Raw genomic sequence first — 94,875 nt, forward strand, 5'->3', positions numbered from 1 at the left:
CTGCGCGGTCCGGCCGGGGACGGGGACGTGCACATCTGGCCGTGCGGCGAGGAGCGTACGGTCGTGGAGCTGCACTCGCCGTACGGCATGGCCCTGCTCCAGTTCGACACCGCCGCCCTGAACCGCTTCCTGCTGCGCACGTACGCGGTCGTCGCGGCCGGTGAGGAGGACCTCGACGCGGTCGTGGAACGAGGGCTGAGCGCGCTCTTCGGCAGCGTGTGAGGAGGCGACAGGGCCGCCGCTGCGCCTCCTCGTCGCTCCCGTGTCAGTACCGCAGTACTCCCGCGATCCCCTGGGCGTCGTCGAGGGTGCCGTCCGGCACGAAGCGGACCTCGGCGCCGGTCTCCAGGCACTGCTCGACGATCTCGTCCACGATGTCCTCGCGGGCGTCGAGCGCGTCGCTCTCGGCCGGGATCAGATGGTCGCCGTCCTCGCCGCGCACGGTGATGCGGTAGTTCTCCTCGACGGCCAGCAGCCGTACCCGGCCCTCGCGGGCGCTGCGCCAGACCTCGTCGACGCCGGCCGCGAACGCCTTGCGGCCACGTGCGGACTCGAGTTCCCGTGCCACGGCGTCGGTGTTCCTGCGGTCCTCGGCGGTGATCAGCGGCTGGATCGCCTGCCACACCGCCTCGCGCGTGCCGTGCGCGAGCCCGCCGTGCGGGATGTGCACCGCGTCCTTGGTGACGCCGCCGATCTCGTCGAGCAGGGACAGCGCCGCCGGTTCGCCGGTGATGTAGAGCGGCCGCGGGTTGCCCCGGAGGATCGCGCTCATGGCGGAGTCCGCGTCCTTGAGGAAGTGGCGCGTGCCCTCGTCGCGGAACGTGCTCGGCATGTCGCCGATCCGCTCCTGCCGCTCGGCGTCGAAGTTCTCGACGGGCCGCGTCAGCGGGAAGCCGCCGATGCGCGCCGCGGCGACGCGGTCCAGGCTGCCGTTCCACAGGGTGACGCGGTCGGGCGAGACCGAGAGCACCCAGTAGGGCCGCTCGGCGGCCTGCGCGGAGACGAGGTTGCGGGTCAGGAAGGTGTCCGAGAGCACCACGCGCTCGGGCACGGTTCGGGCGAGCGACCACACCTGGTGCTCGCCCGGAGCGGCGAAGATCACCAGGCCGTCCTCGGCATAGGTGAGATCGACCTCGGCGAGGGCCTGGTCGAGTTGCCGCTCGACATCCGCCCGTCGCTCGCGGGTGACCGAGGGATCGGCTTCCAGCTGTTTCTTGGCCTCGGCCACGACATTGCGCAGCCGGACCTGGTCCTGGGCCCGGTAGGGCTCTCGGCGATGTGTGGGCGTCAGCACGGACACGGCCGGATAGGGGCGCGGGCGCCGCAGCTCGGTGAGTGTGGTGGGACTGAGTGCGTGCTCCATAAGAGCACGATAGGACTGATTCACCGATCGGGCATTAGGGGCAATCCAGTCCATGGTCGCGGCCCTAGTCACGGTCGTCCTCGGGCCCGCAGGAACTGCCGTCCGCCGGGAGCGTGCCGTACAGCAGGAAGGTGTCGACCTTGCGGTGCACGCACTTGGAGGAGGCGTACCCGGTGTGACCGCTGCCCTTGTTGTCGAGGACCACGGCCGAGGAGCCGAGGCGCTTCGCCGTCTCCTCGGTCCAGCGGTACGGCGTCGCCGGATCGCCACGCGTGCCCACCAGGAGCATCTTCGGCGTGTCCACGTCCTTCACCTCCTCGCGTATGAAGTCCGTGCCCTTCGGGCGGCCGTAGCACAGCAGCACCCCGGTGAGCCGGTAGGGCCCGAAGACCGGCGATGCCTCCTCGTACTGTGCGCGCAGCCGGTCGAGATCGCCGATGATCTGCTCGCCGGTGGGGCGGTCGGGGTCGTCCGCGCAGTTGATCGCCATCAGTGCCGCGGAGAGGTTGTCGAGCGGGATGTCCTGCTCGTCGACGAGCCCGCCGTCGGGATCCCCGGTCTCCTCGCGGTTCAGGGGCGCGGCACCGCCGGTGGCGAAGGCTTCGATGGCATGCGTGTCGCCCTCTTCGACCAGCGAGGCCAGGGCTCGCTCCAGCAGGGGCCACAAGTCCTCGCTGTAGAGCCCCTGTCCGAGGGCGGCGACCAGGTCCTGCCCGCTGAACGGCTCACCGAAGGCCGACGGCACCGGATCCTGGTCCAGTGAGTCGACAAGCTGTACGACGTGCTTCCGGGCCTCGCGCGCGTCCTGCCCGAACGGACAGGCGATGTCCTTGACACACCAGTTGACGAACTCGTCCAGCGCCTTCTGCTGCCCCCGGGCGCCCACCAGTTCCTGTTTCTTCAGCGGCTCGGTCAGCGTGTCCACGCCGTCGAGCACGAACCGGCCGACCCTGTCGGGGAATTGGGCGGCATACACGGCGCCGAGCCGCGTTCCGTAGGAGAAGCCCAGGTAGTTGAGCTTCTTGTCACCGACCGCCTCGCGCATCACGTCCATGTCACGTGAGGCGTTGACCGTGCCGATGTGGGGGAACACCGGCCCCGAGTTTCGGGCACACGTGTCGGCCGCCTTCTTCAGGTCCCGCAGGACGGACTGGGGATCGCGGCTGATCTCCGCGCTGTCCTGCGGCAGGTCGGCGTCGCCGCAGCTGACCGGTGAGGACCGGCCGACGCCGCGCGGGTCGAAGGTCACGATGTCGTAGCCGTCCGTCAGCTCCATGAAGTCCTTGCCGCCGGCGGCGAATTCGGGGACACCGGCGCCGCCCGGCCCGCCGAAGTTCAGCAGCACCGAGCCCCGCTTCTCGCCCGTGGCCCGGAAGCGGGCGAGCGCCAGGTCGAGCGTCCCCGCCCGGGGGTGGGCGTAGTCGAGGGGGACGGTGACCTTGCCGCACTGAAGATCCTTCGGCAGCCCCTCGCCGGGGCACTTCGCCCAGGTGATCTTCTGCTCGTAGAAGCGGCTGAGGGCGGGATCGGCGCTGTCCTCGGTCGCCGTCAGTCCCGTGCCGAGCAGGGCCAGGCCGGCCGCGCCGATGACCGCGCAGCGCCGCAGCGTGGGCCGCGGTGACAGGTGGGCCAACATCGTTGCCTCCAGGGACGCCCGTCGCGGACCGGGGGCGGCGTCCTCGCCCACGATAGGCGGGCCCCGGAACGCACGCCTCCGGAGATGCGGGACGGTCCGGGCTGCCTTACTCTCCGCCCCTTGCGCGGCCGTCGGAAGTTTTTACCGCTAGTTCGACAACCCTGACGCTCGATGGGGTGAATGGCCGATAAGCCATAACTCGGATGGTTCGCCTGCGTTTTATCCGGTGCGGGTGAGTGCCCGCGACCATGTCTGGAAGGCAGGGAACCTATGAGACGGGTTACCCGATACGGTGTGATCGCCGTCGCCGCCTCGGGCGCGATGGCTGTGACGCTGCCGGCGTACGCCGATTCCGCGGCGGACGGCGCCACGGCCGGCTCGCCGGGGCTGCTGGCCGGTAACACCATTCAGCTCCCCGTGCACGTCCCGGTGAACGTGTGCGGGAACACCGTGAACGTCGTGGGGCTGCTCAACCCGGCCACGGGCAATACGTGCGCCAACAAGGACGGTGGTGGCAAGCCGGGCGCCACGCACCACAGCGGGGCCTCGGCCGAAGGGAGCGGAAAGGATTCACCCGGCCTCGCGTCCGGCAATGTCGTCCAGCTCCCGGTCCACCTCCCCGTGAACGTCAGCGGCAACAGCGTGAACGTGGTCGGTGTCGGCAACCCGGCGAACGGCAACGAGTCGGTGAACGGCCCCGGCGACAGCCCTTCCCGCACCACCAGGCCGACGCCGAAGCCGTCCGCACCGCCCAGGGCACACCAGCCGCGCCCGGCGCCGCCCGCGCTCGTCCCGCAAGGGGGGCCCGAGCGCTCGCTCGCCCACACGGGAGCGGACCAGAGCCTCGCCGCCGCGGTGGGCGGCACGGCGCTCGTGCTGGGCGGGGCCGTCCTGTACCGGCGCTTCCGCCCGACGGCGGTGCGCTGACCCGCGCCTCGCGCGCGGCAGGAAGGCCCCACCGGGCGGTCGGTGGGGCCTTCGTCTTGCGCCCATCCGTCCAGTCGCGCCATCCGTCCGGTCGCGCCCCGGCGTACGCCTCAACGGCTTGATCACGCCGTGACGCCCGCCACGAAGATCCGCGAGGATGCCGTGTGCACGGTCGATCACCTTGCGCACGCGGCCCCCTACGGAATGGAGCGTAGCCATGGCCTCTCCGGCCCCCGAAGACCTCGTCGTCACTCGCGCCGGTCTCGACGACTGGTCGGTCATCAAGGGATGGGCCGCCGACGAGGGCTGGAACCCGGGGCTCGCCGACGCACCGGCGTTCTTCGCGCAGGATCCCGACGGCTTCTTCCTCGGCCGGATCGACGGCGAAGTCGTCTCGGCGATCTCGGTCGTCACCTACGGCACCGACTACGCATTCCTCGGCCACTACCTGGTCCGCCCCGACCTGCGCGGCCACGGCCACGGCCTGACCACCTGGAAGACCGCCCTGGCCCACGCCGGAAACCGCGTCATCGGCCTCGACGGGGTCGTCGCCCAGCAGGACAACTACCGCCGCTCGGGCTTCGAGTCCGCCCACCGGACCGTCCGGTTCACCGGAACCGCGCCCACCGCCCGGGTGCCGGCGGACATCCGGGCCGTACGGCCCGAGGACGTCGAGGACATCACCGCGTACGACGCCACCTGCACGCCCGCCGACCGCCCCCGTTTCCTCGCTCACTGGCTCACCGGCCCCGGACACCACGCCGTGGTCCGCCGCGTGGGCGGCCGTGTCACCGGCTACGGCGTGATCCGCCCCGGCCACGACTGCCCGCGCATCGGCCCGCTCTTCGCCGACACCGCCGAGGACGCCCGGGCCCTGTTCACCGCGCTCACCGCCGAGGCGGCCGGGCGCCCGGTCGCCGTCGACGTGCCCGAGACCAACCCGGCGGGGGTGGCTCTCGCCGAGGAGGCCGGTTTCACGCCCTCCTTCGAAACCGCCCGCATGTATACGGGCCCGGTGCGACCGCACTCCCAGGAGCGTGTCTTCGGGGTCACCACGCTGGAACTCGGTTAGCGTGATCCGCCGGACAGGCCCTGGTGGGGGCCGCGGACGTCCCCTGGATCTCGTGTCGGGCCAGGGGTGTACGGCCGTCGAAACGCCTGCCCGGTCAGTTCCGTCGCCCGTGGAACCGGAAGTGCAGCGCGCGGACGTCGTCCGTCAGCTCGGGTACCGGACCCTCCACGGCCACGTCCGGCGCGACCTCCTGGATCGGCAGCGGTCGAACCGGCGCGGCCGGCGCCCCCAACTCGGCCAGCCACCCGGTCAGTTGCTCCGACGAGGCGACGTACACGATGCGCCCCAGCCCCACCCAGGCGTGCGCGGCCGCGCACATCGGGCAGTGCTCGCCGGAGGTGTACACCGTCGCGGCCGCTCGCTCCTCGGGCGTCAGACGGGCGGCGGACCAGCGGGCCAGCTCGAACTCGGGGTGCCGGGTGCGGTCGCCCGACGCGACCCGGTTGTGGTCCTCGGCGAGAACCTCGCCGTCCGCCCCCACCAGCACCGACCCGAACGGCTCGTCCCCGGCCTCCAGCGCCTCGGTCGCCAGCGCGACGCAGCGGCGCAGATACGGCAGTTCGGTGTCCTTCACGACCATCTCGTACGGCCTCCTCGCGGCGTGATCTTCCCTGCCCACCCTAGGTTCGCCGACGTACGGCCGGAAAGGCGTGCGCGCGGCCGAGGCCCACGGTGACGAACGCGCCCGCGACCAGGGGGAGCGCGGTCCACGGCAGAGCGCCCGCGCCCAGGCGCTCCAGGGCCAGACCACCGGTGAGGGAACCCGCCGCGATCCCCGCGTTGTACACCGTGGCCTGCAAGGAGGTGGCCACATCGGCGTGCGCGGGACCCGAGGCGTCGACCAGGGCGGTCTGGATCAGCGTGGGCGCCCCGCCGAAGGCGACACCCCACAGCGCGACCGACGCGAGGAGCACGGCGGGTGTTCCGGCGCGCAGACCGAGGGCGAGCATGACGGCCGTGCACAGGGCGAGCGCGCCCAGCAGGGTCGCCCGAAGCCGCCGGTCCACCAGGACCCCGGTCACCCAGATCCCGGCGACCGTGGCCGCCCCGAACACCAGCAGGACCAGGCCCGTACGCCCGAACCCGGCATGCGTCGCGAAGGGGGCGACGTACGTGTACATCACCTGGTGGCCCAGCAACAGCAACAGCGTGACGGACAGGACGGCCGGGACGCCCGGCAGCGCGGCCACCCGCTGGGGAGGCAGCCCCGCACCCGGCGGCTCGCCCGGGAACCCCGGCACCCGCCACCACACCCAGCCCACCAGGAACACCGCCAGCCCGGCCAGCGCGCCGAACGCCGTGCGCCAGCCGAGCGCCTCAGCGAGTGCGGTCCCGGCGGGCACGCCCAGTGACAGTGCGAGCGTGATCCCGGCGAGCACGATCGCGATCGCCCGGCCACGCCGCACGGCCGGCACCATCCGGGCCGCGTAGCCGACGAGCATCGCCCACAGTGTGCCGCCCATCAGCCCGGCCACGACCCGTGCGGCGAAGGTCAGGCCGTACGACGACGACAGCGCGACCACCGCGTTGCTGCCCGCGAAGCCCGCCAGCGTGCCGATGAGCACGGGCCGGCGCGGCAGCCCGCGCAGCAGGACCGTGAGCGGGATCGCGCCCGCGAAGGAGGCGACGGCATACGCCGTGACGAGGAAGCCGACCTGCGCCTCGGACACCGCCAGCGCCGGCGCCATGCGCGGCAGCAGGCCCGCCGGAAGCAGCTCGGTCAGGACCGCGGTGAACGCGGCCGTGGACAGGGCGAGCAGCCCGGACCACGGCAGCGAGGTGGGCAGGGCTGTGCCCTTGGCCATGGATGTGGTGGACATGCGACCATGCTCGAACCCTCACATCAGTGTGAAGGCAAGGGCGATCTCCGAGGCACACGTTCCGAGGCGCACATTCCAAGGCGCTCCACGGCGCTCCGAGGCGCATATTTCCGAGGCAGACATGAAGATCGGCGAACTCTCCCGCCGTACCGGCGTCCCCACCCGGCTGCTGCGCTACTACGAGGAACAGCACCTGCTCCACCCGGACCGCACCGACAACGGCTACCGGGACTATCCCGAGTCGGCCGTCCAGGACGTCCAGCAGATCCGGGGACTCCTCGACTCGGGCCTGACCACGCAGATGATCCGCGCGATCCTGCCGTACCTGTCCGGCCCCGACGAGATCCTGCTGCCCGCCGAGCACCTCACCCCGGACACGGCCGCCCTCCTCCAGGGCCACATCGACCGCATCCAGGCCCGCATCGAGTGCCTGGCACGCAACCGCGACCGGCTGCGTGAGTACCTGGCGGCGGTGCGGCCGGAGGGTGAGGAGGGGGCGGTGCGGTCGTAAATGGGTTGTCGTGCTGGTGGGCCGGTGGTGGGGTGTGCCCATGGATCATGTCGCAGTGCTTGCCCTCTTCGACCGGGACATGCGGGAAGGCGCGCGGCCGGACGGCCCCGGCGCCCTGGTGGAGCGGGTGGGCGGCATCGTGCGCCAGGTGTCCCGCGCGCATGGCTGGAACGGCGTCGTGTGGTCCGGCCTGGACGAGGCGGGCGCCGACGAGGCGATCGCCGAACAGATCGCCCACTTCGCCCCGCTGGGATGCGCATTCGAGTGGAAGCTCTACGGCCATGACCTCCCGGTGGATCTCGGCCGGCGGCTCAGGGACGCCGGCTTCACGGCCGGGCCCGAGGAGACGCTGATGGTGGGCGAGATCGCCGACCTGACCCTGGACACCGCGACACCGGACGGCATCCGCATCCTCCCCGTGACCGACCGGGCGGGCGTCGATCTCGTCGCGGAGGTGCACGAGAAGGCCTTCGGCACGGACGGCACCCAGTTGCGGCACCAGCTGCTCGCCCAGCTCACGGCTGCCCCGGACACAGTGGTCGCGGTCGTCGCGCTGGCCGGTGACATCCCGGTGAGCGCCGCCCGGATGGAACTCGTGCCGGGGGCGCGGTTCGCCGGGCTGTGGGGCGGCGGGACCGTCGAGGGCTGGCGGGGCCGCGGCATCTACCGTGCCCTGGTCGCCCACCGCGCCCGTGCCGCCGCGGACCGCGGCTACCCGTACCTCCAGGTCGATGCCATGAGCACGAGCCGTCCCATCCTGGAGCGGCTGGGCTTCGAGCGTCTGACCACGACGACGCCGTACGTGTACACGCCGTAGCGGGCAGAACGCCGCCGGAGGCGTGCCCCGCCGGAATGTCACATCCGTGCCCTCCCGCCTCGTCGCACTGGCATGACGACGAACCAGAGCCAAGAGAGCGGCCACAGCCGGAGCGTCCTCCTCGCGGGCGCCGGCGGGGTCCTCGGCCGGCACATCACCCGCGCCCTGACCGAGGCGGGCCACAAGGTCACCGGCCTCGGTCGCGGCCCGCGCAACGACGTCCAGGCCGACCTGATGAACCGGGACGCCCTGCTGCGCGCCGTCGACGGCCACCACTTCGACACGGTGATCCACGCCGCGACCGCGCTGCGCAAGCCCCCCATGCGCCACTGCGACATGCACGCCACCAACGCGCTGCGCACCGACGGCACCGCCCATCTGATCGAAGCCGCGCAGACCACCGGCGCCCGGCGCTTCGTGGCCGAGTCGATGGTCTTCGGATACGGCTACGGCGACCACGGCGGCCAGGTGATCACCGAAGACGCCCCCTTCGGCCCGCGCGGCCGCACCCCGCAGCTGGAGCGGCACCTCGCGGCGATGCGCGTCAAGGAACAACTCACCTTCGGTACCGCGGGGTTGGAAGGCATCGCCCTGCGCTTCGGCCTGTTCTACGGCCCCGGCGGCACGGACGCACTGCTGCCCATGCTGCGCAAGCGGCGACTGCCCGTCCCCGCCGACCACGGCCGGGTCCTGCCCTGGATCGACCTCACCGACGCGGCCCGCGCGGTCGTCGCCGCCGTCGAACGCGGGCGCCCCGGGCAGGCGTACAACATCGCCGACCGCACCCCGACGGGATTCGGGAGCCATGTCCGGTGCGTGGCCGACGAGTTCGGGCTGCCGAAGCCGATGACCGTACCGCTGTGGCTGATGCGGCCCATGTCGTACGCGCACACCATGATGGCGTCGACGCTGCGGGTCTCCACGGCTAAGGCGGAGCGGGAGCTCGGCTGGACGCCCGCCCACCCGGCGGCCCGCGACGGCCTCGCCGCGATGCGGGCCGCCGCGGGACTCACATGAACGTCGTGCCGTCCTCTCACGTCCTTACTTCGATGCGTCAGCGGCGCGCCTTCGTCCGGTCCAGCGCGGCGACGCCCAGGGCGGCGAGACCGATCTGGATGAGCCACTCGACCCAGTCGACGCCGTCGGTGTCGGCCACGTCCAGCCCGGCGGCGATCGCCGAACCGATGAGCGCGGCCACGATGCCGACGAGGATGGTCCACAGGACCCCGATGCGCTGACGGCCCGGAACCACGAGACGTCCGAGCACACCGATGACGATGCCGATCACAATGGCACTGATGATGCCGGAGATCTCCATTTCGCCCCTCTTCCTCCTGCCCCCGCACAGGTTCGAGTTCCCCCTGGAGGGAGGGACAGTCCGTTCCGCTTCAACCAGTGGTCCCGCGTCGACCAGTGGCACGGCCACGGTGATCGCATGCGGGAAACGTGCCCGGGTGCGGGCATGCTGTGCGAGTGGTTCTGGGCTGGTGCTGAGCGCGGAGGTGCGGATGGCGGAGCGGGTACTCGGCGGCGGAGCCGTGAACAAGGTCGTGCGCGTCGGGACGACCGTACGGCGTACGCCGCACGAACGGTCGGGCTATGTGCGGGAGTTGCTCACGCACTTCGAGCGCCGGGGCTGGGAAGGGGTCCCGCGGTACATCGGGACCGACGAGCGGGGGCGGGAGGTGTTCGGATACCTGGAGGGGCGTACCGCTGTCACTCCCCGGGAGCGGGCCGCGGCGGGGACGGACGCGGGGCTCGTGCGGGTCGCTCAACTCGTCCGCGCTTTCCACGACATGACGCACGGCACGCCGCTGGCCGGCGACCAGGATGTCGTGTGCCACAACGATCTCGCCCCGAAGAACACCGTCTACGCGATGGACGGCACCGACTGGTGGGCGACCGCCCTCATCGACTGGGACATGGCCGCGCCCGGCGAGCGCGTCCATGACCTCGCCCATGTCTGCTGGCAGTACCTCGATCTGGGGCCGGGCGTCACCGATGTGTTCGAGACGGCCCGGCGGATCGCGCTCGTCTGTGACGCCTACGGGCCGGGCGGCGGCGGTGAGGGGCTCGTCGACGTGATCCTCTGGTGGCAGGACCGCTGCTGGCGGGGCATCGAGGCCGGCGCCGTGCGGGGTGAGCCGGCCATGGTGGGGCTGCGTGAACGCGGCGCCGTGGACGAGGTGCGGAACGCCTACGCCTGGGTGGCTGAACACCGGCGCGAGCTGGGTTTCTTCCTGCCCTGAGGTCCCTGAGGCCCCTGACGCGGTGCACGCGCATGCGTCGGCCTGTCAGGCCGACGGGGGCGCGTCGACCCATGAGGTCAACTGGCCGTCCGGCTGGAGGGCGACGTGCAGTCCGTTGTTCTCGCCGTAGGCGGCGCCGTGGCCGTCGGTGACCAGTGTGTCGAGACGTACGCCGTCCGCGAGGATGTCGGCCTCGTGGTGGTCGGCGGTCACGCGGTAGAGCTTCGCCGTCGTCGCGCCGTCCGCCAGCGTCGCCGTGGCGACCAGGACACGCTGGACGACCGGCTTGGGCCGGGGCTTGGCCCGCTCGACCCAGGACGTGACCTTGCCGTCCGGGTGCAGGGTGATGTGCAGCCCGTTGTGCTGGGCGTACGCGGCCCTGCCCTGGGTGTACAGGGCTCCGTACCTCTCCTCCCCGGCCCAGATCTCCGCCTCGTAACGGTCCGTGCCGGCCTTGTAGACCTTCGCCCGGCTGATGTGGTCCGCGAGCTGCACCGTCTGCACGTAGACGCGCTCGGCCCTGGAGGGAGGGGCCGCGGAGGTGCCGGACTTGCCGGCGGGCGCGTCGATAGCGAAGGCGCCGGCGGCCGAGATGCTCAGCGCGGTGGTGACACCGGTGGCGACGAGGGCGGTGCGCAGGGTGCGGGGAGCACGCATCAGTGAGTCGTTCCTTCGATGGGGTTCGTTGCGATGTGTTCGACGCTACGGACCGCCCATCAAGGGTTCCCGTAGGTCATGTAACAGGCGTTCGTCACGTACTTCTCAAAACGGAAAAGCAGCTCCGATTGACATGCAGGCAATTGCCTGCATAACTTTGAGTGTGCGATCAGAGAGTGGCTCCGGGATGGACAGGGTGTTCAAGGCGCTGGCCGACGAGACGCGCAGACGGCTCCTGGACCGGCTGCGCGAGGACAACGGGCAGACGCTGGGGGAGCTGTGCGCCGGTATCGGCATGGCCCGCCAGTCGGTGACCCAGCATCTCGCCGTGCTGGAGGCCGCCAACCTGGTCGGCACGGTGCGGCGAGGGCGGGAGAAGCTGCACTACCTCAATCCGGTCCCGCTCCACGAGATGCAGGAGCGGTGGATCGACAAGTTCGAGAGCCCGCGCCTGCGTGTGCTCGGAGCCGTGAAACGACGAGCTGAGGAAGCCATGACCGACAAGCCCACATTCGTGTACGTCACCTATATCGAGAGCACGCCCGAGAAGGTCTGGGACGCGCTCACCGACGCCGATCTGACGGCCGCCTACTGGGGCCACAGCAACGTCTCGGACTGGCGGGCCGGCTCGCGCTGGGAACACGTCCGCACGGACGGTTCGGGTGTCGCCGACGTGGTCGGCACCGTCGTGGAGAGTGAGCGGCCGAGCCGTCTGGTCACCACCTGGGTGGCGCCGGACGAGGAGGGGCGGCAGGACAAGTACTCCAGGGTCACCTTCGACATCCGGCAGCACGCCGAGATCGTCCGGCTCACGGTCACCCACGAGGACCTGCCGGACGAGAGCGCGCGCGCCGATGTGTCGTCCGGCTGGCCGGCCGTGCTGTCCAACCTCAAGTCGCTGCTGGAGACCGGACATGTCCTGCCGCAGGAGCCGTGGCTGATGCCGGCCCGCTGAACGGGGGCGCCGGAGGGGAGCGGAGGCAGAAGGGGGAGGGCGACAGGAGGAGGCCGGCCCGCGGGTGCGGACCGGCCGACGGGTCTCCTCTCCGATGTGCCGCTACGGCCTCGGCGCGCTCTTCGCCGCCGTGCCGGCGCACAGCAGACCCAGGCACACGGCCAGGGCCCCGATGATGATGTTGTTCACGACGACGCCGGCGTCCGGGCTGTCCCCGACGATCCATGGCGCGATGATCATCCAGACTCCCATCGCGCAGAAGGCCCAGCTCAGGCCGTACATGCGGTCCGGAGCCCGGGTGAATCCGAGGGCCAGCAGACCGATCGCGACACCCATGATGAGGTTGTGCGTCACGAGTGCGGGCTGGCTCGTCGTGTAGTGGAGTATCCAGGGGGATACGGCGCAGTACAGACCGAGCAGGAACACCGGTCCGTCCACGAGCGCCACATCACGACCGCCGAGCATACGGGCGTAGCGATCCCGCATTTCTGGTGCATCGGGATGGCTGGTTATGTCACCTCGGGTGGGCGAGACGTTGGCCATGACGCGTCTCCTTTGACTTGGCCTGACCGCGTCTGGTGCGGTGTGCGGTTAGCGCCGCCTAGGCACATTCTGCGCTTATTTCGTCTTTATGTGTAGAGCTCGTCGGGTTCATGACGATGTAAGTGGGGTGGGCCTTCGGAAGTCGCCGCGGTGGCCCGCGGATCGTCCGTGTCCGACGCCCAGGCGCGGGCTGGTGGCGAAACCTGGCCGGAGTTTCACGAAACAGCAGGTCAGATGCCAGGTAAAGGGGACTCAGGTGGCGCAATGATTCGGTATCACCACGGGGCGGAAACCGTCGGTATGGTCGCCGCAGGCCAGTCGAACGAACCCGCGAGCACACCGCGCCGCTCGCCGCAGCCCGCCGTCGGCGACTGCCTGCCGACCGGGCGCGGCAGCTCGCGGACCTGCTGCGGCACCTCGTCCTGACCGGGGTTTCCCGGGGGCACCCTGCCTCACGAGGACGTCCTCGCGGCCGACTACCAGGTGTCGCGCAGCACCGTCCGGCACGCACTGGACCTGCTGCGTGCCGAGCAGCTCGTCGAGCGGCTGCCTGGCGTCGGGACCGTCGTCGTCGCCGAGAAGTACAGGCAGTACACGACGTATCAGGGTGAGCTGCCCTACGACCAGCTCGCCGAGGCCCACGAGCTGATCCACCGCCCACTGCGCAACCCCGACGGCCCAGGTGCGCAAGAGCCCGACCGGAGCGATGGAGTTCACGGCGCGACCCGTCGCCCCTACCTCGTTCCCGTCACGGAGTTCAGCCCCCTCGGTGGCGACTCGCGCCACCTGGGCGAGGTGCATCCGCTGCCGACGGCCACAGCGGGGCGCCGAGAGGAGCCGCCGGCGGCGGCCGGGGACACCGCGCGTGAGGTGTGGGTCGGTGTGGCGCGCGGTTTCGCCGCCCTGGCTCGGCACATCGACCTGGACCGGGCCGTGGAGGCGGGCGAAGGCGCGTCGGTCGCCCTGAGTCGTCTGATCCACGACCCGGACGTCAGCCCCAGGACTGGTACGAGCCGCGGCCCTGGAGGCCCTGGGTGTCCTCGGCGTCCCCGACGTACTCCTCGCCACCGTCACGGCGGCGCTCACCGACCCGGCCCGGCAGGTCCGTGCGGGCGCCACGACCGCCCTCGGCGGGGCCGCGTCGGACCACGGCGTGCCCTCTCTCGCCGGGTTGCCGGGGGACGCCGACGCCGACGTGCGCAAGGCCGCCGTACTCGGCCTGTTGCGCCATGTGCGTACGACGGCGCCCGTACGGCACTGGCGACGGCGGTCGACGACCCGGACGCCGACGTCCGTGCGGGCGCGGGCGACCACCCCCCGGCCGGAGGGAGGCGGCGCCTGCTCCCTCAACTTCCGCAACCGGCTTTGAGGTTGGTTGGTCTGCACCATTGACTGGTACAGACCAAAGCGGTTGAGTGTGTCTCCACACCCCCCACCACGGCCGCCCCCACGCCGTGGCCGACCCCGTCGGCGCGTGCGCTCAAGGCTCTGCTTCGCCCTGCCCTTGTCCGGGTGCGGCCGTGCTCCGCAAAGGAGTTGATCCTGTGTCGAGGCGCCGCATAGCCGCACTGCTGTCCGCACTCGCCCTGGGCAGCGCCGCGCTCGTGCTCCAGCCGGCCCCGAGCGCGTCCGCCGCCGGCTTCGTCGTCAGCGAGTCGCAGTTCAACCAGATGTTCCCGAACCGGAATCCCTTCTACACGTACAGCGGCCTCACCGCCGCCCTCAGCGCCTACCCCGGCTTCGCCAACACCGGCAGCGACACGGTGAAGAAGCAGGAGGCGGCCGCCTTCCTCGCCAACGTCAACCACGAGACCGGCGGCCTGGTCCACATCGTCGAGCAGAACCAGGCCAACTACCCCCACTACTGCGACCGCAGCCAGCCGTACGGCTGCCCCGCCGGCCAGGCCGCCTACTACGGACGCGGCCCCATCCAGCTCAGCTGGAACTTCAACTACAAGGCGGCGGGCGACGCTCTCGGCATGGATCTGCTGGGCAACCCCTGGCGGGTGCAGAACGAGGCGGCCGTCGCCTGGAAGACCGGCCTGTGGTACTGGAACACCCAGAACGGCCCCGGCACCATGACCCCGCACAACGCCATGGTCAACCAGGCCGGCTTCGGCCAGACCATCCGCAGCATCAACGGCTCCCTGGAGTGCGACGGCAAGAACCCGGCCCAGGTGCAGAGCCGGGTGAACGCCTACCAGCGCTTCACACAGATCCTCGGCGTCTCCCCGGGCGGCAACCTGTACTGCTGAGACCTGCTGCCGCCCGCCGGTGCCCGCAGGCGTGTGCGAGACTCCGCCGATGACCTCCGAAACGATCACCGCGAAGGCCGCGGGCACCTGCGCATTCGGCGATCTGTCCGTGAGCCGCGTCGGCTTCGGCGCGATGCGGCTGACGGGCAGCGCCGCCTTCCACCACGGGACGCCGAGCGACCGGGACCGCTCGATCGCCGTCCTGCGCAAGGCGGTCGAGCTGGGCGTCGACCACATCGACACGGCCGCCTTCTACTTCTCCGCGCTCCGTTCCGCCAACGAACTCATCAACACCGCGCTGGCGCCGTACCCCGACGACCTGGTCATCGCCACCAAGGTCGGCCCCTACCGCGAGTACGACGGCGACTGGGGCACGTCGGCCCGCCCCGACCAACTCCGCGGCCACGTCGAGGAGAACCTGCGCCAGCTCGGCCGCGATCACCTGGACCTCGTGTACCTGCGCCGCATGCGGCAGGACTCCATCGCCGAGCACTTCGGCGCGCTGGCCGAGCTGCGCGAGGCGGGCCTGGTCCGGCACCTCGGCATCTCCGCCGTGGAGCCACGGCATCTCGCCGAGGCGCAGGCCATCGCGCCCGTGGTGAGCGTGCAGAACCGGTACGCGCTCGACCGGCCCGATCCCGAGGCCGACGAACTCCTGCGCCGCTGCGGCGAACAGGGCATCGCCTTCGTGCCGTTCTACGCCGTGGCCGGCGACACGGGGGAGCGGGGCGCGACCACCGCCCACGACGACGAGGTCCTCGCGGTCGCCCGTGCGCACGGCGTCAGCCCCGCCCAGGTGCGCATCGCCTGGACCCTGCACCAGGGCCCGAACGTCGTCGCCATCCCCGGCACCGGCGACCCCGACCACCTGGCCGAGAACGTGGCCGCGGGCGCCCTCCGCCTGACCGGCGACGAGCTGGCCCGGCTCGACTCGGCGCGGCGGCGCACCGGTTGAGCCGAGCCACCCGGTCACTGCTCGCCTGGTCAGCCCGTGGAACCGGTCACCGGATAGTGGTCTGAGAGGTTCGTGTACGTGTAGTCCGTCCCCCAGCTCGACACCGTCCAGGGCGCGCTCCGCTCCTTGACGACCTCGTTCTTCCAGACCATGGGACGCGCGTGACCCGCGCGGTGCAGGACGTAGTCCAGGTCCTCGCGCGGGTCGTCGGGGTAGCGGTCGCGGGCTATGGAGTTGTCCTGCGTGTCGAAGGAGTACGCGTGCCCGGTGCGTGCGTCGGCCCCCACCAGTGCGCCGTCGGCGAGCATCGAGGCGTACTCGGACGTGCGCGAGTCGACGTTCAGGTCACCGGCGACCACGACCTGCTCGCCCGCCGGGATGTTCCTGGCGTCGAGGAACGCGTCGATCGTCCTGAACTGCCGGCTGCGCATCGCTGCGGCCTCACCGGCGGCACAGCCCGGGTCGGTCGACTGGGCGTGCGTGCCGACGACGTGCACCTTGCTGCCGTTCACGTTCAACACCACATACGCGAAGCCCTTGTTGGACCACCAGTCGGCCCCGCACGCGTCCTTGAACACGTACTGCTCCTTGCGCAGCACCGGCCACCTGCTGAGGATCGCGACCCCGCCGTCCTCGGGTGTCGTCGCCGAGTACGCGCCGCCGGTGGCGTCCCAGCCGCTCCTGGTCCGCCCCACCACCGGCGTCTGATGGGGATACTCGCCCGCCACCGCGGCCTTCAGCGCGTCCGACGACGCGTTGTCGAACGCCTCCTGCACCACCACGACATCGTTCCCGCGGAAGAAGGGCGCCTTCGCGATCTCCGCGGCCCGGTGGTCCTGGCCCCAGTTCGGGTACAGGGTCCGGCTGAAGAGGAAGACGTTGTACGACAGCACCCGCAGCGGCGGCGGTGCCTGCTCCGCGGCCGCGGCGGTGGGGGCCGCACCCGCGAGCCCGGTGGTGGCGAGCGCGAGGGCGAGCAGGGCCGCGCCCTGGGTGCGGGGCGGTGGGAAGAGCGTCACTGGGTCTCCCTGAGGGTGAGGGGCTGAGTGGCGCCGCACATCAAACCACCGGCGATTACTCCCAGGTAACTCCCGTGCGTGAAAAGAATGTCGGGCAGCGGTACGCCCGGCTCAGACCACCCACGCCCCGTCCCGCAGGAGATACCGGCCGCGCATCTCGTGCTCGCCGTTCCGCGCCTGCACCACGCGCGGACGCACCCGGAAGTAGACGTAGGGGGCCTTGTCCGCCCGGGGGTCCCAGCCGGTCTTCGCGAGGAACGCCTCGGCCGCGGCGTCGGGCACCTCGTCGGCGTCGTACATCTCCGCGTCGCCGTCGACGAGGACGACGTCCAGGGTGTCCCCGAGTGCCAGCCGGGCCCGCCCGCCGTCGCGCAGGTTCCGACCGGTCGGGGTGGCCGGCCGCGTCGCCAGCCACAGGCACTCGTCGTGCCACACGAACCAGAGCGGAACCAGGCACGGCAGCCCGTCGGTGCCGGCCGTGGCCACCCAGACGTCCATCTCCTTCTCCAGCCGGTCCAGGAGATCGCGCTTGCGCTGCTCGGGGGCACGGGGCGGCTTTGTGATCTTCATGGGCGGGACGGTATCGGGGGAGCGGGCGGTGCGGATCGGGCCAGGGGCCCGCCTCGGCTCGGGCCTGGGGCCTAGGTCCGCGGGCCCGGTTCGGGATCCCTCTCGTGAGCGACTGGCGTCCGTGACGTTTTACGTATAACCTCTCCCGTCAATCGCACCTCTCGGAAGGCCCCGATGCGACACATCGCCCTGGTCACCCTCGTCGTCGACGACCACGACGAGGCGATCCGCTTCTACACCGAAGCCCTCGGCTTCCGGCTCGTCGAGGACACCCCGCGTCCGGACGGATCGCGCTGGGTGGTCGTCGCGGCCGGCGATCAGGGCACCGCACTGCTGCTGGCCCGGGCCAAGGGCGACGAGCAGCGTGCCCGGGTGGGCGACCAGACCGGCGGGCGGGTCGGGTTCTTCCTGCACACCGACGACTTCACCCGTGATCACGCCCGGATGCTCGCCGCGGGCGTGACCTTCCTGGAGGAGCCCCGGCACGAGCCGTACGGCTCGGTCGCCGTCTTCCAGGACCTCTACGGCAACCGCTGGGACCTGCTCCAGCCCGCCGGCTGACCCTCTCTCCCCCTCCGAACCGCCCCGCTCCAGGCTCAAGGAAAGACCTCGCCATGACTGCTACGCGCGTAGACGCCGAAACGATCCGCCGCCTCCCCAAGGCCGTCCTGCACGACCACCTCGACGGCGGCCTGCGCCCCGCCACCGTGGTGGAGCTCGCGGCCGAGGTCGGCCACACCCTGCCCACCACCGACCCGGACGAGCTCGCCGCCTGGTACTTCGAGGCCGCGAACTCCGGCGACCTGGTCCGCTACATAGCCACCTTCGAGCACACCCTCGCCGTGATGCAGTCCCGCGAGGGCCTGCTGCGCACCGCCGAGGAGTACGTCCTCGACCTGGCCGCCGACGGCGTCGTCTACGGCGAGGTGCGCTACGCCCCCGAGCTGAACACCAACGGCGGGCTGACCCTCGCCGAGGTCGTCGAGACCGTCCAGGAGGGGCTCGCCGCCGGTATGGCGAAGGCCGCGGCCGCCGGAACTCCGGTGCGCGTCGGCACGCTGCTGTGCGGGATGCGGATGTTCGACCGGGTGCGCGAGGCCGCCGACCTCGCCGTGGCCTTCCGGGACGCCGGTGTCGTCGGCTTCGACATCGCCGGCGCCGAGGCGGGCTTCCCCGCGGCCGACCACCTGGACGCCTTCGAGCACCTGCGCCGCGAGAGCGTGCCGTTCACCATCCACGCCGGTGAGGCCGACGGCCTGTCCAGCATCCACCAGGCCCTCCAGGTCTGCGGCGCCCAGCGCCTCGGCCACGGTGTGCGGATCACCGACGACATCGTGGACGGCAAGCTCGGCCGCCTCGCCGGCTGGGTGCGCGACCGCCGTGTCGCGCTGGAGATGTGCCCGACGTCCAACCTCCAGACCGGGGCCGCCACCTCCATCGCCGAGCACCCGATCACCGCGCTGAAGGACCTCGGCTTCCGCGTCACCCTCAACACCGACAACCGGCTGGTGTCGGGCACGACGATGACCCGCGAGATGTCGCTGCTGGTCGAGGAGGCCGGCTGGACGGTCGAGGACCTGCGCACCGTCACGGTGAACGCCCTGAAGAGCGCGTTCATCCCGTTCGACGAGCGCAAGGCCCTCATCGAGAACGTCGTCCTCCCGGGCTACGCGCTCTGAAGCAGCCCACGCACATAGGCGGCCTGTCCGACGTGCTGAAGATCGTCGGACAGGACGCTGACCAGCCGTACCCCCAGGGTGACCGGCGGATCCCAGCGCTCGTCCACAACGCGCTCCAGATCCTTGGCGGCCACCTCGCGCAGGGCCCCCAGGGACTGGGCGTGCACGGCGTCGTAGTAGCCGGTCAGCAGGTCGCCCGAGTCGACCCGCACCTTGGCGACCTTCGCGGCGGTATGGCCGTAGCCGGTGTCGTGGCGCGGCAGGTCGAGGCCGAAGGTCTTCTGGAAGTCCTGGGTCAGCCAGACCTGGTCGAGACCGAAGGCGTCGGCGATGTGGTCGTCCTGGACGCGGGTGAGATGCCAGACCAGCCAGGCGATGGAGTTGGCGTCGGGGGAGGGGCGGGCGTGCAGGGCTTCGGGGTCGAGGTCCTGGACGGCGGCGTGGACTTCTTCCTGGATGCGGTTGAATCCGTCGATGAGGATGTCCTTGGCATGCATGGCTCCACCATCGCGCACCCGTCCGTCACGCGCCTTCCGTCTCGAGCAGCGCCATGAGGGCCCGCGCCGCCGGGCTCGTGGCCTGCGGGGGCGGCAGCAGGGCGACCGTCTCGTAGACGGTCTCGCCGGTGCCCTTGACGGGCAATGCGGTCAGTGAGCTTCGCTTGTGCCGGAAATGGCGCGGTACGACGGCCACGCCGAGGTCCTCGTCCACCAGGTCCAGGAGGCTGTGCACGTCGTTGACCTCCAGGGCGACGGTCCGCCGTACGCCCGCCGCCGCGAAGACGGCGTCGGTGGTGCGGCGCGGCCCCCAGTCCGGGTGGAAGTCCACGAAGACCTCGCCGCCCAGCTCCTCCGGAGTGACGGCGGCGCCGGCCGCCGCGAGCCGGTGGCTGGGGTGACACAGGACGGTCATCGGCTCGCCCGTGAGCGGTACGACCCGCAGCTGATCGGTGTCCTCCTGCGCGGCCCGCACGGCGAAGGCCAGATCGAGGCGTCCGGCCGCGACCTCCTCCGCGAGCGCGCCCGAACCCGCCTGGCGAAGGCAGATCTCCACGTCCGGATGCTGCCGCCGGAAGGCCGCGAGCAGCCCCGCCACATGCACCCCCGCGATGCACTGCTCGGACCCCAGCGCCAGTATCCCGCGCAGCACGCCCTGTACGGCGGCCACCGCCTCGTGGGCGGCCCGCACCTGCGCGAGGATCCGTTCCGCCTCGCACAGCAGCGCGCGCCCGGCCGGGGTGAGCGTCACCCGGCGGGTCGTCCGCACGAACAGCGGGGTCTGCAACTCCCGCTCCAGCGCCCGGATCGAGGCCGACAGGCCCGACTGGGACACCATCAGGCGTTCGGCCGCCCTGGTGAAGTGCTGGTCCTCGGCGACCGCCACGAAGTGCTGGAGATGGCGCAGTTCCATGATTGAGCAGCGTAGCCGCTGAATCCCATCTGATTTACCTGTTGGACCACTGCCCGCAGGTCGCGACAGAGTGGAGGGCGACTGAACACCGGTTCCTCGGAGCCGGCCTTCGTGTGCCAACCCCTCTGGAGTCGCGTTGTACACCGCACACACCGACCGCTACGCGGACATGCCCTACCGGCGCACCGGACGCAGCGGCCTCAAGCTCCCGGCGCTGTCCCTCGGCCTGTGGCACAACTTCGGCCCGGCCGACCGCTCGGTCGAGCACCAGCGGGCCATCCTGCGCCGCGCCTTCGACCTCGGCGTCACCCACTTCGACCTGGCCAACAACTACGGCCCGCCGCCCGGGGCCGCCGAGTCGGCGTTCGGCGAGGCGCTGAAGGCGGACTTCGCGCCGTACCGCGACGAGCTGATCATCTCCACCAAGGCCGGCTATCTGATGTGGCCCGGCCCGTACGGCGAGTGGGGCTCGCGCAAGTACCTGCTGTCCTCGCTCGACCAGAGCCTGAAGCGGATGGGCCTGGACTACGTCGACATCTTCTACTCGCACCGACCCGACCCTGACACTCCGCTGGAGGAGACGATGGGCGCCCTGCACTCGGCGGTGCAGCAGGGCAAGGCGCTGTACGTGGGCATCTCCAACTACTCGGCCGAGCAGACCCGGGAGGCCGCCCGCATCCTGGGCGAGCTGGGCACCCCGCTGCTCATCCACCAGCCGGCCTACTCGATGCTGAACCGCCGCCCCGAGGAGGAGGGGCTCCTCGACGCCCTGGACGAGCTGGAGGTCGGCTCGATCGTCTTCTCCCCGCTGGCGCAGGGCCAGCTGACCTCCCGCTACCTCGGCGGCATCCCGCAGGACTCGCGGGCCGCGAGCGGCAGTCCGTTCCTGAACGCCGACGCGATCACCGAGGAACTGCTGGGCAAGCTGCGCGCCCTGAACGAGATCGCCGAGTCCCGTGGCCAGACCCTGGCCCAGCTGGCCCTGGCCTGGGTTCTGCGCGGCGGCCGGGTGACCTCGGCGCTCGTCGGTGCGAGCAGCGCGCAGCAGATCGAGGACAGCGTCGCCGCCACCCGCAACCTGGCCTTCGACGCGGAGGAACTGGACCGGATCGACGCGATCCTCAAGGGCTGAGCCGCTCCGTCAGCCGCACGGTCACCGAGTCGCCCTCCTGCTTCCCGACGGCCTTGCGCACCTCGGCCTTGACGGGAAGCTTGTGGGTGCCGTCTCCGAGGGCCATGAACGAACTCTGGAACGGATGTCCGTCGACGGTCCCCCGGACCTTGACCAGTCCACGGGTACCGAAGAAGTCGACGGACTCCGGCCAGACGACATAGGTCCAGCCGCCCTCACTGGGGCTCTTGAGCAGGACGGCGGTGAATTCCGCGTCCACTTTCCCGCTCGTGGTCATGGTGTTCTCCGTTCGCGGCGGTCTCTTACGGCCTTCACGGGGCAGACCGCCGCGAGGCACCGAACTCATCGCTCACGTCTCGGCGGGCACCCGGTCCAGGAACCCCAGGACGGACATGATCTGTCCCTCGGCGTCCAGTGTGATCACGTCGGACCTTGCGACCGGAGCCGTTCCGTCGGCCTCCCGCACGAGTTCCCAGGCGAAGCGCGCCGTGTCGTGGTGGCCGTCCACGGATCCGGTCCGCCGGAAGCCGAACCCTTGGAACCGCGCCTGCGCCGCCGCGACGACGGCCACGATCCCCTCGTAGCCGCGGACGTCCGCGAGGGGGTCGGTGTAGCCGCCCTGCGGGGCCCACGCGAGGGCGACCGCCCGGGCCAGCGCCTCGGGCTCGCGGGTGTTCCAGGCCTCGAAGTAGCGGGCGACGGCGATGTCGTATCGGTCGGTGGATGCGGGCATGGGGAATCAGCCTCCAACGAGGTCGTCACTGCTGGTCGGAACCGGGATCCGCGCGCGGCGACCCGGTGCCCGCAACGATTCCCGCCCGCCGTGGAAAGCTCGATTACTCCCGGGGTAATGGCCCGGCCGCACCTCGGCTTGACGCCTGCTCGACGTCCCGCTCGACGCACGCTTGGCGTGCACCCGCCGTATTTCGGCCAACACGGGCTGTGAATATGCCAGGAGACTGGCCGGAAAGTCGTGGTGACAGTGTTTCAGTAGTGAACATACTCGACTACGAGGGTGCCTCACATGGGGCGACGGCTCCCTCACGCACCGCTCACGAGCCGCATGGAAAGCGAGGACCGCCGACAGGCGAAAACGGCAACACGGGGGAGGCTACGTGCACGACGAGTTCCTGTGCCATGTCACCGCATACGGCGTCTGCGGCGGCCGGCGCATAGGCGTACCTCTGGGAACCTACCGGGCACCCACCCTGGCCTTGGCGCTGTGGTGGTTACGGGACCGGGCCTCCTGGATCGCCGAGCGATTAGACCCGCGACCGGACGCCGAGCACTTCCCGCCGAGTGCGCTCGTCCCGGTCGCCGACAATGTGCCCGACGTGCCTGCCGTGCTGCGCGCCTGGTGCGGTGACGTGAGCCGACAGGAACTGGTCGCCGACGAGTTGGCGGCGGGGCGGATGGTGCGGATCGCCGTGAGCGACGAGACCACCGAGTACGAACTGCTCGCCGAGTCGGTGGACGCCCTGCGGATGCAGCGGACCCTCCCGATCCTGGTGGTGCCCGTGGCCTGACCCCGGGGCAGGCAGGCATATACAGGGGCAGATCGATAGAATCAGGGCATGGCGGAGCGACCGGCCGCACCGACTGCGCCCGTACTCGTCCTGGAGACCGAGTCGGGATCCACCGTGATGACCCCGGGCCGTGACTACCGCGTCGGACGTGATCCCCTCAGCGACATCGTCATCGACGACGCCCGTGTCTCCTGGCATCACGCGGTGCTGCGCCCCGACGCCGACCACTGGACCCTCGAGGACGAGAACAGCACCAACGGCACCTACACCGACGGCCGACGCATCCACGAGTGGGACGTAGGCCCCGGAACCGTCATCCGCTTCGGCAACCCGTCCGACGGCCCCCGCGTGCTGCTGCTGGACCGCAGCCCCCCGGGCGGAGCGCCGGAACGGCCCTCGGCGGTCTCCATGCCCGGTCTGACGGGCACGTTCCGCCGGCCCACCACCGTCCGGCCGCTGCCCGCCCGCGCCGTCCGCATCGGTCGCGCCGCCGACAACGACCTGGTCGTCGAGGACCTGACCGTCTCCCGCCGCCACGCCGAGCTGCGCGCCCTGCCCGACGGGACCTACGAGATCACCGACCTGGGCAGTCACAACGGGACCTACCTGAACGGCAGTTCCGTCACCAGCGCCCTGGTCGGCCCCGGAGACGTACTCGGCATCGGCCACTCCGCGTTCTGCCTGGTCGGGGACCAGATGCAGGAGTACGTCGACACCGGCGAGATCTCCCTGGAGGTGCAGGACCTCGCGGTCGCCGTCGACCACGGCCGCAGGCTTCTCCTCGACAACGTCTCCTTCCCGGTGGGGGAGAAGTGCCTGCTCGCCGTCGTCGGCCCGAGCGGCGCCGGGAAGTCCACGCTGCTGAACGCCCTCACCGGCCGGCGCCCAGCCGACCACGGCACCGTGCTCTACGACGGCCGCGACCTCTACCGGGACTACGCCGAGCTGCGTCAGCGCATCGGCCTGGTCCCGCGGGACGACATCCTGCACGCCCGGCTCACCGCCCGCCGCGCCCTGTCCTACGCCGCCGAACTGCGCTTTCCCCAGGACACCGCCAAGGCCGAGCGCCTGGCCCGGGTCGACGAGGTCCTCCACGAGCTGGGTCTGGAACAGTGCGCCGACCAGCCCGTGCACAGCCTGTCCGGCGACCGGCGCAAGCGCGCCGGCGTCGCCCTGGAACTGCTGACCAGGCCGTCGCTGCTGTTCCTCGACGAACCGACCTCCGGCCTCGCCCCCGGCATGGACCGCTCGGTGATGCAGATGCTGCGCGGCCTCGCCGACGGCGGCCGCACCGTCATCGTCGTCACCGACAGCCTGCTCAGCCTCGACATCTGCGACCGGCTCCTCGTCCTCGCCCCAGGGGGACGGATCGCCTACTACGGCCCGCCCGGGGAGACCCTGCTCTTCTTCGGCTTCGAGCACTGGCCGCAGGCCCTCGAGGCATTGGAGGGCGACCAGGAGCGGGACTGGGCAGGCGACTACCGCGCCTCCCTCTTCCACCGGCAGTACGTCGCCGACGCCGCCGGGCAGCCCCGGCAGCCCCGCACCGGCCCGGTCCTCATCACCCGGCCGCCCCGGCCGCGCGGCCGTCGCGCCCAGCTCGGCACCCTGATCCGCCGCTGTGCCGCGGTGCTCGGCGCCGACCGCGCCTTCCTCGCCGTCGTGATCGCCCTGCCGCTCGTGACGGGGGTGATGGCCCGCGCCCTGGCGGGCGGCAGGCTCACCCAGGGCAAGGCGACCAGCACGCTGCTGATCCTGTGCGTCGGCGGCGTCCTCGCGGGCGCGGCGAACGCCGTGCGCGAACTCGTCAGGGAGCGCGTCATCTACCGGCGCGAGCGGGCCGTCGGCCTGTCCAGGTCGGCGTACGTGCTGTCCAAGGTGGTGGTCCTGGGGACGATCACCGTGCTCCAGGCGGTCGTCCTGACCCTGGTCGCGCTGCTCGGCGTCGACCTCGACGCCCCCGGCGGCGAAGGCGTGTCGATGCCGCCCCTCGTCGAGATCACCGTCGCCGTCGCGCTGCTGGCCGTCACGGCGATGATGCTCGGCCTGGTCGTCTCCGCGCTGGTGCCCAAGGAGGAGGTGACCATGCCGCTGCTGGTGCTGCTCGCCCTCGTCCAAGTGGTCTTCTGCGGCGCCCTGCTGAAGCTCGACGACGTCCCCGGTCTGGAGCAGCTGTCCTGGCTGGTGCCCTCGCGGTGGGCGTTCGCCGCGATGGCCGGCACCGTCGACCTGGCCCGGATCGCGCCCGGCGACCTGACCGGCGATCCGCTGTTCGAGCACTCGGCGGGCGTGTGGCTGTTCAACGTGGCCATGCTGGTCGTGCTCTCCGTGGTCTTCGGCCACCTCGTCCCCCGGCTGCTGCGCCGGCGCGAAGCCGTCGTGATGCGGAAGTAGGCGCCGACGATGACCTCCCTCGGCTTCCGGCCCACCCACGTCGTCCCCCAGCGCGGCATGCCCGCCTGGGAGGAGCCCGACCCCGCCCGGCCCACCGTGTCCCTCGACGCGTTCCTGCCGGTCCAGCTCGTCGAACGGCGGGGTGACTGGGGGCACGTCCTGTGCGCCAACGGCTGGTCGGCCTGGGTCGACGGCCGCTTCCTGGTCGCCGTACCCCAGGACCCGCCCACCGCCGACGGCGACCCGGTCACCCGCACGGCCGACCCGCGCCCGCTGCTCACCCAGGTCGAACGGGTGCTGGCCGACTACCGGTCCGTGGTGGAGGAGCTGGCGTCCGGCGGCCTGGACGGCGAGTCCTTCCGCACCCGCACCTCGGGGCTGCGGATCGGGGTGGTCGTCGACGGGGAGTCCATGTGGCTGTACGACGCCGAGCACGGGCGGTGGGAGTACGTGGACGGCACGCAACTGAGCACCTACGCCACGGACGACGGCCCCCGCGCCGCCGCGGCCGATCCCGGCCATGCCCCGACCCGGGTCGTGACACCCGATGGTCCGTGACACGAGCCTCTTCTCCGGTCGGCCCTCCGAGCTGATCGGCCGCCAGGTCGCGGGCTACCGCATCGAGCGCGAGATCGGCCGCGGCGGCATGGCCGTGGTCTACCGGGCGAAGGACCTGCACCTGCACCGCACCGTCGCGCTGAAGCTCCTCGCCCCCGAACTCGCCCGCAACGACACCTTCCGCCGCCGCTTCACCCACGAGTCCCGGACGGCCGCCGCGATCGACCATCCGCACATCGTGCCGGTCTTCGAGGCGGGCGAGACGGACGGCGTCCTGTACATCGCGATGCGCTACGTCGCCGGCAGCGATCTGCGCCATCTCCTGGACAGCCAGGGCCCGCTGACACCCGCGACGGCCGTCCGCATCGCCTCACAGGTGGCCTCCGCCCTCGACGCGGCACACGAGCACGGCCTGGTCCACCGGGATGTGAAACCCGGCAACATCCTCGTCGCCCGCGGCACCGACAGCGACCACCCCGAGCACGCCTACCTCACCGACTTCGGCCTGACGAAGAAGTCACTGTCCCTGACCGGCCTCACGACCGTCGGCCAGTTCGTCGGCACGCTCGACTACGTGTCCCCCGAGCAGATCTCGGGAAAGCCGGTCGACGCACGCTGCGACGTCTACGGCTTCGCCTGCGTGATCTACGAATGCCTGACGGGCCACCCGCCGTTCCGCCGCGACGAGGACATGGCCCTGCTGTGGGCCCACCAGTACGACGAGCCGCCGCCCTTGACCGAGGAGCGCCCGGACCTGGCCCCGCCCGTCGACGCCGTGTTCGCCCGCGCGCTGGCCAAGAGCCCGGACGACCGTCAGGACTCCTGTCTCGGTTTCGTCGCCGACCTGCGCGCCGCCATGACCGGTGGTCCGGCGGCCGGCCGCCCGGCGACACAAGTCGACCACGAGGTCGTAGGCCCCCCGCAAGAGCCCGCCAAGGACATACCTAAGCCCCCGCCAGGCTGGGCCCAGCCGGTCTTCCGGCAGTGAACGGCGTCCCGATCGCCCTGTGCCACGGACCTCTGTTCAGCCTCGCGCGCGCACCGCGACCTCGCCCCGGTGCCGCAGCCGCCGCGCCGGCAGGCCGCCGAGGAAGCCGGTGACCAGCCCCCACAGCAGTGCGAAACCGACGGCGCTCCACACCTGCGGCCTCAGGAACAGTTCGCCACCGAGGTCCCCGCCCAGGTCACCGATCCCCAGGACCGACAGGCCGTAGTGGGCGGAGGTCCGGGCGAGGAGGCAGATCATCAGCACCGTGAGGGCGAGCGCGACCGCCATGTGCACGCCGTGCTGCCAGGCGCGCATCCGGGCGGGTGAACGCCTCGCCATCACGAACGCGGCGGCCAGGAGCAGGACCGCGTCGACGGCGACCAGCCACCACACCCGGCCGTCGTGCTCGGCGAGGCTGCCCAGATCCAGCTCGGCGACGTCACGGCCACGCAGCACCTCGTCGAGCAGATGCGGCATGGGCAGCCCGAACGTCCCGTCCACCCGGCCGTCCCAGGTGGCGCCGAGCCCGATCGTGAGGGCGAGCCACACCAGGTTGGGCAGGCCGAGCAGGATGACCGCCAGTGTCTCGGCCGGGTGCTCGCGGGTCGCCGCGACGACCAGACCGATGACCGCACCCAGCACGACACAGGCGAGCAGCAGCGCCACCATGGCGTACGCGGCCGGCCGCACCGACTCCTGGAAGCGCAGCAGCCGGCCCGGCAGCGGAGCCCCGCGCGAGACCAGCAGGGCCAGCACCAGCACGCCCGCCAGCCACAGCAGGCCGAAGAACACGGTCGCCGGGACGTCGGTCGTGAAGCCGACCTCGGGTGAGATGCCGAACAGGTCACCGAGATCGCCGAGCGCGTCCTCCCCGAGGTCGCCGAGGGAGAGGGAGAAGGTCTGGCGGGCGGAGAAGGACAGCGCTAGGAGCGCGACCAGCCACAGTACGGCGATCCTGGCGGCCCATCCGGCCAGCTCCCCGGCGCCGGCGACCGCCCGGTGCCGCAGCGGCCGCAGGAAACCGGCGGCCACGACGAGAGCGCCGGCGAGCGTGACGGACAGCGGGATCACGGTGAGCGCGGCGTCGGACTCGGCCAGCCCTCCGGCATTTCCCGAGAGCTCGATCGTGCCGCCGACCGCCGTGACCACGGTCGCCGCGACCACCCGCGGGAAGGCGTTGTCGGGGAGGTCCGCGGCTCCGGCCGCCCACAGGCCCAGCGCCGCCACCACTCCCATGGCGACCAGCCCGGCCAGCACCGTGACCAGAGCCTGCACCCAGCCATGGGCGGCCACGGCCGGACGGGAGGGGGCGTGCGCGCTCACTCTGCCCACGCTAAGCAGCGCCCCGGCGGCTCGCCTGCCGGAGGGGCCGTCCGCGTCGGCTTGCGGGCGGCGTGACACCGGAGCACAGAATGGGATAACTGCGCAAAGGTGATAGGAGTGGTAAAAGCGGCAAGTCGTAATGCCGGAGAACGCGGCAAGGGCGCAGAACGCGCCAGGGCAGAGAACGCAGCAAGGGCAGACAAGGGCAGAGAAGGCATAGGCGTCGTAGGCATTCCGTGCAGGGAATCCCGCAGGAATCCTGCGCCGGGAAGAAGGTCTCGTGAGCGTCGAACCTCCGTCGTCCGGCCGTCCCACAGGGCCGCCCTCGGGCCCCCTGTCGGGCCCGTCCCAGCCGCCCTCGGGTCCGCCCGCTCCGCCCCCGTCCGGCAGCGGAGCGGGAGCGCCGAGTCCTGAACCCCACCACCCCTGGTGGAAGTCCGTTCCCCGTATCGCGGTGCTCTCCACCGTGGTCGTGGCCGCCGTAATCCTCGCCGTCGTCCTCTCCCGCGGTGGCGGCGGCACCGGCGACACGGTGGGGGGAGAGGTCTTCCTCCAGTCCGCGGGCAGTACGGGCCCCGATCCCTTCACCGAGTCGACGGCCACGGACAGGTCCGGCCCGGACATCACCCCGACCCCGGCCACCGAGTCGGCGACGCCGTCGAACACCGTACGAGGCGTCGACGGCGGTGCGGCCGGCCTCTACAGCGGCAAGCGCAACGTCGCCAGCTGTGACGTGGAGAAGCAGGTCCAGAACTTCCAGGCGGCCCCGGAGAAGAACCGGGCGTTCGCGGCGGTCGCCCGCGTCGAGCCCTCCGACGTCCCCGCCTATCTGCGCTCGCTCACCCCCGTTCAGCTGCGCATGGACACCCGCGTCACCAACCACGGCTACCGCGAGGGCGCAGCCAACGGCTTCCAGGCCGTCCTCCAGTCCAGTACGGCGGTCCTCGTGGACGCCCATGGGGTGCCCCGGGTGCGCTGCGCCTGCGGTAACCCGCTGACCTCGCCGATCGCCCGGCAGGGCACGCTCAAGCAGACCGGTGACTCCTGGCCGTCGTACCGCTCCTCGAACGTCGTGGTGGTCATGCCCTCGACGAAGATCGTCAACGAGTTCGTCATCTACGACCACGACCGCGACGAGTGGATCGCCCGCCACCGTGGCGACGAGACCGACAAGGACAAGAAGACCAAGCGCCCGCCGAAGCCCTCCCCGTCGGTGAGCGTGTCGACGCCGACGGCACCGAGCTCCCCGACGTCGACCGCCCCGTCCACGCCGTCGTCGAAGGACGAGCCGTCGAAGGACAAGCCGTCGAAGGACGAGTCGTCGAAGGACGAGTCGTCGAAGGACGAGTCGACGAAGGACGAGTCGACGAAGGACGAGCCGTCGAAGGACGAGCCGACCAAGGACGAGTCGACGACGAAGCCCGAGTCGACGACGAAGCCCGAGTCGCCAGGGACCACCACGTCGTCCCAGCCGCCGCCGGAGGAGGAGACGACCACCGAGTCACAGTCGGGATCCGTGGACACGCGGACGTCGTCCCCCTCGCTGTGACGTACGGCGCCACCTGCACGGTGACTGCGCGGCTCCGCTCTGGGTACGAGGACTGGTGCAGCAGCGTCCGGCCAGTCCGGCTTCCGAGAGAGAAACGCATGATCGAGCACGTGGACGGGGCAGTGATTCCGACTGGTTTCGACGTGCCCGTGGAACCGCTACGGCGGGCGGCGCACTACAGCGGCGAACCGGGATGCATCGCCGAGGCACGGTCCTTCGCCGCGCTCTTCCTCGGCCGGCTCCGGACCGAGTGGTGCGCCACGATCGGGCAGCCCGCCGAGGACAAGGTCCTCCTCGTGGTCAGCGAGCTGGTCACCAACGCCGACCGGCACAGCAACGGCCCGTACATCCTGGACCTGGCGGGCACGGACGACGCGGTGACGGTCTGCGTGTACGACAGCAGCTCCGCCCTGCCCCGCCGCTACCCCAAGGATCCGGAACGGGTCGGCCGACACGGTCTGGAGATAGTGCACGCCCTTGCCGCGGAGGTCGCCGTGGAAAGGGTGCCGGTCGGCAAACTGGTGCGCGCGGTGCTGCCGCTGACCGACGCGTGACGGTCCGGGGCCGCGATTTCCCCCAGGGCGGAATGCCGATCCCTTCCCCTCGCGGGCCGCGCTCATAGGCTGGGAAAGTGAGCAATCAAGCGCCGAACGAAGCCCGCGTCATTCCCTTGCGCCCACCGGCCGCCCGCCCACCGGCCGCCCCCGCGGCCATGCCGCCCGGCCCCGCCGCACCGCCGGGCCCCGCGGCCAGGGAACCGCTGTTCCGCGACCTGATCGGCGACGTCCTGCGCCGCGAGCGGCTCGCCCAGGAGCGTACGCTCAAGGACGTGGCCGACGCGGCCCGGATCTCCATGCCGTACCTCTCGGAGGTCGAGCGCGGCCGCAAGGAGGCCTCCTCGGAGGTCCTCGCGGCCGCCGCCCACGCCCTCGGACTCGGTCTCGGCGACCTGCTGTCGCTGGCGCAGGGCGAGTTGGTCCGGCTCACCAGCCGCCACGTGCCGGGCGGCAGCCACGGCAGGGCCGGTGCGCGGTACGACGGGCTGTGCCTGGCGGCGTGAGGAAGCGCCGGCGCCTCAGACCCGCACGAGGCGCCGGCTCACCACCTCGTCGGCCAGCCCGTACGCCACCGCCTCCTCGGCGGTGAACACCTTGTCGCGATCCATGTCCGCGCGCAGCGTCGCGATGTCGTGGTGCGTGTGCCGGGCCAGCACCTCCTCGACCTGCGAGCGGATCCGGACCATCTCCTTGGCCTGGAGGGCGAGATCGGACACCACGCCCCGGCTGCCCCCGCTGGCGGGCTGACCGAGCAGCACCCGCGCGTGCTCCAGCACGAACCGCCGCCCGGGATCCCCTCCGGCCAGCAGTACGGCCGCCGTGGACGCCGCCTGGCCCACGCAGAACGTGGAGATCGGCGCCTGCACGTACGTCATCGTGTCGTAGATCGCCATGAGCGAAGTGAACGAGCCGCCGGGGGAGTTGATGTAGATCGCGACCTCGCTCTCCGGCGACGCCGACTCCAGATGGAGCAGTTGCGCGATGACGACGTTGGCGACGCCGTCGTCGATCTCCGTGCCGAGGAAGATGATCCGCTCCGACAGCAGCCGGCTGAACACGTCGTAGGACCGCTCGCCCTGCGGGGTGCGCTCGACGACGTTCGGAATCGTGTAGGTCCCCATGTCACAGCCCCATCCGTCGTCGGGAGGAAGCCGGGCGGACGTCCGCGAGGGACTCCACCACCCGGTCCACCATGCCGTACTCCCTGGCCTCCTCGGCCGTGAACCAGCGGTCGCGGTCACCGTCCCGGGAGATGGTCTCCGGACTCTGGCCGGTGTGCTCCGCGGTGATCCGCTCGATGGTCCTCTTGGTGAACTCCAGGTTCTCCGCCTGGATCTCGATGTCGGCGGTGGTGCCGCCGATGCCCGCCGACGGCTGGTGCATCATGATCCGCGCGTTCGGCAGCGCGTACCGCTTGCCCTCGGCGCCGACGCTGAGCAGGAACTGGCCCATGCTGGCCGCGAAGCCCATGGCGAGCGTCGAGACGTCGTTCGGGATCAGCCGCATCGTGTCGTAGATGGCGAGCCCCGCGTGCACCGAGCCGCCCGGGCTGTTGATGTACAGGGCGATGTCGGTGCGCGGGTCCTCCGCGGACAGGATCAGCAGCTGGGCGCAGACCCGGTTCGCGGAGACCTCGTCGACCTGGGTGCCCAGCAGGACGATGCGCTGCGCCAGCAGTTGGGACGCGAGCTGGTCGTCGAAGCGGGTGGGCGGGGTGTCGCCCTCCTCCGCCCGCGGAGCGAGGGTGCTGAGTGGTGTCATCGGTTCTCCTCGTCGTGTCGTGGATGCCGTCGACTCCACTCTCGACCGCGGACGAGGCCGGAACGACCCTTCTCTGCCCGTGGCAGATTCGCCACGGGCAGAGCGCCGGGTCAGCCCTTCTCGCGCAACTGCCGGAAGAACGCCCGTACGTCGTCCACCAGCAGGTCGGGCTCCTCCATCGCCGCGAAGTGCCCGCCCCGGTCGAGCTCCGTCCAGCGCACGATGTTCTCCGTACGGTCGGCCTTGTGGCGCAGCGGGATCTGCGGATCGCCGGGGAACGAGGCCACCGCGGTCGGGGCGGTCGAGGGCTCGTGCGGAGCGGCGATCCCCTCGCCCGTGGCGTGGGCGCGCTCGTAGTAGACCCGGGCGGACGAACCGGCCGTGCCGGTCAGCCAGTACAGCATCACGTTCGTGAGCATCAGATCCCGGTCGACGGCCTCCTCGGGCAGCCGCTCGGAGTCCGTCCACTCCTGGAACTTCTCGACGATCCAGGCGAGTTGGCCGACCGGCGAGTCCGTGAGCGCGTACGACAGGGTCTGCGGCCGGGTGGACTGCACATGGAAGTAGCCCGTCCCGTCGCGGAACCATTCGGTCCACCGGTGCCACGAGGTGAGCGTGCGCTCCCGTTCCCGCGGGCTCAGCGCCTCCAGTTCCTCGGGGGTCGGCTCGGTGGCCGCCTGCGCGCCGGGCAGCAGATTGAGGTGGATGCCGATGGCCCGGTCCGGGTGGACGCGGCCCAGCTCGCGGGAGACGGCCGCGCCCCAGTCGCCGCCCTGGGCACCGAACCGCTGGTAGCCGAGGCGGGTCATCAGCTCGGCCCACGCGTCGGCGATCCGGCGCGCCTCCCAGCCGGCCTCCCGGGTGGGCCCGGAGAACCCGAAGCCGGGGATGCTCGGCAGCACGACGTGGAAGGCGTCGGCGGGGTCACCGCCGTGCGCCACGGGATCCGTCAACGGTCCGACGACATCGAGGAACTCGACGATCGAGCCCGGCCAGCCGTGCGTGACGATCAGCGGGGTGGCATCGGGCTCGGGGGAGCGGACATGGGCGAAGTGCACGTGCGCCCCGTCGATCTCGGTGGTGAAATGCGGCCACTCGTTCAGCCGCGCCTCGGCGGCCCGCCAGTCGTAGTCGTGCCGCCAGTACCGCACCAGCTCGCGCAGATACTCCGACGGAACGCCGTACGCCCACCCCACCCCGGGCAGTTCGTCGGGCCACCGCACGCCGTCGAGGCGCCGGTGGAGATCGTCCAGGTCGCTCTGCGGAATGTCGATACGGAAGGGCCGGATGCCGCTGTCGGCGGGCGAAGACGTCATGCCCGCGATGCTAGGCCGGAACCGTGTAGCGGCCATCCGCATTAACCGGCCACGCGACCGATGAGTTCCGGGGCGAGGATCGGTCGACAGAGGTGACAGCGTTCCGCACGCCCAGGAGGTACTCATGGCATCCGACGGTTTCACCACGTGTCTCTGGTTCGACGGCCAGGCAGAGGAGGCCGCCCATTTCTACGTCTCGATCTTCAAGAACTCCAGCGTGGGCGAGATCGTGCGCTACCCCGAGGGAGCGATGCAGCCCGCGGGCAGCGTGATGACCGTCGAGTTCACGGCCAACGGCGCGAAATTCCTCGGGCTCAACGGCGGCCCCCAGTTCAAGTTCACCGAGGCGACCTCCTTCATGGTCTTCTGCGAGAACCAGGAGGAGATCGACTACTACTGGGCCAAGCTCACCGAGAACGGTGGCGAGCCCGGCCCGTGCGGCTGGCTCAAGGACAGGTTCGGCGTGTCCTGGCAGGTCATCCCGGACCGGCTCCAGTCGATGGTCGCCGACCCGGACCCGGCGAAGGCGGCCCGCGTGACCAAGGCGTTCATGGCGATGGGCAAGTTCGACATCGCCGCGCTCGACAAGGCCTACGCGGGCGAGTGAGCCCGGCCTACGGGTTCTCGCGGATCACCCCGGTGATCGCCTGGGCGATCCGCAGGATCCCGGGGGAGCGGACCGGGCACGGCTTCGGGGTCGAGGTCGTGGGCGCCAGACAGAAGTGCAGGTAGTCGTCGTCGCGGTGCAGTGCCGTCCGGTCGCGCCCCGGCTGGGTGCAGTACTCCGCGTGCTCGCGCTCGTACGCCGTGCACGGCAGGTACTGCACCCAGGAGTAGCGCGCCCCGGCCGCACTCACCGCCTTGCCCGCGTCGGCGACCAGGTCGCCCGAGGCCGCGGCCTGCTGCTCGTAGAGGGCGTTGACGCGCCGGACCCGGTCGGGAGTGATCGGGTCCGGGCCCTGCGACACCCAGACGATCCGGGCGTCGCCGGCAGCGGCGATCTGGTCGGCGAGCCGCTCCATGTCGGCCGCGTACCGCTGGAAGTACTTCTCGGGAGAGGCGTCGTAGGTGATCCCGTCCATGCACGGTGTGTAGCCCCACGCGTTGCCCCAGAACTGAAGCACCACGAAGTCCGGCCGCAGCCGGCGCACCAGGGCGGCCGCCTTGTCCGCCACCGGGACGAGGGACCGCTCGCTGGTGCCCTCCAGGTAGTCGCACAGGGTGGTTCCCGAGTACGGGGCGCTCGTGTACCTCGCCCGTAAGTCGCGGCGCAGCTCCTGACCGAGTACCTTCTGCGCCTCCATCGCGAGCGAGTCGCCCAGATACAGCACGGTGGGCGCCGCCGGCTTCGCGGAGGTGGCGCTCGGTGACGCCGGCGCCCTCTGCTGCGTGGTGACCGACGCCCGCGGGATGTCCGGGGGCGGTGCGGCCTCCGGCCCGGACGCCGGGTCCCCGCACGCACCGAGCAGCACGGCGGCCAGCAGTGCGCCCAATCCCACGATCCACGGCTTCCGCATACGGCAACTCCTGCCCCGGGCACCGAAAACGGTTCCCCAGGCAAGCACAGCCGGGTCCCGGGGGGAAGACCCGCGTCGGCCACGGAACACCATGGCCGACGCGTATTCGACACCCGCTCAGACGCGGTCCGCCGCGATCAGCAGGTACTGGAAGCTGCCGTTGCGGTACGCGTTCAGGAAGGTTTCCTCGATGCCCGTCACCAGGTGATCGGCCTCGCTGCGCAACTCCCAGTAGGGGATGGTCGCCTCGGTGAGGTCCTCCACCTGGACCGGGACGAGCCGGTTGCGGGCCATGGCGCGGAAGTACTCCGAGCGTGGGTGGATGTCGCAGATGTAGTGGGCGTTGATGAGGGACACCTCGCGGGACGCCCGCCCGTAGGTGTCGTTGTAGCAGCCGGTGATGGTCACATAGCGCCCCCCGCGGCGCAGCAGCCGGGCGTGCTCGGCGAACAGCAGGTCGAGCTCGACGTACATGGTGGACTCGTTGTTCCAGGAGGCGGCGTACGCCCCGGACTTGAGCCCGGTGTCCAGCATGTTGCGGTGGTGGTAGCGGACCCGGCCGTCGATCCCCCGCTTACGGGCCTGGGCGTTCGCGAACTCGGCCTGTTTCTCCGAGATGGTGACGCCGTCGGCGTGGCAGCCGTACCGCAGATGCGCCACCACACTGCCGCCGCCGCGCCCGCACCCGGCGTCGAAGACGCGGTCGGCGGGGGAGAGGGGGCCGAGACGGTCGGCGAGGAGTTCGGCCTGGGCGTGCTCCAGCCGGTGCAGTTCGGTGGTGATGCGCTCCCGGCGCAGCTCCGGGTCGGGTTCGTCGAGCACGGTGCGGTCGGCGGCTCCGATGCCGTAGTGATGGTGGTAGAGGTCGTCGAGCTTTCCGAGTTCGAGGTTGACCGGGTTCTCCTCGGCGTTCCAGTAGTCCGCGACACGGGTCTGGTACGTCGACTGGGTCGGCACCTGTGCTGCCTTGGTGCCGGCTTCGGGGGCGATGGTCAACGGTGACTCCTTGTGCTGGTGCTTATGACGCTCTGTCATTCGTTCGCGCTTTACCAGTAGTTGGGCAGGTGGTAGCGATGGCTGTTGGTGGCGTGCCAGTCGTGGTTGCCGGCCACCCAGTCGGACAGGCTCCGGACGTAGCGCTCGACGAGCGGCGAGGTGGCGGACAGCAGGGCCGACTCCTCCTCGAACGCCTCCATGATCCGGTTGTGGACCTCGACGGCCTTCAGATACGCCGTCTTGAGACCGCAGCGCTCGTTCGCGGCGATGACCTGCGGCAGATTCAGATGGTCGGGGTCGCTCGCCAGCTCCTTGGTGAAGGAGTAGAGGTCGTTGACGATCGTGGTGGCGTTGCAGGCCAGCGCCGTGATCCGCTGGATCTCGGGACGGGCGTAGACCGCCTCGGGCAGCTCGTAGCCGTCCACGGCGTCCACGATCGACAGACAGGGGCGGAAGTTGTTGAACTGCCGCATCACCAGGTACTCCCAGACCTGAGGGATGTACCGGGTCTCCGCCCAGGCGGCCTCCGCCAGATAGCCCAGGTGCAGCCGGGCGATGTCGTGGACGAAGCGGTCGGTCTGGCTCGGTGTGGCGAAGCCGGCGTAGTCCTGGAGGGCGAAGTGGTACGAACGCAGCGGACCGTCGGCCCGCACGCCCTCCCGCCACTCCGCCTCCAGCTCGGGAATGCCGTGGAACGGGTCGAGTGCCGACTGGGCCATGATCAGACGGCCCCCGAGGCCCCGCCGCGCCCCGCCGCGGCCCTCGTCCTCCTCGCAGTAGCAGGAGTCGACGACGTTCTCGGCGAGCAGCAACTCGCCGGCGACCGTCAGACGTTCGAGATCGACAGCCTCCGGGTGCTGAAGCACCACGGCCCGCCCGAACTGGAACCCCGAGAAGTCGCCCTGCCATGCCTCGGGGAACAGATCGAGACGCCGGGCCCAGTCCTCCAGCCTGCGGTCGACCTCCGCGGCCTTCTCGGGGTCGGCGGGGGCGACCTGCCGGTACCGGAGCCCGGGGATCGCCCCGCCGCGCCGCTGGGTGCGGATGGTGCTCGCGATGTTCGGCGGGCCCGGCAGTGCGAAGCCGGGGGTGGGGGAGGACGTGCTCATCGGGTGCTCCACGCGGTCACTCGGCCGTCCGGCCGACCTGGGCGTTCTCCAGGATCCCGACCGCGTCGGGGACCAGGATGGCCATCGAGTAGTAGGCGGTGACGAGGTAGCGGATGATCGAGTTGGCGTCGATGCCCATGAACCGCACGTTCAGGCCCGGCTGGTACTCCTCCGGGATCCCCGTCTGGTACAGCCCGATGGCACCCTGGTCGCCCTCCCCGGTGCGCAGCGCGATGATGCTGCTGGTGTGCTGCGGACTGATCGGGATCTTGTTGCACGGGAAGATCGGGACACCGCGCCAGGCCGGGATCTCGTGCCCGTCGACATTCGCCGTGCCGGGCACCAGGCCGCGCCGGTTGCACTGCCGGAAGAAGGCCGCGATCGCCTTCGGATGGGCGATGAACAACTTGGTCTTGCGGCGCATCGACAGCAGCTCGTCCATGTCGTCCGGGGTCGGCGGCCCGGTGAAGGTGGGGACGCGCTGCCCGTAGTCGACGTTGTGCAGCAGGCCGAACTCCCGGTTGTTGACCAGCTCCCACTCCTGGCGTTCGCGGATCTCCTCGATGGTCAGGCGGAGTTGCTGCTCGGTCTGGTTCATCGGGTCGTTGAAGAGGTCGGCGACCCTGGTGTGGACGCGCAGCACGGTCTGGGTGAGCGACAACTCGTACTCGCGGGGCGCGAGTTCGTAGTCGACGTAGCCCCCGTTGATCGTCGGCTCGCCGACATGGCCCGCCTGCACCGGGACGTCGGCCTCGCCCTTGCGGTTCATGGGCAGGTTCTGGCGTTCGCCGTAGGCCGCCAGGTGCGCCGCCAGGGACGGCACCCGGTCGGTGAACTCCGCGACCACGGACCAGGGGAGCACCATCACGACGCCCGCGGTCTCGGCCCGCACCGAGTTCAGCCACAGCGGGTCGGGCTGGCCGATGGCCTCGTCACCGATCTGGTCACCGCCGGTGACGACCCCGACGATCTCCTCCTCGCCGTACTTGCCCTCGGTGAAACGGGTGAACCGGCCGTGCACGACCAGGTACGCCTCCGTGACCGGCTGCCCGGCCTGGACGAGGACCTGGCCGGCCCGGACATCGCGCACCCGGAATCGGGTCGCGACCTCCTTCAGGACGTCGAGGTCGGAGTAGCCCCGCAGCACCGGGAGTTCGGTGAGCGTCTGGGGGATGACCTTGATGTCGTCGGCGCCGTTCTGCTCGAACTGCACCCGGCCACGGCCCACGCGGAGCTGAAGACGCCGGTTGACGCGGTAGGTGCCGCCTTTGACGTCCACCCACGGCAGCATCTTGAGCAGCCATCGCGAGGAGATGGCCTGCATCTGCGGTTCGGACTTGGTGGTCGTGGTGAGCTGGCGCGCCGCATGGGTGCTGAGACTGGTGAGTTGTCCGTCGGCTGTGGGGGCGGGGTCGTCGGTTGCGGGTCCGGTGACGCTCTCGGGTACGGACACGTATCCCTCCCTGGAGGGTGGATCGGGCATGAGCGGAGTGGTCGGTGACGACGAGTGGACGGGCGGGTGGCGACGGCGAACTCCGGGCGCGTGACGAGGTGTGCCTCGTGGCACGGGTGGGTCGTACGCGCCGCAGGGACAAGCCAAACAGCGCAGGTGGTGGCCCCGGTACGGCGTGAAGGGGGCGGTTTCACCACCGGAGTGGTGCAAACCCTCCCTGGAAGCAGGGGGCACACGTGCCCGTGCTCCCACGCCGGTCGCGCTCGCCTCGACATGCGGGCGCGAGGGGCGCACGCGGAAGCCTCAGAGCAGGTCGTTCACCAGCACGGCCGCCCCGTCGAAACGCCCTGCCCCGAGATCCCGCAGCGCCTCGTCCGCGCCTGACAGCGGATAGGTGTGCGTCGTGGCGTGTACGGCGTGCTCGGCGGCGAGCGCCAGGAACTCCCGGCCGTCCTCGCGCGTGTTGGAGGTGACGCTGCGCAGCTGCTTCTCGTAGAACAGCTCGCCCTCGTAGCGCAGGGCCGGGACATCGGTGAGGTGAATGCCCGCGATCGCCAGCGTTCCGCCCCGGTCGAGGGCCCGCAGGGCCACCGGGACCAACTCACCGACCGGCGCGAACAGGATCGCGCTGTCCAGTGGTTCCGGCGGCATCTCGTACGGGTCGCGCGCCGAGGCGGCACCCAGATCGAGCGCGAGCCTGCGCGCGGCCGCCCCGCGCGTGAGGACGTGCACGGTGGCGCCCTCGGCCATCGCCACCTGCGCGCACAGATGGGCGCTGCCTCCGAAGCCGTACAGTCCGAGCCGCCCGCCCGGCGGCAGTGCCGACCGTCGCAGGGCGCGATGCCCGATGATCCCGGCGCACAGCAGCGGCGCACACGACATGTCGTCCAGGGCGCCGGGCAGCCGGTAGGCGAACGCGGCCGGCACGGTCGTGTACTCGGCGTATCCACCGTCGGCGTCCCAGCCCGTGTACGACGAGGCCGGGCACAGGTTCTCCGCGCCCCGCGCGCAGTAGTCGCAGGTGCCGTCGGTCCGCCGCAGCCAGGCCACCCCGACCCGCTCGCCGACACCGAAGCCCTCCACCGCTGCCCCGCACCCCGCGACCACGCCGACGACCTCGTGCCCGGGCGTCACACCCGGCCGGCGCACCGGCAGGTCACCCTCGGTGACATGCAGATCCGTACGGCACACTCCGCAGGCCCGCACGCGCACGAGCAGCTCGTCGTCCGCCGGCACCGGAACCGGCTTCTCGACGAGGCGCAGGGACTCCGCCTCGACCGGCCCCGGCTCGACCACCGACCACGCGCGCATCGTCCCGTCCGCCATACCGTGTCCCGTCCGCCGACCGAGCCGCCGTCCACCCCAGTCTGGAACGGAACCGGGTATTCGGCGCGCGACCCGACTCCCCGGTGATTAGCGTAAGAACCCGGACAACTCGCCGATCCGGGAGAGGGCCGCAGCCATGGCCGTGAAACCTGAGGGAACCCCTGTCTGGGCCGACGCGATGTTCACCGACATCGAGGGGGCCAAGAGCTTCTACGGCGACGTCCTCGGCTGGACGTTCGGCGAGGAGTCGTCGGAGTACGGCAACTACACCCAGGCCAACGCGAACGGCAAGGCCGCCGCCGCGGTCGTCCCGCCCATGCCGGGCCAGGAGGGCCAGTCGCAGTGGTGTCTCTACTTCGCTTCCCCCGACGCCGCCGCCACCGCCGCCAGGATCCGCGAGAACGGCGGCGAGGTCCTGATGGAGCCGATGGCGGTCGGGGACTTCGGCAGCATGTGCCTGGCCCGCGACCCCGGCGGGGTCGTCTTCGGTGTGTGGCAGGCCGGCACCCATGAGGGCTTCGACGCGGAGATGCGGGAACCCGGAGCCTTCTGCTGGGCGGAGATCTTCACCCACGAGCCGGAGAAGTCCGACACCTTCTTCCCCGCCGTCTTCGGCTACGGGCAGCAGCAGATGGAGGACGACGCGATTGACTTCCGCCTCTACACCCTCGGCGGCGAGACCATGGCCCTGGGCCGGATGAGGATGACGGACGACTTCCCGTCCGACGTCCCGCCGTGGATCAACGTGTACTTCAACGTCCCCGACTGCGACGACGCCGTCGCCAAGGCCACCAAGCTCGGCGCCGTCCTGCGCTTCGGCCCGATGAGCAGCCCGTTCGGCCGCTTCGCCGCACTGAGCGACCCCCAGGGCGCGAACTTCTCGGTGATCGACACCAGCACGACCGAGGGTGACATGCCCAAGCTCAGCGACGTCTCCTGACCGACTCCGCGACCGGGTACCGGGCCCGCGCATGGCATGATCGGCACATGGGTGAACGTGTTGTGGCCGCGTGCGACGGGGCTTCGAAGGGAAACCCCGGGCCGGCGGCCTGGGCCTGGGTCATCGCCGACGAGACGGAGACCCCGGCCCGCTGGGAGGCGGGACCGCTCGGCAGGGCCACCAACAACGTCGCGGAGCTCACCGCGCTCGAACGGCTGCTCACGGCGACGGACCCCGGCGTGGCGCTGGAGATCCGCATGGACTCGCAGTACGCCATGAAGGCCGTCACCACCTGGCTGCCCGGCTGGAAGCGCAACGGCTGGAAGACATCCGCCGGCAAGCCGGTCGCCAACCAGGACCTGGTGGTGCGCATCGACGAACTGCTCGACGGCCGCACGGTCGAGTTCCGCTACGTCCCCGCCCACCAGGTCGACGGCGACCCGCTCAACGACTTCGCCGACCGCGCCGCCAGCCAGGCCGCCGTCGTGCAGGAGCCCGCCGGCAGCGGCCTCGGCTCCCCGGAGCCGCCGCCCTCCCCGGACACCCCCGCCAAGGCCCCCCGTCGCAAGACGGCGGCGCCCCGGAAGAACGGCAGCTCCTCGCGCACCATCAAGGCCAAGTTCCCCGGCCGCTGCCTCTGCGGGCGCGGCTACGCGGCGGGTGAGCCCATCACCAAGAACGCCCAGGGCTGGGGCCACCCGGAGTGCCGTACCGCAGAGGCATGACGGCAGGCCCTGCGCCCCACTACGGGGTTCAGGCCGCGTCGAACGTGTAGTGCGCGGTGTGGTCCAGCAGGTCGGCCGGGCGCACGTCGTTCCACGGCTTCATCGTGTCGTTGATGTCGATCACGTTGGGTGTCCCGGCGGCCGGTACATAGCCGGAGCCGGGGTGCCGCCGCTGCCAGTCCGCCCACAGCCGGTCGATGTAGGCGTGGTGCAGCCAGAACACCGGGTCGTTCGGCGACACGCCGGTCGCCATCTGCCCGCCGACCCAGACGTGGACCCGGTTGTGCAGGTTGACGCCGCGCCAGCCCTCCAGATGGTTGCGGAAACCGTCCGACGCGCTGTTCCAGGGCGCCATGTCGTACGTCGGCATGGCGAGCACGGACTCCACCTCTGCCGGGGTCGGCAACTCCCGTACCGCGGTGCCGAGTGAGCGGCGCAGATACGTACGGCCGTCGACGCGGACATTGATCGGCCAGTTGCCGGTCGACGCGGCGAACGGCCCGTCCATCACCCGCCCGTCCAGGCTGCGCCCGGTGCCGCCGAGGAAGTCGGGCGCCCACAGCGAGGACCGTATCGAGCGGTCGGTGCTCCAGTCCCAGTACGGCAGCGCCACCGAGGCGTCCACCTCCTGCAACGCGCGCTCGAACTCGAGCAGGAATCTGCGGTGCCAGGGCAGGAAGGACGGTGAACGGTGGCCGACGCGCTCCCCGTTGTCGGTGTCACCGACGATGAAGGCGTTGTGGGTGGTGACGAACGCGTCGTAGCGGCCGCTGCGCTTCAACTCCAGGAGGGCGGCGACGAATCGGCGCTTCTCGTCGGCGGTCAGCAGGGCCTGGTTCTTGCGGACGGTCATGGTCGGGGGTGCTCCAAAGTGCGGGTGGGGCGGGTCAGTTGGCGGGGAAGGGGAGAAGCGCGGCGCCCTGGAGTTCGTCGACGGCGGCGCGGGCGGCGGCACGCGGGGTGGGTACGGGGTCGTAGTGGCTGACGACGCTGATCCAGCTGCCGTCGGCGTTGCGCATCACATGCAGCTCCACTCCGTCGACGAACACGGCGTATCCGCCGCCGTGATGGTGGTGGGCGCCGCCCGCGGCCGGGCCGCCCTGTATCCGGCGGCCCTTGTAGACCTCGTCGAAGGACGTCGGGCCGTGGTGGTCGGGTCCGGCGGCGGACGCGGTGAGGGCGGTGACCGCCGGGACGCCGGCCGCGGTGGCGAGGACCGCCGCGGCGGTGAGGGCACGGCGACGGCTGAGTTCCGGCATGCGGACCTCCTGGGTTTGTTCGATTGACGACTCCGCATGCCTATCCGGCCCGATGGGGGTGGGAGAAATCGGCAGGGAGTGGTTGGCTCCGATCCGGACAAGTGGGCACATGTCGTGCATGTTTGAACCAAGATGATCTCGCCGTCAAAAGCGCCCCAGGGGCCCGGAAGGGGGAATTTCTTCTTCTCCGCATCGCTTTCCGGGTGGTCCTTGGCGGGCGGGTGTGCCGTCTGTGGTCTGTCTCACCCGTCGAAACTGGCGCGATCCGGAATGCCGCGGCTGAGCGCCCCTGCCTTGCTACCCTGCGAGGTGATATGACCGTTTTAGACCATTTCTAGGGGTGCGTGTGAAGGTCGCCTGCATCGGTGGTGGGCCCGCCGGCCTGTATCTCTCGATCCTGCTGAAGCTGCGGGATCCGTCCCACGACATCACCGTTTACGAGCGCAACCCGGAGGGCTCCACCTATGGCTGGGGCGTCACCTACTGGCGCGGACTGCTCGACCGGCTGTGCGAGCACGACCCCGTGTCCGCTCGCGTCATCGAGGAGAACTCGGTCCGCTGGAGCGAGGGCGTCGCCCACGTCCGGGGGCGGACGACCCGCCGGCCCGGCGACGCGGGGTACGGCATCGGCCGCCACCGGCTGCTGGAGATCCTCGCCGAACGCGCCCGCTCGCTGGGCGTACGGCTGGAGTACGAGCAGGAGATCACACCGGGGAACCTGCCGGCCGCCGACCTGGTCGTGGCGAGCGACGGAGTCCACAGCGCCCTGCGCACCCGGTACGCCGACCACTTCGGTACGGAGACCAAGGCCGGCCGCAACCGCTTCATCTGGCTCGGCACCAGCAAGGCCTTCGATGCCTTCACCTTCTCCTTCGTCGAGTCGGGGCACGGCTGGATCTGGTGCTACGGCTACGGCTTCGGCCCCGATGCCGGGACCTTCGTCGTCGAATGCGCCCCCGAGACCTGGACCGGCCTCGGCCTCGACACCGCGTCCGAGGCCGACGCCCTGGCCGTGCTGGAGAAGGTCTTCGCCGGAGTCCTCGACGGCCACCCCCTCATGGGCCGCTCCGGCGTCGACGGCAAGGCACAGTGGCAGACCTTCCGCACCCTGACCAACCGCACCTGGTACCGCGGCAACCTCGTCCTGCTGGGCGACGCCGCGCACACCACCCACTACTCCATCGGCGCCGGCACCACCCTGGCCGTGGAGGACGCCGCCGCCCTCGCCGGCGCGCTGCACGAGCACGCCGCCCTCCCACAGGCCCTCGCCCACTACCAACAGCATCGCCAGCAGGCCCTGTTGTCCATCCAGAGCGCGGCCCACTACAGCGCCCGGTGGTACGAGAACCTGCCCCGCTACATCCATCTGCCCCCGCAGCAGATGTTCGCCCTGCTCGGCCAGCGCCACTCGCCCCTGCTGCCCCATGTGCCGCCGCAGCTGTACTACCGGCTCGACCGGGCGGCCGGGCAGTCGGAGGCGTGGCGCCGCCTCAAGCACTGGGTGGGACTGAAGGTCGCGCGCACCGTGCACGCCAGGGCTCTGGCCTCCGGCAGATGACCGCCGCACCTCACCGGAACAGCCGGTCGAGGAAGGCGTTGCCGAACACGCCGTGCGGGTCGAGCCGGTCCAGAGTCCCGGAAGCCACGCCCCACACGTCCTCCCCGAAGGTGCTGGGCACCACCGTGCCCAGCACCTCACCGTCGCTCCAGGCGGCGTCCCGCGTGTAGGCCCAGCCCTTCGACCACTCGACCCGCGTCATGGCGTACTCGCCGTCGAAGGTGCGCAGCAGGAACCGCTCGATCTGGCTCAGGAACGCCTCCGCATGCGGGGTCCCGGGCAGCGACAGAATGTTCAGCCACACGACGGTGTCCCACTCCGGACGGTCGCCGCGCGGCCTGAGCGCCGACAGGAGCGGGGTCTGCGCCCCGTCCACGCCGACGTGCGCCGGATCCTCGATGCCCGTCACCCGGATCTCCACCGAACCGTTGACCGGGAACTGCCCCCGGTCGGCGTACGCCGTGAGCCGCTCCCGGTAGAACGCGGTGAACTCGGCGACCACGCGCTGCACTTGGTCCCTGCTGGTCAGCACCCCGTAGCCGTTCGTGGCGATCCGCAGCGTCGTCGGCCGCAGATACAGCAGCGTGTTCTTGGACGGCCCCCAGAGGTCTGCCGACAGTGTCGCCACCAGCCCGAGCGCGGCCACGTCGTACTGCGCGTTGCCGAGCACCGGCGCCAGATACCAGGCCCCGTCCGACACCATCCGCCCGACCAGGTCCGCGACCGGGGTCGGGACGCTGTCGGAGAACGGGTAGTTGTACGGCGTCCGCGCGTGCCGTGAGGTCAGCGGCCGGGTGGGCGAGACGCTCCACACCTTCAGCCACGGGTACTCGGTGAACGCGAACCAGATCGCCTCGACGCGCCCGGCCCGGTCGAGGAAGCTCGCGAGGGTGCGTCCGCCGGTGCCGGGCGCCGCGAAGAGCTCGCCGGCCGGGATGTCCGTACGGCTGACACACCGCAGGTCGGTGTTCGCGCCCACGCGCAGTACGACTTCGGTGACCAGGGCACGGCCCAGATGGGCGAGCAGGGCGGCGCAGTCCGGCTCGTCACGGTCGTACGTCCGCAGCACGTAGGCCCCACTGGCCTCGTCCCAGACGACGGCCGTCAGCGACAGCACGAGATTGCTCAGCGAGCCGTACGTGTGCCCGGGCAGCCGCTCCTCGCCCCGTGCCGGTACGGCGGTGCCGTGCGCGTCGATGGCCAGGGCACCGCCGAGCGTGAGGTTGCCGGGTGCGGGCGGTGGTGACGCCCAGGCCGTACTCCTCCAGGTAGGTGAGCAGGGCCTCCAGGGTGACGCCGGTGCCGGCGCGCACGGACGTCGGCGACTGAAGGGTCAGGCCGGTGAGACGGGCGGCGGTGTCCACGAGGAGGACCGGCGCGTCCGACGGGGTGCCCGGCGTGATCGTCAGCGGTGACCAGCCGTGCGAGGAACCCCGGGCGCGAACCCTCCAGCCGTGCCGCCAGGCCCAGTTGACGACGGCGAGCACCTGCTCCGGGCCGTCCGGCGCACAGGCCCACAGCCCGTCGGCGGTGATCTCGCCGACCCAGTTGCGGTACGCCGAGCGGTACAGCGCCACGTCAGTCGGGAAGTCCGGCAACTCCTCGGCGGCGACGGCCGGATCCGCCGGGAGAAGAGTCGGTGCGGCCGCCAGCGCGGCGGCGCGGAGGAAGCCCCTGCGGGTGAAGTCGTCGGTCACGGGCTCACGCTAGGGATCGCCTTGACAGCCACCGCGGGCCTGTCGAACTGATTCACCCGTGTGAGTGACGGATTCACAGGTAACGGGACGGAGGGGCCCGTTCCGCGCACGCGGATGACGAATGACACACTGACGCCATGGACGAGCGTGTAATCGATAGGTCGGGCCGGCGGGCATCCGTCGTCGGACTGGGGACGTGGCAGCTGGGCGCCGACTGGGGAGACGTCGACGACAAGGAAGCCCTGGCGGTGCTGGACGCGGCGGTCGAGTCGGGGGTGACCTTCTTCGACACCGCCGACGTGTACGGCGACGGGCGCAGCGAGCAGACCATCGCCGCGTTCCTGCGCGGCAGGCCCGACCTGGACATCTTCGTGGCGACCAAGATGGGCCGCCGCGTCGACCAGATCCCCGAGAACTACGTTCTCGACAACTTCCGCACCTGGAACGACCGTTCGCGACGCAACCTCGGCGTCGACCGCCTCGACCTGGTCCAGCTGCACTGCCCGCCGACGCCCGTCTACTCGACGGACGAGGTGTTCGACGCCCTGGACACCCTGGTCGCGGAGGAGCGCATCGCCCAGTACGGCGTCAGCGTGGAGACCTGCGAGGAGGCGCTGACGGCGATCGCCCGCCCCGGCGTCGCGAGCGTGCAGATCATCCTCAACGCGTTCCGTATGAAGCCCCTGCGCGAGGTGCTGCCCGCCGCTCAGGAGGCGGGTGTCGGCATCATCGCGCGCGTGCCCCTCGCCTCCGGCCTGCTGTCGGGGAAGTACACCAAGGACACCGTCTTCCCCTCGAACGACCACCGCACCTACAACCGGCACGGCGAGTCCTTCGACCAGGGCGAGACCTTCTCCGGCGTCGACTACGAGTCCGGTGTGGAGGCGGCCGTCGAGTTCGCCGCCCTGGCCCCCGAGGGCTTCACGCCGGCCCAGCTGGCGCTGCGCTGGATCATCCAGCAGCCCGGCGTGACCACCGTGATCCCCGGGGCCCGCTCACCCGAGCAGGCCCGCGCCAACGCGGCCGCCGCCGCGCTGCCGGAGCTGTCCGAGGAGACGCTCACCGCGATCCGGGACCTCTACGACCGGCGCATCAAGGACCAGGTCGAAAGCCGCTGGTAGACGCGTGCGGCTCCGGGGCGGCCACCACGCCGCTCCCGGAGCCCGCCCGTTTGAGCGCTCGGGGCCGGGGATACCCGGCCCGCATGACCGAGAAGGAAAGACGGACCGGGCGCGACGAGACCGAGGACGAGCGTGCCGACCGCATGTGGGGCGAGCTCATCCAGGAGGTCCGGGTGGCCCAGATGGGCGTCCAGATCCTGTTCGGCTTCCTGCTCACCGTCGTCTTCACGCCGAAGTACGACACCCTCGACGACACGGACCAGACCATCTACATCGTGACGGTCGTGCTGGGCGCCGCCGCCACCGGAGCGCTGATCGGTCCCGTCTCCCTGCACCGTCTGGTGTCAGGGCGGCGCATCAAACCGAAGGCGGTGGAGTGGGCGTCCCGGCTGACCTTCGTCGGCCTGATCCTGCTCCTCGCCACGACGGCGTGCTCGCTCCTGCTGATCCTGCGGGTCGCCACCCACGACGGCTATGTGCCCTACCTGGTCACGGGCGTGGTCCTCTGGTACCTGGTGTGCTGGTTCGCGGTGCCGCTGTGGACACGCCACCGCCACACGGAGTGAGTGGCACGGAGCGGGCGGTGGCGCTTGAGCGGCGGCGCTTCGGCGGGTAGGAGGACGGCTACTGCCGCGCCGCGTCACCCTGCGCACCGCGCAGGGCCGTGATGCATGTGGAGATGGCCTGCTGGAGTTCCTCCAACTGCTGCACCATGTCGTCCTCGACGAACTCCTGCACATCGTCGAAGGTCAGCTCCTCGAAGACCTTCGTCGCCCGCTGCAGGCTGTTGTAGAACTTCGTCCGCCGTTCCTGCACCCGCAGCTCCGGGTCGGCCTCCACGGTCTCGGCGACGAGGGTCTTCATGGTGTCGAAGGCCTCGTTGGCCCACTCGCCGGTGTCCTCGTTGTCCTCGAGCTCCTCGATGAGCGACAGATGCCGCTCGGCCTCCTGGCGCAGGTCCAGCGGGGCGTCGACGGTCTGCCCGGCCGGGGTCTTGATCTGGCCGGACTCGGCGATCTGGCGTACATAGCCGATCCGGTCGGCCGCCCGGCTCTCCGTCGCGACGGCCTTCTTCAGGTCGTCGGTGCGTACGACGTCCCGCGCCAACTCGGCCTGAAGGTCCGGGTCCTCGCGAACCCGGTCCAGCAGCGCCTGGCGGGCCGCGCGCGGTCGAGGGGTCGGCGAGGATCGCGGCGCGCAGCGCGGTGGGGTTCTCGGCGACCTCCAGGGCCTTCGTCGGGCGGATGCCCTCGGCCTCGGCGGCCTCGGTGATGGCGGTGCCCCGCTCGGAGGTGGCGCTGTTGCGGGAGACGTAGTAGCTGAGCCACACGTCGGCGTCCGGCAGCTCCACCTCCTGGCCCGGCGCGAGCGCCTCGAAGTGCGGGACGAGGCCGTCGTCGGCGGCCCGGTCCCAGGCCCTGTAGTAGCGCATGACACGCTCGGGGGAGCACCCGGCGAGCTCGGCGAACTCCTTCGCGGACACCTTCGGCGTCTCACCCGCGCTCTGCCCGCCGGGCCGCACACTGCGCGCCACCATCAGGCCGAAGGCCCACCCTCCGGTCCGCGCGTAGACCCCGAACTCGCGCGCGTCCCGGGCGACGAGATCGGACGACGGGGTCTGGGGCGAAGGGGACGTCTCGGGCGGGACGAACGCCAGTGTCACGGGTGACTCTCCTGTGGGGCTGCTTCCCTGTTGGCCTGCTCGGACGGCAGAGGTGCAGACCAGCAGCCTATGGCACCCGCGGACGTGGCTCGCCCGGCCACCTGCGTCACCCGGTGGGTAGGCGTGCGGTCAGCCGAGAGCCTCCCGCAGCGCCGGCAGCAGCGTCTTCTCCGCCCAGTCCAGATACGGCAGCTGCGTCTCGCCCCCGATCTGCACCAGGGCGATCTCGGTGAACCCCGCCTCGGCGTACGGGCGCACGGCCTCGACGAATGCGTCCGGGTCGTCGCCGCACGGGATCGAGTCGGCGACATCGTCCGGGGTGACGAACTGGGTCGCCGCCTCGAAGGAGTCGGGGTGCGGGAGTTCCGAGTTGACCTTCCAGCCCCCGGCGAACCAGCGGAACTGGGAGTGGGCGCGCTTGATCGCGGTGTCCCGGTCGGGGTCGAAGCACACCGGCAGTTGTCCGACACGCGGCTTGCCCTCGCCGCCGTGCCGGTCGAACGCGTCCAGCAGGTTCGCCTTGGGCTCCGTGGCGATCACCAGATCACCGAGCCTGCCCGCGAGCTCGCAGGACTGGTCCCCGGAGACAGCGATGCCGATGGGCGGCGGCTGGTCCGGCAGGTCCCACAGGTGGGCCGACTCCACGTCGAAGTGCGTGCCGCGACGGTTCACATGGCCGCCCGAGAAGAGCGCCCGGATGATCTCCACCGCCTCTTCGAGCATCTCGTGCCGCACATCCACGGGCGGCCAACCGCCGCCCACGACATGCTCGTTGAGGTTCTCGCCCGAGCCCAGCCCCAGCCGGAACCGGCCCTCCGACAGCAACTGCATCGTGGCCGCCTTCTGCGCCACCACCGCCGGGTGGTACCGGAACGTCGGACACGTCACATAGGTCATCAGCGGAATCCGCGACGTGGCCTGGGCGGCGGCGCCAAGCACACTCCACGCGTACGGCGAGTGACCCTGCGAACGCAGCCACGGAAAGTAGTGGTCCGAGGTCACGGAGAAGTCGAAGCCCGCCTCCTCGGCGCGGACCACGTGGTCCACCAGCTCACGGGGGCCGGCCTGCTCGGTCATCATCGTGTATCCGATCTGCACCATACGGCCCGAGTCCCCGGACACGGATGGCGAAAACGCCGCTATCGACCTCACGCGGGGCGTCTGGTGTGATCAGTCCTCGGGCACCGTGAAGGTCCGCAGAATGACGTCCAGGGCCTCGCGGTTGCCGGGGTCGTCCCAGTCGGCTTCCGGGGTCGTCCAGCGCAGTGAGTAACCGCGGTGGTCCTCGATGAGGAAGCCGCGGCCGAAGGTACGGACACGGGTGCCGTCCTTCTCGGAGAGCCACTGCATGTCGGCGGCCTTGAATCCCCGGTACGTGGTCGCCTCGATGTCGCCGATCCGCTCGAACCCTCCCTGCTCCTCCAGGCCGGGCTGGACGTCGTCGCGCCACACGGCGACGGGGTCCGGGCGGAGGCGCTCGCTGTAGGTGACCGCCAGTTTGCGCGGATCGTCGTCGGCGCTGAAGGTCACGCGGTACGCCACGTCCGCGGCCCGCGTGGTGCGCACCGCCGTCCAGCCCTCGGGCAGGGCGACGGAGAAGCCGTCGGGTGACTCGTACGTCGTGTAGCCGGGAGGCAGATCCGCCGTGCCCGAGGGCGAGGCGCTGGGCGTCCCGGGCTCTGTCGCTTCCTCGGTGGGGGACGCGCTCGGCGGGGGAGTCGGGGAGGGGTCGGTCGGCGCTCCCGCGGAGGCGGACGGGCTGGGCGCCGCGCCCGCCGCCGAGGACTCCGAGTCGTCGGGCCGCTGGTTGGTCACCACGAGAACCGCCGCCGCGACCGTGACGACGGCCAGGGCGGTGCCGACGACCATGGCGCGTCTGCTCCAGCGCGGCCCCATGACGTACCGGCCCCGCAGCCGTGGCACCACCTGAAGGGGCGCCTCGGGTTCCTCGTTGAGGACGCGGACGAACGCGTCGCGGACCACCGGTCGGCTCAGCCGCTCCCGGGAGTCCTTGCGCAGCAGCCCCTGTACGGCCTGGGTGAGCGGCCCGGACCGCACCGGGGCGCGCAGCGGAAGCCGGTCCACACCCTTCAACGTGGCCTCGGGCCGGTCCCGTTCACGGTACGGGGGGCGCCCCTCGACCATGGTGTACAGGATCGCGCCGAGCGCCCACAGGTCGGAGGCCGGGCCGATGCGCTCGTCGCGGGCCTGCTCCGGTGATGCGTAGGACGGTGCGGCGACCCGTGGTGCGAGGGTCGCGCCGGCCAGCCCGAAGCCGGTGACCACGACGGAACCCTCGTCGCGCACGAACACCTGGCCCGGGCTCAGCTCCCCGTGCGTGATGCCCGCGACGTGCGCGGCCTCCAGCACGTCGAGCAGTTCCAGGCCGATACGGGCGGCCCGCACGTAGTTGAACGTGCCCTGCTGGGTGAGGAGTTCACCGAGCGGCGTGCCGTCGATCCACCCGGAGACGATCCACAGGCTCCCGGACTCCTCGATCGCGTCCACGACCGTGGCGACCGCGCCCGGGCGCAGCAGCCCCATTCGCTCGGACGTGCGCAGGATGCGCGAGGTGGCCCGGCGCCGTTCGTCCGGGCACGGTTCGTCGGGAAGCCCGATCTGGGTGAGGAGGCACGGGTGCCCGGTCTCCGTGTCCTCGCCGTAGTAACTGACGCGATTCGTCTCGCGATGGACGACATCGACGAGTCGATACCTTCCGGCGACCAACCCGGCTGTGGAGACGCGCGCCTTGACCATGGCCATCCCTCGTTGAACCCCTGGCTCCTCATTCCTCACAGGAAGTACGAGAAGTGAGACGGGCAGCGTTCAACGAAATCCTCAACCAAAGGGCGTTTCTTTTCCTTTGCTTCTGACGCGAGAGTAAGCTGACGAAAAGTTCAGGGAATTGAGTCGGAAAACGTCAGCGCAGACCAAAATCCGTCGCCCAGCGCGCCACATCCCCGGTCGTCGCGTTGCCCCCGCACACGACCAGGCCGAGCCGGGCGCCGTCCCCGACCCGTTCCAGCACCCGCCGCGCCGCGGGCAACAGGCAGCCGGCGGCCGGCTCGGCCCACAGCTTGGCGTGCTCGGCGAGATCGAGAACGCCCCGCACCGCATCCCGGTCCGGCACCACGAGCACCTCGTCGACCAGGGCGGACACATGGTCGTACGTCAGCCGGGACACGGCCGGCGCGCTCAGCGTGGACACGATCGACGACAGCGTCACCGGCACCGGCCCGCCCGCCGCCAGCGCCTCGGACATGGCCTCGGCGCCCTCGGTCTCCACGCCCCAGATCCGTACGTCCGGACGGCGGGCCCGCAACGCGACCGCGACGCCGGCGATGAGCCCGCCGCCTCCGACGCTGACGAGCACGTCGGTGAGTTCACCGGCGTCGTCGGCCAGCTCCAGCCCGACGGTGCCCTGGCCGGCGATCACCAAGGGGTCGTCGAAGGGATGGACGAGGGTCAGCCCCTCGTCCCGCAACCGTGTGACGAGCGAGAACGCCCCGTCCATGTCGTCCGTCAGCCGCACCGACGCCCCGGCGTCCCGGGCGATCTCGACGGCGCGGGCGGGCGCCGAACGCGGCATCACCACGGTGGCCTTCACATCGAGGGCGGCGGCCGTCAGGGCGAGGGCGATGCCGTGGTTGCCCCCGCTGACCGCCACAACCCCCGCCGCGCGCTGGGCGTCGCTGAGCGACAGCAGCTTCGCCGTCGCCCCGCGGGCCTTGAAGGAGCCGGTGCGCTGCAGGAGTTCGAGTTTCGCCGTCACCGGGACACCGAGCAGGGCCGACAGGCCGGGGCTGGGCACGGTCGGGGTGTGTACGACATGGCCGGCGATGAGGCCGGCCGCGGCTTCGACGTCCGAGATCCCGATCAAGGCAGTCACCTTCCCGGCGCGGGGCGGGGTCCGCACCGTTAGGCACCCTGACGCGGGAGGTGACGCAGGTCAACTCGGTTTCGCTGTGGGCGCCATGGTGACACGACGTCCCCGCCGTCCCGCTGTGAACTGTGCTTTCACAGATCGCGCCGCACCAGGAAGCCAAGCAGCGACCGCAACTCGCCTGCGGCCCCCGCCTCCAGCGGTACGTCGGCCAGCGCCGCCTCCACGGCCGCCACATGACGTCGGGCCTCCGCGAGCCCAGCCGCGCGGCCTCCCGCCTCCTCGACCAGCGAGGCCACCTCACCGGTGTCGGCGGCCGACTCCAGAAGCGCGGAGAGCCGGCCGGCGGCGGGCGAGTCGAGCGCGGCCAGCACCGGGAACGTCTTCTTGCGCTCCCGCAGATCGCCGTGCACCGGTTTGCCGGTGACGTCGGGATCGCCCCAGATGCCCAGCAGATCGTCGACCACCTGGAAGGCGACGCCCAGATGCCGCCCCGCACGGTCGAGGGCGGTGACCGTCGCGGGCGGCGCACCGCCGAGCAGAGCGCCGAGCGCGGCGGCACAGCCCAGCAGCGCGCCGGTCTTGTGCTCGGCCATCGTCCGGTACTCGTCCGGACGTACGCGTTCCGGACCCGTCCAGGGACGCGTGGCGAACAGCAGGTCGTCGGCCTGCCCGCGCACCAGGTCCTGCAAGGCCACGGACAGCAGCCGCACCGCTCGCGGGCCGGCCGGCGCCATGGCGAGCGTCTCGACGGCCAGCGCGAACAGCGCGTCCCCCGCGAGGACGGCGGGCCCGGTGCCGTACGCCTTCCACACGGTGGGGCGGCCGCGCCGGCACGTGTCGCCGTCCATGATGTCGTCGTGCAGCAAAGAGAAGGCGTGCACCAGCTCCACCGCCACCGCCCCGGGTACCGCGACCCGCCCGGGCGCACCGGCCGCCTCGGCCCCGAGCACGGCCAGCGCCTGCCGTACGCCCTTCCCGCCGGAGGCGGCGGCCGGCGCACCGCCTACCTCGCACCAGCCGAAGGAGTAGGCGGCCATCTCGCCGACCCACGGATGCGTCCGCTCCACGGCCTCCCGTAGCGCGGGCCGCACCAGCGACCGGCAGCGGTCGAGGACTCGGCGGGCGTCGGCCGGCGCCTGTACTACAGGGGGGAACGTCGTCACCGTACGCCCACCGCCCCGGCGCCCACCGTGGCACGCTCCGCGGCGCCCGCCAGGCCACTCCCCTCGGCCACCGCCCCGGCGCCGAGCTCCTCCTGCGCCCGCGCCACCATCTCCCGGGCGTGCCGCAGCCCGATCCGGTCCAACACCGCGGCCAGCTCGGCCAGTTCGGCGGCGGTCTCGGTACGGTCGCGCCCCAGCCGGGCCCGCGACTTGGCCAGCCCCAGCCGGGACAGCGCCTCCCCGCGCGGCTCGCTCATGGCACGGAACTCCGCGAGCGCCTGCTCGTACAGGCCCCGGGCCTCGGCGTAACGCCCCGCGCGATAGAGGACGTTGCCGCGCATCTTGTGGTTGTAGGCCAGCGCGCTGGACAGCTTCATCGCGCGGCACGAGGTCTCCGCCTCCGACAACAGCTCAAGCGCCCGCTCCGTGTCGCCGTCGCGCACGGACACGATGTCCGCGAGCCCGCGCAGCGCCCAGGCGTGGCCCCGCCGGTCCTCGGCGCGCGCGGCGATCTCGGCCGCCTCCTCGAACAGGGCGTACGCGGTGTCGTACGAGCCGGTGTTGCGATGGATCTGGGCGATTCCCTCCAGCGCCCACACCGTGTGCCGGGCCTCGCCGCGCCGCCGGGCCTCGGCCAGCAGCTGCTCGTGCAGCCGGTGGACAGCCTCGTAGTCGCCCTGGATGCGGCCGGTCTCGGCCAGACCCGCCAGGGAGTAGCCGCGTACGACGATGTCGCCACCGCGCTCACCCAGATCCGCCGCGAGCTGAAGCAGCCGCCGGGCCAGGGCGAACGCGCCGCGCTGCCGGGCCAGCGTGCCTCCGCTCCACAGCGCCCAGGCCATCGCCGCGGTGTCGCCGGCCTCCCGGGCGGCGCGGTAGCTCGCCTTCCACGCCCGCTCGGCGTCCCCGACCTGACCCAGCCGGCGGTGCGCCTCGGCTACCGCGAGCCCCGAGCGCGCCGCCTCGCCGTACCGCCCGTCCCGCTCGGCCGCTCTCAACTGCTCGGTTCCGGCGGCCAGTACGTCCGTCAGCGACGAGTTCACGGACAGCTTGGTCAGGGAGCCCTGATACTCCGGGGCGAATGCCTTGCCGTACATCGATGCCTCTCGATCGATATACACGCCGTCTCTACACTCTATGTATAGATGGTGCGTATACGCGATGGGTATACATGGCGTGTATAGAGCGTTGAAAACCGGCCCTGGCCGGAATGGGCGGCCAGGGCTTCACCTGTTGTCGATCAAGACGCCGGCACGGCGTACGGGGTTGCCCGTGAGGCGCAGATCACCTCACGGGGCGGTCTCAGTGTTGCTGGGCCTTCTGCGGGGTCGCCTCACTCGGCCGTACGACGACATAGCCCTGGCCCTCCAGCATCAGCTGCACCGCCTCACCGGAACCGCCGCGCAGCATCGAGCCCAGGGACTGCGAGCGGTGCAGCGAGGTCCGCAGTCCGGCGGTCCAGCCGACCACCGCGTCCGTGTCCACGTACACGGGGTACTGCGGCGACACCGGGATGACGAGAGGGTTGCCCTCACACACCAGCCCCAGCTTGCCCTGCCCCGAGAAGACACTGTTGAACAGGCCGCCGCCGGTGATGCCGGCGCCCTTCACCGTCGCTATCCGGTACGACAGCGAGGCGTCGAAACACAGGACGTTACGGCCGTTGACCGTGAACTCGTCGCCGGGATCCACGTCGACGACGAAGCAGTTCTGCGCCTCGTGCGCGAACCAGGCCTCGCCCTGTCCGCGCACCGCCATCAGCGGCAGCCCCTCACCGGTCACGGCCCGCTTGAGCATGCCGCCCACGCCCTGGCCCTTGCGCTCGAACTGGAGGTTGCCGCGGTAGGCGACCATCGCGCCCTGACGGGCGTGCATCTCGCCGTTCACCGCGTACTTGATGCACTTGGCGTTCTCGATCGTCATGCCCGGCGCCGTGGCGGGCTGGACCATGTGCTCGCTGGAAAAGAGGTCACCCTTCATGCAGGCATCCTGTCCCGGACGGTCCCCTTCCGCCTAGATCGCGGCGTGTCGCCGGTCACGGCCCGTCAGGCGCCGAAGAGCTGGGTCCAGTACGTGCCCGCCGGGCCGCCGCCCGCGAAGCCGATTCCTATGTGGGTGAAGTCGCGTTTGAGGATGTTGGCGCGATGGCCCGGGCTGTTCATCCAGCCCTCCACGACCTCGGCGGGGGAGCGCTGGCCGCACGCGATGTTCTCCCCGATCGTGCGCATTCGGGAGCCCGCGGCGGCCGCCCGGTCCCACGGCTGGCTCCCCTCGGGCGAGGTGTGGGAGTAGAAGGCGCGGGCCGCCATGTCGGAGCTGTACGCCTGCGCGGCGGCGGCGAGCGCGGTGTCGACGGCCAGGGGGCGCAGTCCGGCGCGGGCCCGCTCCCGGTTGGTGAGCTCGACGACCTCGGTCGCGGTGCGGGACAGGTCACCCGGCGTGAGCGGTCTCGTCCAGAGCGCCGTCCAGTACGTGTCGCCCGAACGGCCGCCGCTGACGTACCCCACGGCGGCGTGGGTGAAAGCCGGGTCGTGCAGGGTGCGGCGGGGCTGATCGGTACGCAGGCAGTACGCGACAAACTCGGCGGGGGTGCGGGGGCCGGAGACGAGGTGTTCGCCGACGGTGACATACGTGAACCCGGCGGCGGTGACGCGCTGGTACACGGAGACGCCGTCGCGGCCCTCGACGCCGAGCTGTCCTGCCGCGGCCATGGCGGCGGCGTGGGCCTGAGCGGCGGAGGCCAGACGGGCGTCGAGTGTGACGGGCGGTGAACCGGCGTCGGCGCGGGCGGAGTTGACCAGGCCGAGGAACCCGTCGCGGTCGGGGAGCGGGGCGTGCGGCGTGGTGACGCCGGACAGGGTGTGCATCGTGGGCCGTGCGGTGGGCATCGGTGGAGCGCCCGGCACGGAGGGAGTGGCGGGTGCGGAGGGGGTGGGTGTCCGCTGGACGGGAGTCGGCGTCGCGTCCTCGATGACGTCCACCCCGAAGTCGCGGGCGAGCCCCGCCAGGCCGTCCGCGTACCCCTGCCCCAACGCCCGCAGCTTCCAGCCGCCGCCACGCCGGTAGACCTCCGCGAGCAGCAGCACGGTCTCCTGCCGGGGACGCGGCGGGGCGAACCGGGCGATCGGGCGGCCGCCGGAGTCGGTGACCTGGAGCGCCGGGGCGGGCAGCCGGCCCAGGGGAGTGCCCGGGTCGGCGGGGCTGACGACCACCGTGATCCGCGTCGCCCCGGAGCGCAGGCGCGGCGGGTCGACGGTCAGCGTGTCGCCGTGCAGCCGGGCGCCTGGCGCGGACGGCTGGTTGTAGAACACGAAGTCGGCGTCGCCCCGGACCTTGCCGCTGTCGTCGGTGATGAGCGCGGACACGTCGAAGGGGCCGGGTACCCGGACGGTCACGCTGCCGCCCGGGAGGGGCAGATTGCCCCCGGGAACCAACTCGCTCATCGGGCCGTCCTGGTGGGTGGTTCGAGATCCGGTGGGGTTGTCCGGTGAACGTCCACCGGATCTCGCGGGTTCCCGCCGGCCGCCAGCCCTCAGCCCCCAGCCCTCAGTTCGAGTCGGCGTCCGAAGCGATCGGGTGACCAAGCGGGACCCGGAGGCCCGGAGCGATGTCCTCGTGCCGTTCGACCGGCGCGGAAGCACGCCGCTGCTGCGTCCGCTTCGTCCGCTTCGTCTGCTTGACCGGCTTGCCGCAGAACGCGGACTCCAGCGTGCCCAGCATGGAGTTGAGAACCGTGCCGTTGTTGGACGTGTTGGCGAGCGCGGCCAGGCTCCGCTTGCCGTCCTTGGACGCGAACGCGTAGGTGTAGTACCCCTGGACGGCGCCCGTGTGGCCGTACACGGAGATCCCGCACGACAGGTCGCGGCGCCGCAGCCCGAGCCCGTACGCCTGTGTGCTGCCGGCCGGTACCCACCGCTGCATCTGGGCCAGCTGCGCCTTGGAGGTCAGTCGGCCGCCGAGCAGCGCCGACAGGAAGGTGTTGAGGTCCCGCGTGGTGGAGATGACCGCTCCCGCGCTCCGGGCCCAGGACACCGTCTGCTCCGTGGCGTCGACCAGCGCCGCGCCCGCCGTGTCCGGGGTGAGATAGCCGCGGGCGTGCCGGCCGGGGATCTTCTTTGCGGGGTGCACATAGAACGTGTCGCCCAGCTCCAGCGGCTTGATGATCCGGTTCTGGTACTCGGTCCGCACCGAGTGCCCGGTCAGCTTCTCGATGAGCATCCCGGCGACGACGAAGTTGGTGTTGGAGTAGGAGTACGCGCCGCCGGGCCTGGTGGTCCGTGGCTTGCTCAGGGACCGGTTCACCAGCTGCCGGTAGGTGAAGACCTTGCTGCGGACCGCCTCGAAGCCGGGAACCGTCCGCGCGAACATCTCGTTGGTGTAGTCGTGCAGGCCGCTGCGGTGGCTGAGCACATGCCGCACCGTGATGCGGTCGTCGGGCAGCAGTCCCGGCAGATAGCGGTTGACCGGGGCGTCGAGCTTCAGCTTCTTCTCGTCGGCCAGTTGCAGCAGGACGACGGCCGAGAAGATCTTGGTGACGCTGCCGATGCGGAACCGGTCGGCGTTGCTGATCGCCCGCCGGGACTTCCGGTCGGCGACACCGACGGCCGCCCAGTGGACCGCGCCGCGGTCGTCGAGGCGCGCGATCGCGCCGGGTGCGCCCTGCCGCCGCGCCCCGCGAAGGACGTTCCAGACGCCGGTGATGTCCGGGGCGGGCAGGACGCCCGCCTCTGCGTCGACCGTGGTGGCGCCGGGCTTCCCGGCCCCGGGCACGGCGTGTGCGGGAACCGTCAGGAGTGACACCAGGACCGCCGCCATCGCCGTACCTCTGACCACCGTTGCTGAGACCATCCGGCTTCCTCCGGTTTCTGTCGATGCGCCGCTCGTAGGGGAACGATCGCCTCCGTGCGGGGCAACCTTCTCGCATCTCGTCAGATCGCCACGGACGACGCACAGTTGGACAGGCATTGATCACCGGGTAGGAGTCCTTGACCGCCGATCGGAGCCGCCTGTGAACGAATCCTGTTTCTTTTATTGACGGCGGAAAATAATGGCCCTAGGTTCCGGGCATGTCCTCGACCCGCCGCGCCGAGACGTTCCCGGCGAGCACGCCGGCCGCCGCGCAGATCTTCACCACGGTCCTGTCCCACGGGCCGCTCACCCGCCTGGAGGTGGCCCGGCGGGCGGGACTGTCCCCGGCTGCCGTCACCAAGGCGGTCCGTCCCCTGATCGAGGCCGGCTACCTGGTGGAGGAAGCGGACGAGCCGGCCCGGCCCGCGCTCGGCCGCCCCGCCAACCAGGTGCGCGTCGACGGGGGACGGGCCCTGTTCATCGGCGTCAAGGCGACCGGCGACGAGATCATCGGCGTGCTCACCGACCTGTGCTGCCGTATTCATGTCGCCCGGCACACCCCGCTCCCGGACCGGGAGCCGAAGGCGGTGCTGGCCTCGGTCGCCGAGCTGGTGGGCGAACTGCTCGGTGAGGCGGGCGACTTGGGCGTACCGGTCCTGGGCCTCGGCATCGCCGTCTCCGGAGACGTCGACCGTGGCGCCGGCGTCGTCCGCTACTCGCCGTTCCTGGAGTGGCGGGACGTACCCCTCGCCGAACTCGCCGCCACGACCACCGGGTTGCCGGTCGCCGTCGACAACGACGTACGGGCCCTCACCGTCGCCGAGCAGTGGTTCGGGGCCGGCGTGGGGCTGTCCGACTTCGCCGTGGTGACCGTCGGCGCCGGCATCGGCTGCGGGCTCGTGGTGCACGGCCGGGTGGTCGCCGGTGCGCACGGTGTGGCCGGCGAGATCGGCCATGTCACCGTCGACCCTGCCGGGCCGCCCTGCCACTGCGGCAACCGCGGCTGCGTGGAGGCGATCGCGGGGGACGCCGCGATCGTCAGGCGGATCCGCGAGACCACGGGCCTCGAAGTCGCCGGCACCGCCGAGGCCGTGGCGCTGGCCCACCAGGGCAACGCCGGGGCCCGGGAGGCCTACGCGCGCGCGGGCGACGCGATCGGCCGCGGCATCGCCACCGTGGCCAACCTGCTCGGCCCCGAGCGGGTGATCATCTCCGGCGAGGGCCTCGCCGCCCACGACCCGTTCGCCGAACAGATCCGCGACGCGTTCGCCGCGGCCGCGTTCGGCTCCGCCGACCGGTGCGACGTACAGACCCGCCCACTGCCCTTCGAGGAGTGGGCGCGCGGGGCCGCGGCCACCGCGATCCAGTCCTTCATCAGAGCCGACGACCAGCGCTGAGCGCTCCGCCGGCTGTGTCGATCAACGGCTCCACCGCGGGGCCGCGATGGGCCGCCCGTCATGTGCGCACTCGTCGTGGCTGGTCGCGCCCGCGCCGCGGCAGCCGCATCTCGACACGGCCCCGCGCCCCTTCAGGGCACTGCCGAACCGCAGCCGACTTCCCCAGGTCTGCTCGGAACCGCTGAACCAACCCCGGGAGGTACGACCCATGCAGTCATCCCCGTACTCCGTCATGCCCGCACGCACCCTGAGAGCCGTGGTGGTCCTGGCCCTCACCGCCGCCGTCCCCACCGCACAGGCCGACACCGCCTCGCCCCCGGCCGCACCGGCCACCACGGTGGCCGCCAAGCCCTACATGGGCTGGACGAGCTGGACCATGCAGTCGTCGAAATACCCGGGCCTCAATCCGAAGGGCGACTACAGCTACCTGTCCGAGGCGAACGTCGGCAAGCAGACCGACGCCATGGCCGCCAAGCTGAAGAAGTACGGCTACGAATACGTCAACATCGACGCCGGCTGGTGGATGGACTGGTCCTGGAAGCCGCGGTTCGACGAGTACGGCCGCCAGCAGGCCGACCCGGAGCGCTTCCCGAGCGGCATGAAGGCCGTCGCCGACCGCATCCACTCCAAGGGCCTCAAGGCCGGCATCTACCTCCCGGTCGGCCTGGAGAAGGGGGCGTACGGCGACGGCAGGAACCCCATCTGGAACGCCGAGGGCTGCACGACCGGCGACATCGTCCACGACGACCTGCGCACCACCAACGGCTGGGACAGCGCCTACAAGATCGACTTCTCGAACCCCTGCGCGCAGAAGTACATCGACTCCCAGGCGCGGATGTTCGCCGACTGGGGCTACGACTTCCTCAAGCTCGACGGCGTGGGCCCCGGCTCGTTCAAGAACGGCGACAACTACAACAACGTCGCCGACGTCGCCGCCTGGCAGCAGGCCATCAAGACCGCCGGCCGCCCGATCCACCTGGAGCTGTCCTGGTCCCTCGACTACGGGCACGTCGCGGACTGGAAGAAGTACTCCAACGGCTGGCGCATCGACACCGACGTCGAGTGCTACTGCAACACCCTCGTCACCTGGGAGAACTCCGTCGACGACCGCTGGGACGACGCCCCGGCCTGGACCGCCCACGCCGGCCCCGGCGGCTGGAACGACCTCGACTCCCTCAACGTCGGCAACGGCGAGATGGACGGCCTCACCAAGGCCGAGCGGCAGAGCTACGCCACCCTGTGGGCGATAGCCAAGTCCCCGCTCTTCACCGGTGACGACCTCACCAGGCTCGACTCCTACGGCCTGAAGCTGCTGACCGACCGCGAGGTCATCGCGATCAACCAGAGCGGCGCCCCGCCCGCCGAGCCCGTCACCGCCTCCGACCCGCAGCAGGTGTGGGCCGCGAAGAACCCGAACGGCACCTACACCGTGGCCCTGTTCAACCTCTCCGACGCACCCGCCGCCGTCACCGCGCACTGGTCCACCCTCGGCTTCCAGGGCAGGGCCTCGGTGCGCGACGTGTGGAACAAGGAGAACCTCGGCGGCCACACCGACAAGATCACCCAGGCCCTCCCCGCACACGGCTCCCGGCTCTTCACCGTCACCCCGCGCGGCACGGACCTCGCATGGACCGGCTACGAGGCCGAGGCCGGCGGCAACACCCTGAGCGGCAACGCCTCCGTGGCCGACTGCTCCGCCTGCTCCGGCGGCCGCAAGGTCGGCAACCTCTACACGGGCGGCAAGGTCACCGTCAACGACGTCGTGGTCGCCGAGGCCGGCACCTACCTGATCAAGGTCGGCTACGTCAGCGGTGACTCCCGGTCGATCCTGGTGTCCGCCAACGCAGGCGCCGCCGCCTCGCACAAGTTCGCCTCCACGGGCGACTGGTCCACCGTCAACAGCGTCCACGTGCCGGTGAGGCTGAAGGCCGGAGCCAACACGATCACGTTCGACAGCGGGACCGGCTACGCGCCGGACATCGACCGGATCGACGTACCGAAGTCGTCCTGACCGAACCCCGGGCACCCGCCCACGACCGCCAGGAGCCCGCCATGGACACCACCCCGTCCGACCACCCGCACAGACGCGGCCTGCTCGCCCTCGCCGCGGCGACCGGGGCCCTCACCGCGTCGGCCGCACCGCGACGACCCGCCGATTCGGAGCGGCGGCGGACACGGTCCGCGCCGCCGCCCACCCGGCCGACACCCTGCTGCGCACCCATGTCGCCGACTACCGGGACCTGTACGGGCGGATGGATCTCTCGCTCGGGACATCGTCCGCCGAGCAGCGCTCGCTGGACACCTGGGAACGGCTCCGGGCACGCGCTCGGGACGGCGTACCCGACCCCGAACTCGAAGCCGCCTACGTGCACTTCGGCCGCTACCTGATGATCTCCGGCTCGCGCGGGAGCCTGCCCCTCGCCCTGCAAGGGCTGTGGCTCGACGGCAACGACCCGGACTGGATGGGCGACTACCACACCGACATCAACATCCAGATGAACTACTGGATGGCCGACCGGACCGGCCTGTCCCCGTGCTTCGACGCCCTCACCGACTACTGCCTGGCCCAGCTCCCGTCCTGGACCGACCTCACCCGCCGCCTGTTCAACGACCCGCGCAACCGCTACCGCAACTCCACCGGCCAGAACGCCGGCTGGACTGTCGCCATCTCCACCAACCCCCATGGCGGAGGCGGCTGGTGGTGGCACCCGGCGGGCAACGCCTGGCTGTGTACCACCCTGTGGGAGCACTACGAGCAGACCGGGTCGCGCGAGCACCTGAAGAAGATCTACCCGCTGCTCAAGGGCGCCTGCGAGTTCTGGGCCGCCCGGCTGCTCACCACCACGCTCCCCGGCACCTCGAAGGAGGTGCTGATCGCCGACAGCGACTGGTCGCCCGAGCACGGTCCGCTCGACGCCAAGGGCATCACCTACGCTCAGGAACTGGTGTGGGCGCTCTTCGGGCACTACTGCACCGCGGCGGCCGAGTTGCGGACGGACACCGGCTACGCGGCTACGATCGCCTCACTGCGCAGAAGGCTGTACCTGCCGCAGGTCAGCGCGACCACCGGCTGGCTGGAGGAGTGGATGTCCCCCGACAACCTAGGCGAGACCGCACACCGGCACCTGTCCCCGCTCGTCGGCCTGTTCCCCGGCGACCGCATCCGCCCCGACGGCTCCACCCCGGCCGACCTCGTCACCGGCGCCACCGCCCTGCTCACCGCGCGCGGCATGGAGAGCTTCGGCTGGGCCAACGCATGGCGCGGCCTGTGCTGGGCCCGGCTGAAGAACGCGGAGAACGCCTACCAGCTGGTCGTGAACAACCTCCGCCCCTCGACCGGCGGCTGCAACGGCACGGCACCCAACCTCTTCGACATCTACGAGGTGGAACGCGGCCGGGGCATCTTCCAGATCGACGCCAACTTCGGTACCCCGGCGGCGATGATGGAGATGCTGCTGTACTCGCGGCCGGGGCACATCGAACTCCTCCCGGCACTTCCCGACGCCTGGGCCGCCTCGGGTTTCGTCGCGGGCGTCGCCGCGCGCGGCGGCTTCGAGGTCGAGCTGCGCTGGCGCGACGGGAAACCGACGCGGGCGCGGATCCACAGCGTCGGCGGCCGTACCACCACCGTCGCGTACGGCGGTGTGTCCCGTACGGTCACCCTGCCGCCCGGCGCCTCCGTCACGCTGAAGGACTTCGCCCGGTGAGGGCCGCACTTGCGCTGGCCGCCGTCCTGCTGACGGTCGTCGCCTGCCAGTCCGCGCCCGCACCCGCCGAGGCGACCGCGGAGCCGAGCGGCGTCGTCACCTGGGCGGCGAGCGCCGACCGCGTGGGCGACGGCGTCGCCGGCCGCAGCTATCGGCTCGTCGTGCACACCAGCGTGGGCGGCACCGGCGTCCGGGTCCGCCTCTCCAACGCCTTCGGCGATCGGCCGCTGACCCTCGACAGCGTCTACGCCGGCATCCAGAAACAGGGCGCCGAGCTGCGGCCCGGCAGCAACCGGCGCCTGGCCTTCGGCGGTGCGCGCACGGTCACCGTGCCGGCGGGCGGCACCGTGTGGAGCGACCCGCTGCCCGGCAGACTGCCCGCCGCGGCCAACCTCGTCGTCAGCCTGCACAGCCCCGACGCGGGCGGCCCGGCGAGCGGCCACTGGATGGCCCTCCAGTCGTCGTACGCGACCCAGGGCGACCACACCGCCGAGGAGAGCGGCGCCGCCTGGACCATCCCGACCGGCTCCTGGTTCTACCTCGACGCCGTCTCCGTACGCGCCCCCGCGGGCACCGGAGCGGTGGTCGCCCTCGGCGACTCCATCACCGACGGCTGGCAGTCCACCGCCGACCTGAACCGCCGCTGGCCCGACTACCTCGCCCGCCGCCTGAAGCGTACGGACGCGGCCGTGAAGGGCGTGGCCAACGAAGGTATCGCCGGGAACAAGGTCCTCACCGACGGCCCCGGCCAGAGCGCCCTGAACCGGCTGGAGCGGGACGTCCTGTCCCAGCCGGGCGTGCGGACGGTGTTCCTCTTCCAGGGCGTGAACGACATCAAGGCCCACGCGGGCGTCACGGCCGAGGACCTGATCGACGGCTACCGAGAGATCGTCGAGCGGGCGCACGCGGCCGGCAAGTGCGTCGTCGGCGCGACCGTCGGCCCCTTCAAGGGCTGGCACGAATGGGACCCGGCCGGTGAGGCCGTACGCCAGGAGGTCAACGCGGCCATCCGCACCACCGGCGTGTTCGACGCCGTCACCGACTTCGACCGCGTCCTGCGCAGCCCCTACGACCCCGCACGGATGCTTCCCGCCCTCGACGGCGGCGACCACATCCACCCCAACGACAAGGGGATGCAGGCGATGGCCGACGCCGTCGACCTGACGGCCCTGGAGTGCGACACGGCCCCCTGAGGTGCGCGGCCGCAACCCGCGAGCCAGTGAATCCGGGCTCTCAGGCGCGCAACGTCTTCGCCCAGTCGGCCGGCACCCGCCCCGCGGGCCCCGGTGCCGGCTGCTCGGCCGGATGGCTCACCGGCGCGGCCAGCTCGGGCCCCGACTCGTACATCTCGTTCGACGCGTAGTCCCAGTACCAGTTCTCACCCGGTTCGAAGCTCTGCACCAAGGGGTGGCCGGTCTCCCGGAAATGCCCCGTCGCGTGCTTCGCGGGCGAACTGTCACAACACCCCACGTGCCCGCACTGCGCACATCGCCGCAGATGGAACCACCACCCGCCCGCCTCGTCGCACTCGACACACCCGCTGCCGCTCGGCGGAACGCTCGCGTCGATTCCCTTGTCGCCCTGGTCGCTGGTCATGCGGACTCCTCCTCGGCCGATGTGAGCGGAAGCAGCACCCGGAAGCGCGTGTCACCCGGCTCCGACTCCACCTGAATGGTTCCGTGGTGCTTGTTGACCACGATCCGCCAGGAGATGTCGAGGCCGAGCCCGGTCCCCTCACCCACGGGCTTCGTCGTGAAGAAGGGATCGAAGATCCGCCCCCGGTGCTCGGCCGGGATACCGACACCGGTGTCCCGGAACTCCACCAGCAGCCGATCGTGATCCGGGGCCGTCCGTACCGTCAACGTCCCTTCGCCGCCCGCGCTGTTGATGGCGGCGACCGCGTTGTCGATCAAGTTGGTCCACACCTGGTTCAGCTCCGCCGGGTACGCCGGGATCTTCGGCAGCGAACGGTCGTACTCCTTGACGACCTTGATCTGCGGGCCGATCTTGGCCGACAGCATCATCAGGGTGCTGTCGAGGAGTTCGTGCACGTCGGCGTTCTGGAAGGGCGCGCGGTCGAGCTGGGAGTACTGCTTGGCGGCGTCGACGAGATGCGAGATGCGGGTGGTCGAGTCGTTGATCTCGTCCATCAACAGCTCGGTCTCGACGGTGTAGTTGAGCCACCCGATCGCGCTCGTCAGGATCTCCTCGTCCACCGCCGCCGCGACCTGGTCCAGCCAGTCCACGTCGAGACCGGCCTGCACGAACGTGGGCGCGATCCGCCAGCCGTCCGGGATGCCGTGGTCGTCCAGCCAGTCGGCGAGCTCGTCCTCCCGGTCCGACGCCTCCAAGGGGCTCAACGCCGGCGCCTTGGCGACGCGTTCGGCGGTGCGCTCCTGGATGTCGATGAGGTTCGCCATGACCTCGGGGGAGTAGGAGCCCTGCGCGATGACGGCGAGCTTGTGCCGCATCTTGCCCACCCGCTCCCGCAGCGTGGCGGTCGCGCGGACGGCGGCCGCCGCGGGGTTGTTGAGCTCGTGGGTGAGCCCGGCGGACAACGAGCCCAGCGCCAGCAGCCGTTCGCGCTGGTTGATGGCCAGCTGGGTGCTCTTCTGGCCGAAGAAGAGGCCTTCCAGCAGATGCAGGGCCATCGGGAACCACTCGCGGATCACGGACGCGAAGGTCTCGGCGGGCAGCACGAAGAACCGCGTCGGCTCCGTGACCCGCATCGAGCTGTTGTAGACCTGCGGCACCCGGTCCCCGAGGTAGGCCTGCCAGGCCCCGGAGTACACCCCGCGCTGGGAGGTCCGGTTGACCTCCACGTCGTCGCCGCCGACCCGCCGGGACAGCACGACGGTGCCCTCGACCATCACATAGAAGCAGGTCGCGGGATCGCCCTCGGCGTACACGGGCCCGGGCTCGAACCTCTCCACCCGCCCCTCGCTGCACAGCCTGCCGAGCTGCTCGGGCGTGAGCTTCTCGAACAGGAACAGCGCCCCGATCTCCTGGGGGTTGCACGGCATCAACTGCCCGCTCATGACTGCTCCAGATAGCGGTGGACGAGCATCACGGCCATGGCTCCCTCGCCGACGGCGGACGCGACACGCTTGGCGGACTCGGCGCGCGCGTCGCCCGCCACGAACACACCGGGGACGTTGGTCTCCAGGTGGTACGGCGGCCGGTCCAGTTCCCAGTCGGCCGGCGGCCGCCCGTCCGACGTCAGGTCGGGGCCGGCCAGGATGAACCCGCGCTCGTCCCGCAGCACCGTCCCGCCCAGCCAGTCGGTCAGCGGGGCCGCGCCGATGAACACGAACATCCACTGCGCGTCGACGACTTCGGTCCGCCCGCTCTCCACGTCGCGCAGCGTCAGCTGCTCCAGGTGGCCGGAGCCGTGCGCGGACTCGACGACCGTGCCGGTGCGCACCGAGATGTTCGGCGCCTCGTCGATCTGCTGGATCAGGTAATGCGACATGGACACCGACAGCGACGCCCCGCGCACCAGCAGCGTCACCGACTTGGCACCCCGCGCCAGGTACATCGCCGCCTGCCCCGCCGAGTTGGCGCCGCCGACGATGTACACGTCCTGGCCCTGGCAGGCGGGCGCCTCCGTCAGCGCCGACCCGTAGTACACCCCGCAGCCGGTCAGGTCGTCGCAGCCGGGCGCCGCCAGCTGCCGGTAGGACACGCCGGTCGCCAGGATCACGCTGTGCGCGGCGACCGCCGAGCCGTCCGAGAACCGTACGACCCGGGCGGCCCCGCAGACCTCCAGCCCCGTCACCTCGCGCGTAGTGAGGATCTCGGCGCCGAACTTCGCCGCCTGCCGACGGGCCCGGTCGGTGAGCTGGGCCCCCGACACGCCGTCCGGGAAGCCGAGGTAGTTCTCGATCCGGGAGCTCTGCCCGGCCTGTCCGCCGGTCGCCGACCGCTCCACCAGCACGGTCCGCAGTCCCTCCGAGGCTCCGTACACGGCGGCGCCGAGCCCCGCGGGTCCGCCGCCGATGACGACGAGGTCGTAGAAGTCGGCCGTCGGCATCGTGGCCAGCCCGACCTGCGCGGCCAGCTCGGGTGCCTCGGGCGCCACCAGGGGCGTCCCGTCCGGCGTGATCACCAGCGGCAGCCGCTGCCCGTCCTGCCCGGCGGCGGCCAGCAGCCGCTGTCCCTCGGGTTCGTCGGCCGAGTACCAGCGGTACGGCACCTGGTTGCGGGCCAGGAACTCCCGCACCTCCGAGGAGCGCGCCGACCAGCGGTGCCCGACCACCTTGGTGCTGGGCACCGGCCGGTAGTCGCTGCGCCGCCATGCCTCAAGGAGGTCGTCCAGGACCGGATAGAGCTTCTCCTCGGGCGGGTCCCAGGGCTTGAGGAGGTAGTGGTCGAGGTCGACGACGTTGATCGCGTCGATGGCCGCGCTCGTGTCCGCGTACGCCGTCAGCAGCACCCGGCGCGCGCCCGGGTAGACGTCCAGGGCCTGTTCGAGGAACTCGATGCCGTTCATCTGCGGCATGCGGTAGTCGGCCAGGATCACGGCCACGAGGTCGCCGCGCAGCTTCAGCTCGCGCAGCGCCTCCAGCGCGGACTCGCCGGATTCCGCGCGCACGATCCGGTGCGACTCGCCGTAGCGCCGCCGCAGATCGCGGGCGACCGCCCGGGACACGCCCGGGTCGTCGTCCACGGTCAGGATGACGGTCCGCGCTGCTTCGGCGGCCTGTGTCATACGTCTCCCACCCCGGGCGTGGCCTCTCGACGCGGCGGCGAGCGTCCCTGTTGCGCGGTCACCGAGCCGACTCCCGGCCATCGTATGTTCGATCCGCCCGCTTCGCTCAGGTATGCGGGGCGCGTTCGATTTCCGCCATGTCCGCGCTCAGCGGCGACGCGCGGCGAGCACGCAGAACTCGTTGCCCTCCGGGTCCGCGAGGGTGACCCACGGCTGATCGCCCTGGCCGACGTCCGCGCGGCGGGCGCCGAGCGCGAGGAAGCGCGCGACCTCGGCGGCCTGGTCGCCGGGACGGAAGTCGAGATGCAGGCGGTTCTTGACCGACTTGCCCTCGGGGACCGGCACGAAGATCAGTCCGGGCAGCCGGTCCTTCTCGGGCCCGGTCTCGAACTCGTCGGCCGAGTCGTTCAGCACGACCCAGCCGAGCGCCTCGGCCCACCAGCGCCCCAGTGCCGCGGCGTCGGCCGCGTCGACGACTACCTGCTCCCAGGCGAGAGTCATGGGCGCAGCGTAGTGAAGACTGGGCCCGAAGGACGTGACCGCGACACTAGGAGGCAGCCGGAATGACGCGCCCGATCACGGCAGGGCTGGACGGCTCGGAGGAGAGCCTCGCCGCTCTCGGCTGGGCGGCCCGGGAGGCGGTCCGCCGGGGGCTCCCCCTGCGGGTGGTGCACGCCTGGCGGTTCCAGCCGCACGAGGAGATCGGGGTGGGGGATCCGGACACCCAGGCCCAGTGGGTGCGGGAGGGCCTCGCGGAGGCCGCCCGTTCCGTCACCGAACGGCACCCGGGCCTTGAGGTGACCACCGATGTCGTCGACGACAGCTCCGTCGACACGTTGGTCGCCGCGACCGCGGACGCCGAGATGCTGGTGCTGGGGTCGCGGGGCCACGCCGCGGTCGTCGGGTTCCTGCTGGGCTCCGTCGGACAGCAGGTGATCGCCGGGGCCGAGAACCCTGTCGTGCTCGTCCGCGCCGAGGACCAGGCGTCCGCCGAGGCCGCCGGGCGCGAGATCGTCGTGGGCCAGCACGGGGACGCGGACGACAGCGCCGCCACGCTGCGGTTCGCGTTCGAGACGGCCGCGGCCCGCGGCGCGACCGTGCGTGCCGTACGGGCCTGGACCCTGCCGCCGCTGTTCGCCTACAGCCCGGCCTCCCTGAAGCTCCTCGACGAGGCCGGGGGTCTGGAGCCGTACGAGAAGAAGGCCCTTGGCGAGGCGCTGCAGCCGTGGCGTGAGCGCTTCCCCGAGGTGCGAGTGGTCGAGCATGTCGAGATGGGCAGTGCCGGACAGGTGCTGCTGTCGGTCGTCGGGCGGACCCAGCTGATGGTCGTCGGGCGCCGCGCCCGGCGCACGGCCGTCGGCGCCCGGATCGGCTCGGTGGCACACGGCGTCCTGCACCACGCGCCCTGCCCGGTGGCGGTCGTACCGCCCGTCTGAGCCCGCCCGTCTGAGCCCGCCCGACCGAGCCGGTCGGCCGGCTCAGTCGTCCGTCGGCCGCAGCGTCTCCCGGACCTTGGGAAGGATGTTCTTGATGTAGTCCTCGACCACCGTGTCCAGGCCGATGTCGTGCTGCGCCCGCTCGGACAGGTACCAGCGGTGTTCGAGCAGCTCGTGATAGATCTCCGCCGGGTCCATGGAACTCCTCAGGTCCTGCGGCACGGTCCGCACGGTGGGCCGGAAGACATCACGGACCCAGCGGTGGGCGAGGACCTCGGGGCGGGCGCCGAGGGGGTCGCCCGGGGCGTAGTCGTCCTGGGTGGCCATCCAGCTCTCCAGGTCGTTCAGGAGCCGTCGGGCCTGGTTCTCCTCGGTGTCCAGGCCCGTGAGGCGCAGCAGCTGGCGCTGGTGGTGGCCGGCGTCCACGACCTTGGGCACGAAGGTGACCGAGTCGCCGTTGGCGGCGTGCTCGATCTGCATCTCGGCCACGTCGAACCCGAGGTCGTTCAGGCGGCGGATCCGGCGCTCTATGTAGTGGTACTTGCCCGCCGGATAGACCGACGTACGGGTCAGCTCCTGCCACAGGCCGTGGTAGCGGGCGCAGATCTCGGTGCCGAACTCGATCGGGTCCACCGAGGGGTGCAGCGCCCCGGACGCCTCCAGGTCCAGCAGTTCGCCGCTGATGTTGACCCGGGCGAGGTCCAGGTCGTAGTCGCGCTGGCCGTTGCTGAGCTGCGGGTGCAGATCGCCCGTCTCGGCGTCCACCAGATACGCGGCGTAGGCGCCCGCGTCGCGCCGGAACAGCGTGTTGGACAGCGAGCAGTCGCCCCAGGCGAACCCGGCGAGGTGGAGGCGGACCAGCAGCACGGCCAGCGCGTCCATCAGCCGGTGCATGGTCGCCGGCCGCATCGTCGTCTCGAACATCGAGCGGTACGGCTGCGAGCCGCCCAGGTGCCGGGTCACCAGCACCGACTCCAGCGGGCCGCCGGCCGTGTCGGTGCGGCCGGTGACCACGGCCAGCGGATCCACCGACGGGATGCCGAGCCGGTCGAGGTCACGCAGCAGTTCGTACTCGCGCAGCGCCGGCCGCTCGGCGAGCTCCTTGACGGCGATGACCTCGGTGCCGGCCCGGGCGTAGCGCACGACGTGGCGGGATATGCCGCGCGGCAGCGGGACCAGGACCTCCTCCGGCCACTGCTCCAGGGGCAGATGCCAGGGCAGCTCCAGCAGGAGCGCGGGGTGCTCCGGGTTCGTCGCGCTGATCTGCAGTGCCATGGGCCGTTCGTCCTCGCCTCGCCGGTGATCGTCGCCTCAGCCTAGAGCGCGCGCTCCCGGGCCTGAAGAGCGGCTTCTCGCACCGGGCCCCGGTGCAGGGGCCCGTGCCCGGGCAGCAGTACGTCCCCCTTGAGCCCTTCGAGTACGTCCAGGGAGGTCACGGCGCGCGACCGCTCGCGGTGGAACATGTCGGGCAGCAGCTGCGGTCCCCTGATCCGCGAGGTGGGGTGCCCGCTCACCAGGGCGTCGCCCGCGATCACCACGCCCGCGTCGGGCAGGTGGTAGGCGCAGTGCCCGTCCGTGTGGCCGGGCGTGTGCACCGGGACGGGGCGGCCGGGGAGGTCCAGCGGGCCGTCCGACGGGAACGGCTCGGGGGAGGTGACCGGGACGTGCGCGGTGCCGCCGGAGCGGATCGCGTGGACCGCCCAGGGCAGGACGCCCGGGCGCCAGCCGTTCTTCAGGACCGTCCCGACGTCCACCTGGTGCAGGAACTCCCGGCGTGCGTGCGGCACTTCGGCCTCGTGGAGGTATATCGGCGTGCCGTGGGCTGCGCGCAGGTACTCGGCGTTGCCCAGATGGTCCGTGTGCGCGTGCGTGATGAGTACGGCCGTGACCGCCTCCGGCGAGCTCCCCACCTCGGCGAGCGAGGCGAGCAGCTTCGGCCGGTCGCCGGGGTAGCCGGTGTCGATCAGGGTGACCGCGTCCCCCTCGGTCAGGATCACCCAGTTGGTGTTGCTGCCGTGCACCAGGTAGGTGCCGTCCGCGACTTGCCGCACATCTGCCCGCATGATCGTCCCGAATCCATGGTTCCGCTGCCCGAGGGCATCAGCAAAGCAGACCGCGAGGCCGCCGTGAGCAGCGGGTCCGGCCTCAGCCACGGTCAGGCGCGGGACGCCCGGGAGCGGCCCGCATCCCGAACAGGAAGCGCGTCACCCGTGTCCTGTGCACCACCGACTCGTACAGCACGAGGATCACCGCGAACGAGCCCGCCACGATCACCGCGTACTCGACGACGATCGGCGCCGACCAGCCCACCACGCCGTACGCGACGGCGACCACGACGGGCTGGTGCAGCACGTACATCGGCAGGGCGGCGACGCCCAGATATGCCATCAGCGGGCTCGGGCGGGCCCCCGCGGGCTGCTGTTCGCGCGGCCGGTCCAGGGCGCCGAGGATGGCCATCACCAGGCACCAGCCCGCCGCGCTGAACAGGGCGCGGGTGCCCAGCGCGAGCGGCGTGCGGTCCGTGAACGGGTCGTCCAGCGTCATGAACCCGGGGCCGCAGGCCGCGAACAGGAGGACCCCCGCCACACCGAGCGGGCGGGCGAACCGGCGCATGACCGCCCGGACCCGCTCGTCCCCGGCGAGGGTGAAGCCGTAGAGGAAGAACACCAGGTAGGCCCAGTGGTGCCAGGCCGCGTAGTCCTCCTCCATGCCCAGCGGCACCTGGAGCAGCGTGAGCGGCAGCACGGGCAGCAGAAGCAGGAGGGGGTGCCGGACGACGGCCCGCGCGGCACCGTCGCCGCCCGCCGCGAGGCGCCCCGCGACCGGCGCCAGCAGCAGACAGAACGCGAGCAGCAGGAGCACGAACCACAGATGGCCGGACTCGAAGTGGTCCCCGTCCAGGAAGAAGGGGAAGTCGGCGGGGTCGAGGTGGACGGTGAAGTAGCGGGGTAGGAAGTGCCAGTACGACTCGTGGTGGCCCGGGTCGGCGGCGCGCTGCCGCAGCCACTGGGGGAGCGGGTTCAGCGCGACGACGGTGAAGAGCAGGGGAACTCCCAGGCGCACCAGGCGTTCCCTGGCGAAACGGCGGGCGCCGCGGCGGCGCACGGAATACCGGGCGCCGAGCCCGGCGACGAGGAAGAGCACCGGCATCGCCCAGACCACGCCGAACCCGGCGAGGACGGTGATGACCTCGGTCGTCTCCGCGTTCTGGACGTAGTAGTCGCCCTCCGTGGCGAAGACCAGCGCCGCGTGGAAGAAGACCAGTCCGAGGACGACGAAGACCCGCAGCGCGTCCAGTTCACCGCGCCGGGGAGCGGTGGCCGGTGCCTGCGTCTCAGCGCTCACCCGGACCAGTGTGGGGGCACGGGAGGGCCTCGCCCAGAGGAACGGCTGCCTCCGGCACCGTCCGCCGGAGGCAGCCCTCCGCGCGCACCCGGGGCGGCCGCCTCTCCGCCTCAGTGCACGCCGTGCGGGCGGAACTGCACGCTGATGCGCGGTCCCGCGGCGCGTGTGGTCTTCGGTATCGAGTGCTCCCAGGTCCGCTGGCAGGAGCCGCCCATCACGATGAGGTCGCCGTGCCCCAGCGGACGGCGCACCGTCTCGCCGCCGCCCCGCGCCGGGCGCAGCAGCAGATACCGGGGCGCGCCCACGGAGAGGATGGCGACCATCGTGTCCTCGCGCGCGCCCCGCCCGATCCGGTCCCCGTGCCAGGCGACGCTGTCCCGGCCGTCGCGGTAGTAGCAGAGCCCGGCCGTGGTGAACGGCTCGCCCAGTTCCTCGGCGTAGTGCGCGGACAGCGCGTCGCGGGCCTCCGCGAGGACGGGGTGCGGGAGGGCGTCGTCGACGCCGTAGAAAGAGAGCAGTCGCGGTACGTCGACGACGTGGTCGTACATCGTCCGGCGCTCCGCACGCCAGGGCACCTCGGCGGCGACCTGTTCGAACAGGACGTCGGCCCCGCTCAGCCAGCCGGGCAGCACGTCGATCCAGGCACCGCGGCCGAGCCGGGTGCGGCGGAGCCCGGCGAGGGACCCGAGCCGCAGCTCGTCGGTCTGGTCGAAGAGGGAGCCCTGGAGGTGCGTGGCCATGGTTCCAGCGTACCCCTTAATCGAAAATCTGTTCCCATACGTTCCCTGTCGGAATGTGACCGCGCTCCCGGTCCACCCTTTGGATACATTCGTGTATCGGATACATTCCTGTATCGGACGGAGGAGGTCGGGGCATGGAGGCGAAGGAAACGAGCGGGCGCGTCACCAAGCGCCGTGTCCGCACGCGCGCCAACCTGCTGGACGCCGCGTTCGCCGTGTTCGCCGCCAAGGGGTTCGGCCGGGTCTCCATCGAGGAGGTCTGCGAGGCCGCCGGCTACAGCAGAGGCGCCTTCTACTCCAACTTCGACAGCCTGGACGAGCTGTTCTTCGCCCTCTACCAGCAGCGCGCGGAGCTGATCGCCGAGCAGGTGTCCGGGGCGCTCGCCCTCGACGGACCCGACCTGGACGTGCCGGCCGCCGTGGACCGGGTGACCGAGGTGCTGCTCCTGGACCGGGACTGGCTGCTGGTGAAGACGGACTTCCTGGTGCACGCCGCGCGTGACGAGGCCGTCGCGCGGACCCTCCTGGAACACCGCGCCCGGCTGCGCGGGGCGATCGCGGACCGGCTCTCCCGGGCGCGAGGGCACACCGCCCTGCCGGCCGTGCTCGGCGACATCGACGGTGCTGCCCATGCCGTGGTCGCCGCGTACGACGGCGTGACCACCCAACTGCTGCTGGACAGGGACGTCGAGCGCGCTCGCGTCTGGCTGGGGCAACTGCTCACCGCGCTGCTCACCGACGGCAGCGACACCACACCATGAGCACATGAGGACATGAGGAAGGGACGGTCGCCATGGATGCCGACGTCATCGTCGTCGGAGCGGGACTCGCGGGCCTGGTCGCCGCGAGCGAACTGACCAGCCGGGGCCGCAGGGTCGCGCTGGTGGACCAGGAGAACGCCGCCAACCTCGGCGGGCAGGCGTTCTGGTCCTTCGGCGGGCTCTTCCTCGTCGACTCCCCGGAGCAGCGGCGCCTGGGCATCAAGGACTCCCTCGACCTGGCCTGGAACGACTGGCAGGGCAGCGCCCAGTTCGACCGGGTGGACGACGAGGACTCCTGGGCGGTGCGCTGGGCGCGCGCGTACGTCGAGTTCGCGGCCGGTGAGAAGCGGGCCTGGCTGGACGGGCACGGCATCAAGTTCCTGCCCACGGTGGGCTGGGCGGAGCGCGGCGACCTGCGGGCCCACGGCCACGGCAACTCCGTGCCCCGCTTCCACATCGCCTGGGGGACCGGCACGGGCGTCGTGGAGCCGTTCGTCCGGTACGCCAAGCAGGCCGCGCGCGACGGGCTGCTCACCTTCTACCACCGGCACCAGGTCGACGAGCTGGTCATCGAGGAGGGCGCGGCGCGTGGTGTGCGCGGTACGGTCCTCGCCGACGACCACTCGGCCCGGGGTGTCGCCTCCAACCGCGACCGCGTCGGCGAGTTCGAGCTGACCGCCCAGGCCGTCGTCGTCACCACCGGCGGCATCGGCGCCAACCACGAGATCGTCCGCCGCTACTGGCCCGAGCGCCTCGGCACCCCGCCCACCGAGATGGTCACCGGCGTCCCCGCCTACGTCGACGGGCGCATGCTCGACATCAGCGCGCAGGCGGGCGTACGCCTGGTCAACCGCGACCGTATGTGGCACTACACCGAGGGCCTGCAGAACTGGGACCCCATCTGGCCCGGCCACGGCATCCGCATCCTGCCCGGCCCGTCCTCGATGTGGTTCGACGCCCTCGGCCGCCGCCTGCCCGACCCGTGCCTGCCGGGCTACGACACCCTCGGCACCCTCAAGCACCTGCGCACGGACGCGGACATCGCCGGGCACGACCACTCCTGGTTCATTCTCAGCCAGAAGATCATCGAGAAGGAGTTCGCCCTGTCGGGCTCCGAGCAGAACCCCGACATCACCGCCAAGGACCGCGCCGGGTTCCTGAAGGAGCGGGTGCTCGGCAAGGGCGCCCCGGGGCCGGTGGCGGCGTTCCTGCGCAACGGCGCGGACTTCGTGACCGCCCCTGACCTGGAGCAACTGGTCGAGAAGATGAACCAGCTGACGGACAAGCCGCTCCTCGACGCGGAGCGCATCCGACGCCAGATCGAGGCCCGCGACCTGCAGATCGCCAACCCGTACAGCAAGGACTCCCAGGTCCAGGGCATCCGCAACGCCCGCCGCTACATCGGCGACCGCCTCGGCCGGGTCGCCACCCCGCACCGCATCCTCGACCCGGCCGCCGGCCCCCTCATCGGCGTCAAACTGCACGTCCTGACCCGCAAGACCCTCGGCGGCATCCAGACCGACCTCGACGCCCGCGCCCTGGGAGCCGACGGGGCCCCCATCGACGGCCTGTACGCGGCCGGCGAGGTCGCCGGGTTCGGCGGCGGCGGCGTCCACGGCTACAACGCCCTGGAGGGCACCTTCCTCGGCGGCTGCCTCTTCTCGGGCCGCGCGGCGGGCCGGGCGGCGGCGCGACAGACGGGCTGACGGCGGCGCGTACGGCCCGCCTCCTCAGGAGCGATCAGGCGTCACGCCTGGAGGAGACGGGCCAGCACGGCGGCGTGACTGCGCTCGGGAGACTTCGACGAGGTCAGCAGGGTCACCTCACCCTTGCTCGCCAACTCCCGTACGTGGTCGACGAGTTCGGCCGCACCGGGCGCGGCCAGCTCCGCCTCGTACCGCTCGGCGAACTCCTCGTACGACCTCTCGTCCGCGTGGTACCAGCGGCGCAGCTCGGTGGACGGGGTGAGCCCCTTGGGCCACTCGTCCACACGGGCCGCGTCCTTCGACAGACCGCGCGGCCACAGCCGGTCGACCAGGACGCGCACGCCGTCCTCGGGCTCGGGTGCTTCGTAGACACGACGGATCCGAACACTCATGGCCGGGCCTTTCTCGGGTGCGGAGGGCAACCCGTCGAAGCTGACGAGTTCCTCCCCAGTGTCGGCCAAGGGCGACGCATGATCACGTACAAGAACCGTGTCCCGCCGCTGCGCCGGCTATCCGGCCCGTCGCCGCAGCGCCCGTCGCTCGTTCTCGCTCGTGCCGCCCCAGATCCCGATGAACTGGCCGGTGTCGACCGCCCAGCGCAGACACTGCTCCTGTACCGAGCAGCGCCGGCAGACCGCCTTCGCCTGTTCCGTCTGGACCAGGGTCGGTCCGGTCGTGCCGATCGGGAAGAAGAGGTCGGGGTCCTCATGGCGGCAGGCGGCGTGGTCTCGCCAGTCGTCCATCAAAGTCACCTGCGATCGTCGTATGTGCCCTCGGTGGATGCATTACTCGGTTTCGAGTCGCCTGTCGATGCGTGAGTGAAACCCCGTGGGGCACGGGCGAATCCGGTCACTGTTCGCGCATGCCCCACGGGGAGCCGTACGCCGTCAGCAGATCCAGGAAGGGCCCGGCCGGGAAGGCCTCCGGACCCAGCACGCCCGCGCCGGACCAGGCGCCGGTCGCGAGGAGTTCGAGCGCGATGACCGGGTTGACGGCGGTCTGCCACACCACGGCCTGTGAGCCGTACTCCGCCATGGACCACTGGTTGTCCACCACGTGGTACAGGTACACCTCGCGCGGCTTCCCGTCCTTGACACCCCGCACCCAGGTGCCCGCGCAGGTCTTGCCGTGCATCCGCCCGCCCAGCGTCGCCGGGTCCGGCAGACACGCGGCGACGACGTCCCGGGGGGAGACCTGCACGGGTCCGGAGGCGCTGGGCACGGTCACCGGCTCGGTGCGATCCAGACCGAGCAGGTGCAGCGTCTTCAGCGTGCCGATGAACTCCTCGCCCAGGCCGTACTTGAAGGTCACCCGGCGCGCGTCGACCCAGCGCGGCACGAGCAGCACCTCCTCGTGCTCCACGTTCACGCACTCGACCGGGCCGATGCCCTCGGGGAAGTCGAACACCTCGGGCTCGCTGAAGGGCTCGGTGGTGAACCAGCCGCGGCCGGCCTCGTAGACCACCGGCGGGTTGAGGCACTCCTCGATCGTGGTCCAGATGCTGAAGGACGGAGCGAAGTCGTAGCCGTCGACGGTGAGGTTCGCGCCGTCGCGGACGCCGATCTCCTCGATCTCGTCGAAGAGTTCGTCCGCCGCGTGCCGGGCGAAGACGTCCGACAGGCCCGGCTCCACGCCCATGCCGACCAGCGCCAGCGCGCCCGCCTTCTCCCAGTCGGCGGCCTGCTCGAACTGGGCGTCGCCCAGCTTGACCCCGCACTCCTCGTACGGCCGCTCCGCGTGCGGCCGGGACAGCGACATCGCCATGTCGACGTACGTGGCGCCGGCGGTGCGCGCCGCCTGGAACAGCGGCATCACGAACCGCGGGTCGGTGGCGTTGAGGAGCACGTCGCACGCGTGCCGCTCCAGCAGGGCGGCCACCGCCGCCTCGTCGCTCGCGTCGATCCGCTCGGCCCAAAACCGGGCGTCGCCGCCGAGCGCCGCGACGGCCGCCTCGGCGCGCGCGAGGTCGTAGTCGGCGACGACCATCGCCTCGAAGAACGGCCGCCGGGCCGCGATCCGGGTGATGGCGGTACCGACCCCGCCGGCTCCCACGAGCAGCACACGCATGACAAGACTCCCTCGACTCGAACGTCTACGACGTGGTGGGGCCCCGCCGGAGATACAACGCGGTCCGTTCACGTAAGGTCAATGGCGTTGGCATAAGGGCTCAAGGACGGAGAGGGCGGAGGCCATGGTGCCGAAACCGGTCGTTCCGGAGGAGAAGCGGCGCCGACGCCGTCCCACGAAAAGCGGCACCGTGCTGTCGGAGCGGCTGATCGTCGAGACGGCGCTGCGCATGCTCGGCGAACACGGCAGCGCCGGCCTCACCGCCCGCCGCCTCGGGCTGGCCCTCGACGCCGATCCCAGCACGCTGTACCGGTACTTCCGTGGCATGGACGACCTGATCCTGGCCATCGGCGACGCCCTCATGGGCCAGGCGCTGGACGGCTGGGAGCCCACGGGGGAGTGGCGGGAGGACCTGCGCGCCGTCGGGCTGCGTATCCACGCCGCCTATGTGGCCCATCCCCAGGCCGCCGCGCTGACGACCAGCCGGGTCACCGGGCGGGCCAACGAACTCGCCGCCGACGAGGCCGTGCTGGACGTCCTGCGCACCGCCGGGTTCCCGCTCGCGGACACCGTGCGGATCTACCACGCCTTCATCGACCAGACGCTGGCCTTCGCGGCGCTCGACGCGGCGTCGCTGGCACTGCCCAGCGAGTCGCTGCGCGCCGACGAGGGCATGTGGCGGTCGACGTATGCCCGGCTGCCCCGAACCACGCATCCGCGGATCGCCGAGGCGGCGCCCTTGCTGGCGGCGCGGATGGTGGACAGCGCGTATCCGGTGGCGCTGGAGATGCTGTTGGACAGCGCCGCGGCTCAGTTGCGGCGCCGCTGAGAAGCCGGCCGACCCGCTCAGGCGCGCAGCGCCTGAGCCGCCCTTGCTGTCACCGCCTCCGTCACCGTGGCCAGTGCCGGTGAGTCCAGCTTCCACTGCTGCCAGTACAGGGGGACGTCGACGGGGTGTTCCGGGGCGAGCTGTACGAGGCGGCCGGCCCTCAGGAGTGGTTCTGCCTGGGCCTCGGGGATCATGCCCCAGCCCAGTCCGGCGGTCACGGCCGAAAGGAATCCCTCCGAGGTGGGGACGTGGTGCCGTACGGCGCTCGCGACGGTGCGGCCGCGATGGAGTCTGCGCAGGAGGGCGTCCTGGAGGTCGTCGCTGCGGTCGAAGGTCACCACCGGCGCCCGCGGGAGCGCGTCCCGCAGCGAGCCGCCGAGGTGGCGCTCGGTGAACTCCGGGTTGGCCGTGGCCAGATAGCGCATCCGGCCCAGCGGGCGCACGGAGCAGCCTGCGACGGGGTCGGGCGAGGAGGTCACCGCGGCCATGACCAGCCCCTCTCGCAACAGCGTCGCCGTACGGCTCTCGTCCTCCCGCCGCAGTTCGAAGCAGAGCCGGAGTTCTTCCGGCACGCGCGTGAGCGCGGCCAGGAACCACGTCGCCAGCGAGTCGGCGTTGACCGCGACCGACACCCGGGTCGCGTCCCCGGCGTCGTTCATGCCGAGCTCGGCACGCGCATCGCGCTCCAGCCGGGCCAGCTGGCGGGCGAACCGGACGACGACCGTGCCCGACTCGGTCGGCCGCACGGGTTTCGTCCGCACCAGCAGCACCCGTCCCGTGCGCTGCTCCAGCGCCTTCACCCGCTGACTCACCGCCGACGGCGTTACATGCAGCGCGGCGGCGGCCGCGTCGAAGGTGCCCTCGTCCACCACCGCGAGCAGCGTCCGCACCTGGTCGAGGGGAAGCTCGGTCAGCTCCGTCTTCATATCTGCTAAAGATACATAAGAATCCTTAGCTGGACCTCAGGAGATCGCTTGCCTAGCGTCAATGGCATGACACATGCCCTGACCACGGCCGCCGCCGGATTCGGCACCGGCCTCTCCCTGATCGTCGCCATCGGTGCCCAGAACGCCTTCGTCCTGCGCCAGGGGATCCGTCGTGACGCGGTCCTCGCCGTCGTCGGCATCTGCGCCCTGTCCGACGCGCTCCTCATCACCCTGGGCGTGGCCGGCGTCGGCGCCGTGGTCGTGGCCTGGCCGGGGGCGCTGACCGCGGTGGCCTGGGTCGGTGGGGCGTTCCTGCTCTGCTACGGCGCTCTCGCCGCCCGCCGGGTGTTCAGGCCGGCCGGTGCTCTGGTGACGGAGGGAGATCCGGCGGGATCACGGCGGCGGGCGGTGCTGACCTGCCTCGCGATGACCTGGCTCAACCCGCATGTCTACCTCGACACCGTCTTCCTGCTGGGCACCGTCGCCGCCGACCGCGGCCCGATGCGCTGGACGTTCGGCCTCGGTGCCGTCCTCGCCAGCCTGTGCTGGTTCGCCGCGCTCGGCTTCGGGGCACGGCTGCTCAGCCGCCATCTCGCGAAGCCGGCGGCCTGGCGTGTGCTGGACGGACTGGTCGCCGCGACGATGATCGCCCTGGGTGTCGGACTCATCGCCGGAAGCTGAGACACGGGTCCGAACACCCGGTCGGTGCTGCCATAGTGATCCCCGGACGAGAAAGATGTAACGAGCATCCAGGAAGCGCGTGGACACCAGCGAGAGCAGTACCGCACCACAGGATCCACTGGAGAAGGACCCGTCCGCGGTGACACCCGAGCGGCGCGGCTGGCGCCGCTGGGCCATGGACACCCGGCCGCTGCGCCGCCCGGCCTACCGGCGTCTGTGGTCCTCGACCATCGTCACGGCCGTCGGCAGCCAGCTCACCGCGGTCGCGGTGCCCAAGCAGATCTACGACATCACCGGCTCCTCGGCATGGGTCGGCGCGGCGAGCCTCGCGGGACTGCTGCCGCTCGTGGTGTTCGCGCTGTGGGGCGGGGCCGTCGCGGACAGCATGGACCGGCGCAAGCTGCTGCTGATCACCAACAGCGGTATCGCGGTCACCTCGGTGCTCTTCTGGCTCCAGGCCGTCACCGGCCTGGAGTCGGTGGCCGTGCTGATGGTGCTGCTCGCCGTCCAGCAGGCGTTCTGGGGGCTCAACGCCCCGGCCCGCAACGCCTCCATCGCCCGCCTGGTGCCGGCCGGCGAGCTGACCGCGGCGAACGCCCTCGGCTCGACCGTCATGCAGACCGGCCAGGTGGTCGGGCCCCTGCTGGCCGGCGTACTCATACCGGTCATCGGCCTGGCCGAGCTGTACCTCATCGACGCGCTGGCCCTGTGTGTCACGGTCTGGGCGGTCGTACGCCTGCCCGCGCTACCGCCCCTGGCGCCCCCGGGCGGCACCGTCAAACGCCGCGCGGGCGTACGGGAGATCGCGGACGGCTTCCGCTACATCGCCCTGCACAAGGTGCTGTTGCTGTCCTTCCTGGCCGACATCATCGCGATGGTCTTCGGCATGCCCCGCGCTCTGTTCCCGCAACTCGCGAGCGAGACCTACGGGTCGTACGGCGAAGGGCTCGCCCTCGGGCTGCTGTTCGCGGCGATCCCGATCGGCGCGGTGGCCGGCGGACTGTTCTCCGGCACCTTCTCCCGGGCCCGCCGGCACGGCTGGATGGTGATCGGCGCGGTCGTCGCCTGGGGCGCGGCCATCACCGGCTTCGGGCTGAGCGACAGCCTGTGGCTCGCCGTGGTGTTCCTGGCCCTCGCAGGGGTGGCCGACATGGTCTCGATGGTCTTCCGCGGGGCGATCCTGCTGTCCGCCGCCAGCGACGAGATGCGCGGCCGGATGCAGGGCGTCTTCACCGTGGTCGTGGCGGGCGGGCCGCGCCTCGCCGACGTCCTGCACGGCACAGCGGGTTCGGCCTTCGGCGCGCGTACGGCGACCGTGGGCGGCGGGCTGCTGGTCGTCGTCCTCATGCTCGGCCTGGCCGCGGCGGTGCCGGCCCTGCGCCGCTACCGCCTCTGAGACTCAGAGCGCACTACGGCGCTGCCCGTACTGTTCCATCAGCCTGCCTCGCGTCAACTCCAGCCGGTGCGCGAGGATTTCGGCGACATGCCGTACCAGGGACATCCCGAGCTCCGGGTCCTCCTCGCACAGCCGGAGCACCGCCGCCGCGTCGAACTCGTAGGCGCGCACGGGGCTGAAGGCCTCCGCGCCGAAGTCCCACTGGTACGGCGGGAACAGCCAGGACCAGCCGAGCAGATCGCCCGAGCCGAGACTGGCCACGGTCACCCGCTGGATCGACGTCACCTGCTGGTCGAGGGAGACGGCGCCCGAGCGGATGACCCAGAAGCGGTCGGCCGTGCCGCCCGCCTCGAAGATCCGGGTGTCCTCCGGGAAGGAGACCTCCTGGGCGAGTGCCATCAGGCGCTGGCGCTGAGGCGGCGGAAGGGCGGTCAGCAGTTTGATCGCTTTGGTCATGACACGGGGCTCCTCGCCGACGACTGAGGTTCCGGTGTTTGCCTGCGTCCATTTCAGCCGCTACCGGCCCGGTGAGCACCTCGGCGGAGGACGGTTTCGTCCCGGAGTCCGCGCGGGCGGGCTGCCGAGGGCATTAAAAAGCCCTGGCTGGACGGGGGAGGCCAGCCAGGGCCGTAGGTGGTGGTGCGCGGGGGACGGAGACGGTCTACCCCGTGACCACTTATGTATGAACCGTAAACCATCTAGGAGGATTCTGCGTAATCGAGACCGGGTCACGTGACCGGTTTCACTCCGGTCGAGGTTTCAGGGCTGCTCGGCGTGCTTCCCCGGGGTCAGGATCTCCTCCAGCACCGTGATCACGGTTTCGTAGGCCACGGTCCGGACGGCGGCGTCGCGCGCCGCGTCGGGGTCGGTCGACCTCAGCTGCTCGCTCCGCTCCCGCCATGCCCGCTCCTCCTGCCGGGCACAGGCCCTGGCGCGATGCATGCGCCGCAGCAGTTCGTCTGAGTCCACGACATCGGTCATGGCATCCGCGTACCCGGTATCGCCCCGATGAGCCGTCATCCGCCCGATGACTTCACGGGCACGCCCAGGGGACGGGCCAGACCGGCCACGCCCTCGTCGAGACGTTGCAGATGCCGCAGGACCCGGTCGGTGACCCGGCCGTAGCGCGGTGCGCCGGGGACGGTGCGGCCCAGGAGCGAGGCGATGCTCGGGCCGGTCTCGATCCCGGCCGTGGCGTGTTCGTCGGTGACGTGCGCGGCGATCGCCTCGATGTTGTGCGCGATCCGCCCCGCGGCCCGGCGCAGCCGGGGATCCGCCGCGATCGACGGGTGTGTGGGCAGCAGCTCGGCCGTCGCGGCCAGGGACCGCGCGTGGTACGCGCACGTCTCCAGCAGCGCGACGACATAGCGGGCGGTCTCCCGCCGGGCCCGCAGCGGCGTCACCGGATGGGTGAGCGGCTGCGTGGCGGCACGCAGGTCGGCCAGCGCCTGGTCCAGGTCGCGCGCCTGGTCGAGCAGCTCGACGGGCGGGCCACCGCTGAGCTGCTCGACGGCGCTGCGGGTGACCTCGCCGAGCCGTTCCAGCACGGTGGCGAGGAGCTCGTTCGTACGGCGGTCCGTCTGCACCGGCAGCACCAGCGCGGCCGCGATCACCCCGCAGGCCGCGCCGAGCGCCGTCTCCTCGATGCGCAGCACGAGCACCGAGAGGCTGTAGGTGTGCAGCAGGGTGTAGAGCAGCCCCAGGGCCGCGGTGACGAAGAAGGACATCAACGTGTAGGACAGCGGTGCCGAGTAGAACATCGCGAACACGAACAGCAGCACCAGCGCGAACGCCGTCCAGGTGTGCTGCCCGACCGCGCCCGCCAGCACGATGCCGGCGAGGACGCCGAGCACGGTGCCCAGCAGACGCCGGTAGCCCTTGACCAGGATCTCGCCCGTGGACGCGGTGTTGAGGAACACGATCCAGCAGGTCAGCACCGCCCAGTACCAGCGGTCCCGGGACAGCAGCTCCCCGCCGACCATGGCCAGCGTCGACCCGACGGCCACCTGCACGGCGGCACGCGTGGTGGGCCGACGCAGCCCGGAGCGTTCCTCCGAGGGCTCCTCCTCGTCGGCGTCGAGCACGGCGTCCTCCGCGTCCAGCTCCTCGCGTGAGCGCGCCGTGGCCGGACTGTCGTCCGACTCGTCCTGGGGCCCGTCGAGGGCGATCCGCAATCCGAGGACCGCGCGGGCGGCCTCGCCGACGGCCCGGAAGGCGTCCTGCACGGCGGGGGAGGCGTCGGGCAGGTTGTCCTCGTCGCGGTAGCCGAGCAACCGGTTGCGGAGGTGGGGCAGCGCGGTTCCGGAGGCCGGGCCGACCGGATGCAGGACGAGCAGGCGCAGGGCCTCCAGATCACGGCGCAGCGTGACCGTCTCCTCCTCCCGTACGGGCTGCCGCGCACCCGAGGGGACCGGCGCGCCGGGCAGGTGCAGGGCCAGCGTGTCCGCGCGCTCGGCGCCGCGCGCGGCCAGCAGCGACAGCCCCAGGCGCTCGGCGGCGATCTCGGCGTCCGCGACCCGCCGTTGGACGAGCCGCGCCACGGCCTCGTCGGTGGTCCCCTCCGCCAGTCGTCCCTGGATCAGCAGGGCCGTCTCGTGCAGACGCGCGGTGCCCTCGCGCACCCGCTCCAGGGCCCGGTCCGCTTCCTGCGCACCGGCGCCGAGGAGTTCGAACTGAGCCGACAGCAGCTGGGCCAGCCGGGCGCGGAAGGCCTTGCGCAGCCGCTCCAGCACTCCCGTCGGCGTCTCGGGGACGAGGGCGAAACGCACCAGGGCGCTGCACGCGAAGGCCACGGAGACCGCGCCGTACAGCGCGGGCAGGCCGGAAACCGTGGCGCCGACGAACAGGGACGCGAAGTAGATCTGGAAGCCGATCAGGCCGAGCGCGGTGCCGCGGTCGCCGAACCTGCGACCGTAGACGGCACAGAAGATGAGCACGACGAAGAACACGTCGCCGGCCAGGACGTTGCTGTGCAGCACCGCTGCCAGGGTCATGGACGCCAGCGCCACCGGGAGACCCAGGGCGAGCGTCAACGCCTGCCGCCCGCGCTGCTTCTCCCGGATGGCGAAGGTGGCGACCATCGCCGCCAGGGCCCCGGCCACCAGGTGCGTCACATCGGTGCCCAGCAGGGCGAGCACGGCGACCGCGAGGGCGATCGCGCCCACCGTGCGCAGCCCCGCGGTCAGCCGCAGCAGCCCGGGGTCCGACGCCGCGACACGGTCCCGCAGTCGCGCCCGGACCGGCTGTCCCGCTGCCCTCACGCCGCCGTACTCTCTCCCGCTCTCTCCCTTTTCACGCCGCGAGCCACGGCTCGGCCGGTACCGTCACGTCACTCGGCCGTCCCCTCGGTCACCTCGGCGCCGCCCTTCCCCTCGATGCGCGCCCGCACCTGCTCCGGCGTCAGATACGCGTGGACGAACTCGAAGTCCCTCAGCTTGGCCGGGCTGCGGGACTGGAATCCCGTGCGCACGAAATCGTCCCCGGCGACGGCGTTGAGCAGCCAGTTCGTCATGACGCGCGTCTTGGCGACGTTGGTGCGCAGCGCCGACCAGTGGTAGCCGCGCGCGACGGCCATCGCGGGCAGGCCCTTCAGCTCGATGCCGAGCGGCTTGGAGACGGCGTCGCGGCCGCCGAGGTCGACGACCAGGCCGAGATCCTTGTGCTCGTACGGTCGCAGCGGCAGGCCGCGCAGGGCCGCTATGACGTTGTCGGCCACGACCTTGCCCTGGCGCATGGCGTGCTGGGCGGTCGGCGGGCAGACGGCGCCCTCCTCGCCCTTGGCCACGTCGGGCACGGCGGCGGCGTCGCCGAGCGCGAACACACCGTCGTGACCGGGCAGGTTCATCTCGGCGGTCACCGCGAGACGTCCCCGTACCGTCTCGGCGCCCAGCGTGCCGATCAGCGGGCTGGCGACGACACCGGCGGTCCAGATCAGCGTGCGGGTGGGGATCACCCGGCCGTCGGTGAAGGTGACCTCCTCGGGCCCCGCCTTCGCGATGGACACGCCCAGGGAGATCTCGATACCGCGCTTGCGGAGGATCTCCTGGGCCGCACTGCCCAGCTTCTCGCCGAGTTCGGGCATCAGCCGCGGCGCGATGTCGATCAGATGCCACTTGATCAGCTTCGGGTCGAGCCGCGGATAGCGCTTGACCGCGTTGTGGGTCAGCTGCTGGAGACACGCGGCGGTCTCGGTGCCCGCGTACCCGCCGCCGACCACCACGAACTGAAGCCGTGCGGCGCGCTCGTCAGGATCCTGGCTGGCGTCGGCGAGGTCCAGTTGGGAGATGACATGGTCGCGGACGTAGGCGGCCTCCGCGAGGGTCTTCATGCCGTACGCGTTGTCGGTGAGGCCGGGAATGTCGAACGTGCGGGTGATGCTGCCGGGCGCCAGCACGATGTAGTCGTACGGCTCGTTGACGGTCACGTCGGTGATGGTGCGGATCACGCAGACCTTGGCCGCGAGGTCCACGCCGATGGCGCCGCCCGGGATGATCCGGGTGCGGTACCTGCGACTGCGGCGCAGGGACACGGCGATCGACTGGGGCGTCAGGACGCCGGAGGCGACCTGGGGCAGCAACGGGAGGTAGAGCTGGTAGGAGGACGGCGTCACCAAGGTGATCTCGGCCTCGTCGGGGGAGAGTTTGCGTTCCAGCCGGCGAACGCATCCGACTCCGGCGAAGCCTGCGCCAACCACCAGGATCCTGGGTCGTGTCACGGTGATCTTCCCTTCTGCGGCTCCAGGCGGGGTGCCTGACGTCGTTCGCCTGCCCCTGGATCGCGACTTCGCACGCCTCGATCCCACCGCGCCACCGGCCGTTCCGCCAGCCGGGTGCGGCAGGCAGATGAACCCGTCGACAGCCACCTTGCCCCAACCCGCGCGGGGGCACACCGGTTCGGAAGCGAAAGACATGTACGCGTGATCTCTTGACGGTGTATTGGTCTGGACCTAACGTCCTCCTCGCTCGTCCGAGTCAGGGGCTGCAGTTCATGTATGTGACCGAGATGCGTGACATGCGGTCCACCCCCCATCCGACAGGAGGCAGGATGCTCATACGCCTGCGCACCCTCACCGTCACCACGGCACTGTGCGCCACCTCCCTGCTCGCCGCCCCGCACGCGTTCGCCGAAGTCGAGCCCGGTGGCTGGCAGTCGGTGTCACCCACCTACACCGTGCAGGAGCGCGGCTGCGGCCAGGTCGACGGCCTGACCTTCCGGCTCACCTGCTCCACCGCGAGCGGCGTCCAACGGGCTGAACGCCGCTATGCCACCTACACCGGCGGAACGCGCCAGTTCGAAGGCCACTTCCGCATCACCAGCCTCAGCGGCACCCGGATCAGCCTCAAGCAGACCTTCAACGACTCGGCCCCCGGCCCCTACTTCATGCTCGCCGTCGAGCGCGGCGGCAGGCTCTACGCGGTGCACGGCGGCAGCACGCTCTCGAACGCCGGGACCGTCGGCGCGACCGTCCGCGTCAACACCGTCCACCAGGTCGGCGTCGAGCACCGCACCTACATCAACGGCTCGCTCAAGCACACCTACGCCAGTCCCGGCGGCAGTTTCTACGACAAGTTCGGCGCCTATCGCACCAACAGCGGCAGCGGACAGGCGACCGTGGAGTGGAGCAACATCCGCTTCTGGCGCAAGTAGCGGCCGCCGTATGCGAGGAAAGGCGCGTATCGCGGCGTCGGCAGCGCTGATCCTGGCGCTGCCGGCCTGCTCGGCAGGCGCCGGCGACCCGGATCGGCCACTGCGCGGTGTCCTCACGACGCCCACCGACATCGACCTCCACTGGCGGGACGAGCGGCCCGGAATCGCGGGCCACGTCCTGGAGTTCGCGACCGAGGAGACCGGCCCGTACACCGTCCTGCGGTACCTCGCCCCCCAGGTGACGAGCTACCGCCACCCCGACCTCCTGCCGCACACCACCTTCTCCTACCGGCTGCGGTCCTACCGCGGCCCCACCGTCCGGCCGCTCCGGACCGACCTGGCGGACGGCCTCCGCTTCACCTGGACCGACAGATCCTCGGACGAGGACGGCTTCCTCCTGGAGATCCGCAAGAAGAACGGCAACCGCTACGACCCCGTCGCCGTCCTCGCCCCGAACACCGAGGCCACCGAGTTCGTCCCCCTGCCGGACGAGCGGCACGCCACCTACCGCGTCCGCGCCTTCGCCCTCGGCGAGCAGTCGAATGTCGTACGGCTCACCACGGGTGAGCAGGCACGGGCGAGTAGGCGCGGTTGAGCAGGCGCGGGCGAGCGGACGCGCTCAGCCGAAGACGTTGTCCGCGTCGTCCCAGTGCGCCAGCTCCTCCGCCATGTGCTCCCGGGGCGCACGCGAGCGCGCCTGGTACATCGCGTCGATCTGTAGCGCGTAGTGCCGCACGATCGCGTCCCGGCGCAGCTTCATCGACGGCGTCAGCAAGCCACTGGCCACGTCGAAAGGCGCCGGCAGCACCCGGAACACCCGGATGGACTCCGAGCGCGACACCGCGCTGTTGGCGGCGGCCACGGCCCGCGCGAGCTCCTCCCGCAGCGCGTTCTCCTCCCGGGCCTCCCGGATCCGCGCGTCGCTGCGCACCGCGAGCGAATCCCGCCAGTACGCCAGAAAGTCCGGATCCAGGGTGATCAGAGCCCCGACACAAGGCCGGTTGTCGCCCACGACCACCGCCTGATGGACCAGCGGATGCATCCTCAGACGCTGCTCCAGGAGCGCCGGGGAGACACTCTTGCCGCTGCTCGTGACGATGACGTCCTTCTTGCGGCCGGTGATCGTCAGATAGCCGTCGGAGTCCAGCCGCCCCAGGTCCCCGGTGGCCAGCCAGCCGCCGCGCAGCGCCGCCCGCGCCGAGGCCTCGTCGTGGACGTAGCCCTGGAACACCGAAGGCCCGCGCACCAGGATCTCCCCGTCGTCGGCCACCCGGATGTCCGTGCCCGGCAGCGCCTTCCCGACCGTCCCCGACATCTCCTGGCCCTCGGGCTGCGCGGTGATCCCGCCGCTGGTCTCGGTGAGCCCGTAGCCGTCGTTCACGTAGATACCGATCCCCTCGTAGAACAAGGAGATCTCACGGTTCAGGGACGAGCCGCCGGAGGTCGCCAGCATCACCCTGCCGCCCAGTGCGGCGCGCAGCTTGCGGTACACCGTCCGTTCGTACAGGGCGTGTTGCAGCCGCAGATCGAAGCCGGGACCCGGTCCGCCGCCCAGCCGGTGCCGTTCGAGGGCGGCCGCGAAGTCCCGGGCGGTGTCGGCGGCCCGCTCGAACAGCGCGCCCCGGCCCGCCTGTTGAGCCGCCCGCAGGAAATTCTTGTAGATCTTCTCGAAGATCGACGGGACCGCGCAGAAGTAGGTCGGTCTGAACGTACGCAGCGCCGCCGACAGCGCCTCCTCGCGCAGGTCGGGCTCGTGGCCCATCAGCATGCCGCCGCGGATGCAGAGGGTCTGCACCAGCAGGCCGTACACATGGGAGAAGGGCAGAAAGGCGAGCACGGACGCCTGCCCGCCCGGCGGCACCACCTTGTGTCCCCAGCCGGCGAGCAGGGTGTCGCAGGGACTCGCCAGGTTGCGGTGACTGAGCGCGCAGCCCACGGGTCGGCCCGTCGTGCCGGAGGTGTAGGCGACGACCGCGGTGGAGTCCGGCAGCACGATGCGGCGCATCGACTCCACCGTCGCGAGTGGGACGAACTCGCCCTGCTCCACCAGCCGCGGCAGCGCCCCCGCGTCCAGTTGCCAGACATGGCGCAGCTGCGGCAGCGACCCGCACACCGAACCGACCGTCATGACCGCCTGTTCGTCCTCGACCACCACGGCCACGCAGCCGGAGTGCCGCAGGATCCATTCGACCTGGTCGCGCGACGACGTCGGATAGATCGGGACCACCTCGGCGCCCACCGCCCACAGCGCGTGGCTGAGGACCGTCCACTCGTACCGTGTGCGCGCCATGATGGCCACGCGATGGCCCGGGGAGATCCCGGAGGCGATCAGCCCCTTCGCCAGATCGGTCACTTCGTCGCGCAGTTCCACGGCGGTCACCTCCTCCCAGACGGGGGAGGAGGGGTCGGGGCGGCGCGCGAGCAACGGCAGCGTGGGATCGAGGGCCGCCGTCTCGAAGACGCTGTCAGCGAGCCCGCCGGTCAGGGGCGTGACGGTCGAGGGAGCGAGGCCGAGGTCGCGCATGCGCTGCTCCTGTTGTGTACCGGGTGTGACATCACCGATGAGTACTGTTATCGGCGGTGCCCGAATCTAGCCCAGCTGAGAGCGCGCGGTGTCGAGAACTGACAATTGGCCTCGTTCGGTGATCTCCGTTCGGTCAGGGTGACAGCCACACCGTGGCGAGCGGAGGCAGCGTCAGCCGAATGTGTCCGTCCTCCGGTTTGAGCGGTTCGGGGTTGGTGACGTCGCTCCCGCCGTAGTGCGCGGCGTCGGTGTTGAGGGTCTCGTGCCAGGCGTCGACATGGTCCGGCACCCAGAGGCGGTAGTCGTCGCGGACGACGGGGGAGAAGTTGCAGACGGCGAGCAGGACGTCTCCGTCGGCGCCGAACCGCAGGAAGGCGAAGACGTTGTCGTCGGCGGCGTCCCCGACCACCCACTGGAAACCGGACGGGTCGGTGTCCCGCTCCCAGAGGGCCGGGGTCGCCCGGTACAGCGTGTTGAGGTCACGGACCAGGTCCTGCACGCCCCGGTGGTCACCCGCCGACGCGTACCCGGGATCCAGCAGCCACCACTCGGGCCCGTGCTCCTGCGACCACTCGGCGCCCTGCGCGAACTCCTGCCCCATGAACAGGAGCTGCTTGCCCGGGTGGGCCCACATGAAGCCCAGGTAGGCGCGGTGGTTGGCGCGTCGCTGCCACCAGTCGCCGGGCATCTTGGAGACCAGTGCCTGCTTGCCGTGCACGACCTCGTCGTGGGAGATGGGCAGGACGTAGTTCTCGCTGTAGGCGTACACCATCGAGAAGGTCATCTCGTTGTGGTGGTACTTGCGGTGCACCGGCTCCTTGGCCATGTACTGGAGCGAGTCGTGCATCCAGCCCATGTTCCACTTCAGCCCGAACCCCAGCCCGCCGCTGTCGGTCGGCCGGGTCACCCCGCCCCAGGCCGTGGACTCCTCCGCGATCGTCACGACCCCCGGATTGCGCCGGTACACGGTGGCGTTCATCTCCTGCAGGAACGCCATCGCGTCCAGGTCCTCGCGCCCGCCGTAGGCGTTCGGCGTCCACTGCCCGGAGTCCCGCGAGTAGTCGAGATAGAGCATCGAGGCGACGGCGTCCACCCGGAGCCCGTCGATGTGGAACTCCTCGCACCAGTACGTGGCGTTGGCGACGAGGAAGTTGCGCACCTCGGTACGGCCGTAGTCGAACTCGAACGTCCCCCAGTCCGGGTGCTCGGCACGCCGCGCGTCCCCGGGTTCGTAGAGCGGGTCCCCGTCGAACCGGCTCAGTGCCCAGTCGTCCTTGGGGAAGTGGGCCGGCACCCAGTCCACGATCACCCCGATACCGGCCTGGTGCAGGGCGTCCACCAGGTACTTGAAGTCGTCCGGCGTACCGAGCCGGGAGGCCGGCGCGTAGAAGCCGGTGACCTGATAGCCCCACGACCCGGCGAAGGGATGCTGGGCGACCGGCATGAACTCGACATGCGTGAAGCCGAGCTCGTCGACGTACGCCGGCAGCTCCTCGGCGAGCTGCCGGTATGTCAGGCCCGGACGCCAGGACGGCAGATGCACCTCGTAGACCGAGAACGGTGCCTGGTGCACCGGGACGTCGCCCCGGTGCGCCATCCAGTGCTCGTCGCCCCACTCGTAGTGCGAGGCGTGCACGATCGACGCCGTGTCCGGTGGGATCTCCGCACGGCGGGCCATCGGGTCGGCCTTGAGGAACCGGCCGCCGTACCGGGACGTGATCTCGAACTTGTACCGCGTGCCCTCGCCGATGCCCGGCAGGAACAGCTCCCACACCCCGGACGCCCCGAGGGAGCGCATCGGGAACGCCGTCCCGTCCCAGCAGGTGAAGTCCCCGGCGACCCGGACACCCCGGGCGTTCGGCGCCCACACGGTGAACCGGGTGCCGGCCACCCCCTGATGGGTCATCGGCTCGGCGCCGAGCGCCTTCCACAGCTCCTCGTGCCGGCCCTCGCGGACGAGGTGCAGGTCGAGCTCGCCGAGGGCCGGCAGGAAGCGGTACGGGTCATGGACCTCGCGCTCGTCGGACCCGTCCTCGGCGTACGACACCAGCAGCGTGTACGCCGGGATCGCGTCCAGCGGCAGTACGCCGGAGAAGAGACCACCGCCCTCCGAGACCAGCCCCGTACGCTCGCCGTCGACCACGACGCTCACCGCGCGCGCGAACGGGCGCAGCGCCCGGAAGGCGATCCCGCCCGGGACCGGATGCGCCCCGAGCAGCGCGTGCGGATCGTGGTGGGCGCCCGACAGCAGGCGCTCACGGTCGGCCGGTTCGAGGGGAGGCGCGGGGGAGCGCCGGCCCGGTCCGGCCGACTCGGGGCGCGAGGTCTCGTGCAGGGCCATGGGTCAGGCTCCTCTCACGGCGAGGCGTTCGATCGCCGCCATCGGTACGGGCAACCAGTCGGGTCGGTGCCGGGCCTCGTACAGGACCTCGTACACGGCGCGGTCGGTCTCATACGCACGGAGCAAGCCGTGCTTCTTGCGCGGGTCCCACCCGGCGAGGCCGGCATAGCCCGCGCAGTAGGCCTCCCGGCAGCGGCGCGCCCACTCCGGACGCCACGGACGGCGCTGCCGGGCGGCGTAGTCGAAGGAGCGCAGCATGCCGGCGATGTCCCGCACCGGCGAGTGGACGCCACGCCGCTCGGCGAGCGGGCGGGACGGTTCGCCCTCGAAGTCGATGACGAACCACTCACGGCCGGCCCGCAGCACCTGACCCAGGTGCAGATCACCGTGGATGCGCTGGGCGGGCGGCCCGGGATCGCAGCCGGCGAGGGCACCGAAGGCGGTACGCAGGCCGGGGACGTACGGCTGGAGCGCGGGGACGAAGTGCGCGGCGAGCTCCAGGCGCTCGGTCATCGCCACCGCCATACGGTCGTTCTCGCCCCGGGACAGGGACGGGAAGGCCGCTGCCAGCGCCAGATGCACCTCCGCCGTCGCCCGCCCCAGCTGACGGGCCTCCGCCGTGAAGTCGCCGCCCGAGGCCAGCGCGTCCAGCGCCAGCGTCCAGCCGTCGGAGGCGTCCCGCAGGAACGGCTGCAGCACACCGAGCGTGGCCTCCCAGGGATGCGTCGTGCGGAACCAGGCCACCGGGGCCGGCACCCGACGGCAGCCCTGCCCGGCCAGCGCGCCGGACAGCTCCAGGTCGGGGTTGACGCCCGGCTGGATGCGCCGGAAGAGCTTCAGGATGAACGTATCGCCGTACACCAGCGACGAGTTCGACTGCTCGGCGTCCAGCAGCCGGGGCACGAGCCCGGCCGGCACCGACACGGACGGGTCCGCCTCGAAGCACAGCGGGCCCGACGCGCCCGGATGCCGCAGCCGCTCCAGCAACAGCTGGGCCGACCGCGGGTCCTGCAACGCGTCGAAGACCGTCAGACCGGCCAGCGGCCCCTCCTCCGCACGGCCGATGAGCGCCCGGCCGAGCCGCGGCGACAGGTTCTGCCGTACGCCGATCAGCAGCTGGTAGCAGTCGCCGGCCGGGGGAGCGCCGCCGGGCGCGGGCACCGCCGAGTGACCGGCGTGCACCAGCAGATGCAGACAGCCCGGGAACAGCTCGGTCATCGACAGCAGTGCGAGGTCCGTGACGGGCCGGTCCTTGCCCGCGAACCAGCGCTGCCGTGGCAGCCATTCGCGCAGCAGCCCGGCGAGCGAGGCCATGGGGCTCGCGTCGACCGTACGGCTCGATCGGGGAGATGCGGTCTTCTGCATGGTGACCCGTCCTTTCCTCGGCACGGACTCGGAGCGCACGCTCAAAGCCGTCGGCCGATGCGGGATGCGACTCGGGAGAGCCGGAACCAGTAGAAGCCGTGGCCCCCGAGGGTCAGCAGATACGGCAGTTCGCCGATGGCCGGGAAACGGACCCCGCCGAACAGCTCCACCGGGTGGCGTCCGCTGAACTCACGCAGGTCGAGTTCGGTGGGCTGGGCGAAGCGCGCGAAGTTGTTCACGCACAGCACCAGGTCGTCCTCGTATTCACGCAGGAAGGCGAGTACCGCCGGGTTGGAGGACTGGAGTTCCGTGTAGGAGCCGAGACCGAAGGCCGGGTTCTGCTTGCGGATCTCGATCATGCGGCGGGTCCAGTGCAGGAGAGAGGACGGGGAGGCCATGGAGGCCTCGACGTTCGTCACCTGGTAGCCGTAGACCGGGTCCATGATCGTGGGCAGGACCAGCCGCCCCGGGTCGCAGGAGGAGAACCCGGCGTT

90 protein-coding genes and 4 pseudogenes (1 of these 94 cut by a window edge) are annotated in these 94,875 nt (G+C 71.3%); 40 read left to right on the forward strand and 54 right to left on the reverse strand.

The annotated features are described in order from the left end of the window. Window positions 1–222, forward strand: partial view of an SsgA family sporulation/cell division regulator gene (locus ADK36_RS03955; RefSeq protein ID WP_048582008.1) — the 3' portion only. It extends 192 nt beyond the left edge of the window; 222 of the gene's 414 nt are visible here — the last part of the coding sequence; its start codon lies beyond the left edge, outside the window; its stop codon occupies window positions 220–222. Window positions 223–265: 43 nt separating this feature from the next. On the opposite strand, the gene ADK36_RS03960 is transcribed toward ADK36_RS03955, so the two are convergent. Both ADK36_RS03960 and ADK36_RS03965 read right to left on the reverse strand, forming a co-directional pair. Beyond that, window positions 266–1,363 (reverse strand): chemotaxis protein, encoded by a 1,098-nt coding sequence (locus tag ADK36_RS03960; protein ID WP_048582007.1) that lies wholly within the window; start codon window positions 1,361–1,363, stop codon window positions 266–268. Between the two features lie 64 nt (window positions 1,364–1,427). Continuing rightward, window positions 1,428–2,999 (reverse strand): alpha/beta hydrolase, encoded by a 1,572-nt coding sequence (locus ADK36_RS03965; RefSeq protein ID WP_053196396.1) that lies wholly within the window; start codon window positions 2,997–2,999, stop codon window positions 1,428–1,430. Window positions 3,000–3,269: 270 nt separating this feature from the next. On the opposite strand from ADK36_RS03965, the gene ADK36_RS03970 reads away from it, so the two are divergent. After that, window positions 3,270–3,926, forward strand: a complete 657-nt coding sequence (locus ADK36_RS03970) for a chaplin (protein ID WP_053196399.1) — start codon at window positions 3,270–3,272, stop codon at window positions 3,924–3,926. A gap of 217 nt (window positions 3,927–4,143) precedes the next feature. Continuing rightward, window positions 4,144–4,998 (forward strand): GNAT family N-acetyltransferase, encoded by an 855-nt coding sequence (locus tag ADK36_RS03975; RefSeq protein WP_048582004.1) that lies wholly within the window; start codon window positions 4,144–4,146, stop codon window positions 4,996–4,998. A 94-nt stretch (window positions 4,999–5,092) separates the two neighbouring features. Here ADK36_RS03975 and ADK36_RS03980 read toward each other — a convergent pair whose 3' ends face one another. Both ADK36_RS03980 and ADK36_RS03985 read right to left on the reverse strand, forming a co-directional pair. Then, window positions 5,093–5,578 carry a nucleoside deaminase gene (locus tag ADK36_RS03980; protein WP_048582003.1) on the reverse strand — a complete coding sequence of 162 codons (486 nt, stop codon included), beginning with the start codon at window positions 5,576–5,578 and terminating at the stop codon, window positions 5,093–5,095. Between the two features lie 40 nt (window positions 5,579–5,618). After that, window positions 5,619–6,818, reverse strand: coding sequence for an MFS transporter (locus ADK36_RS03985; protein ID WP_053196401.1), 1,200 nt, complete (start codon window positions 6,816–6,818; stop codon window positions 5,619–5,621). Between the two features lie 121 nt (window positions 6,819–6,939). Here ADK36_RS03985 and ADK36_RS03990 point away from each other — a divergent pair, with 121 nt between their 5' ends. The 3 genes from ADK36_RS03990 (at window position 6,940) to ADK36_RS04000 (ending at window position 9,163) form a co-directional block, all read left to right on the forward strand. After that, window positions 6,940–7,329 carry a MerR family transcriptional regulator gene (locus ADK36_RS03990; RefSeq protein WP_053196403.1) on the forward strand — a complete coding sequence of 130 codons (390 nt, stop codon included), beginning with the start codon at window positions 6,940–6,942 and terminating at the stop codon, window positions 7,327–7,329. 40 nt (window positions 7,330–7,369) lie between these two features. Beyond that, on the forward strand, window positions 7,370–8,146 hold the full coding sequence (locus ADK36_RS03995; protein ID WP_053196433.1) for a GCN5 family acetyltransferase: 777 nt from the start codon (window positions 7,370–7,372) through the stop codon (window positions 8,144–8,146). 72 nt (window positions 8,147–8,218) lie between these two features. Next, a complete protein-coding gene (locus ADK36_RS04000; protein ID WP_053196405.1) occupies window positions 8,219–9,163 on the forward strand; it encodes an NAD-dependent epimerase/dehydratase family protein in 945 nt (314 codons plus the stop codon). A gap of 37 nt (window positions 9,164–9,200) precedes the next feature. Here the strand turns inward: ADK36_RS04000 and ADK36_RS04005 are convergent, their stop codons facing one another. Beyond that, on the reverse strand, window positions 9,201–9,464 hold the full coding sequence (locus tag ADK36_RS04005; protein ID WP_048581999.1) for a GlsB/YeaQ/YmgE family stress response membrane protein: 264 nt from the start codon (window positions 9,462–9,464) through the stop codon (window positions 9,201–9,203). A 190-nt stretch (window positions 9,465–9,654) separates the two neighbouring features. On the opposite strand from ADK36_RS04005, the gene ADK36_RS04010 reads away from it, so the two are divergent. Next, window positions 9,655–10,395 carry a phosphotransferase gene (locus tag ADK36_RS04010; protein WP_053196407.1) on the forward strand — a complete coding sequence of 247 codons (741 nt, stop codon included), beginning with the start codon at window positions 9,655–9,657 and terminating at the stop codon, window positions 10,393–10,395. A 45-nt stretch (window positions 10,396–10,440) separates the two neighbouring features. Here ADK36_RS04010 and ADK36_RS04015 read toward each other — a convergent pair whose 3' ends face one another. After that, a complete protein-coding gene (locus ADK36_RS04015) occupies window positions 10,441–11,052 on the reverse strand; it encodes a hypothetical protein (RefSeq protein WP_048581997.1) in 612 nt (203 codons plus the stop codon). 187 nt (window positions 11,053–11,239) lie between these two features. On the opposite strand from ADK36_RS04015, the gene ADK36_RS04020 reads away from it, so the two are divergent. Further along, complete coding sequence (locus ADK36_RS04020; protein ID WP_048581996.1) at window positions 11,240–12,007, forward strand: ArsR/SmtB family transcription factor; 768 nt, start codon at window positions 11,240–11,242, stop codon at window positions 12,005–12,007. A gap of 102 nt (window positions 12,008–12,109) precedes the next feature. Here ADK36_RS04020 and ADK36_RS04025 read toward each other — a convergent pair whose 3' ends face one another. Then, complete coding sequence (locus tag ADK36_RS04025) at window positions 12,110–12,550, reverse strand: SPW repeat protein (RefSeq protein WP_078916247.1); 441 nt, start codon at window positions 12,548–12,550, stop codon at window positions 12,110–12,112. A gap of 371 nt (window positions 12,551–12,921) precedes the next feature. Here ADK36_RS04025 and ADK36_RS45775 point away from each other — a divergent pair. The 4 genes and pseudogenes from ADK36_RS45775 to ADK36_RS04045 form a co-directional block, all read left to right on the forward strand. Then, window positions 12,922–13,135: pseudogene (locus ADK36_RS45775) on the forward strand (winged helix-turn-helix domain-containing protein); the annotation flags it as partial. 445 nt (window positions 13,136–13,580) lie between these two features. Beyond that, the gene (locus ADK36_RS47700) at window positions 13,581–13,919 is read left to right on the forward strand and encodes a HEAT repeat domain-containing protein (protein WP_234329668.1); all 339 of its coding nucleotides are present in this window, start codon (window positions 13,581–13,583) and stop codon (window positions 13,917–13,919) included. Between the two features lie 175 nt (window positions 13,920–14,094). Next, complete coding sequence (locus ADK36_RS04040) at window positions 14,095–14,805, forward strand: chitinase (protein WP_048581992.1); 711 nt, start codon at window positions 14,095–14,097, stop codon at window positions 14,803–14,805. Between the two features lie 49 nt (window positions 14,806–14,854). Next, on the forward strand, window positions 14,855–15,760 hold the full coding sequence (locus tag ADK36_RS04045) for an aldo/keto reductase (protein ID WP_048581991.1): 906 nt from the start codon (window positions 14,855–14,857) through the stop codon (window positions 15,758–15,760). Between the two features lie 29 nt (window positions 15,761–15,789). Here ADK36_RS04045 and sph read toward each other — a convergent pair whose 3' ends face one another. Both sph and ADK36_RS04055 read right to left on the reverse strand, forming a co-directional pair. Continuing rightward, entirely contained in the window at window positions 15,790–16,779 is a 990-nt protein-coding gene (gene sph, locus ADK36_RS04050) for a sphingomyelin phosphodiesterase (protein ID WP_053196412.1), read from the reverse strand. A 111-nt stretch (window positions 16,780–16,890) separates the two neighbouring features. Continuing rightward, window positions 16,891–17,349 carry a pyridoxamine 5'-phosphate oxidase family protein gene (locus ADK36_RS04055; protein ID WP_053196414.1) on the reverse strand — a complete coding sequence of 153 codons (459 nt, stop codon included), beginning with the start codon at window positions 17,347–17,349 and terminating at the stop codon, window positions 16,891–16,893. Window positions 17,350–17,523: 174 nt separating this feature from the next. Between ADK36_RS04055 and ADK36_RS04060 the strand changes: the two genes are divergently transcribed. Both ADK36_RS04060 and ADK36_RS04065 read left to right on the forward strand, forming a co-directional pair. Beyond that, window positions 17,524–17,910, forward strand: coding sequence for a VOC family protein (locus ADK36_RS04060; protein ID WP_048581988.1), 387 nt, complete (start codon window positions 17,524–17,526; stop codon window positions 17,908–17,910). A 53-nt stretch (window positions 17,911–17,963) separates the two neighbouring features. Continuing rightward, window positions 17,964–19,028, forward strand: a complete 1,065-nt coding sequence (locus tag ADK36_RS04065) for an adenosine deaminase (RefSeq protein WP_048581987.1) — start codon at window positions 17,964–17,966, stop codon at window positions 19,026–19,028. On the opposite strand, the gene ADK36_RS04070 is transcribed toward ADK36_RS04065, so the two are convergent. Beyond that, the gene (locus tag ADK36_RS04070; protein ID WP_048581986.1) at window positions 19,016–19,525 is read right to left on the reverse strand and encodes a mycothiol transferase; all 510 of its coding nucleotides are present in this window, start codon (window positions 19,523–19,525) and stop codon (window positions 19,016–19,018) included. The genes ADK36_RS04065 and ADK36_RS04070 overlap by 13 nt on opposite strands. Before the next feature lie 25 nt (window positions 19,526–19,550). Continuing rightward, window positions 19,551–20,438, reverse strand: coding sequence for a LysR substrate-binding domain-containing protein (locus ADK36_RS04075; RefSeq protein WP_048581985.1), 888 nt, complete (start codon window positions 20,436–20,438; stop codon window positions 19,551–19,553). A 136-nt stretch (window positions 20,439–20,574) separates the two neighbouring features. Between ADK36_RS04075 and mgrA the strand changes: the two genes are divergently transcribed. Further along, window positions 20,575–21,570 carry an L-glyceraldehyde 3-phosphate reductase gene (mgrA, locus tag ADK36_RS04080; RefSeq protein WP_048581984.1) on the forward strand — a complete coding sequence of 332 codons (996 nt, stop codon included), beginning with the start codon at window positions 20,575–20,577 and terminating at the stop codon, window positions 21,568–21,570. On the opposite strand, the gene ADK36_RS04085 is transcribed toward mgrA, so the two are convergent. Continuing rightward, window positions 21,560–21,847, reverse strand: coding sequence for a DUF1905 domain-containing protein (locus tag ADK36_RS04085; RefSeq protein WP_048581983.1), 288 nt, complete (start codon window positions 21,845–21,847; stop codon window positions 21,560–21,562). The two genes, mgrA and ADK36_RS04085, sit on opposite strands and share 11 nt — an antisense overlap. Before the next feature lie 72 nt (window positions 21,848–21,919). Further along, the gene (locus ADK36_RS04090) at window positions 21,920–22,303 is read right to left on the reverse strand and encodes a nuclear transport factor 2 family protein (protein ID WP_048581982.1); all 384 of its coding nucleotides are present in this window, start codon (window positions 22,301–22,303) and stop codon (window positions 21,920–21,922) included. A gap of 382 nt (window positions 22,304–22,685) precedes the next feature. Between ADK36_RS04090 and ADK36_RS04095 the strand changes: the two genes are divergently transcribed. Genes ADK36_RS04095 through ADK36_RS04110 form a run of 4 tightly spaced genes read left to right on the forward strand, consistent with a single transcriptional unit; the run spans window position 22,686 to window position 27,036 of the window. Next, window positions 22,686–23,096, forward strand: coding sequence for a hypothetical protein (locus ADK36_RS04095; RefSeq protein ID WP_048581981.1), 411 nt, complete (start codon window positions 22,686–22,688; stop codon window positions 23,094–23,096). 48 nt (window positions 23,097–23,144) lie between these two features. Then, a complete protein-coding gene (locus ADK36_RS04100; protein WP_048581980.1) occupies window positions 23,145–25,490 on the forward strand; it encodes an FHA domain-containing protein in 2,346 nt (781 codons plus the stop codon). A gap of 9 nt (window positions 25,491–25,499) precedes the next feature. Beyond that, window positions 25,500–26,048, forward strand: a complete 549-nt coding sequence (locus ADK36_RS04105) for a hypothetical protein (protein ID WP_048581979.1) — start codon at window positions 25,500–25,502, stop codon at window positions 26,046–26,048. Then, window positions 26,038–27,036, forward strand: coding sequence for a serine/threonine-protein kinase (locus tag ADK36_RS04110; RefSeq protein ID WP_048581978.1), 999 nt, complete (start codon window positions 26,038–26,040; stop codon window positions 27,034–27,036). The genes ADK36_RS04105 and ADK36_RS04110 overlap by 11 nt, the downstream gene beginning before the upstream one ends. Window positions 27,037–27,072: 36 nt before the next feature. Here ADK36_RS04110 and ADK36_RS04115 read toward each other — a convergent pair whose 3' ends face one another. Beyond that, window positions 27,073–28,359, reverse strand: coding sequence for a streptophobe family protein (locus ADK36_RS04115; protein WP_048581977.1), 1,287 nt, complete (start codon window positions 28,357–28,359; stop codon window positions 27,073–27,075). A 280-nt stretch (window positions 28,360–28,639) separates the two neighbouring features. Here ADK36_RS04115 and ADK36_RS04120 point away from each other — a divergent pair, with 280 nt between their 5' ends. The 3 genes from ADK36_RS04120 to ADK36_RS04130 all read left to right on the forward strand — a co-directional run bounded on the left by ADK36_RS04120 (window position 28,640) and on the right by ADK36_RS04130 (window position 30,968). Next, window positions 28,640–29,908 carry a DUF6777 domain-containing protein gene (locus ADK36_RS04120; RefSeq protein WP_159029171.1) on the forward strand — a complete coding sequence of 423 codons (1,269 nt, stop codon included), beginning with the start codon at window positions 28,640–28,642 and terminating at the stop codon, window positions 29,906–29,908. A gap of 98 nt (window positions 29,909–30,006) precedes the next feature. Further along, complete coding sequence (locus tag ADK36_RS04125; RefSeq protein WP_048581975.1) at window positions 30,007–30,462, forward strand: ATP-binding protein; 456 nt, start codon at window positions 30,007–30,009, stop codon at window positions 30,460–30,462. Between the two features lie 77 nt (window positions 30,463–30,539). Beyond that, window positions 30,540–30,968: a helix-turn-helix domain-containing protein gene (locus ADK36_RS04130; RefSeq protein ID WP_048581974.1), complete on the forward strand. Its 429-nt coding sequence runs from the start codon at window positions 30,540–30,542 to the stop codon at window positions 30,966–30,968. A 15-nt stretch (window positions 30,969–30,983) separates the two neighbouring features. On the opposite strand, the gene ADK36_RS04135 is transcribed toward ADK36_RS04130, so the two are convergent. From ADK36_RS04135 to ADK36_RS04145, 3 genes are all read right to left on the reverse strand, one after another. Further along, complete coding sequence (locus tag ADK36_RS04135) at window positions 30,984–31,586, reverse strand: ClpP family protease (protein ID WP_048581973.1); 603 nt, start codon at window positions 31,584–31,586, stop codon at window positions 30,984–30,986. 1 nt (window position 31,587) lies between these two features. Further along, window positions 31,588–32,226: an ATP-dependent Clp protease proteolytic subunit gene (locus ADK36_RS04140; protein ID WP_048581972.1), complete on the reverse strand. Its 639-nt coding sequence runs from the start codon at window positions 32,224–32,226 to the stop codon at window positions 31,588–31,590. Between the two features lie 110 nt (window positions 32,227–32,336). Continuing rightward, window positions 32,337–33,542 (reverse strand): epoxide hydrolase family protein, encoded by a 1,206-nt coding sequence (locus tag ADK36_RS04145; RefSeq protein ID WP_048581971.1) that lies wholly within the window; start codon window positions 33,540–33,542, stop codon window positions 32,337–32,339. A gap of 124 nt (window positions 33,543–33,666) precedes the next feature. Between ADK36_RS04145 and ADK36_RS04150 the strand changes: the two genes are divergently transcribed. Then, the gene (locus ADK36_RS04150; RefSeq protein WP_048581970.1) at window positions 33,667–34,149 is read left to right on the forward strand and encodes a VOC family protein; all 483 of its coding nucleotides are present in this window, start codon (window positions 33,667–33,669) and stop codon (window positions 34,147–34,149) included. 7 nt (window positions 34,150–34,156) lie between these two features. On the opposite strand, the gene ADK36_RS04155 is transcribed toward ADK36_RS04150, so the two are convergent. The 5 genes from ADK36_RS04155 to ADK36_RS04175 all read right to left on the reverse strand — a co-directional run bounded on the left by ADK36_RS04155 (window position 34,157) and on the right by ADK36_RS04175 (window position 39,928). Continuing rightward, entirely contained in the window at window positions 34,157–35,059 is a 903-nt protein-coding gene (locus ADK36_RS04155) for an SGNH/GDSL hydrolase family protein (protein ID WP_048581969.1), read from the reverse strand. A 117-nt stretch (window positions 35,060–35,176) separates the two neighbouring features. Then, window positions 35,177–36,055 carry a geranyl diphosphate 2-C-methyltransferase gene (locus tag ADK36_RS04160; protein ID WP_048581968.1) on the reverse strand — a complete coding sequence of 293 codons (879 nt, stop codon included), beginning with the start codon at window positions 36,053–36,055 and terminating at the stop codon, window positions 35,177–35,179. Window positions 36,056–36,105: 50 nt separating this feature from the next. Next, complete coding sequence (locus ADK36_RS04165) at window positions 36,106–37,164, reverse strand: family 2 encapsulin nanocompartment cargo protein terpene cyclase (RefSeq protein ID WP_048581967.1); 1,059 nt, start codon at window positions 37,162–37,164, stop codon at window positions 36,106–36,108. 16 nt (window positions 37,165–37,180) lie between these two features. Further along, entirely contained in the window at window positions 37,181–38,617 is a 1,437-nt protein-coding gene (locus tag ADK36_RS04170; RefSeq protein WP_048581966.1) for a family 2B encapsulin nanocompartment shell protein, read from the reverse strand. 303 nt (window positions 38,618–38,920) lie between these two features. Continuing rightward, the gene (locus tag ADK36_RS04175; RefSeq protein WP_199830102.1) at window positions 38,921–39,928 is read right to left on the reverse strand and encodes a zinc-binding alcohol dehydrogenase family protein; all 1,008 of its coding nucleotides are present in this window, start codon (window positions 39,926–39,928) and stop codon (window positions 38,921–38,923) included. A gap of 151 nt (window positions 39,929–40,079) precedes the next feature. Here ADK36_RS04175 and ADK36_RS04180 point away from each other — a divergent pair, with 151 nt between their 5' ends. Continuing rightward, window positions 40,080–40,883, forward strand: a complete 804-nt coding sequence (locus ADK36_RS04180) for a VOC family protein (protein WP_048581964.1) — start codon at window positions 40,080–40,082, stop codon at window positions 40,881–40,883. Window positions 40,884–40,930: 47 nt separating this feature from the next. Further along, on the forward strand, window positions 40,931–41,608 hold the full coding sequence (locus ADK36_RS04185) for a ribonuclease H family protein (protein WP_048581963.1): 678 nt from the start codon (window positions 40,931–40,933) through the stop codon (window positions 41,606–41,608). A 28-nt stretch (window positions 41,609–41,636) separates the two neighbouring features. Here ADK36_RS04185 and melC2 read toward each other — a convergent pair whose 3' ends face one another. After that, on the reverse strand, window positions 41,637–42,461 hold the full coding sequence (melC2, locus tag ADK36_RS04190; protein ID WP_048581962.1) for a tyrosinase MelC2: 825 nt from the start codon (window positions 42,459–42,461) through the stop codon (window positions 41,637–41,639). Window positions 42,462–42,495: 34 nt separating this feature from the next. Further along, window positions 42,496–42,867, reverse strand: a complete 372-nt coding sequence (gene melC1, locus ADK36_RS04195) for an apotyrosinase chaperone MelC1 (RefSeq protein WP_048581961.1) — start codon at window positions 42,865–42,867, stop codon at window positions 42,496–42,498. A gap of 340 nt (window positions 42,868–43,207) precedes the next feature. On the opposite strand from melC1, the gene ADK36_RS04200 reads away from it, so the two are divergent. Continuing rightward, window positions 43,208–44,425, forward strand: coding sequence for an FAD-dependent monooxygenase (locus ADK36_RS04200; RefSeq protein ID WP_048581960.1), 1,218 nt, complete (start codon window positions 43,208–43,210; stop codon window positions 44,423–44,425). 10 nt (window positions 44,426–44,435) lie between these two features. Here the strand turns inward: ADK36_RS04200 and ADK36_RS04205 are convergent. Continuing rightward, a pseudogene (locus tag ADK36_RS04205) lies at window positions 44,436–46,122 on the reverse strand (cholesterol oxidase substrate-binding domain-containing protein). Window positions 46,123–46,259: 137 nt separating this feature from the next. Here ADK36_RS04205 and ADK36_RS04210 point away from each other — a divergent pair. Both ADK36_RS04210 and ADK36_RS04215 read left to right on the forward strand, forming a co-directional pair. After that, complete coding sequence (locus ADK36_RS04210) at window positions 46,260–47,243, forward strand: aldo/keto reductase (protein ID WP_048581958.1); 984 nt, start codon at window positions 46,260–46,262, stop codon at window positions 47,241–47,243. Between the two features lie 83 nt (window positions 47,244–47,326). After that, window positions 47,327–47,809 (forward strand): DUF6328 family protein, encoded by a 483-nt coding sequence (locus ADK36_RS04215; RefSeq protein ID WP_048581957.1) that lies wholly within the window; start codon window positions 47,327–47,329, stop codon window positions 47,807–47,809. A 58-nt stretch (window positions 47,810–47,867) separates the two neighbouring features. Here the strand turns inward: ADK36_RS04215 and ADK36_RS04220 are convergent. The 9 genes and pseudogenes from ADK36_RS04220 to ADK36_RS04260 form a co-directional block, all read right to left on the reverse strand. Further along, window positions 47,868–48,906: pseudogene (locus ADK36_RS04220) on the reverse strand (hypothetical protein). A 129-nt stretch (window positions 48,907–49,035) separates the two neighbouring features. After that, window positions 49,036–50,007, reverse strand: a complete 972-nt coding sequence (locus ADK36_RS04225) for an LLM class F420-dependent oxidoreductase (RefSeq protein ID WP_048581956.1) — start codon at window positions 50,005–50,007, stop codon at window positions 49,036–49,038. 69 nt (window positions 50,008–50,076) lie between these two features. Continuing rightward, window positions 50,077–51,663 (reverse strand): serine/threonine protein kinase, encoded by a 1,587-nt coding sequence (locus tag ADK36_RS04230; protein WP_048582051.1) that lies wholly within the window; start codon window positions 51,661–51,663, stop codon window positions 50,077–50,079. Between the two features lie 163 nt (window positions 51,664–51,826). Continuing rightward, window positions 51,827–52,786 (reverse strand): threonine/serine dehydratase, encoded by a 960-nt coding sequence (locus ADK36_RS04235; RefSeq protein ID WP_048581955.1) that lies wholly within the window; start codon window positions 52,784–52,786, stop codon window positions 51,827–51,829. A gap of 137 nt (window positions 52,787–52,923) precedes the next feature. Next, window positions 52,924–53,955 (reverse strand): polyprenyl synthetase family protein, encoded by a 1,032-nt coding sequence (locus tag ADK36_RS04240; protein ID WP_048581954.1) that lies wholly within the window; start codon window positions 53,953–53,955, stop codon window positions 52,924–52,926. Continuing rightward, window positions 53,952–55,052 carry a tetratricopeptide repeat protein gene (locus tag ADK36_RS04245; protein WP_048581953.1) on the reverse strand — a complete coding sequence of 367 codons (1,101 nt, stop codon included), beginning with the start codon at window positions 55,050–55,052 and terminating at the stop codon, window positions 53,952–53,954. The genes ADK36_RS04240 and ADK36_RS04245 overlap by 4 nt, the downstream gene beginning before the upstream one ends. 205 nt (window positions 55,053–55,257) lie before the next feature. Then, window positions 55,258–55,935, reverse strand: a complete 678-nt coding sequence (locus tag ADK36_RS04250; protein WP_048581952.1) for an AIM24 family protein — start codon at window positions 55,933–55,935, stop codon at window positions 55,258–55,260. 65 nt (window positions 55,936–56,000) lie between these two features. Continuing rightward, a complete protein-coding gene (locus ADK36_RS04255; protein ID WP_048581951.1) occupies window positions 56,001–57,398 on the reverse strand; it encodes a CAP domain-containing protein in 1,398 nt (465 codons plus the stop codon). A gap of 103 nt (window positions 57,399–57,501) precedes the next feature. Beyond that, window positions 57,502–58,803: a serine hydrolase domain-containing protein gene (locus tag ADK36_RS04260; protein ID WP_053196416.1), complete on the reverse strand. Its 1,302-nt coding sequence runs from the start codon at window positions 58,801–58,803 to the stop codon at window positions 57,502–57,504. Window positions 58,804–59,021: 218 nt separating this feature from the next. On the opposite strand from ADK36_RS04260, the gene ADK36_RS04265 reads away from it, so the two are divergent. The 4 genes and pseudogenes from ADK36_RS04265 (at window position 59,022) to ADK36_RS04280 (ending at window position 65,100) form a co-directional block, all read left to right on the forward strand. Beyond that, window positions 59,022–60,200 (forward strand): ROK family transcriptional regulator, encoded by a 1,179-nt coding sequence (locus tag ADK36_RS04265; RefSeq protein WP_053196418.1) that lies wholly within the window; start codon window positions 59,022–59,024, stop codon window positions 60,198–60,200. A 208-nt stretch (window positions 60,201–60,408) separates the two neighbouring features. Then, window positions 60,409–62,211 (forward strand): alpha-galactosidase D, encoded by a 1,803-nt coding sequence (locus ADK36_RS04270; RefSeq protein WP_053196420.1) that lies wholly within the window; start codon window positions 60,409–60,411, stop codon window positions 62,209–62,211. A 172-nt stretch (window positions 62,212–62,383) separates the two neighbouring features. Beyond that, window positions 62,384–63,907: pseudogene (locus ADK36_RS49935) on the forward strand (glycosyl hydrolase family 95 catalytic domain-containing protein); the annotation flags it as partial. Continuing rightward, on the forward strand, window positions 63,904–65,100 hold the full coding sequence (locus tag ADK36_RS04280) for an SGNH/GDSL hydrolase family protein (RefSeq protein WP_048581945.1): 1,197 nt from the start codon (window positions 63,904–63,906) through the stop codon (window positions 65,098–65,100). The pseudogene ADK36_RS49935 and the gene ADK36_RS04280, both read left to right, overlap by 4 nt. Before the next feature lie 40 nt (window positions 65,101–65,140). Here the strand turns inward: ADK36_RS04280 and ADK36_RS04285 are convergent, their stop codons facing one another. The 4 genes from ADK36_RS04285 to ADK36_RS04300 form a co-directional block, all read right to left on the reverse strand. Continuing rightward, window positions 65,141–65,503 (reverse strand): UBP-type zinc finger domain-containing protein, encoded by a 363-nt coding sequence (locus tag ADK36_RS04285; RefSeq protein WP_048581944.1) that lies wholly within the window; start codon window positions 65,501–65,503, stop codon window positions 65,141–65,143. After that, window positions 65,500–66,945, reverse strand: a complete 1,446-nt coding sequence (locus ADK36_RS04290; RefSeq protein ID WP_048581943.1) for an ATP-binding protein — start codon at window positions 66,943–66,945, stop codon at window positions 65,500–65,502. The genes ADK36_RS04285 and ADK36_RS04290 overlap by 4 nt, the downstream gene beginning before the upstream one ends. Further along, entirely contained in the window at window positions 66,942–68,618 is a 1,677-nt protein-coding gene (locus tag ADK36_RS04295) for an FAD-dependent oxidoreductase (protein WP_048581942.1), read from the reverse strand. The genes ADK36_RS04290 and ADK36_RS04295 overlap by 4 nt, the downstream gene beginning before the upstream one ends. Window positions 68,619–68,765: 147 nt before the next feature. After that, window positions 68,766–69,119: a VOC family protein gene (locus tag ADK36_RS04300; protein WP_048581941.1), complete on the reverse strand. Its 354-nt coding sequence runs from the start codon at window positions 69,117–69,119 to the stop codon at window positions 68,766–68,768. 62 nt (window positions 69,120–69,181) lie between these two features. On the opposite strand from ADK36_RS04300, the gene ADK36_RS04305 reads away from it, so the two are divergent. After that, window positions 69,182–70,054, forward strand: coding sequence for a universal stress protein (locus ADK36_RS04305; protein ID WP_048581940.1), 873 nt, complete (start codon window positions 69,182–69,184; stop codon window positions 70,052–70,054). 42 nt (window positions 70,055–70,096) lie between these two features. Here ADK36_RS04305 and ADK36_RS04310 read toward each other — a convergent pair whose 3' ends face one another. From ADK36_RS04310 to ADK36_RS04325, 4 genes are all read right to left on the reverse strand, one after another. After that, window positions 70,097–71,329, reverse strand: coding sequence for a DUF4032 domain-containing protein (locus ADK36_RS04310; RefSeq protein WP_048581939.1), 1,233 nt, complete (start codon window positions 71,327–71,329; stop codon window positions 70,097–70,099). A 41-nt stretch (window positions 71,330–71,370) separates the two neighbouring features. Further along, complete coding sequence (locus ADK36_RS04315; protein WP_048581938.1) at window positions 71,371–72,117, reverse strand: MBL fold metallo-hydrolase; 747 nt, start codon at window positions 72,115–72,117, stop codon at window positions 71,371–71,373. Window positions 72,118–72,199: 82 nt separating this feature from the next. Continuing rightward, the gene (locus ADK36_RS04320; protein ID WP_048581937.1) at window positions 72,200–73,399 is read right to left on the reverse strand and encodes an acyltransferase family protein; all 1,200 of its coding nucleotides are present in this window, start codon (window positions 73,397–73,399) and stop codon (window positions 72,200–72,202) included. A 110-nt stretch (window positions 73,400–73,509) separates the two neighbouring features. Continuing rightward, the gene (locus ADK36_RS04325) at window positions 73,510–74,139 is read right to left on the reverse strand and encodes an alpha-ketoglutarate-dependent dioxygenase AlkB (RefSeq protein ID WP_048581936.1); all 630 of its coding nucleotides are present in this window, start codon (window positions 74,137–74,139) and stop codon (window positions 73,510–73,512) included. A gap of 134 nt (window positions 74,140–74,273) precedes the next feature. On the opposite strand from ADK36_RS04325, the gene ADK36_RS04330 reads away from it, so the two are divergent. Both ADK36_RS04330 and ADK36_RS04335 read left to right on the forward strand, forming a co-directional pair. Continuing rightward, a complete protein-coding gene (locus ADK36_RS04330) occupies window positions 74,274–74,900 on the forward strand; it encodes a TetR/AcrR family transcriptional regulator (protein ID WP_048581935.1) in 627 nt (208 codons plus the stop codon). Window positions 74,901–74,932: 32 nt separating this feature from the next. Further along, window positions 74,933–76,606: an FAD-binding dehydrogenase gene (locus tag ADK36_RS04335; protein WP_048581934.1), complete on the forward strand. Its 1,674-nt coding sequence runs from the start codon at window positions 74,933–74,935 to the stop codon at window positions 76,604–76,606. Window positions 76,607–76,647: 41 nt separating this feature from the next. Here ADK36_RS04335 and ADK36_RS04340 read toward each other — a convergent pair whose 3' ends face one another. The 3 genes from ADK36_RS04340 to ADK36_RS04350 all read right to left on the reverse strand — a co-directional run bounded on the left by ADK36_RS04340 (window position 76,648) and on the right by ADK36_RS04350 (window position 78,673). Beyond that, window positions 76,648–76,998: a DUF488 domain-containing protein gene (locus ADK36_RS04340; RefSeq protein WP_048582050.1), complete on the reverse strand. Its 351-nt coding sequence runs from the start codon at window positions 76,996–76,998 to the stop codon at window positions 76,648–76,650. A 117-nt stretch (window positions 76,999–77,115) separates the two neighbouring features. Continuing rightward, the gene (locus ADK36_RS04345; protein ID WP_048581933.1) at window positions 77,116–77,349 is read right to left on the reverse strand and encodes a WhiB family transcriptional regulator; all 234 of its coding nucleotides are present in this window, start codon (window positions 77,347–77,349) and stop codon (window positions 77,116–77,118) included. Window positions 77,350–77,455: 106 nt separating this feature from the next. Continuing rightward, window positions 77,456–78,673, reverse strand: coding sequence for a saccharopine dehydrogenase family protein (locus tag ADK36_RS04350; protein WP_048581932.1), 1,218 nt, complete (start codon window positions 78,671–78,673; stop codon window positions 77,456–77,458). A 127-nt stretch (window positions 78,674–78,800) separates the two neighbouring features. On the opposite strand from ADK36_RS04350, the gene ADK36_RS04355 reads away from it, so the two are divergent. Then, window positions 78,801–79,502, forward strand: coding sequence for a TetR/AcrR family transcriptional regulator (locus tag ADK36_RS04355; protein WP_048582049.1), 702 nt, complete (start codon window positions 78,801–78,803; stop codon window positions 79,500–79,502). 17 nt (window positions 79,503–79,519) lie between these two features. Here the strand turns inward: ADK36_RS04355 and ADK36_RS04360 are convergent, their stop codons facing one another. Next, window positions 79,520–80,428, reverse strand: a complete 909-nt coding sequence (locus ADK36_RS04360; protein WP_053196422.1) for a LysR family transcriptional regulator ArgP — start codon at window positions 80,426–80,428, stop codon at window positions 79,520–79,522. A 66-nt stretch (window positions 80,429–80,494) separates the two neighbouring features. On the opposite strand from ADK36_RS04360, the gene ADK36_RS04365 reads away from it, so the two are divergent. Both ADK36_RS04365 and ADK36_RS04370 read left to right on the forward strand, forming a co-directional pair. Further along, the gene (locus tag ADK36_RS04365) at window positions 80,495–81,109 is read left to right on the forward strand and encodes a LysE/ArgO family amino acid transporter (RefSeq protein WP_053196425.1); all 615 of its coding nucleotides are present in this window, start codon (window positions 80,495–80,497) and stop codon (window positions 81,107–81,109) included. A 79-nt stretch (window positions 81,110–81,188) separates the two neighbouring features. Next, on the forward strand, window positions 81,189–82,505 hold the full coding sequence (locus ADK36_RS04370) for an MFS transporter (protein ID WP_053196427.1): 1,317 nt from the start codon (window positions 81,189–81,191) through the stop codon (window positions 82,503–82,505). A 3-nt stretch (window positions 82,506–82,508) separates the two neighbouring features. On the opposite strand, the gene ADK36_RS04375 is transcribed toward ADK36_RS04370, so the two are convergent. The 4 genes from ADK36_RS04375 to ADK36_RS04390 form a co-directional block, all read right to left on the reverse strand. Beyond that, a complete protein-coding gene (locus ADK36_RS04375) occupies window positions 82,509–82,961 on the reverse strand; it encodes a cyclic nucleotide-binding domain-containing protein (protein WP_053196429.1) in 453 nt (150 codons plus the stop codon). A gap of 303 nt (window positions 82,962–83,264) precedes the next feature. After that, complete coding sequence (locus ADK36_RS04380; protein ID WP_048582048.1) at window positions 83,265–83,486, reverse strand: hypothetical protein; 222 nt, start codon at window positions 83,484–83,486, stop codon at window positions 83,265–83,267. A gap of 35 nt (window positions 83,487–83,521) precedes the next feature. Continuing rightward, window positions 83,522–85,765 carry an FUSC family protein gene (locus ADK36_RS04385; protein ID WP_053196431.1) on the reverse strand — a complete coding sequence of 748 codons (2,244 nt, stop codon included), beginning with the start codon at window positions 85,763–85,765 and terminating at the stop codon, window positions 83,522–83,524. Window positions 85,766–85,833: 68 nt separating this feature from the next. Beyond that, window positions 85,834–87,225, reverse strand: a complete 1,392-nt coding sequence (locus tag ADK36_RS04390) for an NAD(P)/FAD-dependent oxidoreductase (RefSeq protein ID WP_048582047.1) — start codon at window positions 87,223–87,225, stop codon at window positions 85,834–85,836. Window positions 87,226–87,548: 323 nt separating this feature from the next. On the opposite strand from ADK36_RS04390, the gene ADK36_RS04395 reads away from it, so the two are divergent. Further along, a complete protein-coding gene (locus ADK36_RS04395; protein ID WP_048581926.1) occupies window positions 87,549–88,151 on the forward strand; it encodes a hypothetical protein in 603 nt (200 codons plus the stop codon). A 10-nt stretch (window positions 88,152–88,161) separates the two neighbouring features. Further along, window positions 88,162–88,746, forward strand: coding sequence for a hypothetical protein (locus ADK36_RS04400; RefSeq protein WP_048581925.1), 585 nt, complete (start codon window positions 88,162–88,164; stop codon window positions 88,744–88,746). Between the two features lie 24 nt (window positions 88,747–88,770). Here ADK36_RS04400 and ADK36_RS04405 read toward each other — a convergent pair whose 3' ends face one another. From ADK36_RS04405 to ADK36_RS04420, 4 genes are all read right to left on the reverse strand, one after another. After that, on the reverse strand, window positions 88,771–90,675 hold the full coding sequence (locus ADK36_RS04405; protein ID WP_048581924.1) for an AMP-dependent synthetase/ligase: 1,905 nt from the start codon (window positions 90,673–90,675) through the stop codon (window positions 88,771–88,773). A 133-nt stretch (window positions 90,676–90,808) separates the two neighbouring features. Further along, window positions 90,809–93,016, reverse strand: a complete 2,208-nt coding sequence (glgB, locus tag ADK36_RS04410) for a 1,4-alpha-glucan branching enzyme (protein WP_048581923.1) — start codon at window positions 93,014–93,016, stop codon at window positions 90,809–90,811. A 3-nt stretch (window positions 93,017–93,019) separates the two neighbouring features. Beyond that, window positions 93,020–94,381 carry a maltokinase N-terminal cap-like domain-containing protein gene (locus ADK36_RS04415; RefSeq protein WP_048581922.1) on the reverse strand — a complete coding sequence of 454 codons (1,362 nt, stop codon included), beginning with the start codon at window positions 94,379–94,381 and terminating at the stop codon, window positions 93,020–93,022. 41 nt (window positions 94,382–94,422) lie between these two features. After that, a partial coding sequence (locus ADK36_RS04420) for an alpha-glucosidase C-terminal domain-containing protein (RefSeq protein WP_078950820.1) occupies window positions 94,423–94,875 on the reverse strand: 453 nt, incomplete at its 5' end.

The organism is Streptomyces viridochromogenes (genome assembly GCF_001270495.1).
GTDB classification, from domain to species: Bacteria; Actinomycetota; Actinomycetes; order Streptomycetales; family Streptomycetaceae; genus Streptomyces; species Streptomyces viridochromogenes_A.

Bases quoted from the DNA above. Each gene is read 5' to 3' on its own strand.
- ADK36_RS04350 (WP_048581932.1), bottom strand. From the start codon at position 78,673: ATGCGTGTGCTGCTCGTGGGAGCCGGCGGGGTCGGTACCGCCATCACC.
- ADK36_RS04100 (WP_048581980.1), top strand. From the start codon at position 23,145: ATGGCGGAGCGACCGGCCGCACCGACTGCGCCCGTACTCGTCCTGGAG.
- ADK36_RS04260 (WP_053196416.1), bottom strand. From the start codon at position 58,803: ATGGTCTCAGCAACGGTGGTCAGAGGTACGGCGATGGCGGCGGTCCTG.
- ADK36_RS04400 (WP_048581925.1), top strand. From the start codon at position 88,162: ATGCGAGGAAAGGCGCGTATCGCGGCGTCGGCAGCGCTGATCCTGGCG.
- ADK36_RS04085 (WP_048581983.1), bottom strand. From the start codon at position 21,847: ATGACCACGAGCGGGAAAGTGGACGCGGAATTCACCGCCGTCCTGCTC.
- ADK36_RS04375 (WP_053196429.1), bottom strand. From the start codon at position 82,961: ATGACCAAAGCGATCAAACTGCTGACCGCCCTTCCGCCGCCTCAGCGC.
- ADK36_RS04005 (WP_048581999.1), bottom strand. From the start codon at position 9,464: ATGGAGATCTCCGGCATCATCAGTGCCATTGTGATCGGCATCGTCATC.
- ADK36_RS04295 (WP_048581942.1), bottom strand. From the start codon at position 68,618: ATGACACAGGCCGCCGAAGCAGCGCGGACCGTCATCCTGACCGTGGAC.
- ADK36_RS04000 (WP_053196405.1), top strand. From the start codon at position 8,219: ATGACGACGAACCAGAGCCAAGAGAGCGGCCACAGCCGGAGCGTCCTC.
- ADK36_RS04215 (WP_048581957.1), top strand. From the start codon at position 47,327: ATGACCGAGAAGGAAAGACGGACCGGGCGCGACGAGACCGAGGACGAG.
- ADK36_RS04300 (WP_048581941.1), bottom strand. From the start codon at position 69,119: ATGACTCTCGCCTGGGAGCAGGTAGTCGTCGACGCGGCCGACGCCGCG.
- ADK36_RS04405 (WP_048581924.1), bottom strand. From the start codon at position 90,675: ATGCGCGACCTCGGCCTCGCTCCCTCGACCGTCACGCCCCTGACCGGC.
- ADK36_RS04270 (WP_053196420.1), top strand. From the start codon at position 60,409: ATGCAGTCATCCCCGTACTCCGTCATGCCCGCACGCACCCTGAGAGCC.
- ADK36_RS04065 (WP_048581987.1), top strand. From the start codon at position 17,964: ATGACTGCTACGCGCGTAGACGCCGAAACGATCCGCCGCCTCCCCAAG.
- ADK36_RS04255 (WP_048581951.1), bottom strand. From the start codon at position 57,398: ATGAGCGAGTTGGTTCCCGGGGGCAATCTGCCCCTCCCGGGCGGCAGC.
- ADK36_RS03990 (WP_053196403.1), top strand. From the start codon at position 6,940: ATGAAGATCGGCGAACTCTCCCGCCGTACCGGCGTCCCCACCCGGCTG.
- ADK36_RS04210 (WP_048581958.1), top strand. From the start codon at position 46,260: ATGGACGAGCGTGTAATCGATAGGTCGGGCCGGCGGGCATCCGTCGTC.
- ADK36_RS04145 (WP_048581971.1), bottom strand. From the start codon at position 33,542: ATGACGTCTTCGCCCGCCGACAGCGGCATCCGGCCCTTCCGTATCGAC.
- ADK36_RS04285 (WP_048581944.1), bottom strand. From the start codon at position 65,503: ATGACCAGCGACCAGGGCGACAAGGGAATCGACGCGAGCGTTCCGCCG.
- ADK36_RS04010 (WP_053196407.1), top strand. From the start codon at position 9,655: ATGGCGGAGCGGGTACTCGGCGGCGGAGCCGTGAACAAGGTCGTGCGC.
- ADK36_RS04015 (WP_048581997.1), bottom strand. From the start codon at position 11,052: ATGCGTGCTCCCCGCACCCTGCGCACCGCCCTCGTCGCCACCGGTGTC.
- ADK36_RS04330 (WP_048581935.1), top strand. From the start codon at position 74,274: ATGGAGGCGAAGGAAACGAGCGGGCGCGTCACCAAGCGCCGTGTCCGC.
- ADK36_RS04290 (WP_048581943.1), bottom strand. From the start codon at position 66,945: ATGAGCGGGCAGTTGATGCCGTGCAACCCCCAGGAGATCGGGGCGCTG.
- ADK36_RS04135 (WP_048581973.1), bottom strand. From the start codon at position 31,586: ATGGGGACCTACACGATTCCGAACGTCGTCGAGCGCACCCCGCAGGGC.
- ADK36_RS04070 (WP_048581986.1), bottom strand. From the start codon at position 19,525: ATGCATGCCAAGGACATCCTCATCGACGGATTCAACCGCATCCAGGAA.
- ADK36_RS04230 (WP_048582051.1), bottom strand. From the start codon at position 51,663: ATGGTCAAGGCGCGCGTCTCCACAGCCGGGTTGGTCGCCGGAAGGTAT.
- ADK36_RS04395 (WP_048581926.1), top strand. From the start codon at position 87,549: ATGCTCATACGCCTGCGCACCCTCACCGTCACCACGGCACTGTGCGCC.
- glgB (WP_048581923.1), bottom strand. From the start codon at position 93,016: ATGGCCCTGCACGAGACCTCGCGCCCCGAGTCGGCCGGACCGGGCCGG.
- ADK36_RS04175 (WP_199830102.1), bottom strand. From the start codon at position 39,928: ATGCGCGCGTGGTCGGTGGTCGAGCCGGGGCCGGTCGAGGCGGAGTCC.
- ADK36_RS04165 (WP_048581967.1), bottom strand. From the start codon at position 37,164: ATGAGCACGTCCTCCCCCACCCCCGGCTTCGCACTGCCGGGCCCGCCG.
- ADK36_RS04265 (WP_053196418.1), top strand. From the start codon at position 59,022: ATGTCCTCGACCCGCCGCGCCGAGACGTTCCCGGCGAGCACGCCGGCC.
- ADK36_RS04180 (WP_048581964.1), top strand. From the start codon at position 40,080: ATGGCCGTGAAACCTGAGGGAACCCCTGTCTGGGCCGACGCGATGTTC.
- ADK36_RS03970 (WP_053196399.1), top strand. From the start codon at position 3,270: ATGAGACGGGTTACCCGATACGGTGTGATCGCCGTCGCCGCCTCGGGC.
- ADK36_RS04325 (WP_048581936.1), bottom strand. From the start codon at position 74,139: ATGGCCACGCACCTCCAGGGCTCCCTCTTCGACCAGACCGACGAGCTG.
- ADK36_RS04415 (WP_048581922.1), bottom strand. From the start codon at position 94,381: ATGCAGAAGACCGCATCTCCCCGATCGAGCCGTACGGTCGACGCGAGC.
- ADK36_RS04045 (WP_048581991.1), top strand. From the start codon at position 14,855: ATGACCTCCGAAACGATCACCGCGAAGGCCGCGGGCACCTGCGCATTC.
- ADK36_RS03975 (WP_048582004.1), top strand. From the start codon at position 4,144: ATGGCCTCTCCGGCCCCCGAAGACCTCGTCGTCACTCGCGCCGGTCTC.
- ADK36_RS04105 (WP_048581979.1), top strand. From the start codon at position 25,500: ATGACCTCCCTCGGCTTCCGGCCCACCCACGTCGTCCCCCAGCGCGGC.
- ADK36_RS04380 (WP_048582048.1), bottom strand. From the start codon at position 83,486: ATGACCGATGTCGTGGACTCAGACGAACTGCTGCGGCGCATGCATCGC.
- ADK36_RS04185 (WP_048581963.1), top strand. From the start codon at position 40,931: ATGGGTGAACGTGTTGTGGCCGCGTGCGACGGGGCTTCGAAGGGAAAC.
- ADK36_RS04055 (WP_053196414.1), bottom strand. From the start codon at position 17,349: ATGAAGATCACAAAGCCGCCCCGTGCCCCCGAGCAGCGCAAGCGCGAT.
- ADK36_RS04345 (WP_048581933.1), bottom strand. From the start codon at position 77,349: ATGGACGACTGGCGAGACCACGCCGCCTGCCGCCATGAGGACCCCGAC.
- ADK36_RS04155 (WP_048581969.1), bottom strand. From the start codon at position 35,059: ATGCGGAAGCCGTGGATCGTGGGATTGGGCGCACTGCTGGCCGCCGTG.
- melC1 (WP_048581961.1), bottom strand. From the start codon at position 42,867: ATGCCGGAACTCAGCCGTCGCCGTGCCCTCACCGCCGCGGCGGTCCTC.
- ADK36_RS03965 (WP_053196396.1), bottom strand. From the start codon at position 2,999: ATGTTGGCCCACCTGTCACCGCGGCCCACGCTGCGGCGCTGCGCGGTC.
- ADK36_RS04250 (WP_048581952.1), bottom strand. From the start codon at position 55,935: ATGAAGGGTGACCTCTTTTCCAGCGAGCACATGGTCCAGCCCGCCACG.
- ADK36_RS04340 (WP_048582050.1), bottom strand. From the start codon at position 76,998: ATGAGTGTTCGGATCCGTCGTGTCTACGAAGCACCCGAGCCCGAGGAC.
- ADK36_RS04305 (WP_048581940.1), top strand. From the start codon at position 69,182: ATGACGCGCCCGATCACGGCAGGGCTGGACGGCTCGGAGGAGAGCCTC.
- ADK36_RS03995 (WP_053196433.1), top strand. From the start codon at position 7,370: ATGGATCATGTCGCAGTGCTTGCCCTCTTCGACCGGGACATGCGGGAA.
- ADK36_RS04225 (WP_048581956.1), bottom strand. From the start codon at position 50,007: ATGGTGCAGATCGGATACACGATGATGACCGAGCAGGCCGGCCCCCGT.
- melC2 (WP_048581962.1), bottom strand. From the start codon at position 42,461: ATGACCGTCCGCAAGAACCAGGCCCTGCTGACCGCCGACGAGAAGCGC.
- ADK36_RS04025 (WP_078916247.1), bottom strand. From the start codon at position 12,550: ATGGCCAACGTCTCGCCCACCCGAGGTGACATAACCAGCCATCCCGAT.
- ADK36_RS04125 (WP_048581975.1), top strand. From the start codon at position 30,007: ATGATCGAGCACGTGGACGGGGCAGTGATTCCGACTGGTTTCGACGTG.
- ADK36_RS03960 (WP_048582007.1), bottom strand. From the start codon at position 1,363: ATGGAGCACGCACTCAGTCCCACCACACTCACCGAGCTGCGGCGCCCG.
- ADK36_RS04150 (WP_048581970.1), top strand. From the start codon at position 33,667: ATGGCATCCGACGGTTTCACCACGTGTCTCTGGTTCGACGGCCAGGCA.
- ADK36_RS04310 (WP_048581939.1), bottom strand. From the start codon at position 71,329: ATGGCACTGCAGATCAGCGCGACGAACCCGGAGCACCCCGCGCTCCTG.
- ADK36_RS04335 (WP_048581934.1), top strand. From the start codon at position 74,933: ATGGATGCCGACGTCATCGTCGTCGGAGCGGGACTCGCGGGCCTGGTC.
- ADK36_RS04075 (WP_048581985.1), bottom strand. From the start codon at position 20,438: ATGGAACTGCGCCATCTCCAGCACTTCGTGGCGGTCGCCGAGGACCAG.
- ADK36_RS04245 (WP_048581953.1), bottom strand. From the start codon at position 55,052: ATGTACGGCAAGGCATTCGCCCCGGAGTATCAGGGCTCCCTGACCAAG.
- ADK36_RS04315 (WP_048581938.1), bottom strand. From the start codon at position 72,117: ATGCGGGCAGATGTGCGGCAAGTCGCGGACGGCACCTACCTGGTGCAC.
- ADK36_RS04060 (WP_048581988.1), top strand. From the start codon at position 17,524: ATGCGACACATCGCCCTGGTCACCCTCGTCGTCGACGACCACGACGAG.
- ADK36_RS04360 (WP_053196422.1), bottom strand. From the start codon at position 80,428: ATGAAGACGGAGCTGACCGAGCTTCCCCTCGACCAGGTGCGGACGCTG.
- ADK36_RS04365 (WP_053196425.1), top strand. From the start codon at position 80,495: ATGACACATGCCCTGACCACGGCCGCCGCCGGATTCGGCACCGGCCTC.
- ADK36_RS04090 (WP_048581982.1), bottom strand. From the start codon at position 22,303: ATGCCCGCATCCACCGACCGATACGACATCGCCGTCGCCCGCTACTTC.
- ADK36_RS04110 (WP_048581978.1), top strand. From the start codon at position 26,038: ATGGTCCGTGACACGAGCCTCTTCTCCGGTCGGCCCTCCGAGCTGATC.
- ADK36_RS03985 (WP_053196401.1), bottom strand. From the start codon at position 6,818: ATGTCCACCACATCCATGGCCAAGGGCACAGCCCTGCCCACCTCGCTG.
- ADK36_RS04140 (WP_048581972.1), bottom strand. From the start codon at position 32,226: ATGACACCACTCAGCACCCTCGCTCCGCGGGCGGAGGAGGGCGACACC.
- ADK36_RS04020 (WP_048581996.1), top strand. From the start codon at position 11,240: ATGGACAGGGTGTTCAAGGCGCTGGCCGACGAGACGCGCAGACGGCTC.
- ADK36_RS03980 (WP_048582003.1), bottom strand. From the start codon at position 5,578: ATGGTCGTGAAGGACACCGAACTGCCGTATCTGCGCCGCTGCGTCGCG.